Annotated in this window: 102 protein-coding genes, 2 pseudogenes and 1 riboswitch (2 of these 105 only partly in view); of the genes and pseudogenes, 50 read left to right on the top strand and 54 right to left on the bottom strand. The window is 59.8% G+C overall.

All coding sequences use genetic code 11. The features are described 5' to 3' along the window. A protein-coding gene (locus tag DK871_RS02220; RefSeq protein ID WP_161903914.1) for an FAD-dependent oxidoreductase crosses the window boundary here: on the bottom strand, positions 1 to 533 show its beginning. The gene continues 1,285 nt to the left of window position 1, outside the view; the window shows 533 of its 1,818 coding nt (coding positions 1-533); the start codon lies at positions 531 to 533; its stop codon lies beyond the left edge, outside the window. A 281-nt stretch (positions 534 to 814) separates the two neighbouring features. On the opposite strand from DK871_RS02220, the gene DK871_RS02225 reads away from it, so the two are divergent. Then, positions 815 to 2,251, top strand: a complete 1,437-nt coding sequence (locus DK871_RS02225; RefSeq protein WP_161903915.1) for a cytosine permease — start codon at positions 815 to 817, stop codon at positions 2,249 to 2,251. Next, on the top strand, positions 2,248 to 3,063 hold the full coding sequence (locus tag DK871_RS02230) for a nitrilase-related carbon-nitrogen hydrolase (protein ID WP_161903835.1): 816 nt from the start codon (positions 2,248 to 2,250) through the stop codon (positions 3,061 to 3,063). Before DK871_RS02225 ends, DK871_RS02230 begins: the two co-directional genes overlap by 4 nt. A 3-nt stretch (positions 3,064 to 3,066) precedes the next feature. On the opposite strand, the gene gbcB is transcribed toward DK871_RS02230, so the two are convergent. Then, positions 3,067 to 4,167, bottom strand: coding sequence for a glycine-betaine demethylase subunit GbcB (gbcB, locus tag DK871_RS02235; RefSeq protein WP_161903836.1), 1,101 nt, complete (start codon positions 4,165 to 4,167; stop codon positions 3,067 to 3,069). Between the two features lie 282 nt (positions 4,168 to 4,449). On the opposite strand from gbcB, the gene gbcA reads away from it, so the two are divergent. Next, positions 4,450 to 5,745, top strand: a complete 1,296-nt coding sequence (gbcA, locus tag DK871_RS02240) for a glycine-betaine demethylase subunit GbcA (RefSeq protein WP_032894948.1) — start codon at positions 4,450 to 4,452, stop codon at positions 5,743 to 5,745. A gap of 801 nt (positions 5,746 to 6,546) precedes the next feature. Here the strand turns inward: gbcA and DK871_RS02245 are convergent. The 6 genes from DK871_RS02245 to DK871_RS02270 all read right to left on the bottom strand — a co-directional run bounded on the left by DK871_RS02245 (position 6,547) and on the right by DK871_RS02270 (position 14,328). Further along, positions 6,547 to 7,323, bottom strand: coding sequence for an electron transfer flavoprotein subunit beta (locus DK871_RS02245; protein ID WP_164545343.1), 777 nt, complete (start codon positions 7,321 to 7,323; stop codon positions 6,547 to 6,549). A 4-nt stretch (positions 7,324 to 7,327) separates the two neighbouring features. After that, the gene (locus DK871_RS02250; RefSeq protein WP_161903837.1) at positions 7,328 to 8,548 is read right to left on the bottom strand and encodes an electron transfer flavoprotein subunit alpha/FixB family protein; all 1,221 of its coding nucleotides are present in this window, start codon (positions 8,546 to 8,548) and stop codon (positions 7,328 to 7,330) included. Further along, positions 8,548 to 10,491, bottom strand: coding sequence for a dimethylglycine demethylation protein DgcB (dgcB, locus tag DK871_RS02255; protein ID WP_161903838.1), 1,944 nt, complete (start codon positions 10,489 to 10,491; stop codon positions 8,548 to 8,550). Before dgcB ends, DK871_RS02250 begins: the two co-directional genes overlap by 1 nt. 174 nt (positions 10,492 to 10,665) lie before the next feature. Next, positions 10,666 to 12,726, bottom strand: coding sequence for a dimethylglycine demethylation protein DgcA (gene dgcA, locus DK871_RS02260; protein WP_161903839.1), 2,061 nt, complete (start codon positions 12,724 to 12,726; stop codon positions 10,666 to 10,668). A 15-nt stretch (positions 12,727 to 12,741) separates the two neighbouring features. After that, on the bottom strand, positions 12,742 to 13,272 hold the full coding sequence (locus DK871_RS02265) for a DUF5943 domain-containing protein (protein ID WP_008083165.1): 531 nt from the start codon (positions 13,270 to 13,272) through the stop codon (positions 12,742 to 12,744). 78 nt (positions 13,273 to 13,350) lie between these two features. Continuing rightward, positions 13,351 to 14,328, bottom strand: a complete 978-nt coding sequence (locus DK871_RS02270) for a dipeptidase (protein WP_161903840.1) — start codon at positions 14,326 to 14,328, stop codon at positions 13,351 to 13,353. A gap of 218 nt (positions 14,329 to 14,546) precedes the next feature. Between DK871_RS02270 and DK871_RS02275 the strand changes: the two genes are divergently transcribed. The 3 genes from DK871_RS02275 to DK871_RS02285 all read left to right on the top strand — a co-directional run bounded on the left by DK871_RS02275 (position 14,547) and on the right by DK871_RS02285 (position 16,116). Beyond that, the gene (locus tag DK871_RS02275) at positions 14,547 to 14,948 is read left to right on the top strand and encodes a lysozyme inhibitor LprI family protein (protein WP_161903841.1); all 402 of its coding nucleotides are present in this window, start codon (positions 14,547 to 14,549) and stop codon (positions 14,946 to 14,948) included. Positions 14,949 to 15,044: 96 nt separating this feature from the next. Then, a complete protein-coding gene (locus tag DK871_RS02280; RefSeq protein ID WP_161903842.1) occupies positions 15,045 to 15,659 on the top strand; it encodes a hypothetical protein in 615 nt (204 codons plus the stop codon). 40 nt (positions 15,660 to 15,699) lie between these two features. Beyond that, a complete protein-coding gene (locus tag DK871_RS02285; RefSeq protein WP_161903843.1) occupies positions 15,700 to 16,116 on the top strand; it encodes a DUF3010 family protein in 417 nt (138 codons plus the stop codon). Between the two features lie 131 nt (positions 16,117 to 16,247). On the opposite strand, the gene DK871_RS02290 is transcribed toward DK871_RS02285, so the two are convergent. Continuing rightward, on the bottom strand, positions 16,248 to 17,192 hold the full coding sequence (locus DK871_RS02290; RefSeq protein WP_161903844.1) for a GlxA family transcriptional regulator: 945 nt from the start codon (positions 17,190 to 17,192) through the stop codon (positions 16,248 to 16,250). A 195-nt stretch (positions 17,193 to 17,387) separates the two neighbouring features. Here DK871_RS02290 and choX point away from each other — a divergent pair, with 195 nt between their 5' ends. The 5 genes from choX (at position 17,388) to DK871_RS02315 (ending at position 21,489) form a co-directional block, all read left to right on the top strand. Beyond that, entirely contained in the window at positions 17,388 to 18,332 is a 945-nt protein-coding gene (gene choX, locus DK871_RS02295; RefSeq protein WP_161903845.1) for a choline ABC transporter substrate-binding protein, read from the top strand. Between the two features lie 73 nt (positions 18,333 to 18,405). After that, positions 18,406 to 19,293, top strand: coding sequence for a 3-keto-5-aminohexanoate cleavage protein (locus DK871_RS02300; protein WP_161903846.1), 888 nt, complete (start codon positions 18,406 to 18,408; stop codon positions 19,291 to 19,293). 141 nt (positions 19,294 to 19,434) lie between these two features. Continuing rightward, positions 19,435 to 20,400, top strand: coding sequence for an L-carnitine dehydrogenase (locus DK871_RS02305; RefSeq protein WP_161903847.1), 966 nt, complete (start codon positions 19,435 to 19,437; stop codon positions 20,398 to 20,400). Between the two features lie 106 nt (positions 20,401 to 20,506). Continuing rightward, positions 20,507 to 21,001 carry a thioesterase family protein gene (locus tag DK871_RS02310; RefSeq protein ID WP_056782937.1) on the top strand — a complete coding sequence of 165 codons (495 nt, stop codon included), beginning with the start codon at positions 20,507 to 20,509 and terminating at the stop codon, positions 20,999 to 21,001. A 224-nt stretch (positions 21,002 to 21,225) separates the two neighbouring features. Next, positions 21,226 to 21,489, top strand: coding sequence for a hypothetical protein (locus DK871_RS02315; protein WP_032894934.1), 264 nt, complete (start codon positions 21,226 to 21,228; stop codon positions 21,487 to 21,489). 87 nt (positions 21,490 to 21,576) lie between these two features. On the opposite strand, the gene DK871_RS02320 is transcribed toward DK871_RS02315, so the two are convergent. Both DK871_RS02320 and DK871_RS02325 read right to left on the bottom strand, forming a co-directional pair. Next, a complete protein-coding gene (locus DK871_RS02320; protein ID WP_003194907.1) occupies positions 21,577 to 22,680 on the bottom strand; it encodes a GlxA family transcriptional regulator in 1,104 nt (367 codons plus the stop codon). Positions 22,681 to 23,174: 494 nt separating this feature from the next. Further along, a complete protein-coding gene (locus tag DK871_RS02325) occupies positions 23,175 to 24,551 on the bottom strand; it encodes an L-serine ammonia-lyase (protein ID WP_161903848.1) in 1,377 nt (458 codons plus the stop codon). Between the two features lie 416 nt (positions 24,552 to 24,967). Here DK871_RS02325 and DK871_RS02330 point away from each other — a divergent pair, with 416 nt between their 5' ends. The 3 genes from DK871_RS02330 (at position 24,968) to choV (ending at position 28,005) form a co-directional block, all read left to right on the top strand. Beyond that, entirely contained in the window at positions 24,968 to 25,915 is a 948-nt protein-coding gene (locus tag DK871_RS02330; protein ID WP_044271836.1) for a choline ABC transporter substrate-binding protein, read from the top strand. A 69-nt stretch (positions 25,916 to 25,984) separates the two neighbouring features. After that, on the top strand, positions 25,985 to 26,830 hold the full coding sequence (gene choW / locus DK871_RS02335) for a choline ABC transporter permease subunit (protein ID WP_003194913.1): 846 nt from the start codon (positions 25,985 to 25,987) through the stop codon (positions 26,828 to 26,830). After that, positions 26,827 to 28,005 carry a choline ABC transporter ATP-binding protein gene (gene choV / locus DK871_RS02340; protein ID WP_032894931.1) on the top strand — a complete coding sequence of 393 codons (1,179 nt, stop codon included), beginning with the start codon at positions 26,827 to 26,829 and terminating at the stop codon, positions 28,003 to 28,005. The genes choW and choV overlap by 4 nt, the downstream gene beginning before the upstream one ends. Positions 28,006 to 28,162: 157 nt before the next feature. Here the strand turns inward: choV and DK871_RS02345 are convergent, their stop codons facing one another. Next, entirely contained in the window at positions 28,163 to 30,097 is a 1,935-nt protein-coding gene (locus DK871_RS02345) for a BCCT family transporter (RefSeq protein ID WP_309137734.1), read from the bottom strand. Between the two features lie 390 nt (positions 30,098 to 30,487). Here DK871_RS02345 and betI point away from each other — a divergent pair, with 390 nt between their 5' ends. The 10 genes from betI to yccS all read left to right on the top strand — a co-directional run bounded on the left by betI (position 30,488) and on the right by yccS (position 45,330). Beyond that, complete coding sequence (betI, locus tag DK871_RS02350) at positions 30,488 to 31,081, top strand: transcriptional regulator BetI (protein ID WP_054898188.1); 594 nt, start codon at positions 30,488 to 30,490, stop codon at positions 31,079 to 31,081. A 110-nt stretch (positions 31,082 to 31,191) separates the two neighbouring features. Further along, positions 31,192 to 32,664, top strand: coding sequence for a betaine-aldehyde dehydrogenase (betB, locus tag DK871_RS02355; protein ID WP_161903850.1), 1,473 nt, complete (start codon positions 31,192 to 31,194; stop codon positions 32,662 to 32,664). A gap of 135 nt (positions 32,665 to 32,799) precedes the next feature. Then, positions 32,800 to 34,503: a choline dehydrogenase gene (betA, locus tag DK871_RS02360; protein WP_161903851.1), complete on the top strand. Its 1,704-nt coding sequence runs from the start codon at positions 32,800 to 32,802 to the stop codon at positions 34,501 to 34,503. A gap of 192 nt (positions 34,504 to 34,695) precedes the next feature. Then, entirely contained in the window at positions 34,696 to 36,138 is a 1,443-nt protein-coding gene (locus DK871_RS02365) for a TldD/PmbA family protein (protein WP_161903852.1), read from the top strand. Then, positions 36,138 to 37,454, top strand: a complete 1,317-nt coding sequence (locus DK871_RS02370; protein WP_161903853.1) for a TldD/PmbA family protein — start codon at positions 36,138 to 36,140, stop codon at positions 37,452 to 37,454. Before DK871_RS02365 ends, DK871_RS02370 begins: the two co-directional genes overlap by 1 nt. 265 nt (positions 37,455 to 37,719) lie before the next feature. Further along, positions 37,720 to 38,610 carry an alpha/beta fold hydrolase gene (locus DK871_RS02375; protein ID WP_161903854.1) on the top strand — a complete coding sequence of 297 codons (891 nt, stop codon included), beginning with the start codon at positions 37,720 to 37,722 and terminating at the stop codon, positions 38,608 to 38,610. 36 nt (positions 38,611 to 38,646) lie between these two features. Continuing rightward, positions 38,647 to 40,074 (top strand): multidrug transporter subunit MdtD, encoded by a 1,428-nt coding sequence (mdtD, locus tag DK871_RS02380; RefSeq protein ID WP_020302131.1) that lies wholly within the window; start codon positions 38,647 to 38,649, stop codon positions 40,072 to 40,074. Between the two features lie 198 nt (positions 40,075 to 40,272). Then, positions 40,273 to 41,610: an ATP-dependent RNA helicase DbpA gene (gene dbpA, locus DK871_RS02385; protein ID WP_232964675.1), complete on the top strand. Its 1,338-nt coding sequence runs from the start codon at positions 40,273 to 40,275 to the stop codon at positions 41,608 to 41,610. 150 nt (positions 41,611 to 41,760) lie between these two features. Continuing rightward, positions 41,761 to 42,939: an NAD(P)/FAD-dependent oxidoreductase gene (locus DK871_RS02390; protein WP_034129071.1), complete on the top strand. Its 1,179-nt coding sequence runs from the start codon at positions 41,761 to 41,763 to the stop codon at positions 42,937 to 42,939. A 207-nt stretch (positions 42,940 to 43,146) separates the two neighbouring features. Beyond that, entirely contained in the window at positions 43,147 to 45,330 is a 2,184-nt protein-coding gene (yccS, locus tag DK871_RS02395) for a YccS family putative transporter (protein ID WP_161903855.1), read from the top strand. A 106-nt stretch (positions 45,331 to 45,436) separates the two neighbouring features. Here yccS and DK871_RS02400 read toward each other — a convergent pair whose 3' ends face one another. Further along, the gene (locus DK871_RS02400; RefSeq protein WP_161903856.1) at positions 45,437 to 46,174 is read right to left on the bottom strand and encodes an ABC transporter substrate-binding protein; all 738 of its coding nucleotides are present in this window, start codon (positions 46,172 to 46,174) and stop codon (positions 45,437 to 45,439) included. 197 nt (positions 46,175 to 46,371) lie between these two features. Between DK871_RS02400 and DK871_RS02405 the strand changes: the two genes are divergently transcribed. After that, on the top strand, positions 46,372 to 46,824 hold the full coding sequence (locus tag DK871_RS02405; RefSeq protein WP_161903857.1) for a GNAT family N-acetyltransferase: 453 nt from the start codon (positions 46,372 to 46,374) through the stop codon (positions 46,822 to 46,824). Between the two features lie 97 nt (positions 46,825 to 46,921). Here the strand turns inward: DK871_RS02405 and DK871_RS02410 are convergent, their stop codons facing one another. Genes DK871_RS02410 through DK871_RS02420 form a run of 3 tightly spaced genes read right to left on the bottom strand, consistent with a single transcriptional unit; the run spans position 46,922 to position 49,884 of the window. Further along, on the bottom strand, positions 46,922 to 47,218 hold the full coding sequence (locus DK871_RS02410) for a helix-turn-helix domain-containing protein (protein ID WP_161903858.1): 297 nt from the start codon (positions 47,216 to 47,218) through the stop codon (positions 46,922 to 46,924). A 17-nt stretch (positions 47,219 to 47,235) separates the two neighbouring features. After that, on the bottom strand, positions 47,236 to 47,736 hold the full coding sequence (locus tag DK871_RS02415; RefSeq protein ID WP_014720273.1) for a M48 family metallopeptidase: 501 nt from the start codon (positions 47,734 to 47,736) through the stop codon (positions 47,236 to 47,238). Between the two features lie 42 nt (positions 47,737 to 47,778). Beyond that, a complete protein-coding gene (locus DK871_RS02420; protein WP_161903859.1) occupies positions 47,779 to 49,884 on the bottom strand; it encodes a bifunctional diguanylate cyclase/phosphodiesterase in 2,106 nt (701 codons plus the stop codon). A 312-nt stretch (positions 49,885 to 50,196) separates the two neighbouring features. Between DK871_RS02420 and DK871_RS02425 the strand changes: the two genes are divergently transcribed. Both DK871_RS02425 and DK871_RS02430 read left to right on the top strand, forming a co-directional pair. Continuing rightward, positions 50,197 to 50,862 carry a polysaccharide lyase family 7 protein gene (locus DK871_RS02425; RefSeq protein WP_098950152.1) on the top strand — a complete coding sequence of 222 codons (666 nt, stop codon included), beginning with the start codon at positions 50,197 to 50,199 and terminating at the stop codon, positions 50,860 to 50,862. A 472-nt stretch (positions 50,863 to 51,334) separates the two neighbouring features. Then, entirely contained in the window at positions 51,335 to 51,628 is a 294-nt protein-coding gene (locus tag DK871_RS02430; RefSeq protein ID WP_161903860.1) for a fructose-bisphosphate aldolase, read from the top strand. A 58-nt stretch (positions 51,629 to 51,686) separates the two neighbouring features. Here the strand turns inward: DK871_RS02430 and DK871_RS28880 are convergent. Beyond that, positions 51,687 to 51,833: pseudogene (locus DK871_RS28880) on the bottom strand (fructose-1,6-bisphosphate aldolase); the annotation flags it as partial. Positions 51,834 to 52,469: 636 nt separating this feature from the next. Between DK871_RS28880 and DK871_RS02435 the strand changes: the two are divergent. The 3 genes from DK871_RS02435 to DK871_RS02445 are packed head-to-tail and all read left to right on the top strand — an operon-like array spanning position 52,470 to position 56,362. Then, on the top strand, positions 52,470 to 53,546 hold the full coding sequence (locus tag DK871_RS02435; protein WP_161903861.1) for a SagB family peptide dehydrogenase: 1,077 nt from the start codon (positions 52,470 to 52,472) through the stop codon (positions 53,544 to 53,546). 13 nt (positions 53,547 to 53,559) lie between these two features. Then, the gene (locus DK871_RS02440; protein ID WP_161903862.1) at positions 53,560 to 55,158 is read left to right on the top strand and encodes a carbamoyltransferase C-terminal domain-containing protein; all 1,599 of its coding nucleotides are present in this window, start codon (positions 53,560 to 53,562) and stop codon (positions 55,156 to 55,158) included. Beyond that, positions 55,145 to 56,362, top strand: a complete 1,218-nt coding sequence (locus DK871_RS02445; RefSeq protein ID WP_256677357.1) for an MFS transporter — start codon at positions 55,145 to 55,147, stop codon at positions 56,360 to 56,362. Before DK871_RS02440 ends, DK871_RS02445 begins: the two co-directional genes overlap by 14 nt. A gap of 109 nt (positions 56,363 to 56,471) precedes the next feature. Here the strand turns inward: DK871_RS02445 and fba are convergent, their stop codons facing one another. From fba to tkt, 6 genes are all read right to left on the bottom strand, one after another. After that, the gene (gene fba / locus DK871_RS02450) at positions 56,472 to 57,536 is read right to left on the bottom strand and encodes a class II fructose-bisphosphate aldolase (protein ID WP_003177554.1); all 1,065 of its coding nucleotides are present in this window, start codon (positions 57,534 to 57,536) and stop codon (positions 56,472 to 56,474) included. Between the two features lie 215 nt (positions 57,537 to 57,751). Continuing rightward, a complete protein-coding gene (locus DK871_RS02455; RefSeq protein ID WP_161903864.1) occupies positions 57,752 to 58,084 on the bottom strand; it encodes an MliC family protein in 333 nt (110 codons plus the stop codon). Positions 58,085 to 58,145: 61 nt separating this feature from the next. Then, positions 58,146 to 58,373: a hypothetical protein gene (locus DK871_RS02460; RefSeq protein ID WP_003194953.1), complete on the bottom strand. Its 228-nt coding sequence runs from the start codon at positions 58,371 to 58,373 to the stop codon at positions 58,146 to 58,148. A gap of 31 nt (positions 58,374 to 58,404) precedes the next feature. After that, the gene (locus tag DK871_RS02465) at positions 58,405 to 59,568 is read right to left on the bottom strand and encodes a phosphoglycerate kinase (protein WP_003194956.1); all 1,164 of its coding nucleotides are present in this window, start codon (positions 59,566 to 59,568) and stop codon (positions 58,405 to 58,407) included. Between the two features lie 17 nt (positions 59,569 to 59,585). Next, positions 59,586 to 60,641, bottom strand: coding sequence for an erythrose-4-phosphate dehydrogenase (epd, locus tag DK871_RS02470; protein WP_161903865.1), 1,056 nt, complete (start codon positions 60,639 to 60,641; stop codon positions 59,586 to 59,588). A gap of 169 nt (positions 60,642 to 60,810) precedes the next feature. Beyond that, positions 60,811 to 62,808 carry a transketolase gene (gene tkt, locus DK871_RS02475; protein WP_161903866.1) on the bottom strand — a complete coding sequence of 666 codons (1,998 nt, stop codon included), beginning with the start codon at positions 62,806 to 62,808 and terminating at the stop codon, positions 60,811 to 60,813. Between the two features lie 260 nt (positions 62,809 to 63,068). On the opposite strand from tkt, the gene DK871_RS02480 reads away from it, so the two are divergent. The 5 genes from DK871_RS02480 (at position 63,069) to DK871_RS02500 (ending at position 68,032) form a co-directional block, all read left to right on the top strand. Next, positions 63,069 to 64,064, top strand: a complete 996-nt coding sequence (locus tag DK871_RS02480) for a metalloregulator ArsR/SmtB family transcription factor (RefSeq protein WP_161903867.1) — start codon at positions 63,069 to 63,071, stop codon at positions 64,062 to 64,064. 19 nt (positions 64,065 to 64,083) lie between these two features. Then, positions 64,084 to 65,274 (top strand): methionine adenosyltransferase, encoded by a 1,191-nt coding sequence (gene metK, locus DK871_RS02485; RefSeq protein ID WP_003194964.1) that lies wholly within the window; start codon positions 64,084 to 64,086, stop codon positions 65,272 to 65,274. Positions 65,275 to 65,486: 212 nt separating this feature from the next. Beyond that, entirely contained in the window at positions 65,487 to 65,837 is a 351-nt protein-coding gene (locus tag DK871_RS02490; protein WP_014720281.1) for a DUF1090 family protein, read from the top strand. A 95-nt stretch (positions 65,838 to 65,932) separates the two neighbouring features. Further along, positions 65,933 to 67,597 (top strand): NAD-dependent DNA ligase LigB, encoded by a 1,665-nt coding sequence (ligB, locus tag DK871_RS02495; RefSeq protein WP_178116018.1) that lies wholly within the window; start codon positions 65,933 to 65,935, stop codon positions 67,595 to 67,597. Between the two features lie 39 nt (positions 67,598 to 67,636). Next, positions 67,637 to 68,032 carry a DUF1090 domain-containing protein gene (locus tag DK871_RS02500; protein ID WP_161903868.1) on the top strand — a complete coding sequence of 132 codons (396 nt, stop codon included), beginning with the start codon at positions 67,637 to 67,639 and terminating at the stop codon, positions 68,030 to 68,032. A 6-nt stretch (positions 68,033 to 68,038) separates the two neighbouring features. Here the strand turns inward: DK871_RS02500 and DK871_RS02505 are convergent, their stop codons facing one another. Beyond that, on the bottom strand, positions 68,039 to 68,488 hold the full coding sequence (locus DK871_RS02505) for a cytochrome c (RefSeq protein WP_161903869.1): 450 nt from the start codon (positions 68,486 to 68,488) through the stop codon (positions 68,039 to 68,041). A gap of 129 nt (positions 68,489 to 68,617) precedes the next feature. Between DK871_RS02505 and DK871_RS02510 the strand changes: the two genes are divergently transcribed. Further along, positions 68,618 to 69,811 carry a murein transglycosylase A gene (locus DK871_RS02510; protein ID WP_161903870.1) on the top strand — a complete coding sequence of 398 codons (1,194 nt, stop codon included), beginning with the start codon at positions 68,618 to 68,620 and terminating at the stop codon, positions 69,809 to 69,811. A 124-nt stretch (positions 69,812 to 69,935) separates the two neighbouring features. Here DK871_RS02510 and DK871_RS02515 read toward each other — a convergent pair whose 3' ends face one another. Further along, positions 69,936 to 70,322 (bottom strand): MAPEG family protein, encoded by a 387-nt coding sequence (locus DK871_RS02515; RefSeq protein WP_003194977.1) that lies wholly within the window; start codon positions 70,320 to 70,322, stop codon positions 69,936 to 69,938. 29 nt (positions 70,323 to 70,351) lie between these two features. Then, complete coding sequence (locus tag DK871_RS02520) at positions 70,352 to 71,185, bottom strand: EamA family transporter (protein ID WP_161903871.1); 834 nt, start codon at positions 71,183 to 71,185, stop codon at positions 70,352 to 70,354. A gap of 103 nt (positions 71,186 to 71,288) precedes the next feature. Between DK871_RS02520 and DK871_RS02525 the strand changes: the two genes are divergently transcribed. Further along, a complete protein-coding gene (locus tag DK871_RS02525; RefSeq protein WP_034133967.1) occupies positions 71,289 to 72,548 on the top strand; it encodes a sodium:proton antiporter in 1,260 nt (419 codons plus the stop codon). On the opposite strand, the gene DK871_RS02530 is transcribed toward DK871_RS02525, so the two are convergent. The 3 genes from DK871_RS02530 to DK871_RS02540 form a co-directional block, all read right to left on the bottom strand. After that, the gene (locus DK871_RS02530; RefSeq protein WP_161903872.1) at positions 72,542 to 73,429 is read right to left on the bottom strand and encodes a formate/nitrite transporter family protein; all 888 of its coding nucleotides are present in this window, start codon (positions 73,427 to 73,429) and stop codon (positions 72,542 to 72,544) included. The genes DK871_RS02525 and DK871_RS02530 overlap by 7 nt on opposite strands. Before the next feature lie 71 nt (positions 73,430 to 73,500). Beyond that, positions 73,501 to 75,420: a patatin-like phospholipase family protein gene (locus DK871_RS02535; RefSeq protein WP_161903873.1), complete on the bottom strand. Its 1,920-nt coding sequence runs from the start codon at positions 75,418 to 75,420 to the stop codon at positions 73,501 to 73,503. Between the two features lie 100 nt (positions 75,421 to 75,520). Next, positions 75,521 to 75,925 carry an acyl-CoA thioesterase gene (locus DK871_RS02540; RefSeq protein WP_003194988.1) on the bottom strand — a complete coding sequence of 135 codons (405 nt, stop codon included), beginning with the start codon at positions 75,923 to 75,925 and terminating at the stop codon, positions 75,521 to 75,523. A 198-nt stretch (positions 75,926 to 76,123) separates the two neighbouring features. Continuing rightward, positions 76,124 to 76,230: riboswitch (S-adenosyl-L-homocysteine riboswitch) on the top strand. 21 nt (positions 76,231 to 76,251) lie between these two features. On the opposite strand from DK871_RS02540, the gene ahcY reads away from it, so the two are divergent. From ahcY to DK871_RS02565, 5 genes are all read left to right on the top strand, one after another. Beyond that, positions 76,252 to 77,661 (top strand): adenosylhomocysteinase, encoded by a 1,410-nt coding sequence (ahcY, locus tag DK871_RS02545; protein ID WP_034128916.1) that lies wholly within the window; start codon positions 76,252 to 76,254, stop codon positions 77,659 to 77,661. A 168-nt stretch (positions 77,662 to 77,829) separates the two neighbouring features. Next, positions 77,830 to 78,675, top strand: coding sequence for a methylenetetrahydrofolate reductase [NAD(P)H] (gene metF / locus DK871_RS02550; protein ID WP_098950144.1), 846 nt, complete (start codon positions 77,830 to 77,832; stop codon positions 78,673 to 78,675). 79 nt (positions 78,676 to 78,754) lie between these two features. Continuing rightward, the gene (locus DK871_RS02555) at positions 78,755 to 79,837 is read left to right on the top strand and encodes a hypothetical protein (RefSeq protein ID WP_161903874.1); all 1,083 of its coding nucleotides are present in this window, start codon (positions 78,755 to 78,757) and stop codon (positions 79,835 to 79,837) included. 63 nt (positions 79,838 to 79,900) lie between these two features. Then, the gene (locus DK871_RS02560) at positions 79,901 to 80,704 is read left to right on the top strand and encodes an ABC transporter substrate-binding protein (RefSeq protein ID WP_161903875.1); all 804 of its coding nucleotides are present in this window, start codon (positions 79,901 to 79,903) and stop codon (positions 80,702 to 80,704) included. Positions 80,705 to 80,926: 222 nt separating this feature from the next. Further along, on the top strand, positions 80,927 to 82,810 hold the full coding sequence (locus DK871_RS02565; RefSeq protein ID WP_003194998.1) for a DEAD/DEAH box helicase: 1,884 nt from the start codon (positions 80,927 to 80,929) through the stop codon (positions 82,808 to 82,810). Between the two features lie 161 nt (positions 82,811 to 82,971). On the opposite strand, the gene DK871_RS02570 is transcribed toward DK871_RS02565, so the two are convergent. Further along, positions 82,972 to 83,571 carry a YceI family protein gene (locus DK871_RS02570; RefSeq protein ID WP_161903876.1) on the bottom strand — a complete coding sequence of 200 codons (600 nt, stop codon included), beginning with the start codon at positions 83,569 to 83,571 and terminating at the stop codon, positions 82,972 to 82,974. A 32-nt stretch (positions 83,572 to 83,603) separates the two neighbouring features. Then, complete coding sequence (locus tag DK871_RS02575; protein ID WP_161903877.1) at positions 83,604 to 84,155, bottom strand: cytochrome b; 552 nt, start codon at positions 84,153 to 84,155, stop codon at positions 83,604 to 83,606. Between the two features lie 272 nt (positions 84,156 to 84,427). Between DK871_RS02575 and DK871_RS02580 the strand changes: the two genes are divergently transcribed. Beyond that, entirely contained in the window at positions 84,428 to 85,834 is a 1,407-nt protein-coding gene (locus DK871_RS02580) for an adenosylmethionine--8-amino-7-oxononanoate transaminase (RefSeq protein ID WP_034128920.1), read from the top strand. 137 nt (positions 85,835 to 85,971) lie between these two features. Next, on the top strand, positions 85,972 to 86,691 hold the full coding sequence (locus DK871_RS02585) for a 16S rRNA (uracil(1498)-N(3))-methyltransferase (RefSeq protein ID WP_161903878.1): 720 nt from the start codon (positions 85,972 to 85,974) through the stop codon (positions 86,689 to 86,691). A 77-nt stretch (positions 86,692 to 86,768) separates the two neighbouring features. Here the strand turns inward: DK871_RS02585 and DK871_RS02590 are convergent, their stop codons facing one another. Beyond that, positions 86,769 to 87,266 (bottom strand): hypothetical protein, encoded by a 498-nt coding sequence (locus DK871_RS02590; RefSeq protein ID WP_161903879.1) that lies wholly within the window; start codon positions 87,264 to 87,266, stop codon positions 86,769 to 86,771. Between the two features lie 1,281 nt (positions 87,267 to 88,547). Here DK871_RS02590 and DK871_RS02595 point away from each other — a divergent pair. Together DK871_RS02595 and DK871_RS02600 are read left to right on the top strand one after the other, a co-directional pair. Then, complete coding sequence (locus tag DK871_RS02595) at positions 88,548 to 89,459, top strand: hypothetical protein (RefSeq protein ID WP_116667687.1); 912 nt, start codon at positions 88,548 to 88,550, stop codon at positions 89,457 to 89,459. A gap of 7 nt (positions 89,460 to 89,466) precedes the next feature. Further along, positions 89,467 to 90,828 carry a hypothetical protein gene (locus DK871_RS02600; RefSeq protein WP_105228832.1) on the top strand — a complete coding sequence of 454 codons (1,362 nt, stop codon included), beginning with the start codon at positions 89,467 to 89,469 and terminating at the stop codon, positions 90,826 to 90,828. Positions 90,829 to 90,959: 131 nt separating this feature from the next. Here DK871_RS02600 and DK871_RS02605 read toward each other — a convergent pair. Next, positions 90,960 to 91,076, bottom strand: a pseudogene (locus DK871_RS02605) (IS5/IS1182 family transposase); the annotation flags it as partial. Further along, on the bottom strand, positions 91,058 to 91,144 hold the full coding sequence (locus DK871_RS29585) for a DEAD/DEAH box helicase family protein (RefSeq protein WP_371921555.1): 87 nt from the start codon (positions 91,142 to 91,144) through the stop codon (positions 91,058 to 91,060). The pseudogene DK871_RS02605 and the gene DK871_RS29585, both read right to left, overlap by 19 nt. A 272-nt stretch (positions 91,145 to 91,416) precedes the next feature. Here DK871_RS29585 and DK871_RS02615 point away from each other — a divergent pair, with 272 nt between their 5' ends. Beyond that, positions 91,417 to 92,397 carry a toll/interleukin-1 receptor domain-containing protein gene (locus DK871_RS02615; protein ID WP_161903881.1) on the top strand — a complete coding sequence of 327 codons (981 nt, stop codon included), beginning with the start codon at positions 91,417 to 91,419 and terminating at the stop codon, positions 92,395 to 92,397. Positions 92,398 to 92,923: 526 nt separating this feature from the next. Here DK871_RS02615 and DK871_RS02620 read toward each other — a convergent pair. From DK871_RS02620 to DK871_RS02635, 4 genes are all read right to left on the bottom strand, one after another. Beyond that, positions 92,924 to 93,826 (bottom strand): transporter substrate-binding domain-containing protein, encoded by a 903-nt coding sequence (locus DK871_RS02620; protein WP_161903882.1) that lies wholly within the window; start codon positions 93,824 to 93,826, stop codon positions 92,924 to 92,926. A 25-nt stretch (positions 93,827 to 93,851) separates the two neighbouring features. Beyond that, positions 93,852 to 94,202, bottom strand: a complete 351-nt coding sequence (locus DK871_RS02625) for a RidA family protein (protein WP_161903883.1) — start codon at positions 94,200 to 94,202, stop codon at positions 93,852 to 93,854. Positions 94,203 to 94,212: 10 nt separating this feature from the next. Beyond that, positions 94,213 to 95,454 (bottom strand): D-amino acid dehydrogenase, encoded by a 1,242-nt coding sequence (locus tag DK871_RS02630; RefSeq protein ID WP_161903884.1) that lies wholly within the window; start codon positions 95,452 to 95,454, stop codon positions 94,213 to 94,215. A 120-nt stretch (positions 95,455 to 95,574) separates the two neighbouring features. Then, entirely contained in the window at positions 95,575 to 96,816 is a 1,242-nt protein-coding gene (locus DK871_RS02635) for a D-amino acid dehydrogenase (protein WP_161903885.1), read from the bottom strand. Between the two features lie 104 nt (positions 96,817 to 96,920). Between DK871_RS02635 and DK871_RS02640 the strand changes: the two genes are divergently transcribed. After that, positions 96,921 to 97,844, top strand: a complete 924-nt coding sequence (locus DK871_RS02640; protein ID WP_161903886.1) for a LysR family transcriptional regulator — start codon at positions 96,921 to 96,923, stop codon at positions 97,842 to 97,844. Here the strand turns inward: DK871_RS02640 and DK871_RS02645 are convergent. Then, positions 97,825 to 98,442, bottom strand: a complete 618-nt coding sequence (locus DK871_RS02645; RefSeq protein WP_161903887.1) for a hemolysin III family protein — start codon at positions 98,440 to 98,442, stop codon at positions 97,825 to 97,827. The genes DK871_RS02640 and DK871_RS02645 overlap by 20 nt on opposite strands. 145 nt (positions 98,443 to 98,587) lie before the next feature. Between DK871_RS02645 and DK871_RS02650 the strand changes: the two genes are divergently transcribed. Then, complete coding sequence (locus tag DK871_RS02650) at positions 98,588 to 99,502, top strand: LysR substrate-binding domain-containing protein (protein ID WP_161903888.1); 915 nt, start codon at positions 98,588 to 98,590, stop codon at positions 99,500 to 99,502. A gap of 538 nt (positions 99,503 to 100,040) precedes the next feature. Here DK871_RS02650 and madM read toward each other — a convergent pair. The 13 genes from madM to DK871_RS02715 all read right to left on the bottom strand — a co-directional run bounded on the left by madM (position 100,041) and on the right by DK871_RS02715 (position 109,006). Next, complete coding sequence (gene madM, locus DK871_RS02655) at positions 100,041 to 100,805, bottom strand: malonate transporter subunit MadM (RefSeq protein WP_032897715.1); 765 nt, start codon at positions 100,803 to 100,805, stop codon at positions 100,041 to 100,043. A 5-nt stretch (positions 100,806 to 100,810) separates the two neighbouring features. Further along, positions 100,811 to 101,203, bottom strand: coding sequence for a malonate transporter subunit MadL (madL, locus tag DK871_RS02660; protein ID WP_032894763.1), 393 nt, complete (start codon positions 101,201 to 101,203; stop codon positions 100,811 to 100,813). A 67-nt stretch (positions 101,204 to 101,270) separates the two neighbouring features. Beyond that, positions 101,271 to 102,170 carry a malonate decarboxylase subunit epsilon gene (mdcH, locus tag DK871_RS02665; protein WP_161903889.1) on the bottom strand — a complete coding sequence of 300 codons (900 nt, stop codon included), beginning with the start codon at positions 102,168 to 102,170 and terminating at the stop codon, positions 101,271 to 101,273. Beyond that, positions 102,167 to 102,763, bottom strand: a complete 597-nt coding sequence (locus DK871_RS02670) for a malonate decarboxylase holo-ACP synthase (RefSeq protein ID WP_161903890.1) — start codon at positions 102,761 to 102,763, stop codon at positions 102,167 to 102,169. The genes mdcH and DK871_RS02670 overlap by 4 nt, the downstream gene beginning before the upstream one ends. After that, positions 102,757 to 103,527: a biotin-independent malonate decarboxylase subunit gamma gene (gene mdcE / locus DK871_RS02675; protein ID WP_161903891.1), complete on the bottom strand. Its 771-nt coding sequence runs from the start codon at positions 103,525 to 103,527 to the stop codon at positions 102,757 to 102,759. The genes DK871_RS02670 and mdcE overlap by 7 nt, the downstream gene beginning before the upstream one ends. Continuing rightward, the gene (locus DK871_RS02680) at positions 103,524 to 104,366 is read right to left on the bottom strand and encodes a biotin-independent malonate decarboxylase subunit beta (RefSeq protein WP_161903892.1); all 843 of its coding nucleotides are present in this window, start codon (positions 104,364 to 104,366) and stop codon (positions 103,524 to 103,526) included. Before DK871_RS02680 ends, mdcE begins: the two co-directional genes overlap by 4 nt. After that, positions 104,359 to 104,658: a malonate decarboxylase subunit delta gene (locus tag DK871_RS02685; RefSeq protein ID WP_161903893.1), complete on the bottom strand. Its 300-nt coding sequence runs from the start codon at positions 104,656 to 104,658 to the stop codon at positions 104,359 to 104,361. The genes DK871_RS02680 and DK871_RS02685 overlap by 8 nt, the downstream gene beginning before the upstream one ends. Next, the gene (locus DK871_RS02690) at positions 104,658 to 105,491 is read right to left on the bottom strand and encodes a triphosphoribosyl-dephospho-CoA synthase (protein ID WP_161903894.1); all 834 of its coding nucleotides are present in this window, start codon (positions 105,489 to 105,491) and stop codon (positions 104,658 to 104,660) included. Before DK871_RS02690 ends, DK871_RS02685 begins: the two co-directional genes overlap by 1 nt. Further along, positions 105,492 to 107,162, bottom strand: a complete 1,671-nt coding sequence (mdcA, locus tag DK871_RS02695; RefSeq protein ID WP_003195038.1) for a malonate decarboxylase subunit alpha — start codon at positions 107,160 to 107,162, stop codon at positions 105,492 to 105,494. 265 nt (positions 107,163 to 107,427) lie between these two features. Further along, positions 107,428 to 107,598, bottom strand: coding sequence for a DUF6124 family protein (locus DK871_RS02700; RefSeq protein WP_218581288.1), 171 nt, complete (start codon positions 107,596 to 107,598; stop codon positions 107,428 to 107,430). A 58-nt stretch (positions 107,599 to 107,656) separates the two neighbouring features. Next, the gene (locus DK871_RS02705; RefSeq protein WP_060766835.1) at positions 107,657 to 108,076 is read right to left on the bottom strand and encodes a hypothetical protein; all 420 of its coding nucleotides are present in this window, start codon (positions 108,074 to 108,076) and stop codon (positions 107,657 to 107,659) included. Further along, positions 108,054 to 108,437 carry a polymorphic toxin type 44 domain-containing protein gene (locus tag DK871_RS02710; protein ID WP_122300980.1) on the bottom strand — a complete coding sequence of 128 codons (384 nt, stop codon included), beginning with the start codon at positions 108,435 to 108,437 and terminating at the stop codon, positions 108,054 to 108,056. The genes DK871_RS02705 and DK871_RS02710 overlap by 23 nt, the downstream gene beginning before the upstream one ends. A gap of 332 nt (positions 108,438 to 108,769) precedes the next feature. Continuing rightward, positions 108,770 to 109,006 carry a DUF6124 family protein gene (locus DK871_RS02715; protein ID WP_161903895.1) on the bottom strand — a complete coding sequence of 79 codons (237 nt, stop codon included), beginning with the start codon at positions 109,004 to 109,006 and terminating at the stop codon, positions 108,770 to 108,772. A 321-nt stretch (positions 109,007 to 109,327) separates the two neighbouring features. Here DK871_RS02715 and DK871_RS02720 point away from each other — a divergent pair, with 321 nt between their 5' ends. Then, the gene (locus DK871_RS02720) at positions 109,328 to 109,615 is read left to right on the top strand and encodes a HigA family addiction module antitoxin (RefSeq protein WP_032902283.1); all 288 of its coding nucleotides are present in this window, start codon (positions 109,328 to 109,330) and stop codon (positions 109,613 to 109,615) included. Between the two features lie 136 nt (positions 109,616 to 109,751). Here the strand turns inward: DK871_RS02720 and DK871_RS02725 are convergent, their stop codons facing one another. Next, positions 109,752 to 110,207 carry a chemotaxis protein CheW gene (locus tag DK871_RS02725; RefSeq protein ID WP_003195048.1) on the bottom strand — a complete coding sequence of 152 codons (456 nt, stop codon included), beginning with the start codon at positions 110,205 to 110,207 and terminating at the stop codon, positions 109,752 to 109,754. Then, positions 110,200 to 114,931, bottom strand: partial view of an Hpt domain-containing protein gene (locus tag DK871_RS02730; protein ID WP_161903896.1) — the 3' portion only. Its footprint extends 1,088 nt past the window's final position; the window shows 4,732 of its 5,820 coding nt (coding positions 1,089-5,820); the start codon falls outside the window, past its right edge; its stop codon occupies positions 110,200 to 110,202. The genes DK871_RS02725 and DK871_RS02730 overlap by 8 nt, the downstream gene beginning before the upstream one ends.

Genomic DNA, 114,931 nt, shown 5'->3' on the forward strand with positions numbered 1-114,931 from the left:
AACAACTTACGCTCGATGTCCTGATATTCATCGGGCAAATTGTTGCCTTCGTAATAGACCTGTTTCTGTTGATAGTCGACCACCGTACTGGGGGTTGCAGCCGAGCCTGGGTTGGGAAAGTCCGCCGAGTTGGCGGTCATGCCGACCTTATCGAAATAGTGCATCAGCGCCTTGCCGGAAACGGGGAAACGCATGGCCCCCATTTCACAGATGACACTGTTGGCCGGGGCTTGTGGGTCGCCCACTACATAGGAATAGAGTCGCCCACCCATGCGATGGCTGGCCTCCACGACCACGGGATGCAAACCCATGCGCAAGGCTTCATAAGCCGCGACAAGGCCGGCGACGCCAGCCCCAACGATCAATACCTTGCTGCCGTGGGCACTGCTGGAAACCTGCGCAAGTGCCGTCCCGTTACTGGCAGCCCGATTGAGGAACCGGGCGTAGTGAAAAGGGAAATCGGGGATAAGCGCGGTGACATCATTGGTCAGTAAGCGCGCAGCGCCTTTGCTACGAGAAGGGATAGCAGACATGTCGAGCATCCTTGGCTGGATAAAGGACGTCCACCTACTGCTCTATGACGAAGGGCGACAACGACGCGTTCGGTCATCAGCGTAGAAGATTGTAGGAATTGGCTCTATATCGCTTGGAAATAAGACAGCCCGTTATCAGCCAAACCTCACCTCCGCAAGGTTTTGCGCAGTCAGTTCAGAGATTCCTGAAGTGATTATTTGCAAATACCGATTCAATCGTACATTTGCTTGTAAGACTCTTCATCGATCACTCAATAAAAACAGATCGTGAACCTATGACTATGCCCTGCGACCAAGCGGCAGCTCCCCGTCCCGCGCTGAAAATAGAAACCCGTTCCATTGACTATGTGCCGCGCAATGAACGCCACGGCAAGGTCTGGCATCAGGCGCCGTTCTGGTTCACCGGCAACTTCGTACTCACCACCATGGTCACCGGGTTTACCGGCGCTGCCTTGGGGTTGAGCCTGGTCTACGCCATCCTGGCGATTGTCATCGGCGTGTGCCTGGGCACGTTTGCCATGGCCTTCCACGCCAACCAGGGGCCGCGCATGGGCTTGCCGCAGATGATTCAGTCGCGAGCGCAATTCGGCTTGCGCGGGGCAATCGTGCCCTTTATCGCGGTGATCTTCGTGTACATCGGTTTTAACGTGTTCAATGTGATTCTCGCCACCGACGCCATCAATACCGTGCTGCCCGGCAATCGGACACCGTGGTATGCCTTGATGATCGTCCTGGCCGTGGTGATCGCCGTGATCGGCCATGACCTGTTGCACACCGTGCAACGCTGGCTGACCTACGTGATGATCAGTGTGTTCGCGGTCCTCACGGTGGCTGCCGTGACGACCTTGCAGGCCGACACGGCGGTGGTCGACGCTCATTTTTCCTGGTCGGCGTTTCTGATTCAGCTGTCAGCCGCGGCGGGCTACCAGATCAGCTACGCCGTCTACGTCTCGGACTACTCGCGCTACCTGCCCCATAACACGCCGTCGCGCAGTGTCATTACCTGGACGTACCTGGGCGCTGCCGGCTCCGCGCTGTGGCTGATGTCGCTGGGAGCCTTTCTCGCTTCGGCGCTGCCCTCACCCGATGCCATCGGCAGCGTGCAGGCCGTGGGCAACCAATTGCTTCCGGGTTTTGGCACCTTTACCGTGCTGGTCGCAGTCCCCGCGCTGGTCGGCATCATGGCGGTCAACTGCTATGGCGCGATGCTCACCGGGATCAGTGCCATTGACGGCTTTGTACCGATCAAACCACGGATCAAAAGCCGAATCGTCGGAATCAGCCTGGTAGCCGTCATCATTTTTGTGATTGCCCTGAGCATCCCCGAAAGCTACCTGAGCAGTTTCAACACCTTCGTCCTGCTGATGCTCTATTTCCTGGTGCCCTGGACGGCGGTGAACCTGGCGGATTTCTACGCAGTACGAAAAGGGCGCTATGCGATCAGCGATATTTTTAACCCAGCCGGTATTTATGGCCGCTGGTCGCGTGCCGGTCTCATTGCCTATTTCCTCGGCCTGGCGGCGATGGTTCCGTTTATGTCGCTGGGTTTTTATCAAGGGCCGATCAGCGTGATGCTGGGCGGTGCCGATATTGCGTTCGTCGTCGGCCTCGCGATTTCGGCAGGGGTGTACTGCGCGATGAGCCGCAGCCTTGACCACGCCGCCGAAGCGCGCGCCGTAAAAACCAGTGAGCGAGCGTTGGAAGGGAACTTGCCATGACACTGCTACGCGTCGTTTGCCATCAATTGGCGCCGCGTATCGGCGACACCGCTTATAACCGGGTGCTGGCCGAGCACGCGATTCGCGCCGCAGCCAAGCTCAACACCCAAGTGATCGTGCTGCCGGAACTGGTCCAGAGCGGTTACACGTTCACGGACCAGGAGGAAGCCTATGCTGCTTCAGAGACACTCGACGGGCAGACCCTTTGCCTGTGGAAAAGCCTGGCACATGAGCTGGGAATCATCATCGTCGCAGGGTTCTGCGAGCGCTTGAGCGCAGGCAGGGTTGCCAACAGTGCCGCGATGATCGAACCCTTCGGACGGGTGACGGTATATCGCAAGGCCCACCTATGGGACCGCGAAAAACTGATCTTCACCCCCGGTGAAGCTCCACCTCCGGTGGTCGACACCGCCGTCGGACGCATCGGCATGATGATCTGCTATGACCTGGAACTGCCCGAGTGGGTACGCCTGGCAGCGCTGGCGCAGGCCGACCTGCTCTGCGCGCCGGTGAACTGGCCCGACGGCCCGCGCCCCGTGGGTGAGCGGCCGGCAGAGATCGTACGGGTTCAGGCGAACGCCGCAGTCAACCGCATGTTCATCGCTGCATGCGACCGTTATGGCGAAGAACGTGGCGTCAATTGGGTGGGCGGCTCAGTCATCGTCGACGCCGATGGCTACCCGCTGGCCGGAGCAGCCTACCACCCGCAGGAACAGCAGTTAGTCGCCGACCTGCCACTGGCCCAGGCCAGCCACAAGTCAATCAGCGACCACAACCACGTTCACCAGGACCGCCGACCCAGCTTGTACTGACCTTCAGAACTCAATGCGCACATCACCCTTCGGCACACTGCAGCACGACAGAATGTAGCCTTCGGCTTCGTCCTCTTCGGTAATCCCGCCGTTGTGCTCCATCTCGACCTCGCCCCCCAGCTTCATCACCTTGCACGTACCGCAGATGCCCATGCCGCAGGCCTTGGGGATCAGCAGGCCGAGCTTGGCGGCAGCGGCGTGCACCGTTTCCCCCGGTGCCACGCGAATACTCTTGCCCGACGCGATAAATTCCACTTGATGCAGATCTGCAAGGTCGACTTCCGGCGCATCCGCCGCTTGCTCGGCCTGCTCCACCGCATCGGCACGGGCTTCGGGTGGCGTCGCACCAAAGGATTCTTCGTGATAACGGGTCATGTCGAAACCGGCGACCTCCAGCAAACGCTTCACTGCGTTCATGTACGGCGTAGGGCCGCAGCAGAACACTTCGCGCTCCAGGAAGTCCGGCACCATCAGCTCCAGCATCTTGTGGTTCAGGTAGCCGCGATACCCGGCCCAGGGTTCGCCCAGGCCGTGTTTTTCGCAAATCAGGTGCAGGCTGAAGTTGTCGATCCGCGACGCCATGTGCTCCAGCTCGCGGTGATAGATGATGTCCTTGGGCGAGCGGGCGCTGTGGATAAAGGTCATGTCGACGTTGGCGTTGGTGTCGTAGAACCAGCGCGCCATGGACATCACCGGCGTGATGCCGACACCACCGCTGAGGTACAGCACTTTAGGGCTCGGGAAGTCGATGGCATTGAACAGCCCGACCGGGCCGTGTACCGCCAGTTCCTGGCCTTCGTGCAAAGTGTCGTGCAGCCAATTGGAAACCCGGCCGCCCGGCACACGCTTGATGGTCACCGAAAAGCTGTAAGGCACCGACGGTGAGCTGGAAATCGTGTACGAGCGCATGATCGGCTGGCCTTCGATTTCCAGCTCCAGGGTGACGAATTGCCCCGGCTTGAAAAAGAACAGGATCGGCTGATCGGCCATGAAGCAGAAGGTGCGCACATCCCAGGTTTCCTGGATGACTTTGACGCAGCGGACGATGTGCCGACCATTGGCCCAGGTCTGGGTGGTTACCGGATTCAGGAAATTATTGGACATGTTGTTCTCCACCGCCGACGTCGGCCTTATGGTGGCGATTCTGCGTAACGCGAGAACCACCCATTTACCTATCTGCGACATTCACATACTTACGGCGACCAGCCCCCAAAGACAGGGGCTTGCGCGTCGGGATCAGATTGGGCCATGTCGCCCATGGATAAGGTTCGACGTGACGCCGGGCCCACACTCGCTCCCAACAAAGACGCGTTCTTTACGCCTTGCACAGCACCAACCGTAGCCACTATTCGCCGGCCACACAGAATGGCCATGAGGACACACACGATGGACGTCACCGCAACCTTAAGCTTGGGCGATCCGCTGGAACCCGCACGCAAGGCCACCGCGCAAATGCTGCAAGAGCGCGAGCGCACTTTTTCGCTGCCGCAGCCGTTTTACTCTGATGAGCGGCTGTTCGATATCGACATGCAGGAGATCTTCCAGAAAGAGTGGTTGATCGCCGGCATGACCTGCGAAATCCCCACCAAGGGCAACTACCTGACCCTGCAAGTGGGCAAGAACCCGATCATCGTGATCCGGGGTGCCGACGGCGTGGTGCATGCGTTCCACAACGTCTGCCGCCATCGTGGCTCGCGCTTGTGCACTAGCGACAAGGGCAAGGTCGCCAAGCTTGTGTGCCATTACCATCAGTGGACTTACGAGCTGGACGGCCGCCTGCTGTTCGCCGGCACCGAGATGGGCGCCGATTTCGACATGAAGCAGTACGGCCTCAAGCCGGTGAACGTGAAGACCGCTGGCGGCTACATCTTTATCAGCCTGGCCGAAAACCCACCGGCCATCGATGACTTCCTGTCGACGCTCAGCCATTACATGGAGCCCTACGACATGGAAAACACCAAGGTGGCGATCCAGACCACCTTGTTCGAAAAAGCCAACTGGAAGCTGGTGCTGGAAAACAACCGCGAGTGCTACCACTGCAACGCGTCACACCCCGAACTGCTGAAAACCCTGCTGGAGTGGGACGACGTCACCGACCCGCGCGCCGATCAGGCATTCAAGGACCACGTGGCCGCTTCTGCCGCCGCTTGGGATGCCGAAAAAATCCCTTACGCCCACGCCAGCTTCGGCCTGCGTAACCGCATCGTGCGCATGCCGCTGCTCAAGGGCACCGTGTCGATGACCCTGGATGGCAAGCAAGGCTGCGCCAAGCTGATGGGCCGCATCAAGAATCCGGACCTGGGTTCGATGCGCATCCTGCACCTGCCGCACTCTTGGAACCACTGCATGGGCGATCACATCATTGTGTTCACCGTGTGGCCGATCAGCGCCCAGGAAACCATGGTCACCACCAAGTGGATCGTGCACAAGGACGCCGTGGAAGGCGTGGACTACGACGTGGAGCGCATGCGCCAGGTGTGGGACGCCACCAACGACCAGGACCGCCGACTGGCCGAAGAGAACCAGCGCGGCATCAACTCCACCGCTTACCAGCCTGGCCCTTACTCCAAGACCTATGAGTTTGGCGTGGTGAATTTTGTAGATTGGTACAGCGAGCGGATGCTGAGCAACCTGGGCGCCGCTCCGGCGCCGTACCTCAAAGGTGTGGCTGCACACGAATAACTGACGCCCCATGGATCACAATGTAGGAGCGAGCTTGCTCGCGAAAAACTCACAGGCACCGCGTTTATTCAGGAAGCACGCGTTATCGTTGACGTTTTTCGCGAGCGAGCTCGCTCCTACATCAGTTCTCGCGCAAGCCGCTAGGGCCCTGCCCTCCAGCCTTTACTCAACAACTTATCCACAGAGACACCCACAGCAATTGTGGGCAAGTGCGCTGTGCACACAAATTAAATCAAGAAAATCCGTGACTTATTCAAACCTCCGGGTTTCCGCTCATGCTGCTCATTTATTGATCAAACCTCTAAAAGCCTTATCTGGCGTGGCTTGCAGCGGTAAGCGAACACCTTATCCACAGATGCACCAACAGACTTTGGGGGCAACTTTGTCCGGGCTGTGGAAAAGCCTCTAAAACCCACATAAATCGGGGATATACCGTAGTTTAAAACGCGAAAAAGTTAGACTTGATCAATTATCAACCAAACCAGCCAAAGCCACGGTTCATAAGGCCTGGAGCGGATAGCGAACAACTTATCCACAAAAGCGCCAACAGACTTTGGGGGCAACTCGGGGCTTTAACTCAGGAAAACCCAAGCAAAAACTGCAAGTTAGGCTGGTTATTTTTCGTACAGAGGGCTGCAGAGCTTGAAACGCCGGGCTTGTGGACACCCGCGAACAGGTTATCCACAGGCGGATCAACAGGCATTGTGGGTAAGCCCACTATAAAGCAGGGAAATGTGTGCGGGCTTGCCCGCGATTGCAGCAGGCAAGCCAGCTCCCACAAGGTTTGGTGCTGGTCAGGTATCAGCGTACGACGCCCTCTTCTACGAGAAGCTTGAGAATCGCTTGCGCGCCCTCTTCGGCGCTCACGCCCTTGAGCACCTGCCCACCGCCGCCACTGGCCTTGGCGGTCGCGGCTTTCATGCGATCGGCGCCGCTCTTGGCCTTGATCACCTTGAGGCGCTTGGGCCGTGGCTTGGCCGGTTGCAGCAGTGCGCCTGTGAATAACTCATCCTGTTCAATCTCGACGTCATGGGCCGCCAACTCACCTCGTTGCGCCGGGCCGTAGGCGCTTTGGCGTGGCTTGGGCGCCGCGTTATCCACAGTGGCGAGAAACGGCAGGCGCACCTTCAAGCGCCGCCGCTGGCCGCGAGGCAGCGCCTGCAGCACCAGGGCTACGCCGGCGTCGATGGACTCCACCTGCGCCAGCCCCACAATCAGCGGCCAGCCCAGCTGCTCGGCCAACAGGAACGGCAGCATCCCCGAACCTTCACCGGTTTCTGCCTGGCTTCCGGTCAGTACCACTTGGGCCCCCGCGTCGCGCAGATACTCGCTGAGCACCGGCAACGCATCGGCGCCGGCCGGCTGTTCGAGTACCTGCAGTTGCGGCAGGCCCATGCCCAGGTAGCTGCGCAGGGTCGGCTCGCTGACATCACCGGCGTGCAGCACCTGCAACTTATCCCCAGCCAGTTGCAGCCCCAGCTCGACCGCACGCGCGTCCTGCTCGGCGCGGCGTGGACGCCCGGAGGTGGGGTGAGCGCCGATGGACACCAGGCTGAATACAGTGTTCGTCATGGTCATATCCTCAGGCTGCATCGCGCTTGGCACCGTTGCGGTAGGTTTCGACCGCTGCGATCAAAGCTTTGAGTATCGCGGCGCTTTCGCCGATCACCGACAAATCGGCACGCTTGATCATGTCGCAACCGGGGTCGAGGTTGATCGCCACCACCTTGTCGCAGGCACCAATGCCTTGCAGGTGCTGGATCGCCCCGGAAATCCCGACGGCCACGTACACCCGCGCAGTGACCCAGGTGCCGCTGGCGCCGACCTGGCGATCACGCGCCATGAAGCCATCGTCCACTGCCACCCGCGAGGCGCCTTCGGTGGCGCCCAGGGCCGCGGCGGTCTGGTGGAACAGCGCCCAGTCCTTCACGCCGTTGCCACCGGAGAAAATGAACTCGGCCTCGGCCATTGGAATCGCTGCCGGGTCGACCGCCACCGCGCCGAGATCTTCGATACGCGGCAGACTGCGCGCCAGGCCTGTGGATAACTCCACGGGCAAGACTTCGTGGCGGGTTTCGCTGACCGGATCGGCACATTCGGCGGCGGCGAGGATCAGACGGGGCAACGGCCGCGCCAAATCTTCCTGGCCGGCACCGGCACGGCCCATGCATTCCTCGCCCTTGATCTGCCACACCCGCGTCGCCGGGCGTTCCTTGAGGCTGGCGGCAAAGCGTCGCCCCAGCTCACCACCACCGCTGCGGCTGTCTGGCAGCAACCAGTGGCGCGGGCTGAATTGGTTATCCACAGCGCGCAGGCCCTGCACGCGTTGCTCCGGTGCATAACCTTCGAATTCATGCCCCTCCAGCACCAGCAGTCGGTCGACGCCGGCGGAGGCAAAGGCGCTTTCCTTGTGTTCACCGAACACCACCGCCAACACCGCGCCGTCACTGCCGGCCAACTGGCGCGCCAGGCCAAGCAAGTCGCGGTCGTGGCTGCTCAGGCGGCCGCCGACCATGTCCGGCACCACGTTGATGTAGAACGCCGGAGCCGGCACCTGATGCAGCGACAATTGCACTTGCACTGCCGCGGTACGCTTGGCCGCGCCGCCCTGCTGGGCACCGCTGCGGTCGATGCGCTTGATGCCGTTGGGGCCGATAAAACCGACACCATGCACGTTTTTGCGAATGACGCCGTTGGGCCCCATCCAACTGTGTTGCACCGGCTGCATCGCCGCGTGCAGCGGGTGCAGGCGGTTACGGGCGATCCATTCGGCCCGTGGGTCGCGGCGGATAATGTCGCTCATCAGTGCACCTCCGCAGGTTCACGCTTGAGGGGGGCTTTGGCTGGCGCGGCGTCTTCAAGCAACGCGTCGGCTACCAGCTCGGCGATGTCTTTGATCAACGGGCGCGGTTCGACCACGCCTTCCAGCATCGCGGTGCATTGCGGGCAACCCACGGCCACCAGTTCGGCGCCGGTCTCGCGGATGTCGTCCATGCGCATATCGGGGATACGTTGCTTGCCGGGGATGTCAGTGATCGGCGCACCGCCACCGCCACCGCAGCAGCGTGAACGGAAGCCCGAGCGTTGCATTTCCTTGACCTCGATACCCAAAGCCCGCAGCACTTGGCGCGGCGCCTCGTATTCACCGTTGTAGCGGCCCAGGTAGCAGGGGTCGTGGTAGGTCACGCTGTTGCCTTTGTGCTGGCCCAGGTTCAGCGCGCCCTCGCCAATCAGCTCGGCCATGAAGGTGCTGTGGTGCTGCACCCGGTAGTTGCCGTTGAAGGCGCCGTATTCGTTTTTCAACACATGGAAGCTGTGCGGATCGCAGGTGACGATGCGCTTGAAGCTGTACTTGGCCAGGGTCTGAATATTGCGCGTGGCCAGCAGCTGGAATGTCGCCTCATCGCCCAGGCGCCGCGCCACGTCACCGCTGTCGCGTTCTTCCAGGCCAAGCACGGCGAAGTCGACCTTGGCGGCCTTGAGCACTTTGACGAAGGCGCGCAGGGTACGTTGGTTACGCATGTCGAAGGCGCCATCGCCGACCCAGAACAGCACATCGCAACTGCCTTTGTCGCTGAGCAACGGCAAGTTCAGGTCTGCCGCCCAGTTCAGACGACCACCGGGTGCGAAACCGCCGGGGTTGTCGGTAGCGATCAGGTTTTCCAGGACTTCGGCGCCCTTGTTCGGCGTGGCGCCTTTCTCCAGGGTGAGGTGGCGACGCATGTCGACGATGGCGTCTACGTGCTCGATCATCATCGGGCACTCTTCCACGCAAGCGCGACAGGTGGTGCACGACCACAGGGTCTCGGCGTCCACCAGGCCGTTGACGATCGGCTGGTGCGGGTTGCCGCCGTGTTCGCCCACCGGTTTGCCGGGGTAAGGGCTGCCGGCGAACTTGGCATCGGTGCCACCGGCCAGGCCGACCACCATGTCCTGGATGAGTTTTTTCGGGTTCAGTGGCTGGCCGGCGGCAAACGCCGGGCACGCCGCTTCGCACTTGCCGCACTGCACGCAGGCGTCGAAGCCGAGCAGTTGGTTCCAAGTGAAGTCCTTGGGTTTTTCCACGCCCAGCGGCGCGGTTTTATCGCTCAGGTCCAACGGTTTCAACCCGGTGGAGCGGCCACCGCCAAAGCGTTCGGCGCGGCGGTGCCATGCCAGGTGCAGGGCACCTGCGAAGGCGTGTTTCATCGGCCCGCCCCAGGTCATGCCGAAAAACATTTCGGACACGCCCCACAACACGCCCACGCTCAGCAATGCCGCGAGCAGCCAGCCGCCGAAGTCGGCGGGCAGAATCCCGGCCACCGGCAAGGTCACCAGGAAGAAGCTCACCGAGAACGCCATCAGGCTTTTGGGCAGGCGCATCCACGGGCCTTTGGACAGGCGGGCAGGCGGATTGCGGCGGCGCAGGTACATGAAGATCGCGCCGACAAACATCAATGTCGACGCCAGCAGCAGTGCATAGCCAAGAATGCGGCTCTGCAGGCCGAAGCCGTGCACCACAATCGCCAGCAGCGCCGACAGCACAAAGCCCAGCGCCGTCGCAACGTGGGTGTTGGCGATGTATTTGTCACGGGCGACCACGTGGTGCAGGTCGACCATGTAGCGCTTGGGCATGGCCATAAGGCCACCGAGCAGGTCGACTTTGGATGCGCGGCCACGGCGCCACATGTTCACCCGGCGCAGGGCGCCGAGGACGGCAAGGCCCAGGGCGGCAAACAAAAGAATAGGCAGCAAGGTATTCAACATGGTGAAGCTCCCACAGACCACACAGGTCTTGCATGGAAGCCGGATCAATGTGGGAGCTGGCTTGCCTGCGATGGCATCGACTCGGTCTCACTCAAGACCGAGTCGCCTGCATCGCGGGCAAGCCCGACTCCCACACTGGTCAGCTCCCACATTAAGACCGGGTCCACTTTCGGCTTAGAAATCCTTGCACAAGCGCAGGGCGTCATAGATGGCGGCGTGGGTATTGCGCTGGGCCACACAGTCACCAATGCGGAACAGCAAGTACCCCTCGCCCGCCTCGCTCAGGCATGGCTGCGGCTTGATCGCAAACAAGGCTTCAACGTCGATCTGGCCCTTGTTGCGTGAGCCTTCCTTGAGCCCGTAGTAAATGGCCTCGTCCGGACGCACGCCGTTCTCCACCACCACCTGGTCGACCACCCGCTCCTCTTTGGCGCCGGTGTATTCGTTCTCCAGCACAGCCACCAGCTTGTCGCCCTCGCGGTAGACCTTTTCCAGCATCATGTCGCCGGTCATGATCACTTCCTTGGGGTACATGCTGCGGTAGTACGTGGGGAACGATGTACCGCCGATGGCTACGCCCGGCTTGATATCGTCGGTGACGATTTCCACCTGGCTGCCTTTGTCGGCCAGGAAGTCGGCCACCGACATCCCGGTGAACTCACAGATGGTGTCGTACACCAGCACGTTCTTGCCAGGCAGCACCTTGCCGTCGAGCACGTCCCAACTGCTCACCACCAAGCCTTCAGCGGCGCCCCAATGTTCGTTTTGCTCGATATTCGGGTGACCGCCCACCGCCAGCACCACCACGTCCGGACGCACGTCCAGGATGGTCTCGGCATCGGCTGCAACACCCAGGCGCAGGTCGACTTTCAAACGCGCCAGTTCCAGTTGATACCAACGGGTGATACCGGCGATCTGGTCACGCTGCGGCGCTTTCGACGCGGTGGTGATTTGCCCGCCGATAAACTCTTTTTTCTCGAACAGCGTCACGTCGTGGCCACGTTCAGCCGCCACGCGCGCGGCTTCCATCCCGGCCGGGCCGGCGCCCACCACAACCACCTTGCGCTTGGGCCCGGTGGACTTCTCGATGATGTGCGGCACGCCCATGTATTCACGGGAGGTCGCGGCGTTCTGGATGCACAGCACATCCAGGCCCTGGTACTGGCGGTCGATGCAGTAGTTGGCGCCCACGCACTGCTTGATCTGGTCGATCTGGCCCATCTTGATCTTGGCGATCAGGTGCGGGTCGGCGATGTGCGCACGGGTCATGCCGACCATGTCCACATAACCGCCTTCCAGAATGCGCGTGGCCTGGTTCGGGTCCTTGATATTCTGCGCGTGCAGCACCGGGACCTTGACCACTTCCTTGATACCGGCCGCCAAATGCAGGAATGGCTCCGGCGGGTAGCTCATGTTCGGGATGACGTTGGCCAGGGTGTTGTGGGTGTCGCAACCCGAGCCCACCACGCCGATGAAATCGAGCATGCCGGTGTCGTCGTAATACTTGGCGATTTGCTTCATGTCCTCGTGGGACAAGCCGTCCGGGTGGAACTCGTCACCGCACAGGCGCATGCCCACACAGAAGTCGTCACCCACTTCGGCACGCACGGCCTTCAACACTTCCAGGCCGAACTTCATGCGGCCCTCGAAGCTGCCGCCCCACTCATCGGTACGCTTGTTGACCCGCGGGCTCCAGAATTGGTCGATCATGTGCTGGTGCACGGCCGACAATTCCACCCCGTCCAGGCCACCAGCCTTGGCCCGGCGCGCAGCCTGGGCGTAGTTGCCAATCACACGCCAGATCTCTTCCGGCTCGATGGTCTTGCAGGTGGCACGGTGCACCGGCTCACGCACGCCGGACGGCGACATCAGGGTCGGCCAGTTGAAGCCGTCCCAACGCGAGCGACGGCCCATGTGGGTAATCTGGATCATGATCTTGGCGCCATGCTTGTGCATGGCATCGGCCAAGTTCTGGAAGTGCGGGATGATGCGGTCGGTGGACAGGTTCACCGACGCCCACCATTCCTGCGGGCTGTCGATGGCCACCACGGAGGAGCCACCGCAGATCGCCAGGCCAATACCGCCCTTGGCTTTCTCTTCGTAATACTTCACATAGCGGTCGGTGGTCATGCCGCCGTCGGTGGCATACACCTCGGCGTGAGCAGTGCTGAGCACACGGTTGCGGATAGTCAGTTTGCCGATCTGGATCGGCGCAAACATTGCTTCGAAAGCCATGGCACGGTCCTCGGCTTACAACGGTTTGACGGTGAACAGGCCGTCGTCATGGCCCTCTTCGGAGCCTCCGTAGACTTGTTCGGCGACAGTGCGGATCTTGCTGCCACGGGCCTCAAGAATCTGGTCCATGGCGCCGGCAAACCAGCCGGTGAACATGTAGTCCACCTTGCGGCCGACCTTGCCGTACACGTAGACGAATGCCGAGTGTTCCAGCTTGACGCTGGCGGTGCCTTTATCCAGGTCGATGTCCTGGATCTTGAACAGGCCCCAGCCGCGTTGCGACAGGCGTTTCATGTAATGTTCGAACACCGCGACGCCTTCCAGGCCGTGGCATTCAGCTTCTTTTTCACACCAGTGCCAGGCGGATTTGTAGCCGGCCTTGTAGAGGATCTCGGCGTAGGCCTCAGCGCCCAGCACTTCTTCGATGCCCATGTGGTTGTTGACGAAGAAATGGCGTGGTACGTACAGCATCGGCAGGGCGTCGGAGGTCCAGACACCGGTTTCGCTGTCGACTTCGATTGGCAATTGCGGGGCGATCTTGGCCATGGAAACTTAACTCCAGAAAATTCGTTTTGATGCCCGCCGCACGGATGGCGGCGGGTGAAGGATTAAGCGAGCAGTGGCTTATTCGCCCCAGACGTCTTTCAAGACGTTGACCCAGTTCTCGCCCATGATCTTGCGCACCACGTGCTCGCTGTGGCCGCGCTTGAGCAGGGTCTCGGTGAGGTTGGGGAACTCGCCCACGGTGCGGATGCCCAGCGGGTTGATGATCTTGCCGAAGCTGGTCAGACGGCGGGCGTAACCCTTGTCATGGGTGAGCATTTCGAAGAAATCCTGGCCATGGCCCTGGGTGAAGTCGGTGCCGATGCCGATAGCGTCTTCGCCGACGATGTTCATGGTGTATTCGATGGCTTCGGCATAGTCGTCGATGGTCGAGTCGATGCCCTTGGCCAAAAACGGCGCGAACATGGTCACACCGACAAAACCGCCATGGTCGGCGATGAACTTCAGCTCTTCATCGGACTTGTTGCGCGGGTGCTCTTTAAGCCCGGACGGCAGACAGTGGGAATAGCACACCGGCTTTTTCGATTCGAGGATGACCTCTTCGCTGGTCTTGGAGCCCACGTGGGACAGGTCGCACATGATGCCGACGCGGTTCATCTCGGCGACGATCTCACGCCCGAAACCCGACAGGCCGCCATCGCGCTCATAGCAACCGGTGCCCACCAGGTTCTGGGTGTTGTAGCACATCTGCACCACGCCCACGCCGAGCTGCTTGAAGATCTCGACATAGCCGAGCTGGTCCTCAAAGGCATGGGCATTCTGAAAACCGAAGATGATGCCAGTCTTGCCCAGCTCCTTGGCGCGGCGGATGTCGGCGGTGGTTTTCACCGGGATCACCAGGTCGCTGTTTTCGCGGATCAGGGTCTGGCTGGCAACGATATTATTGATCGTGGCCTGGAAGCCTTCCCACACCGACACCGTGCAATTGGCGGCGGTGAGGCCACCTTTGCGCATGTCTTCGAACAGGTCGCGGTTCCACTTGGCAATAATCAGACCGTCGATAACGATGCTGTCGGCGTGCAACTCGGCTGGGCTCATCAGGCGTCCCCTTATTGGCGATTCATGCGCCGAATCGTCTGCCGGCGCTTTGGGGCCAGCATATGCCCAGGCACCGACGGAGCCGGGTGCAAAAACGACAGGGGAATTGCCGAAAGCGTCAATCCACGACAAAGGCTGCGAAGACAGGCCCCACGGTCGGCTGTTCTTTGTCTTACGCTTGAGCCAGAATTCCTCATCACCTGATATGAGACGGCGCAATGAAATCGATTTTCCTGGCTTTGGCACTCATCGCAACCACCGCCCACGCGGCCGAAGACACCGGCAGCACGCCGTGCGACGGCATCGAGAACGACCAGCAAACCCTGGAATGCGCCACCTACAACAAAACCACGGCCGAGCAATTGCTCAAAGATAACTATGAGGGGTTGCTGGAGCGCATGGGTTCGACCTACGGCAGCGACAAGACCAAACTGGCGGACATTACCGCCCGTCTGAAGGATGCCCAGCAAAAATGGGAGAAACTGCGGGATGCCGATTGTGCAGTGGACACCTTCCCGGCAGTGACCGGCACTAAGGCCTATGCCATTGCGCACAACGACTGCCTGGCGCGGATGAGTGATGAGCGGTCGGAGTTTTTGGAGTCGATTGGGCAGGAGTGATTCATTAAGCCCGATTAGCTGACTAAACCAACCACGAGCACCTTCTGACGTCTCGGAAATGACTTCGTTTCCATCTCTCAAGGATGAGTTATCACCATGCAATGGTTTCCTACCCCACCCACCGACAATCTATACAAATTCTTCGCTATTTCCGGCCTATTGATGCTGGGCGGGGCGCTGTTTGTAATCTTTGCGCTGGCTTACCTGGATTACCGGACAGAGCGTGAAACAGATGATTCGCTCTACCATTTTTCAAGCCAGCAGAATCAACAACAATTTAGAAACCGCATCACCGCGATCAAGAACCTCGAACCGAAAAAGGATTTGATTGCGCATCTGTCAGACAAGTTGAATAACGATCTGGAATTCTTGACTAACGCGTTGAAGGTTCAGACAGAAATAGATGTCGGCTACAAGGCAAGAACACCCGATACACTCGATCTCGTATTCGATTTCGTCCAAGCCCGAGAAACATTCTCTTTGGTCGCTGGCCTTATATATATTGTCATTGCCGCGTGCTTGACGGTTTTCGGCATCAGTTGCTGGCGCAAAAAAGTCCAAATCCCCGGTGAGCGCTTGAATGAGCTTGACGAAGAAATCAAGAAAGCCAGTTTGTTAAAGTTGCAACTTGAAATCGCTCAAATGCAGCCCATGAGTGAAACAGTAAAAAGGCTATTTGAACTTGGCGACCTCATGCGTCCGGCCAAGTAATTCAAATCATCAAGCCTTGCCAACGCTGACGGAGAATTTTATGCAAACTTGCGGCATCGAAATCAAAGGCAGCGAAGCCATCATCGCCGTCGCCTCCCTGGACAACCAGGCGCTGACCCACGTCGCCCTGGCCACCAAGAAAATCGCCCTCGACGATGACGATGAAGCGGCCAACGTCAAAGCCTTTGCCGCTCAGGTAAAGGCGTTCGTTCAAGCCAACGGCATCACTCGCATCGCCATCAAGAAGCGCAGCAAAAAAGGCGAGTTCGCCGGCGGCCCGACGACGTTCAAGATTGAAGGGGTGTTTCAACTACTGGAGGGGGTGGAAGTGACGCTGCTGTCGCCGCAGACCATCAATGCACAGAACAAGAAGCACACCTTTGATCTGCCCGCGACGCTGAACAAGTACCAGCATGAAGCCTACAAGGCGGCATGCTCGGCGCTGCTGAAAAAGTAAGCTACACCACAACTCAATGTGGGTGGGGCGGTGCGATGACGGTGTTATCGCACCGCCATTAAACGAGTTTTATACCCAATTATGGAAACGACTATAAATTATAGCCCCCACTATAATTGACTAAAAAACGATCAAACCACCTCCCGTCGCCGATCCTCCCGCGGGCATTTGGCAAACCTTGCCCGATAACTGCGGGTGAAATACGACGGTGACTCAAACCCACACGCAATACTCACCTCCAGCACGCTCATGTCGCTCTGGCGCAGCAGTTTTCGGGCTTTTTCCAGGCGCAGGCCCAGGTAGAAATTACTGGGGGTATCGTTCAGATGTAGGCGAAACAGCCGCTCCAGTTGGCGTCGGGTGACTTTGACCGTTTCGGCCAGGGCCAAGGTGCTCAGGGGCGGTTCGGTGTGCTGTTCCATTTCGCCGATCACGTGCACCAGCTTCTTGTTGTTGATGCCGTAGCGCGTGGCGATCTGCATGCGCTGGTGGTCTTTGCGCGGGCGGATGCGGCTTAGTACGAATTGCTCGGAAACCTGGATAGCCAGCTCCGGGCCGTGGGCCTGGGCGATGAGGTCGAGCATCAGGTCGATGGAGGCAGTGCCGCCGGCGCAGGTGATGCGGCGCCGGTCGATTTCGAACAGTTCCTGGGTCACACTCAGGTGCGGATAGGCTTCCTTGAAGGCGTCGATGGCTTCCCAGTGCAAGGTCAGGCGGTGGCCGTCGAGCAGGCCCGCCTCGGCCAACACGCAGGCGCCGGTGTCGATGGCGCCGAGGGTCACGCCGTCATGGTCGAGGCGGCGTAGCCAATGCTCCAGGGCGGGCGTGGCGAACTGCAGGGGTTCGAAGCCGGCCACCACCAGTAAGGTCGCGCCTTTTTTCAATGGTTCGAGGGCGGCGTCGGCGTTGACCGACATGCCGTTGCTCGCCAGCACTGCGCCGCCATCGGCACTCAAGATGTGCCAGCGGTACAGCTCGCCGCGAAAGCGGTTGGCCACGCGCAACGGTTCCAGCGCGGAGATAAAACCGAGGGCCGAGAAGCCCGGCATCAGCAAAAAATAGACATCCTGGGACATGGTGGCGCTCTCGTCGGACGGGCAGCGTGGTCACTGTGATACGCCAGTTCAACCGGCCATTCAAGAGCACAGGTCGCTGCAGTGCAAGAGCGAGTCGCCGCCGTGCGCTTTGCGGGGCGCCAAGCTGCGTAACGTGATCCCACGGCGCACCAAGACGCCGGCACCCACAATAACGACCTGCCGAGGGCTATACCCATGAACCGACTGATCAGCCGCTGCGTACTTGCACTCAGCGCCAGCGCTATTTTGAGCACCCCTGTCATGGCAGCGGATGCCCCTGCTTGCCAGAACGTGCGCATGGGCGTGGTCAACTGGACCGACGTCATCGCCACCAGCGCCATGGCCCAGGTGCTGCTCGATGGCCTCGGCTACAAGACCAAACAAACCAGCGCCTCTCAGCAAATCATCTTTGCCGGCATCCGCGACCAGCGCCTGGACCTGTTTCTTGGCTACTGGAACCCGCTGATGACACAGACCATCACGCCGTTCGTCGACGCCAAGCAAGTCAAGGTCCTCGACAAAGCCAGCCTGCAAGACGCCCGCGCCACCCTCGCAGTGCCGACTTACCTGGCCGACAAGGGCCTGAAAACCTTCGCCGACATCGCCAGGTTCGAGAAAGAGCTGGGCGGCAAGATTTATGGCATCGAGCCGGGCTCGGGGGCCAATACGCAGATCAAGGCGATGATCGCCAAGAACCAGTTCGGCCTGGGCAAGTTCCAGTTGGTGGAGTCCAGCGAAGCCGGCATGTTGGCAGCCGTGGACCGTGCCGTGCGCCGCAAGGAAGCCGTGGTGTTCTTTGGTTGGGCGCCGCACCCGATGAACGTCAATGTGGCGATGACTTACCTCACCGGCAGCGAAGGCGCCCTGGGCCCGAACGAAGGCATGGCCACCGTGTGGACCGTGACCGCGCCGGCCTACGCCGACCAGTGCCCCAATGTGCATAAGTTGCTGACCAATCTGACGTTCACCGCCGCCGACGAGAGCCGGATGATGCAACCGCTGCTGGACCATAAGGACGCTATGGAATCCGCACGACAGTGGCTCAAGGATCACCCTCAAGACCGGCAGCGCTGGCTAGATGGCGTCACCACTTTCGACGGCAAACCCGCCGCGACCAACCTGCAACTGACCAGCAAATAACGTTTTGCGAACCACCGTTTCGCGGCCACTTGCGCCCGCGAACGGCACCACCACGCCTGTAAGGAACCGCCTCATGAACCACGACGTCATCATCACCTGCGCACTCACCGGTGCTGGCGACACGACCGCCCGAAGCCCACACGTGCCGGTCACGCCCAAACAAATCGCCGCCGCCGCGGTAGAGGCCGCCAAGGCCGGCGCCACCGTGGTGCACTGCCACGTACGCGACCCGCAAACCGGCAAATTCAGCCGCGATGTAGCCCTGTACCGTGAAGTGATGGAGCGCATCCGCGAGGCCGACATCGACATCATCGTCAACCTCACCGCCGGCATGGGCGGCGACCTGGAGATCGGTGGCGGCGAGAATCCCATGGAGTTCGGGCCCAATACCGACCTGGTCGGCCCGCTGACCCGCCTGGCCCACGTTGAAGAACTGCTGCCGGAGATCTGCACCCTGGACTGCGGCACGCTGAACTTCGGCGATGGCGACACCATTTACGTGTCCACCCCGGCGCAGCTGCGGGCCGGCGCCAAACGTATCCAGGAGCTGGGCGTAAAGGCCGAGCTGGAAATCTTCGACACCGGCCACCTGTGGTTCGCCAAGCAGATGATCAAGGAAGGGTTGCTCGATAACCCGCTGTTCCAACTGTGCCTGGGCATTCCCTGGGGCGCACCGGCCGATACCACCACCATGAAAGCCATGGTCGACAACCTGCCCGCCAACGCGGTGTGGGCCGGCTTCGGCATTGGTCGCATGCAAATGCCGATGGCCGCACAAGCAGCGCTGCTCGGCGGCAACGTACGGGTGGGCCTGGAGGACAACCTTTGGCTGGACAAGGGCGTGCTCGCCACCAATGGCCAGTTGGTGGAACGCGCCAGTGAAATCCTCAGCCGGTTAGGCGCACGGGTCCTGACCCCAGCCGAAGGCCGCATCAAGATGGGCCTGACCCAACGCGGCTAACACAGACACCACACAACCCTGTGGGAGCGGGCTTGCCCGCGATGAGGCCAGTAAATCCAGCACATCTTTGTAGCCCGGAATGCCGCCATCGCGGGCAAGCCCGGCTCCCACAAAGGATCATCAAACACTTAGGAATATGCCATGCGCTTTATCACCGAAATCAAAACCTTCGCCGCGTTGGGCAGTGGCGTCATCGGCAGCGGTTGGGTGTCCCGTGCCCTTGCCCATGGCCTGAATGTAGTCGCCTGGGACCCGGCGCCCGGTGCCGAGGCAGCCCTGCGCAAACGCGTCGCCAACGCCTGGGCCGCCCTTGAGCAACAGGGCCTCGCACCCGGAGCCTCCCAAGACCGCTTGCGCTTTGTCACTACCATCGAAGACTGCGTAAAAGACGCCGACTTCATCCAGGAAAGCGCCCCTGAACGCCTGGAGCTCAAGCTGCAACTGCACAGCCAGATCAGCGCCGCGGCCAAGCCCAATGCCTTGATTGGTTCGAGCACCTCCGGGCTGTTGCCCAGCGAATTCTATGAGGGCTCCACCCACCCGGAACGCTGCGTGGTCGGCCACCCCTTCAACCCGGTCTACCTGTTGCCACTGGTAGAAGTGGTGGGCGGCAAAAACACCGCGCCTGAGGCGATCCAGGCAGCGATCAAGGTGTATGAATCCCTGGGCATGCGCCCGCTGCATGTGCGCAAGGAAGTGCCGGGGTTTATTGCGGACCGCCTGCTGGAAGCGCTGTGGCGAGAGGCCCTGCACCTGGTCAATGACGGCGTGGCGACCACCGGCGAAATCGACGATGCCATTCGTTTTGGTGCCGGGTTGCGCTGGTCGTTCATGGGCACCTTCCTCACTTACACCCTGGCGGGTGGCGATGCGGGTATGCGCCACTTCATGGCCCAGTTCGGCCCGGCGCTGCAGTTGCCGTGGACTTACCTGCCGGCACCTGAACTGACTGAAAAACTGATTGGTGATGTGGTCGATGGCACCGCCGAGCAGTTGGGTAACCACAGCATTTCGGCGCTGGAGCGCTATCGTGATGATTGCCTGCTGGCGGTGCTGGAAGCCGTAAAAGCAACCAAAGCCAAGCACGGCATGAACTTCGCCGAATAACCCTGTAGGAGCTGGCTTGCCTGCGATGGCGGTGTTGGCCTCTCCATTGCTATCGCAGGCAAGCCAGCTCCCACATTTGACCGCATACCGAATTGGGATTCATACCATGCCCGCACTGACCACCTACACCACCAAAATCCTGCCGGACTGGGTCGACTACAACGGCCATCTGCGTGACGCGTTCTACCTGCTGATCTTCAGCTACGCCACCGATGCGCTGATGGACACCCTGGGGCTGGACAGCGAAAACCGCGAAGCCAGCGGCCACTCGTTGTTCACCCTGGAGCTGCACCTGAACTACCTGCACGAGGTAAAGCTCGGCGCCGAGGTTGAGGTGCATACCCAATTGATTGCCCACGACGCCAAACGCCTGCACCTCTATCACAGCCTGCACCTTGTGGGCGAAGCACGCGAGTTGGCGGGTAACGAACAGATGCTGTTGCATGTCGATCTGGCCGGGCCGCAGTCGGCGCCGTTTGCCGGCGCGACCCTGGAAAAACTCATTGCCCTCAGCCAGGAGCACGCCGCCCTACCCCGGCCGGCCCTACTCGGCCGGGTGATCGGGCTGCCCGCGCAAAAAAAAGCCCCGATCCAGCCGTGACGGGATCGGGGCAGAGTGCTTTGTGTGAGCCGTGCATTTCGAGGGTGACCAAACCTTCAAGCTGCGTGCCTGGGTTCAGTGTGCCCGTTACGGGCCAGGTCAAGTACCCCGAAAACGACCTGTTCATAGCCATGCGAGCCATCGGTGGATTCTGCCCTTGCCGCCAGTCCTGGGGCCTACCAGAATCCAAGTCAATTCCCGCTCCCTACACCAGGATGACCGTCATGATGCACGCGGATTTGATTGACCAGGATGACCTGCTGGGCCAACTGCGCTCGCTGGGTTTTGAAGTGTCCAGCGGCGCTACCGCCGAGCAGGCGTGTGAATGTGCGGTGCGCGGCTTGAGCGAAGCGCGGGCCAAGGCGCTCAAGGGCATGGTGGAAAAGATGTACAGCGGCAGCGCGACGATTTTGCCGGCGGTGAGGCAGGCGATCGACAAGCAGTTGTTGCCTGCGCTGATGCAGTTCAAACAAAGCTCTGGCGCCTGAAATACCGCTATCGCAGGCAAGCCAGCTCCCACAGGGGAACGCATTCCAAGGTGGGAGCTGGCTTGCCTGCGATGCAGACGACTCGCTCTAGAGCCTTACGCTGGCAAACGTCGACTCGTTGCGCGCCTGGCTCAAGGCCGACATCGGCCCCGACAATGGGGACAACACCAGTGCCGGCGGAATCGGCATCATCGCCACTTGCTGGGTGGTGTTGGAACCTACGCGTTCATCCCGTGGCGGAATGCCGAAGTACTCGCGGTAGCACTTGGAAAAGTGCGGCGTAGACACAAACCCGCACACCGAGGCAACTTCGATGATCGACATCGGCGTCTGCTTGAGCAGTTGCCGTGCGCGGATCAGGCGCAGCTTGAGGTAGTAGCGCGACGGCGAGCAGTGCAGGTATTTCTGGAACAGCCGCTCCAACTGCCGGCGCGACACGGCGACATACACCGCCAGTTCGTCCAGGTCGATCGGCTCTTCGAGGTTGGCTTCCATCAGCGCGACGATTTCCTGCAGCTTCGGCTGGTTGGTGCCGAGCATGTGCTTGAGCGGCACACGCTGGTGATCCTGTTCGTTGCGGATGCGTTCGTACACGAACATCTCGGAGATGGCGGCCGACAATTCACGGCCGTGGTCGCGGCTGATCAGGTGCAGCATCATGTCCAGGGGCGCGGTGCCGCCGGAGCTGGTGAAGCGGTTGCGGTCGAGGGTGAACAGGCGCGTGCTCATGGCCACCCGCGGGAAGGCTTCCTGCATCGACGCCAGGCATTCCCAGTGCACGCTGCAATCAAAGCCGTCGAGCAAGCCGGCGCAGGCCAGGGCCCAGCTGCCGGTGCACACCGCGCCAAGGCGGCGAGACTGGCGCGCCTGGCTTTGCAGCCACGACACATGTTCACGGGTGACGGTGCGCTGGATACCCACGCCGCCGCACACGATGACCGTGTCCAGGACGGGGGCTTTGTGCATGGAGGCATCGGGGGTGATTTGCAGGCCATCGCTGGCCCACACCTGGTTGCCGTCGACACTCAGGGTTGTCCAGCGATACAGCTCGCGGCCGGACAGCTGGTTGGCCATGCGCAGTGGCTCCACGGCTGACGCCAGGGAAATCAGCGTGAAATTGTCCAGCAGCAAAAAGCCGATGGATTGAGGCGCACGGTTCTGGGGTTGGGCCCCGGAGTTGGTCGACGTCATCGCAGTATCTCCTCACATCACACAAAGCAGGTGGTGGCCTCAGGCGAGGCTCTTGTTATTGCGCTCGTCCTGGAAAGGAGAGGCTTTGTAATTGATAGAGCAAATGCCATGCCTAAAATTGAATGGCTATTCAAGAACTCCTGAAAACGACCTGTTGATGCGTCTATACAAGCCCGCACGTGAAGCGCGGGATATGACGCCTAACGGGCGGGGTTCAAGGGGTGTGAGCAGATCGGTAGCACTTGTGGGAAGGCGCTTTGCGGGCGTAGGAGAAGTCTGTCACCCAAAGCACATCAGGCGTGTGATCGTGTAGGAATCGTTCGGAAGCTACTTATCTATTTGCGACGCGCTAAAAGGTGGCGATTTTGGCTGAGGGTGTTCACTTTGTGAGCAATTGTATCTGCACGATAGCAATCGCGGGCAAGCCCGGCTCCCACCTTTGGAATGCGTTCCCCTGTGGGAGCTGGCTTGCCTGCGATAGCAATATCAATGACTCAACATTCAACCGCACTCACCGCCAACCCACCCCGCGATGTCTCTTTGTACTTGTCATGCATATCGGCCCCGGTATCACGCATGGTGCGGATCACCCGGTCCAACGAGATGAAGTGCTGGCCATCGCCACGCAGCGCCATTTGCGCCGCGTTGATCGCCTTCACCGCCGCGATCGCATTGCGCTCGATACACGGCACTTGCACCAAACCGCCCACCGGGTCGCAGGTCAGGCCAAGGTTATGTTCCAAACCGATTTCGGCGGCGTTGCACAGTTGCTCCGGCGTGGCGCCGAGAATCTCCGCCAACCCGGCTGCGGCCATCGCACATGCGGAACCGACCTCGCCCTGGCAACCGACTTCGGCCCCCGAGATCGAGGCATTCTTTTTACACAGGATGCCCACCGCTGCCGCGCCCAGCAGATAGTCGACCACGTTGGCTTCGGTGACTTCTTCACTGAACTTCATAAAGTAGTGCAACACCGCCGGGATGATCCCCGCCGCGCCATTGGTAGGCGCCGTGACCATGCGCCCACCGGCGGCGTTTTCTTCGTTGACCGCCAGGGCGAACAGGTTGACCCATTCCATGGCGCTCAAGGTCGAGCCGATCACATTGGGCTTGTTCAGCTCCTGCAAGCTGCGGTGCAACTTGGCAGCGCGACGGCGCACGTTCAAGCCGCCGGGCAGAATACCCTCGTGCTTGAGGCCCTGCTCCACGCAATCTTGCATGGCGCGCCAGAGGTTCATCAGGCCGCTACGAATTTCTTCTTCGCTGCGCCAGGTTTTTTCATTCGCCAGCATCAGTTCGGCAACGCGCAGGTTGTGGGTCTTGCACAGCTGCAGCAGCTCCACGGCACTGGAAAAGTCATAGGGCAGCTCGGTGCGGTCCATGTCCGCCACACCGCTTTGGGCCTGGGCTTCATCCACCACGAAACCGCCGCCCACCGAGTAATAGGTGTCGCGGTGCAACTCGCCGTTTTCGCCGAATACCACCAGGGTCATGGCATTGGGATGAAACGGCAGGTTCTCATCGAGCAGGCGCATGTCCCGCGCCCACACAAACGGCACCGGCAAACGCCCGTCCAGCAGCAGCGTGTCGGTTTCGCGCAAGGTGTGAATGCGGGCGCCAATTTGCGTGGGGTCGATTGCGTCCGGCCATTCGCCCATCAGGCCCATGATGGTGGCGGTGTCGCTGCCATGACCGATGCCGGTGGCCGACAGCGAGCCGTACAGTTGCACTTCGACACGCTGCACCTGTTCCAGCCACCCGCGTTCACGCAACCCTTGAACAAACAACGCTGCGGCGCGCATGGGCCCCACGGTGTGCGAACTCGAAGGCCCGATGCCGATCTTGAACAGGTCGAAAACGCTGATAGCCATTAACGTGAAACTCCTCGATAAGCACGGGCCGGGCTTGAACGAGGTGCTACGCTCAGATCGCCCAGATGGCGGCATCATCAAGCTTTTATTCGTCATCACGGCGTCTCACACCGACGCACTCATGCTCACCAGCGGCGCTCGCGTGCGAACGCCAGTTTTGGCCGTTTTTTGCGGTGCAGAAGGGTAAAAACAGCAGTTTTACCTTCGGAAAAACCTGTAAGCGACGTCATCGGTACTGGATGCGACCCTCCCTGTACTGGATACGACGCCCCCTGTAGGCGTCAGATTTTCACTGGTACATGATCAGTCTCGACTCGTTTGCAAGGCACCGCGCCAGAGCTGTTGTCGCACGCTCCAACCGCAACACTTATAAAGCGCGGCGAATGCCGCCAGAAAAGACACAGGAGTCTACCCACATGAAAGGTTCACCCTCGTTGTTGTTGGCCGCCATGCTGAGTCTGCCAGTCGTGGCACACGCCGCAGAACCGGAACAGTGCAAGACCGTCAACTTCTCCGATGTCGGCTGGACCGACATCACCGTCACCACCGCGACCACCAGCGAGATCCTCAAGGGCCTGGGCTACAAGCCGCGCACCACGATGATTTCGGTACCCGTGACTTACAAGTCCCTGGCCGACGGCAAGAACATGGACATTTTCCTCGGCAACTGGATGCCGACCATGGAAAACGACATCAAGCAGTACCGTGATGCCGGCACCGTGGAAACCGTGCGCGCCAACCTGGAGAACGCCAAGTACACCCTGGCAGTCCCACAAGCGCTGTACGACAAGGGCCTGAAGGACTTCGCCGACATCGCCAAATTCAAGGATGAGCTGGGCGGCAAGATCTACGGCATCGAGCCGGGCAACGATGGCAACCGCACCATCCAGACGCTGATCGACAAAGATGCCTTCGGCCTGAAAACCGCCGGCTTCAAAGTGGTTGAATCCAGCGAAGCCGGCATGCTCTCCCAGGTTGAACGCGCCTCCAAGCGCAACCAGGCCATCGTGTTCCTCGGCTGGGAACCGCACCCGATGAACACCCGCTTCAAGATGAAGTACCTGACCGGTGGTGACGACTCGTTCGGCCCCAACTACGGCCAGGCCACCATCTACACCAACACCCGCAAAGGCTACACCCAGGAATGCAGCAACGTTGGTCAGTTGCTGAAGAACCTGGTGTTCACCCTCGACATGGAAAGCACCCTGATGGGGAACGTCCTGGACGACAAGATGAAGGCCGATGCTGCCGCCAAGGCCTGGCTGCAAAAGAACCCGCAAGTGCTCGACACCTGGCTCGCCGGTGTCACCACCGTTGATGGCAAACCAGGGCTCGATGCCGTTAAAGCTTACCTCGCCAAATAGCACCCGCTGACCCCAGGCCGGTGCGCTGGCCTGGGATGTTTTCCCCTTCGCATGTGGACATTCACTACCATGCTGACTGAACAGAAAATCCCACTAGGCCAGTACATCGCTGCCTTCGTCGACTGGTTGACCCAACACGGGGCCAACTACTTCGACGCAATCGCATCGACACTGGAAACGATGATCCACGGCGTGACGTTTGCGCTGACCTGGTTCAATCCACTGGCATTGATCGGTCTGATTGCGCTGCTGGCTCACTTTATTCAACGTAAATGGGGACTGACTGTTTTTGTCATCGCCTCCTTCCTGCTGATCCTCAACCTGGGGTACTGGCAGGAAACCATGGAAACCCTCGCCCAGGTGCTGTTCGCCACCCTGGTCTGCGTGGTCATCGGTGTGCCGCTGGGCATTGTTGCCGCGCATAAACCGATGTTCTACACCATGATGCGGCCGGTACTCGATCTGATGCAGACCGTGCCGACCTTCGTCTACCTCATCCCTACCCTGACCCTCTTCGGGCTGGGTGTGGTGCCTGGGCTGATTTCCACGGTGGTGTTCGCGATTGCCGCGCCGATCCGCCTGACCTACCTGGGTATCCGTGATGTCCCGCAAGAGCTGATGGACGCCGGCAAGGCCTTTGGCTGCTCGCGCCGCCAGTTGCTCTCACGCATTGAACTGCCCCACGCCATGCCGAGCATCGCCGCCGGCATTACCCAGTGCATCATGCTGTCGCTGTCGATGGTGGTGATCGCGGCCCTGGTGGGCGCTGATGGCCTCGGCAAGCCGGTGGTCAACGCACTCAACACCGCAGACATTGCCTTGGGCTTTGAAGCGGGCCTGGCCATTGTGTTGCTCGCCATCATGCTCGACCGTATCTGTAAACAACCCGACGCTAAAGTAGGGGGTGATGCATGAGCATTATCCGATTCGACAATGTCGACGTAATCTTTTCCAAAGACCCACGCGAAGCGCTCAAGCTGCTGGACCAGGGCATGAGCCGTAACGAAATCCTGAAGAAGACCGGGCAGATTGTCGGCGTTGAAAAGGCCAGCCTGGACATCGAGAAAGGCGAGATCTGTGTGCTGATGGGCCTCTCGGGCTCAGGCAAGTCCAGCTTGCTGCGCTGCATCAACGGCCTCAATACCGTCAGCCGTGGCCAGCTGTTTGTGGAGCATGAAGGTCGCCAGATCGACATCGCCTCCTGCACCCCTGCCGAACTTAAAATGATGCGCACCAAACGCATCGCCATGGTGTTCCAGAAGTTCGCCCTGATGCCTTGGCTGACGGTGCGCGAGAACATCAGCTTCGGCCTGGAGATGCAGGGCCGCCCAGAGAAAGAACGGCGCACGCTGGTGGATGAGAAACTCGAACTGGTGGGCCTGAGCCAATGGCGCAACAAGAAGCCCGATGAGTTGTCCGGCGGCATGCAGCAGCGCGTCGGCCTGGCTCGCGCCCTGGCGATGGACGCCGATATCCTGCTGATGGACGAACCCTTCTCGGCCCTCGACCCGCTGATCCGCCAAGGCTTGCAAGATGAACTGCTGGAACTGCAACGCAAGTTGAGCAAGACCATCGTGTTCGTCAGCCACGACCTGGATGAAGCACTCAAGCTTGGCAGCCGTATCGCAATCATGAAAGACGGCAAGATCATCCAGTACAGCGTGCCGGAAGAGATTGTGCTGAACCCGGCGGATGACTATGTGCGCACCTTCGTCGCCCATACCAACCCGCTGAACGTGCTGTGCGGGCGCAGCCTGATGCGCACCCTGGATAACTGCACGCGTGTGAACGGTTCGGTGTGCCTTGATCCGGGTGGCGACTCTTGGCTGGACCTGGCTGAAGGCAACACCATCCAGGGCGCACGCCAGAATGGCGTGACGATGAACCTGCAGAACTGGGCGCCAGGGCAGGCCGTGGAAGGCTTGGGCCGCGTACCGACCCTGGTGGACTCGAACATCGGCATGCGCGATGCGTTGCAGATTCGCTACCAGACAGGCAACAAGCTGGTGCTGCATGACAACAACAAGGTGGTGGGGATACTGGGGGACAGTGAGCTCTACCACGCCCTCTTAGGCAAGAACTTGGGCTAAGGCCCCAACTGAAGGAATGCGGTCAATGTGGGAGCTGGCTTGCCTGCGATAGCTATGCTGGATTCACCCTTGCTATCGCAGGCAAGCCAGCTCCCACATTCGACCGCATTCAATGCTTGCAACAGCGGCGCCAGTGAGGGCGCCGCCAGCTCAACTATCAGCTATAGACCCGGCCAAGGAGCTGCCGATGGCTTTCAAACTGATCGAGCACATCCCGGGTGATCTGCTCCTGGGTGAAGCCCATCAGGTCATACTCCTGCGGCCCGTTGTGCAGGTACACCTCGGCACGGTAGTAACGGGTGCGCTCTTCTTCAGGCAGGTCAGCCGGTGCCGCCGAGTAGCCATCCAGGCTCACTTCGTAGACAAACGGGTTGCCCTCGTCCATCTCGATCCGCACGCCGATGCAGCGCTTGGATTTGCCCAGCAGGGTCTGCACTTCCAGGCCCTGATCACGCAACGCACTCGCGGCTTCTTCCAACGCCGGCGTTACGTGCTTGTCCATAAAGCGCTGCACGGTGGCCTGGCTCGGTTGCAGATCCAGGGCGCTCAAGCGCTCGCTGAAACCACGACGCCCGCGTTCAGCCAATTGCGCCTGCTCCTGTTCGATGGCCACGTCCTGGCGCATGGCCTTGTGCAAACCGAACATAAAGAACACCAGCACCACCGAGAACGGCAGCCCCGCCAGCACCACCATGGTTTGCATGGCTTCAAAGTTGCCGGCAAACAGCAGGCCGATGGTCACCAGGGTGATCACCGCCGACCAGAAGATACGCAACCAGTGCGGCGCGTCTTCATCCACATTGCCGCCTTTGCAGGAAAGGTTGGCCATCATCACCGCGCCGGAGTCCGCAGGCGTCAGGAACAGCACGAAGCCCACAAAGATCGACACGCCGATCACCACTTTCGACGCCGGGTAATGCTCAAGCAGTTGGTAGATGGCCATGGACGGTTGCTCCAGCGCCGTCTTGCCCAACTCCACCGCCCCATGGTTCAACACCAGATCCAGGGCCGAGTTGCCGAAGATCGACAGCCACGCCAGGGTAAAGCCCAGCGGGATCAGCAATACGCCAGCCACCAGTTCACGCACGGTACGCCCACGGGAAATACGCGCGATGAACATGCCCACAAATGGCGCCCAGGAAATCCACCAGGCCCAGTAGAACAGGGTCCACAGGCCCATCCAGCGTTCGGTCTTGGCACCGTCGCCTTCGTACACATACAGGTCGAAGGTTTTCAGCACGATACCGTTGAGGTAATCACCAGTGTTCTGCACCAGGCCATTGAGCAGGTGCAAGGTGGGGCCGAACAGCAGCACGAAGATCAGCAAACCGCTGAACAACACGATGTTGAGGTTGGAGAGGCGGCGAATACCGTTTTCCACACCCGACACGGCGGCGATGGTCGCCACGGTGCTCATCACGATGATCACGATCAGCAGGTTGGTGTTGCTGTGCTCCATGCCGAACAGGTTTTCCAGCCCCGACGACACCTGCATCGAGCCGATCCCCAGGTTGGTCACCAGCCCCAGCAGGGTCACGAACATGCCGAAACCGTCTACCGCATGGCCAGCCGCGCCCTTCACCCAACGCTCACCCACCAGCGGGTACAGCGCCGAACGCAAGGCCAGCGGCTGGTTGTGGCGGTAGGCAAAGTACGCCACGGCCAGGCCCACCAGCGCATAGATCGCCCAGCCGTGCAGGCCCCAGTGCAGGAAGGTCAGCTGCAGCGCCTGGCGTGCTGCGCCATTGCTGGCGGCAGCGCCTTCGGGCGGGTTGAAGTAGTGGTCCAGCGGCTCGGACGCACCGAAATACAACAGCGAGATGCCGATACCCGACGAGAACAACATGCCGGCCCAGGCGCCGTAGCTGAAGTCTGGGGTATCGTCCTTCGCACCCAGCTTAAGTTTCCCATAGGACGAAAACGCCAGGCCGACCACAAACACCAGGTAGGCGGCGATGACCACCATGTAGTACCAGCCAAAGCTTTTCGACAGCCAGGCCTGTGCTATGCCGAGCAGGCGCCCGGCCTCCTGCGGGGCGACGATCAGAATGGCGGTCAACAATAAAATCAGCGCGGTGGAGGTGTAGAACACCCAACCGTTGACCCGAACCTTTTCCGGTGGGGTCTTTATAAGAGAGGCAGAACTCATGGCGCAGATGCTCCAGGCAGTGCGAGAGAGAAACACAAGGCAACGGTTATCCCGGGACATCGATTTTTCGGCAGTCGACGGACGGGTGTTATAAAGACACCCCGAAAATTCTTGAGCCCGCCGAAGCGGTGACCAGGCTCTGAAGTGGCCTGTTTCAAGGGTTTTTGCAGGTGTCTAAGGTTGCAGCTCGCAGGTAGGAAACATCTGTAGGCAGCGACCATTTGTCGCAGATCTTATTCTTTGTTGATTGAACGTTCAATCAAAACAAAATAGACTGGCCCTCAAGCCGACGGACGTGGATCGCCCATCGGCAGGCCTAAGGAGAGGTGCTACATGCCCAAGGTCGGTATGCAACCCATACGCCGCCAGCAGTTGATCGAAGCCACGTTGACGGCCATCGATCGGGTCGGGATGGGAGATGCCAGCATTGCGCTGATCGCCCGTCTGGCCGGCGTCTCGAACGGCATCATCAGCCACTACTTTCAGGACAAGAACGGCCTGATCGCAGCGACGATGCGCTACCTGATGAATGCGCTGATCGAGAACGTGCAAGAACGCAGGCGTGCCTTGAAGGATGACAGCCCACGGGCGCACCTTCAGGTGATCATCGAAGGCAACTTCGACGCCAGCCAGGTCAACGGCCCGGCAATGAAAACCTGGCTGGCCTTCTGGGCCACCAGCATGCACCACCCGTCATTGCACAGGTTGCAGCGGATCAACGATCACCGTCTGTATTCCAACCTGTGTTGCCAGTTCCGCCGTGCGATGCCGTTACCCGAGGCACGCAGCGCAGCCCGCGGCCTGGCGGCTTTGATCGACGGTTTGTGGTTGCGCGGCGCCCTGTCGGGAGACGCTTTCGACACGGAGCAGGCGCAACGGATCGCTTACGAATACATGGATTTCCAATTGGCCAAGCAGGTGAGTTAGAGCCCTTATAAATGCTCAACCCCTGAACGTCCGCCGCTCAGTGTTGCCACACCCCCATGGCCCACTGTTCGGCGGGTAATGCCAACCACTTATGCACTTGCGAGGACTTTATGGCCCGTTTCGACCTGCAAAAACTCTACATTGACGGCGGCTACAGCGACGCTGGCAGCGATGCCACCTTCGAAGCCATCAACCCGGCTAACGGTGAAGTTCTCGCCCAAGTGCAACGCGCCACCTTCGATGACGTTGAACGTGCCGTGGTCAGCGCTGAAAAAGGCCAGAAAATCTGGGCCGCCATGACCGCCATGGAGCGTTCGCGCATCCTGCGTCGTGCCGTGGACATCCTGCGCGAGCGCAACGATGAGCTGGCCGCCCTGGAAACCCTGGACACCGGTAAAGCCTTTTCCGAAACCAAGTACGTCGACATCGTCACCGGTGCTGACGTGCTGGAATACTACGCCGGCCTGGTGCCAGCCATCGAAGGCGAGCAGATCCCACTGCGCGACACCTCGTTTGTCTACACCCGCCGCGAGCCGCTGGGTGTGGTCGCCGGTATCGGCGCGTGGAACTACCCGATCCAGATCGCCCTGTGGAAATCCGCACCGGCCCTGGCTGCCGGTAACGCGATGATCTTCAAGCCAAGCGAAGTCACCTCGCTAACCACCCTGAAACTGGCCGAGATCTACACCGAGGCTGGCGTTCCAGCGGGCGTGTTCAACGTACTGACCGGCAGCGGCCGTGAAGTCGGCACCTGGCTGACCGAGCACCCGCGCATCGAAAAAGTCTCCTTCACCGGCGGCACCGACACCGGCAAGAAAGTCATGGCCAGCGCGTCGAGCTCCTCGCTCAAAGACGTGACCATGGAGCTGGGCGGCAAGTCCCCGCTGATCATTTTCGACGACGCCGACCTCGACCGCGCCGCCGACACCGCCATGATGGCCAACTTCTACAGTTCCGGCCAGGTCTGCACCAACGGCACCCGCGTGTTCGTGCCCAAGCACCTGCAAGCCGCGTTCGAAGCCAAGATCGTTGAGCGTGTGGCGCGTATTCGCATCGGCAACCCGGAAGACGAAAACACCAACTTCGGCCCGCTGGTCAGCTTCGCCCACATGGAAAGCGTGCTGGGCTACATCGCCAAAGGCAAAGAGCAAGGCGCCCGCCTGCTGTGCGGCGGCGACCGCCTGACCGACGGCGACTTCGCCAAAGGCGCCTTCGTGGCCCCGACTGTGTTCACCGACTGCACTGATGACATGGTGATCGTGCGTGAAGAAATCTTTGGCCCGGTGATGAGCATCCTCACCTATGAAACCGAAGAAGAAGTGATCCGTCGCGCCAACGACACCGACTTCGGCTTGGCCGCTGGCCTGGTGACCAAGGACCTGAACCGCGCCCACCGCGTGATTCACCAGTTGGAAGCCGGTATCTGCTGGATCAACGCCTGGGGCGAGTCCGACGCGAAGATGCCGGTTGGTGGCTACAAGCAGTCGGGCGTGGGCCGTGAGAACGGTATCAGCTCGCTCAATAACTTCACGCGCATCAAGTCCGTGCAAGTCGAGCTGGGTGAGTACGCTTCGGTATTTTGATTAGCTGACCCAGCTACTAGCGGCAAGCTTCAAGCTGCAAGTAAAAGCAGTTTGGTTTGCCGCACCTCCCAGATACACCGCTCGCTGCTCTTCTTGCAGCTTGAAGCTTGGAGCTTGCAGCTCCCCGGAGTACAAATGACTCAAGAATACGACTACATCATTGTTGGCGCAGGATCAGCAGGCAACACCCTTGCCACCCGTCTGACCGAAGACGAAGGCGTCACCGTTTTGCTGCTGGAAGCCGGTGGCCCGGACTACCGCCTCGACTTCCGTACCCAGATGCCAGCCGCCCTGGCCTTCCCGTTGCAAGGCCGCCGCTACAACTGGGCCTACGAAACCGATCCAGAGCCCCACATGGACGGTCGCCGGATGGAATGCGGTCGCGGCAAGGGCCTGGGTGGCTCTTCCCTGATCAACGGCATGTGCTACATCCGTGGCAACGCCATGGACTATGACAATTGGTCGAAGCTGCCGGGCCTGGAAGACTGGACCTACCTGGACTGCCTGCCGTATTTCCGCAAAGCCGAAACCCGCGACATCGGCCCCAACGATTGGCACGGTGGCGATGGCCCGGTCAGCGTGACCACGCCGAAAGCGGGCAACAACCCGCTGTTCCACGCCATGGTTGAAGCGGGCGTACAGGCCGGTTACCCACGTACCGAAGACTTGAACGGCTACCAGCAAGAAGGCTTCGGCCCGATGGACCGTACCGTCACGCCGAACGGCCGTCGCGCCAGCACCGCTCGCGGTTACCTGGACACGGCTAAAAAGCGTTCGACCCTGACCATCGTCACCCATGCCCTCACCGACAAAGTACTGTTCGAAGGCAAGCGTGCGGTTGGCGTGCGTTACCTGATCGGCGCCGCCGAAGAACGTGTTGAAGCCCGTGCGCGTAAAGAAGTACTGGTGTGCAGCGGCGCAATCGCTTCGCCGCAACTGCTGCAGCGCTCTGGCGTCGGCCCGGCCAAATTGCTGGAAAGCCTCGATATCCCAGTGGTCCACGACCTGCCGGGCGTGGGTGAAAACCTGCAGGACCACCTTGAGCTGTACCTGCAATATGCGTGCACCCAGCCGGTGTCGCTGTACCCTTCGCTGCTCTGGTACAACCAGCCGGCGATTGGTGCCGAATGGCTGTTCAACGGCACCGGCATCGGCGCCAGCAACCAGTTCGAAGCGGGCGGGTTTATCCGTACCCGTGAAGAATTCGAGTGGCCGAACATCCAGTACCACTTCCTGCCGGTAGCGATTAACTACAACGGCAGCAACGGTGTGAAAGAGCACGGTTTCCAGGCGCACATGGGTTCCATGCGTTCGCCAAGCCGTGGCCGTATCCATCTGAAGTCGAAGAACCCACGGGACTACCCGAGCATCCTCTTTAACTACATGGCCACCGAGCAGGACTGGCAGGAATTTCGCGATGGCATCCGCCTGACCCGTGAAATCATGCAGCAGCCGGCACTGGACCCGTACCGCGGCCGCGAAATCAGCCCGGGCATCGACGTGCAAACCGATGAGCAGTTGGACAAGTTCATCCGCGAGCACGCCGAGACCGCGTTCCACCCGTCCTGCTCGTGCAAGATGGGCACCGACGAGATGGCCGTAGTCGATGGCGAAGGCCGCGTACATGGTATGCAGGGCTTGCGGGTGGTCGATGCCTCGATCATGCCGATCATCACCACCGGCAACCTGAACGCGCCAACGATCATGATCGCCGAGAAAATCGCCGACAAGATCCGTGGCCGCCAGCCACTGCCGCGCAGCACCGCCGACTACTACGTAGCAGGCGATGCGCCGGTGCGTGGCAAGCCGTTGCGTGAAGTGGGGCCATTGGCGCAGTAACTCAAGCACCGCGGGGCCCGCATCGCAGGCAAGCCAGCTCCCACAGTTGAATGGGTTCACAACTCAAAATGTGGGAGCGGGCTTGCCCGCGATGAGGCCCGACCAGACACAACAAAACCTCCCTTGATCAGCTCCCCGCCCAGGCCTACTCTGTTCGCCTGCCCGCGCCGAGCCGCCCACAAGGAAGGCCCCATGTTCGAACACCACGCCACGCTCAAGAAACACTTCGGTGCCCTGCGCACCACCGCCGAATTTTTCTCCCTGCGCTACGTACGCGAATCCGGCCAGTACCTGTCGGTGCGCAAGAACGTCGCCGAGCCGCCTCACCTGGGCCATGACGAAGGCGCCATGCTCACCGTGCGTCTCAACGGGGTAGAAGCCTACGCCGCGACCAACGATATTTCCCTTGCCGGCCTGCAAACCGCCCTTGAGCGTGCGGAACAGCAAGCCCGGCTTATCAAGCCCCACGCCCTGCTCGACCTGCACCAGCAACCGATGTCCAGCGACGTCGCCGACTACCTGTCGCCCGACCTCGACCAGCCCTTCCCGTCCCTGAGCGACTGCTACCAATTGCTCGGCGATGAGTCCGCCGCCGTGCCCAAGGATGAGCGCCTGGTGAGCTGGGAAGTCAGCCTGGGAACCACGCGGGTCGAACAGATCTACCTCAACAGCGCCGGCGCGCAATTGCGTCAGGCCCAGCGTTTCGTGTTCCCCGGCTTGAGCGTGACCGCCTTCGACGGCAATGACAGCCAGACCCGCACCCTGGGCGGTACCAACTTCGGCCAGCAAGGCAGTGCCGGCGTGATCCAGCGCTTTGGCCTGGTGGGCGCCGCCCGCAAGGTGGCCGACGAAGCCCTGCAATTGCTGCTCGCACCGAATACGCCCCACGGCCCGCGTGACCTGCTGCTGATGCCCGACCAGATGATCCTGCAGATCCACGAATCCATCGGCCACCCCCTGGAGCTGGATCGCATCCTCGGTGACGAGCGCAATTACGCCGGCACCAGTTTTGTGAAAGCCAGCGACTTCGGCCACCTGCAATATGGCTCACCGTTGCTCAACGTCACCTTCGACCCGGACATCCCCGAACAGCTTGCCAGCTACGGCCATGACGACGACGGCACGCCTGCCAGCAAGCAATTTCTGATTCGCGAGGGCCTGCTGCTCAAGCCCTTGGGCGGGGCCTTGTCGCAATTTCGCGCCAACCTGCCAGGCGTCGCCAACAGCCGCGCTTGCGGCTGGAACCGTGCACCTATCGACCGCATGGCCAACCTGAATATCGAACCTGGGGATAAAAGCCTCGCGCAACTGGTGGGCGGCATCGAGAACGGCATCCTGATGTCGACCAACCGTTCGTGGTCCATCGACGATGCGCGCAACAAGTTCCAGTTCGGCTGCGAGTGGGGCCAGTTGATCGAAAACGGCGAACTCAAGGGCGTGGTGAAGAACCCCAACTACCGGGCGATTTCCGCGCAGTTCTGGCGCAAGCTCAGCGCGGTGGGCGATGCCAGCACCTTCAAGGTGTTGGGCACGCCGAACTGCGGCAAGGGCGAACCCAACCAGGTGATCCGTGTCGGCCATGCGTCGCCGGCCTGTGTATTCAGCAATGTCGATGTATTTGGGGGAGATGCCTGATGAACCACTTCAAGGCTCTGGTGGATTGGCTCAAGCAGGCGGTCACCGATCAAGAACAATTTCACCTCGGCTATGCGGATGAGGCGTCCGAGTTCGTGCGCTTCAACCACGCGCAGGTGCGCCAGGCCGGCCAGGTACAGCAGGCCAGCCTGAACCTCAAGCTGATCAACGATGGGCGCCACGCCGACCTGGGTATCACCCTGTCCGGCGAGGCGGAGCTGGATCGCCAGCGCCTGGCGAATGGCCTGCAACAACTGCGCGAGACCTTGCCGCTGTTGCCGCCTGACCCGTACCTGCTGCTGAATCCCGACGCCTGGCAAAACCATAACGAACAGCTGCGCCCGCTGCCGGAACTGGCCCAAGTGCTGGACGATATCAGCCAGGCCGCCGACGGCGTGGACCTGGTCGGTTTCTACGCCGCCGGCCCCATCAGCCGTGGTTTCGCCAGCTCAACGGGCGCGTTCGGCTGGCACCGGGCTAACAGCTTCAATTTCGACTTCAGCCTGTTCCACGCCAATGGCGAAGCGGTAAAAGCCAGCTACGCCGGGCACACCTGGAACAGCGCTGACTTCGCCGCGCGTTTCCAACAGGCCCGTGAGCAACTGGCGTTTCTCGGGCGCCCACTGCACAACCTGGCGCCCGGCCAATACCGCGCTTACCTTGCGCCGGCAGCGCTGGAAGAAATCATCAGCATCATCACCTGGGGTGGTTTTTCGGCCCAGGCCATCGCCAGCAAAGGCAGTTCGTTGCAACGCCTATATGCGGGTGAGCAGTCACTGAGCCCGCTGGTGACGGTGGATGAGCAGATCAGCGGCTCCCTGAGCCAGGCGTTTTCCACTGAAGGCTACCCGCGCAAGGATGTCACCTTGATCAACGCAGGCCAGGCCGAGGGCCAGTTGGTCAACTCGCGCAGCGCCGCCGAATACGGCTTGAACACCAACGGCGCCAGCAGCGACGAGTCGCCCAGCGCCTTGCAAATGGCGGCCGGCAACCTGGCCCAGGCCGATATTCTCAAGCAGTTGGGCACCGGGCTGTATATCAGCAACCTCTGGTACCTGAACTACTCCGACCTGCCGGCAGCGCGCCTGACCGGCATGACGCGCTTTGCGACCTTCTGGGTGGAAAACGGCGAGATCCAGGCGCCGGTCAGCACCATGCGCTTTGATGACAGTGTCTATCAGTTGCTCGGTTCGCAATTGGAAGCGCTGACCGCTGATCGGGAGCTGCTGTTGTCGGCCAGTACCTACAGCCAGCGCAATACCGCTTCCAACCTGCTTCCCGGGGCTTTGGTAAAACGCCTGACGCTGACCTTATAAACTGTAGGAGCGAGCTTGCTCGCGAAGAACCCATAGACACCGCGGGCTGGCTGTCAGCACTGCGTTATCGTTGACGTTTTTCGCGAGCAAGCTCGCTCCTACAGAACAGTCATCTGCGCTGCGACGAAATTTCTATCCCGCCTACTTTGGCCGTTCGGCCTGTTGTCGCTCTGCGTATTCCTCGTTATAACGGTTAATGGCTTTCCGCCACCCCCTGCCCACGAGAGCATAACCTTGCCCGGGAAAGGCAAGCTGGAGTCTTGAGATGAACCATGGAAGTTTTGTCATTGAGAAGTTGTACAAGCACTACAACGTTCACGTCGAGCAACTGGGTAACGACCCGCACAGAAAAACCGTACTGATGGTCAACGGCGCGCTATCCACCACGCGCTCCTTTGCCCGTACCAGCAAATGCCTGGCCGAGCATTTCAATGTGCTGCTGTTCGACTTGCCCTTCTCTGGCTTGTCACGCGAGCACAACACCGAACTCGACCTGGTCACCAAGGACGACGAGGTGCAAATCCTGCGTGCCTTGGTAGCGCGCTTTGCGGTCAACCATCTGGTTTCGGCATCATGGGGCGGTATCTCCACGCTGTTGACCCTGGCGCACAACCCGCCCTCCATCGAAAGCTCGGTGGTGATGGCCCTGGCGCCCAACCTCAACCAGGCGATGCTGGAATATGTCGAGCGCGTGCGTGTGCTGATCGAGGCCGATGACAAGTCGGCGGTCGGCCATCTGCTCAATGAGACGGTTGGCAAATACTTATCGCCCCGCCTCAAGCGCAATAACCATCGGCACCTGTCGACCATGGCCACTACCGAGTACCGCCAGGCGCGCTTTCATATTCACCAAGTGTTGGCCTTGGGCGATGGCAATTACCTGCCGGCGCTCAAGCAGATTGAAACACCGGTGCATTTTCTCAACGGCGCGCTAGATGAATACACCCCGGCGGCCGAGGCCCAGCTGTTCAAACACTATGTAGGCCGCAGCAGCTTTGCCGTGGCCGACCACACCGGCCATCTGCTGGACCTTGAATCACCGGAAGCGGCGTTTGCAGTGCACCGCGTCTTGGTGGATTTTCTAGTAGGACCGCACGCCGTGTTATCGGCTTTAACCGAACCATCAGGGGGAAAAATCTCAAGGGTTAGCGCATAATCGCCAACACATAGCCTGCTAATTAAAAGGGATCCCATGCCGAATCGTGCCCCTCTCGATGCCAAGACCGCCCGCTGGCTCCCCTGGGTGGTGGCGATTGCCTTCTTCATGCAGTCGCTGGACGGGACGATTCTCAACACCGCGCTGCCGGCAATGGCGCAGGACCTCGCGGAGAACCCGCTGCGCATGCAAGGGGTGGTGATCGCCTACATGCTCACCGTGGCCTTGCTGATTCCCGCTTCGGGTTGGATCGCCGACCGCTTTGGCACCAAGAAGATTTTCTTTGGCGCGATCATGCTGTTCAGCATCGGGTCGCTGCTGTGTGCGCTGTCCAGTAGCCTGAGCATGCTGGTGGGCGCACGGGTGGTCCAGGGCCTGGGCGGCGCGCTGATGCTGCCGGTCGGGCGGCTGGTGGTGCTGCGGGCTTATCCGCGCTCCGAGCTGGTGCGGATCATGGGCTTCATCACCATTCCCGGCCTGCTCGGCCCCTTGCTTGGCCCGACGATGGGCGGCTGGATGGTGCAATACCTGACCTGGCACTGGATCTTTCTGATCAACCTGCCGGTGGGCATGATCGGCTGCTATGCCGTGTGGAAATTCATCCCCGACCTGCGCGGCAGCGAGCGCACGCGCTTCGACGGCCTGGGCTTTCTGCTGTTCGGCGCGGCGATGGTGCTGATCACCATCGCCATGGAGGGCCTGGGCGAACTGCACCTGCCGCACCTGCGGGTGATGTTGCTGTTGTTCGGCGGGCTTGCCTGCCTGGCGGCGTACTGGCTGCGCGCCGGGCACATCGATAACCCGCTGTTCTCGCCGGTGCTGTTCAAGACGCGCACCTTTGCCGTGGGGATCCTCGGCAACCTGTTTGCGCGCCTGGGCAGCGGCGCACTGCCGTTCCTGGTACCGCTGCTGTTACAAGTGGCGCTGGGCTATTCGCCATCGGAAGCCGGGATGAGCATGCTGCCACTCGCAGCGGCGGCGATGTTTGCCAAGTCCATCGCGCGCCCTCTTATCGAGCGCCTCGGCTACCGCATCGTCCTGACCGGCAACACCCTGGCCCTGGGCCTGATGCTGGCGAGCATGGGCCTGGTCAGCGAACAGACACCCTATCCGCTGTTGCTGGCGATGCTGGCGGTGCTGGGGGCGATCAACTCACTGCAATTCACGGCGATGAACACCGTGACCCTGATCGACCTCGACGACGCCCAGGCCAGCAGCGGCAACAGTTTGTTGTCGGTGGTGGCGCAGTTGTCCCTCAGCCTCGGCGTGGCCTGTGCCGGCGCGTTGCTTGGCGGGTTTACTGCCGAGGCCGGCAATGACGGTGTGGAAAGTGTCCTCGGCGCGTTCCAGCTGACCTTCCTCACCGTGGGCATCATGGCGATGCTGGCGGCGGCGATCTTCCTGCAACTGTCGCCCAAGGACGGCAAACGCGTCGTCAGCCGCGAGCACGATATCGAGCATTGAAGCAGCTGCAAGCTTCAAGTTGTAAGCTTCAAGCTTGCGGCTTGCAGCTGATAACTTGCCGCCGCCCCCCTACTCCTCGTCGAGAACATACAAAGAAACCCAAGGGGGCCTGTTACACTGCGCGACATTTTGTTTTGCAGAGCCAGTCCCGTGACTACCATCGCCACCGCTTTTAATACTTTGCCCCTGTCCGCCGCCATGCTGGCTAACCTCGACTCGCTGGGTTATGTCGAGATGACGCAGATCCAGGCGCAAAGCTTGCCGGTGATCCTCAAAGGGCTGGACCTGATTGCCCAGGCCAAGACCGGCAGCGGCAAGACCGCTGCATTCGGCATCGGCCTGTTGAACCCGATCAACCCGCGCTACTTCGGTTGCCAGGCGCTGGTGATGTGCCCGACTCGCGAGCTGGCCGACCAGGTGGCCAAGGAAATCCGCCGCCTGGCCCGTGCCGAAGACAACATCAAGGTACTGACCCTGTGCGGCGGCGTGTCCCTCGGCCCGCAGATCGCCTCCCTGGAGCACGGCGCCCACGTTATCGTCGGCACGCCGGGCCGTATCCAGCAGCACCTGCGTAAAGGCTCGCTGGTGCTGGACGGCTTGAACACCCTGATCCTCGACGAAGCCGACCGCATGCTCGACATGGGCTTCTATGACGCCATCGAAGACATCATCAGCAAGACCCCACCGCGCCGCCAAACCCTCTTGTTCTCGGCCACGTACCCAGTGAGCATCAAGCAGCTCGCGTCCAAGTTCATGCGTGCGCCTCAGCAAGTGAAAGCCGAAGCGTTCCACTCCGACGACCAGATCGAACAACGCTTCTACGAGATCTCCCCGGAAGAGCGCATGGACGCCGTGACCAAGGTGCTGGCGCACTTCCGCCCGGCCTCCTGCGTGGCGTTCTGCTTTACCAAGCAGCAAGTGCAGGAAACCGTCGACCACCTGACCGCCAAGGGCATCTCCGCCGTCGGCCTGCATGGCGACCTGGAACAGCGCGACCGTGACCAGGTATTGGCGATGTTCGCCAACCGCAGCACCTCGGTGCTGGTGGCCACCGACGTCGCCGCCCGTGGCCTGGACATCGACGCCCTGGACATGGTGATCAACGTCGAACTGGCCCGCGACTCGGAAATTCACATCCACCGTGTAGGCCGCACCGGCCGTGCCGGCGAAACCGGCATCGCCATCAGCCTGGTGGCGCCGTCCGAAGCCCACCGCGCCCAGGCCATCGAGCAACTGCAGAAGTCGCCGCTGAACTGGGACCAACTGGACAACCTCAAGCCGCAAAGCGGCGGCCCGTTGCTGCCGCAGATGAGCACCCTGTGCATCGCCGCCGGGCGTAAAGACAAGGTTCGCCCAGGCGACATTCTCGGTGCGTTGACCGGCGAAGCTGGCATTCCGGGTGCCCAGGTCGGCAAGATCGCGATCTTTGATTTCCAGGCCTTCGTGGCCGTGGAGCGTGGCATCGCCAAGCAAGCGTTGCAGCGCTTGAATGACGGCAAGATCAAGGGCCGTTCGCTGCGCGTGCGGATTTTGTAATAACACCGAGTTCCCATTGCAGGAACCGAATCAATGTGGGAGCTGGCTTGCCTGCGATGGCTGTAGTGAATTCACTACTGCTATCGCAGGCAAGCCAGCTCCCACAGTGTTGATTGCATTTCAAATCAATAGTTTTGTGAGGACATGGCTGTGCGCTCGACCGAAGTTGTGATCATTGGCGCCGGCGCCGCAGGCTTGATGTGCGCGCTGACCGCCGCCGGGCGTGGGCGCAAGGTGATGTTGATCGACCACGCCAACAAGGCCGGCAAGAAAATCCTGATGTCCGGTGGCGGTCGCTGCAACTTCACCAATATGTACACCGAGCCGGCCAATTTTCTCTCGCATAACGCGCACTTCTGCAAGTCGGCCCTGGCCCGCTACACCCAGTGGGATTTCATCGGGTTGGTGGCCAAGCACGGCGTGCCCTACCACGAGAAGAAACTCGGCCAGCTGTTCTGCGACAACAAGTCCAGCGACATCCTCGGCATGCTGCTCGATGAGTGCATCCAGACCGGCGTGAGCCTGCACCTGGACACCTCCATCGAGGCCATCGCCAAGCTCGAAAGCGGCTATCAACTGCAAACCACCTTGGGAGAGCTGCGCTGTGAATCGCTGGTGATCGCCACGGGCGGTTTGTCGATCCCGACACTGGGCGCTACCGGTTTCGGTTACCAAGTGGCCAGGCAATTCGGCCACGAACTGCTGCCGACCCGCGCCGGGCTGGTGCCGTTCACCATCACCGACCAGCTCAAGGAGTTGTGCGGCGAGTTGTCCGGCACCTCGGTCGACTGCCTGGTGAGCTGCAACGGCCAGAGTTTTCGCGAGAACATCCTGTTCACCCACCGTGGCCTGAGCGGGCCGGCAATTTTGCAGATTTCCTCGTATTGGCACTCCGGCGACACGGTAGAAATCAACCTGCTGCCCGACCACGACGCCCATGCCTGGCTGCAACAGCAACAGGCCGAACACCCCAACAGCGAGTTGAAAACCCTGCTGGGCGAGATCTTCACCAAGAAGATGGCCAACTTGCTGGCCCAAAGCTGGTTCGAGTCCAAGCCGATGAAGCAGTACACCCACGCTGAAATTGCCGATATCGCGCAAAAACTGGGGAGCTGGCAACTGGTACCGGCCGGCACCGAGGGTTATCGCACCGCCGAGGTGACACTGGGCGGAGTGGATACGCGAGAAGTGTCGTCCAAGACCATGGAATCGCTGAAAAGCCCCGGCCTGTACTTTATCGGCGAAGTGCTGGATGTGACCGGCCACCTCGGCGGGTTCAATTTCCAGTGGGCCTGGGCCTCGGGCTACGCGGCGGCGCAATACGCCTGACTTGCACCTTGAAATGCAATCCCCTGTGGGAGCTGGCTTGCCTGCGATAGCGGCGGTGAATCCAACACCGCTATCCCAGGCCAGCCAGCTCCCACAGTGGTTTTGCAGTGATCCTGAAAATTTTGCGCTTGGATGTGATCGCCACGCTTGCCGTGGCGTCATTACTGGCTCAATTTAGCGACAACGTCCCGGAAGACTCCAGACTTCATGTCATCGACCTCGTTCAAGCAGTCCATGCGGCGCCTGTGGGCGCTGGATAAATTCAGCTACAGCGTACGGGTGTTCATCGCCCTTACCGGCAGCATGGCGTTGTGTTGGTACCAAGATGAAATGACGCTGCTGATCCCGCTGTTCCTGGGGATTATCGCCAGCGCCCTGGCCGAGACCGATGACAGTTGGCAAGGCCGTCTCAATGCGCTGGCGGTGACACTGGTGTGTTTCAGCATTGCCGCGCTGTCGGTAGAGCTGCTGTTTCCTTATCCGTGGATCTTCGCCATTGCCCTGGCCCTGGCCAGTTTCTGCCTGACCATGCTCGGCGCGCTGGGCGAACGCTATGGCGCGATTGCTTCGGCCACCTTGATTCTGTCGGTCTACACCATGATCGGCGTGGACCAGCGCGGCGGCGCCGTCACGGATTTCTGGCATGAGCCCCTGCTGCTGGTCGCCGGTGCCGCCTGGTACGGCGCGTTGTCGGTGCTGTGGCAGGCGCTGTTTTCCAACCAGCCGGTGCAGCAGAGCCTGGCGCGGTTGTTCCGCGAGCTGGGGCGCTACCTCAAGCTCAAGTCCTCCCTGTTCGAACCGATCCGGCAGTTGGATGTAGAAGCGCGGCGCCTGGAATTGGCCCAGCAAAATGGCCGGGTAGTCGCTGCGCTGAATGCCGCGAAGGAAATCATCCTGCACCGCGTCGGCAATGGCCGGCCGGGCTCGAAGGTCAGCCGTTACCTGAAACTCTACTTCCTTGCCCAGGACATCCACGAGCGCGCCAGTTCCTCCCACTACCCCTACAACGCCCTCACTGAAGCCTTCTTCCACAGCGATGTGCTGTTTCGCTGCCAGCGCTTGCTGCGCCAGCAAGGCAAGGCCTGCCAGACCCTGGCCGAGTCGATCCAATTGCGCCAACCGTTCATCTATGACGACAGTTTTGCCGAAGCCCTGGGCGACCTCAACGCGTCCCTGGAACACCTGCGCATCCAGAGCAACCCGGCCTGGCGTGGCCTGCTGCGCTCCTTGCGCGCCCTGGCGGCCAACCTGTCCACCCTCGACCGCCTGCTGGGCGACGCCAGCAACCCCGATGCCCTGGCCGACGCCACCGACAGCAACCTGCTGGACCGCGCCCCGCGCAACCTCAGGGAAATGTGGACGCGCCTGCGCACCCAACTCACACCCACCTCGCTGCTGTTTCGCCACGCCCTGCGCCTGTCCCTGGCGTTGACCGTCGGCTACGCCACCCTGCACGCCATCCATGCGTCTCAGGGTTACTGGATCATCCTCACTACCCTGTTCGTGTGCCAACCGAGCTACGGCGCCACCCGGCGCAAGCTCGGCCAGCGGATCATCGGCACCGCCATCGGCCTCACCGTGGCCTGGGCGCTGTTCGATCTGTTCCCCAACCCGGTGGTGCAGTCGATGTTCGCTATCGCCGCAGGCCTGGTGTTCTTTATCAACCGCACCACCCGCTACACCCTGGCGACGGCGGCGATCACCTTGATGGTGCTGTTCTGCTTCAACCAGGTGGGCGATGGCTACGGGCTGTTCCTGCCGCGCCTGTTCGATACGTTGCTCGGTAGCCTGATCGCGGGCCTGGCGGTGTTCCTGTTCCTGCCAGACTGGCAAGGCCGACGCTTGAACAAAGTGCTGGCCAACACCCTGACCTGCAACAGCATCTACCTGCGCCAGATCATGCAGCAATACGCCGCAGGCAAGAGCGACGACCTGGCTTACCGCCTGGCCCGCCGCAATGCCCACAACGCCGACGCCGCGTTGTCCACCACCCTGGCCAATATGCTGATGGAGCCGGGGCACTTCCGTAAGGAAGCCGACGTGGGCTTCCGCTTCCTGGTGCTGTCTCACACCTTGCTCAGTTATTTGTCAGGGTTGGGGGCGCATCGCGATACTTCGCTACCGAGCGATGTGCGTGAGCACTTGATCGAAGGCGCGGGCAACAGCCTGGCGGCGAGCATTGATGAGATCGCCACCGGCCTGGCCAACAAACAGTCGATTGCGATCCAGAGTGATGCCGAGGAAGCGCTGGCCGCCGAGCTTGAGCAAATGCCCGATGAAATCGACGAAGGGCAGCGGCTGGTACAGACGCAGTTGGCGTTGATTTGCCGGCAGTTGGGGCCGTTGCGTACGTTGGCGGCGCATCTGATCAAGGATACCGGCGCGGCTTAGGCCGCTATCGCAGGCAAGCCAGCTCCCACATTTGACCGAGCTCCAACATAAGAATGCGGGCAAAATGTGGGAGCCGGGCTTGCCCGCGATGAAGCCCGCAAGCACGCTACATCCCATGCGCCTTCATCAACCGCGCATAACTGCCATCAGCCTTCATCCTGGCAATCTCCCGATCAAAACCGGCGACAATCCGCGCATGCTCGGGGTTCTTCAAACTGACCAGAATATGCAGGCTGTTCTCGCTCAAAGGCTTGCCCACAAACGCCACGGTATTGCGCACCCGCGGCGACTCCCGAGCCAGGTAATAACGCGCCACGTATTCATCTTCCAGCGTCAACCTCACCCGCCGCGCCGCGAGCATGCGCACCGCCATGGCAAAGTTATGCACCGGCACTTTCTGTAGCTGGGTGTCTTGATCGAACGCTGCCGAGTAAGCGTAACCGCGCACCACGGCGATGGTCTCGTCGCGCAGTTCGGCCAGGCCCTGATAACCAATGTCATCGTCGCTGCGCTTGAGAAAGCGCACACGGTTAAGCAGGTACTCAGCAGAAAATTGGCCAAACTGCGTGCGGGCCTCGTCGTACCAGGCGTTGATCAGCACATCGTAGCGCCCATCCCCTACGCCCTTGAGCGCACGGGCCCAGGGCACCTGTTCAAAATCACTGGCGTACCCCGCACGGGCCAGGGCTGTGCTGACGATATCCGTGGCCAGACCGCCATTGATCAAGGTGGCATCAGTGAATGGCGGCCAGCCATCCGCCACCAGACGCAGACGCTGGGCCAGCACCGGCTGGGCCAGCAACAGCACTGCGATCAAAGCAACGGCACGAGTCAATCGCGGCATGCTCAAAGTCCTTGGCGGGCAGGCGGTGGCCTGATAACAGTAGCTCATCAATAAGCTTGCATTGCAGATTACACAAAGCAGCCAAAGGCGCACGCACTGAATGATGGCAAATTGACGCTATTCACACATTTGCCAATTTTAGACAGCAGCGCCCGTCACGCTTACTATCCAGGCACGTCTTTATAAGAGCACACATCATGACGGTTGATTGGGTTTGCAAACATCACAACGACTTGGGCAAGGACCAGCTGTACGCCCTCCTTCGCTTGCGCAGCGAGGTATTCGTCGTCGAGCAGAAATGCGCGTATCAGGACATCGACGGGCAGGACCTGGCGGGGGACACCCATCACCTGATGGCCTGGAACGACAATGAACTGGTGGCTTACCTACGCCTGCTGGACCCGGAGTCCCAGGGCGGCGACGTGGTGATTGGCCGCGTTATCGTTTCGCAGGCGGCACGGGGCACTGGGCTGGGGCATCAAATGCTGGAAGAGGCGCTTGAGCGTATTGAGGATGTCTGGCCGCAAACGCCGATTTTTCTCTCGGCCCAGGCGCATTTGCAGGGGTATTACGGGCGGTATGGGTTTGTGGTGTCGGGTGAGGAATACCTGGAGGACGATATCCCCCATATTGGTATGCGGCGCCTCTGAGGGCGCCATCGCAGGCAAGCCAGCTCCCACATTGGAACGCATTCAACTGTGGGAGCCGGGCTTGCCCGCGATAGCGTCAGTCCTGCCACCGCTGAACTCAGGGGTAGCCCAACACCTGCTTGATCGACGCCAGATTAGCCTTGATCCACCCCCGATCAATCGCCCCCCAATTCCGAATCCGATAGCGCCCGGCATGGTTGCGCGCACCATCCTCCTGCTCGAACTCACAGACAATATCCAGGTCGGCCAACGCCGCAATCGTATCCTGGGCGGTACGCCTAGGCATGCCGGTGGCCTCGGTCAGCGCCGGGACGCTGCTGGCCAGTTGGCTGTCGATCAAGTACGCCACGTACAGGCGGCGGTAGAAGCTGCTTTTGGTCTTGCTCACATCCATGGTCAGTCGCCTTAGGGTTAGGGCTTGCCCTGCAAATCGCGCCAGGTGAGGTACACACGCAGGTCGAATTCCACCTGATGGTAGCCCGGCATCATGTATTGGCAGAGTTTATAGAACGCCTTGTTGTGGTCCGACTCCTTGAAGTGAGCCAGTTCATGTACCACGATCATGCGCAGAAACTCCGGGGCCGCTTCCTTGAACAGCGAAGCGATGCGGATCTCTTTCTTGGACTTGAGATTACCGCCCTGCACCCGGGAAATCGTGGTGTGCAAACCCAAGGCACGATGGGTCAGGTCCAGGCGGTTGTCGAACAGCACTTTGTCGATAGACGGCGCGTTACGCAGGTGCTCCTGCTTCAAGGCCAGGGCGTACGCATACAGGGCCTTGTCGCTCTGCACCCCATGGCGTTCGGGGTAACGCTGTTCCAGGTAAGCACCCAACTGGTCCTTGGCGATCAGTTGGCGCACTTGCTCCTGGAGCGCAGCGGGGTAGGCCTGGAGGTATTTCAACGCGGTCATGGGCTCGGCAACGCAATTGGGACGGGCGCCAGTGTAGCGAATTCAAAGCGCGCGAGGGTACGACCAGCCGGCAACGTCTTCGGCCATCAACGGCTGCGCCGCCCACGGCCCCTGGATATACGCGCAGCCATTGGCCTTTAGCCACTGTGTTTGCTCAAGGGTCTCCACGCCTTCGGCGATCACCAGCACACCAAAATGCTCACACAGTTGGATGATGCTGCGCGCCATCGCCGCATCGCGCGCCGAGCCAGGCAGGCGCGCCACCAGTTGAGGGTCAAGCTTGAGGGTATCGAACTTGAGGTCGCGCAAATGGGCCAGGGAGCACTGGCCGCAGCCAAAATCGTCCAGGGCAATCCGCACCCCGATCCGGCGCAGTAACTGGAGTTGCTTTGTAGACTCGGCAAGATTGCTCATCAAGCAGTCCTCGCCGATTTCCACCTCCAGTTGCCGCCCCTCTAACCCATGCCGCTCCAGCACCTGCTGCAGTTGGTTAGCCAGGTTGGGCATGTTGAACTGGCTGCTGCTCAGGCTCACGCTCAACACCAGTTCGGGGTCGAAGGCGGCTTGCCAGGCCTGGCGCTGGGCAGCGACTTGCTGGTAGATCCAGGCACTCAACTGGTTGATCAACCGCGCCTCTTCCAGCAGCGGCAAGAACAGGCCCGGGGGCACATCGCCGACGCTGGGATGTTGCCAGCGCAACAGCGCCTCGACGCCGCGCAAACGCCCGTCTTCCAGGCAGACCTGAGGCTGGTACACCAAAGTGAAATCCTTGTTCGCAATGGCGGTACGCACACTGTCTTCCAGCATCAGCCGCGAGCGGGCGCGGCCGTTCATTTCCTGGTCGTAGTAACGATACTGCTGACGGCCGGCGCGCTTGGCTTCGTACATGGCAATATCCGCCGCCCGCAGCAGGCCGCCCAAGTCCGAGCCGCAATCCGGGAAGGTCGCGATGCCGATACTGACCCCAAGCATCACCTCCAACCCATCGACCTGCTGGCACACAGACACCCGTTCGATGAGCTTTTCCGCAATCTTCGCGGCCTGCTCGGGGAACTCCAGCTCCAGCAACGCAGTGAACTCATCCCCGCCCATGCGCCCCAGAATATCGTAGGAACGCAGGCACGCCTGCATTTGCTCCGAGACCCAGCGCAACACGCGATCCCCGGCGTCATGGCCCAGCGTATCGTTGACCCGCTTGAAACCATCCAGGTCCAGGTACAGCAATACCAGCGCCTGCTCGCTACGTTCGCTGCGCAGCAAGGTGTTCTCCATCGCCTGATGGAAACCACGCCGGTTCAACAGCCCGGTCAACGGGTCGGTCACGGCCTGGAACTCAAGCTGCTGATGCAGGTGCCTTACTTCGGACATGTCCAGCACCGTCACCACCATCGCCTTCTGCTCGGCAGGCAAGGGCGCGCAGGACAACGCCACCGGCACCTGCTGGCCCCGACCGGTGCGCAAAATGGCATCGTGCTGGCGCCACGTCTCGCCCCGGCGATACGCCTCGTACATGGGGAAACCCAACCAGGCTGGCACATGGGGCTTTTGCAGGAAACTGAGGAAACTCTCGCCCTGCAACTCAGCCATTGTTGCATTCAACAGCCGCGAAATGGCCGGGTTGGCGTACTCGATCACACTGGCTTCGCTCACCACCAGAATGCCCTCGGCGGCGTTATCCAGCACCGAGGCATTAAAAGCGCGGGCCAACTCCAGGTCATGGCTCAGGCGCTGCAAGGCACGGCGATTGCGCTGGTGCTCCAGCAACGCCTGCACCTTGGGCTTGAGGATATGCGGGTCAAAGGGCTTGAACAGGTAGTCGATCGCCCCGCTGGCATAGCCTTCAAGTACCGCGTCGGGCGAATGGGCGGTGGCGGTCAGAAAGATAATCGGCGTCATGCGCGTGCGCTGGCTGCCCCGCATCAGGCGTGCCACCTCGAAGCCGTCCATGCCCGGCATGCGCACGTCCAGCAGCACCAGGTCGACGTCGTGGGCCAGCAGTAACTCCAGGGCCTCCAGGCCAGACGCGGCGGTGATCACACGCCAATCGTCACGCTGCAACAGCGCACGCATGCTGACGAGGTTTTCCGGGTAGTCATCGACCACCAACAGAACCGAAATTGCATCGTCGTGTTGTGGAGCGCCATCCATGCTACGTCTCTTCCTTAGGGAGCTACACCGGTCACTTTTGCTACCAAGGCCGGATAAACACTGAGGGCTCACTCTAGCCGCGCGACCAAAAAAGCAGAAGTGACGTGGGAGCCATCATTGTGCCAAAGGCCAGGAAGCCGACTAACGGTAAGGCCCTGTAGGCCGCGGTTCACGGGCAACATGGCTTTTTGACATTTCGCTGACGCCAATAAATTGCCAGCAATTGTTTAACAATCTCACCAGCACCGCCTATAAAGAACCTGGAAGGCCCGTTGGGCCAATGCCTACACCCTCTGTAAAAAGGCCAACACCATGATCGACCTTTCCACCTGGAACCTGAGCATTCCGGTCGGCTCCCCACCCACGACCATTGAAACGCCAAGGCTGATGAGCGGCTTCAACGATCAATACTTCCAGGCCGAAGGTAGCGACGTGCAATTCTGGACACCTGTGACGGGCTCGCGCACCGAAAACGCCATCTACCCACGCAGCGAACTGCGCGAAACCTACGCCGACGGCCGCCTGCGCAACTGGACCTACCCCGAGGCCGACAACTTCCTGCGCGCCACCCTCACGGTCAACCAGGTGCCCTCCTCCGGCAAGATCGTGATCGGCCAGATCCACGCGTACGACAGCCAGAAACCGTTGATCAAGCTGGAGTACCAATTCAAGGAGAAAACCCAGACCGGCAACATCGTCGCCAAAGTGCGCATGCGCCCGGACGAAGCCGAAAGCCGGGTGATCATCGTCGCCTCCAATGTGCCGCTGGAGAAGAGCTTCACCTATGTGATCAACCTCAACAAAGCCGGGTTGCTCAGCGTGTACGCCGCCGACAGCGAGTGGAATGAACGGATCGGCGCGGCCTGGGGTGACAAGCCGTTGTACTTCAAGGCGGGGGTGTACGTGCAGGACAATTCGGGCGACACCAATGAGGGCGCGCGGGTGACGTTTGCGAAGTTGGATATTGATCATGAGTGAATCGTCCCGTGATACACAGGATTTTTCCCAGATAAATCCAACACCTTAAACACCCCACAGCCCCCTGTGGGAGCCGGGCTTGCCCGCGATGGCGGCATATCAGCCACTATCCTCGGCGCCTGACACACCGCCATCGCGGGCAAGCCCGGCTCCCACATTGACTGTGCGTAAGCTCAAGGTCCGGTGCGGGTCCTACAGCACCATTGCGACAAGCCAGATCGCCGCTTATAGTTCGCCCCGTCGCTGGCATTGATCGGCGATAGGGTTTCGCAGCCCTGCAGAGTTAAAACCGCACCCGTCAAAACAACCCCGGTACTCTTGCCGAAGGTCGTCTTTGTTATGGCGGCTGTGCGTGGGAGACCTTCGGGTCTGCCGGGTCTTAACTCCTCGGTCTGCGAACCCGCGTACAGCTGCCACCCAATTTGTTTCGCAGCAAACGGTGGTCATTCTTCTCTCGAGTTAAGGATTCACCATGACCCAGCAACTACCACCTCGTCGCTTCACCCCTTGCACCGAAACCGCCACCGACTACCCCGTGCTGCTGATCGACAGCGAAGCCCCACTGCTCGACCTCCACGCCTGCCTGCGCGAACGCCTCAACGCCGCTCTGGAACACCTCAACCTGATGGCCTGCTCCAGCCTGCCGGACTTCGCCGAGCGCGACCTGAACAACGTCGCCAATACCGCGTGTATTCTGGTGCAGGATGTAAGTGATGTGTTTCGGGTGATGGAGCACCGTGGTTTCGGCGCCTCATCTGCAAGTTGATTAAATGGTGTCCATAAAAAGCCCGCATCGCTGCGGGCTTTTTATTAACACTTGAGGCTCAGCTCACCTTAGCGTTCAACTCACCTTTCAAATACCGCTGATACATCGCTTCCAACGAGATCGGCTTGATCTACAAAGCATTGCCCCCCGTACCGAACGCTTCATAACCCGTGATAGAGCAATCACGCATGGCGCTCTCGGTTGCAAGGGAAAACCACAGATGCGGGTCAGTATCAACGTAAGCACTCTATACGCCGCGCCTAGCGTCCTCGACTAAACGCTTATAGCGCTGAGCACCCGCGAAGAAAAACATGTGCCCACAACGGCTACGAAACCTTCGGGTTTTATGCAACAGGATATTACGGCCTCGTATATAAATTAGTGCTTTTAGAAATCAACGGGGAAGCGAAATGTAGGAAATACCAATCAGAACGATCCGATAAGCTCATGGACAAATACACAAAAATTCGACTGAGAACAATACCGCTCAAGAAAACCAAATTGACAATCTCAATAGGCGCTCATACGTTTTAATTGCATCGCACATCTGCGAAGGCAACAACCCTGAGGAACTATATTATGAAACGAGTAACTATAGAACCGACGCTCAACAATCAATCAAACGACGCGTACCAGACCCCTCACTTCTCACTTAAAGCGGTGACTGTACCCCACTACGCATTCGTTCCAAACTGTAAGGATCGAATTATTGAAGCTTCTGCTGACAGTAGAAAACTAGAAATTAAATAATCATTTACCGCCTGGGCTTCGGCCCAGGCAGCCCCTAAAAATGAATCTCGCTAAATGAATTTCACCAAACCTAATAGGTGGTTAGGCGGCTATGTGTACTGCGAAGAAAAAATGGCTCTCAAACGACATATTTCTTGTACTTAAAGATGGCGCGGCTTACTTGTGGGACTATAGAAATCACGCTCAATACCAGATAAGTGCTGGGGAGTTCGAGCGGTTAGTGAATTTTTCTGCAGGCGCTTTCGTATCAGATACAGACGATGACATATCCATAGACACATCCGGGGTCCTTCATGACGTGAAACCAACCGATGAATGGGGTTGGGACGTGTTATCAAAAATATTCCACATTGGGACATCTCACCCGAATTCGCCAGCCCCTGACAAGCCTGAAATGTACATTGAATACGCTAAAAGCTACTTGAATTTCTGCAAGTCCATCCATAAGAATGAACCAAATATTTCTTTAATAAAAGGAGGCGAAAAAACACTACTGCCACCTCCAAACATTTCAGTCATTAAAGAAGCGAGTCTATGGGAAACCCTTTTGGCACGTCATACTTGTCGAGATTTTTTTGACACTTCAGTACCAGTATTATCACTAGCAACCATACTGTATGGAACTTTAGCCGATAAAAAAGAGGTTGATTACGACGCTCCGACTGGCGCTCAAAAGTTCGGATTCAGAAGGACGTCACCTTCGGCCGGAGGCTTACAGGCGACGGAGGGCTATGTATGGGTACGGAATGTCGAGGATCTTGCACCCGGAATTTATCATTATATAAGTGAACAGCATACGCTGGAGAAAGTACGCGACCTTCCGCCTGAAGTAATATCTACTTATTTATGCGGCCAGCACTGGGCAAATAACTTGGCATTCGCAATTTTTTTCACCTCTCGCTTTGACAAGCTTTGGTGGAAATACCCTCACTCTCGTGCCTATCGCCCAATGTTGCTGGACGTCGGGCACCTATCACAAACTGCAAATTTATTAATCACCGCACTTGGCTTACATCCTTGGTTGACCGGTTACTTTCATGACAAAGAGATAAATGAACTATTAGAAGTAAACCTTCCCTCGGAACAAGTCATCTTTTTGGTAGGTGCGGGGCATGGCACGGGTAGTTCGTACACCACCGAAATTAGGAAACTACTAGACGGGGTCTGATGAGGTGCTGACTATGGTCAATTTTGAAAATGATGACAGTGTAATCCTTGGCATTAAAGATGGACATGACGGAGCGGTAGCTCTAATTATCGGTAACCACTTGGAGTTTTCTCTAGAAGCGGAAAAGGATAACGGACTTCGCTTTTCAAGCGTGACACCTGACGTACTTTTGAAAATTTTTCACATGTTCAACAAACCCGTAGACATAGTGGCTCAGAGTGGGTGGAGTAGAGGACTGAGTTCAGGAAGTGACACCATTGGCGCAGGCTATTCTGGATTAACGCAGATTCTTTACCAAAAACGATCAATATTTGGTCGCGACGTTACTTATTTCTCATCCTCCCATGAACGCTCACATCTTTTATGTGGATATGGGCTTTCGCCGTTCCCACAAGGACAACCTTGCTACGCATTACTTTGGGAGGGTTATTTTGGTGCATTCTATCGAATCGATGAAAACGTAAATATTTCTAAATTAGGTAGTGCACTTGAAAACCCTGGGGACAGATTTGCTTTTCTATACGCGCTCGCAGATCCTACTTTTAATCTTGGGGCGGGGCAAATTCGTTTAAGTGATGCCGGAAAACTCATGGCGCTCGCCGCTTATGGCGAAAACGGTGAGATTGATGAGGACGCCAGACACATAATAGCGACGCTACTCGACGAGAACACGAATTTTAGAAAGCTTCACAAGCGCCAATTCCGTAAAAGCAAATATTACAATATTGGAATTGAAAACCCTCGACTCGCATCGCTTGCACACCAATTTTCAAACGCAATTTTCAATCTGTTTCGCGACTTTGTTCAGCCGCTAGTTTTTGATGACGCACCTTTATTAATTGTTGGTGGATGTGGATTAAATTGTGACTGGAATACCAAATGGAAAGAGACACAACTATTCCCTGATGTATTTATTCCTCCGTGCACAAACGACAGTGGATCTGCAATTGGAACTGCGATTGATGCATTATTGCACACCAAAGGACTTGCCAAGATAACTTGGTCGCCCTATGCAGGCGAGCCATCACAGATTGACACAGATAATACAGGCACCTTCATTAGTGAACCCTATGATATACGGCGTGTTGCACAATTGCTTCATGACGGTTCCATATTAGGTTGGGTGCAGGGTAGATATGAAATGGGGCCTAGAGCCCTAGGGAATCGCTCAATATTGGCGGCGCCCTACCCTAGAGAAAATCTCATTAGATTGAATAAAATGAAGCAGCGCGAAGGGTTTCGACCTATTGCGCCGATATGTCTAGAAGAATGTATGGGTGAATACTTCCACCCGTCTACTCCCTCCCCCTTCATGCTAGAGTTTCGCAGAGTAATTTCATCTAAAATTCCGGCGGTCACGCACGTTGATAACTCAGCGCGTCCTCAATCAGTCAATAAATCGCAAAATCCTCGTATGTATCAATTACTGAGTGCCTATCGTGATATTTCAGGAGTCGGTGTACTTTGTAACACTTCCCTGAATTTTAACGGTCGCGGTTTTATTAATAGGTTGAGCGACCTCTGTCGATTCGCCAGCGAACATCAACTCGACGGCTTCGTATTTGAAGACAAATTTTTTCTCAATTCAGATCGGCATGATGAAAACATCTAGTAAGCTTATTTATGTGCAAGCGCTATCCAGCCTCTCATTATGGCTTGATATTTTTTTGATCTTCACGGTGCCCGTTTATGTATGGCATGCCTCTCCTTCATCGATAGCATTTCTGGCTTTTTGCCTAGGTGCCCCAATGTTGTTTCTTGGCCCTATCATTGGAACACTGATAGATCGCCATGACGTCAGGAAAACACTATTACTGGGTGCCTTGCTGCGCACACTGTCTACTGTAGCACTAGCAGTGTCTCCAGACCTTCAGAGTTTTTTGTTTTTCGTTTTATTCAAAGGTGTGTCAAACTTATTTTACTTTCCTTCGATGACCATCGCGGTCCGAAGCTTGATACTTGCCGAAGAGCGTAAATCTTTTTTCAGTTACGTCAGTGTATTTGATCAATCTTCTAAAATTCTCGCCCCGTTACTTGCAGGTGCGTTAGCGGTAGTATTGCCACCCAAGGATTTATTCTTTTTATCGGCTGCCGCCGTGTTATTAACCACTCCATTTCTAAGGTCTATTTGCCGGGCGTTCCGAACGCAAATAAATGCCCCCTCTACGAAAACCCTTCCACTCCATCGCGACATAACGAGAGGGTTTTCTATATTCAATGCCCTGCCCTTTCAACTCCGCATAGGCTTTTTGTACTCCCTACTGACATCGCTTGCGTTAGGAGTTTACGACCCGCACTTGGCGTCCTTTCTAGCCTACGAAGCTTTACCTCCAGTCAGTTTTTCAGTGATCGTTTCCGCGACAGCCGCAGGCGCGATATGTGCCGCACTGCTGATGAAGTTAAAGTTAAGCAATATCGATGAGATTCTACTTCGATCACATGCATTAATTATTTTCTCTACAGCATTAATCGTCACCGCAATTTTAGTATTTTTTCAAGTACCTGGAAGGGCCTATCTCTATCCGTTGGTTTGGTTTGTGAATGGTTTCAGCTATGAGCTTTTAATCATATCCTCAAACATAATCCTTCAACAGTTATGCCCTCCTGACAATATTGGAAGAGTGTCCATGTCTTTCAGAAGCCTCCAAATGCTCTGCATTATAATTGGGCCTTCATTAGGGACAATACTAATAATCGCAGGCGGTCGCTCAGCACCTTTCGTTGCGGCTGCATGCATGGCTTTTTTAACTGCATCAGTATCAATTGCGGTCTATTTATATCTGTGCAAAAAACAAGCGCACACGTCTATCAGTTAGTGCTGCATCGAACGATAACCCGGTGACCCTCCTAACACTTAAAGTTGCCTATTCAAGTCCACAAAAAAGCCCGCATCGCTGCGGGCTTCTTTAGTTAAACGCTTGAGGCTTAGTTCACCTTAGCGTTCAACTCACCTTTCAAATACCGCTGATACATCGCTTCCAGTGAGATCGGCTTGATCTTCGAAGCATTACCCGCCGTACCAAACGCTTCATAACGTGCAATACACACATCACGCATCGCCGTCACGGTGGCGCCGAAGAATTTACGCGGGTCGAACTCGCTCGGGTTGGTGGCCATCAGGCGACGCATCGCACCGGTGGAGGCCAAGCGCAGGTCGGTGTCGATGTTGACCTTGCGCACGCCGTACTTGATGCCTTCGACGATTTCTTCAACCGGTACGCCGTAGGTTTCCTTGATGTCGCCGCCGTACTGGTTGATGATCGCCAGCCACTCTTGCGGTACCGAGGAAGAACCGTGCATCACCAGGTGGGTGTTGGGGATGCGCTTGTGGATTTCCTTGATGCGGTCGATGGCCAGCACGTCGCCGGTAGGCGGCTTGGTGAACTTGTAGGCGCCGTGGCTGGTGCCAATGGCGATGGCCAGGGCGTCGACCTGGGTCTTCTTGACGAAGTCGGCGGCTTCTTCCGGGTCGGTCAGCATCTGGCTGTGATCCAGCACGCCTTCGGCGCCGATGCCGTCTTCTTCGCCGGCCATGCCGGTTTCCAGCGAACCCAGGCAGCCCAGTTCGCCTTCAACCGATACGCCGCAGGCGTGGGCCATGGCCACGGTTTGTTGGGTCACGCGTACGTTGTACTCGTAGTCGGTTGGGGTTTTGCCGTCTTCGCCGAGGGAGCCGTCCATCATTACCGAGCTGAAGCCCAGTTGGATCGAGCGCTGGCACACGTCAGGGCTGGTGCCATGGTCCTGGTGCATGCACACCGGGATGTGCGGGAATTCTTCGATCGCGGCGAGGATCAGGTGACGCAGGAACGGGGCGCCGGCGTATTTGCGCGCACCGGCCGAAGCCTGGACGATCACTGGGGAGTCGGTCTTGTCAGCGGCTTCCATGATGGCGCGCATCTGCTCAAGGTTGTTGACGTTAAAGGCTGGGACGCCGTAGCCGAACTCGGCTGCGTGGTCCAGCATTTGACGCATGCTGATAAGTGCCATTGTGTTGTCTCTCCCGGTCGAGGGTCGTTAATCGTGCAAGCCTGCCGTAGCGGCGGCTGCTATTCAAGTTATTGCAGATCAAGGGGTTGAGCCTTGTGCTGCTGAATCGTTATTGCTGGTGTGGCCTAGCGCTAATGCCACTGTGAAGCAGGTCAATGTGGGAGCTGGCTTGCCTACTCCCACATTCTGATCTCATTGGACTTCAGATCGTATTTTCACTGGGCCTTACAGCCGCGCCCAATCAAATCATCCGTCGCCACCCAGTAAACCAGGCCTTCCTCACCTTTGGTGTGAAACGCCAATTGGCCATCGCTGTACAGCACGCCCGAAGCGGCGACTTCTTGCTTGAGCCGGTAAACCTGGTCCGAACCGCCGAGGCGTACATCCACTTCGGAACGGGCCTGGTTGGCAAAGCGCCAGTTGACCTGGGCCTTGCTGTCGCAGGTCCAGGTGGTCCATTGGTCGGCAGGCTCTGCCTTGTCGAACAGGTTCATGCTGCTGCAGCCGGCCAACAGGGCCAGGGCTGCCAGGGCGAAAACGCCTTTCATTGCCAATCCTCGCAGGGAGGCCTAAGGGCCGCCGTTGCTGTCGGTTAATGGATCAGACCCGTCATGGGCAACCCTGTTCCTGACCGTTGGGCGCGGAGTCGTATTTCTCCAGCCGTTCGTTGCCGATGCGCTTGTTGATCACCGGCATGGTTTCGGCTTGCCAGTCAGCCTGGTAACAGCTTTTTCTCAACGGTGCCTTGGCATTATCCGCCTCGGGCGCCGCGCTGGGTGTGCTGCCGCAGCCGGCCAACAGGCCCGCTGCAATCACCAGTGCCAACGACTTGATCATGGGAACGCTCCTTTTCCTGATAACGCGAGCTTTAACCTTTGGCTCGGGTTTCCAGCACTTCCACGGCTGGCAACACCTTGCCCTCGACGAACTCGAGGAAAGCGCCACCACCGGTAGAAATGTAGGAGATCTGATCAGCCACACCATATTTATCGATAGCCGCCAAGGTATCGCCGCCGCCAGCAATGGAGAACGCCGAGCTTTCAGCGATCGCTTTAGCCAGCACCTTGGTGCCGTTGCCGAATTGGTCGAACTCGAACACGCCCACCGGGCCATTCCACAGGATAGTCTGGGATGCCTTGAGCAGCTCGGCGAAGTTGGCCGCGGTTTGCGGGCCGATGTCCAGGATCATGTCGTCGTCGGCCACGTCAGCAATGAGCTTGACGGTAGCGGCGGCGCTTTCCGCGAATTCCTTGGCAACCACCACGTCCACTGGCAGCGGCACGCTGACCTTGGCGGCGATGGCGCGGGCGGTGTCGAGCAGGTCTGGCTCGTACAGGGACTTGCCCACCGGGTGGCCAGCAGCAGCCAGGAAGGTATTGGCAATGCCGCCGCCGACGATCAGTTGGTTGCAGATCTGGCTCAGGCTGTTGAGCACGTCCAGCTTGGTGGACACCTTGGAGCCAGCAACGATAGCGGCCATTGGCTGGGCCGGAGCACCCAGGGCCTTGCCCAGCGCATCCAGCTCGGCAGCCAACAACGGGCCAGCCGCGGCGACCTTGGCGAACTTGGCCACGCCGTGGGTCGAACCTTCGGCGCGATGGGCGGTGCCGAACGCGTCCATCACAAACACGTCGCACAGGGCGGCGTACTGCTGGGCCAGTTCGTCGCTGTTCTTTTTCTCGCCCTTGTTGAAGCGCACGTTCTCGAACAGCACGATATCGCCGGCTTTCACGTCCACGCCGCCCAGGTAGTCTGCGACCAATGGCACGTCCCGGCCCAGGGCCTTGCTCAGGTACTCGGCGACCGGCTTGAGGCTGTTTTCAGCAGAGAACTCACCTTCGGTCGGGCGACCCAGGTGGGAGCAGACCATCACGGCCGCGCCTTTTTCCAGGGCCAGCTTGATGGTCGGCAGCGAGGCCAGGATTCGCGCATCGCTGGTGACAACACCGTCCTTGACGGGGACGTTGAGGTCTTCGCGGATCAGTACGCGCTTACCTTGCAGATCGAGGTCGGTCATCTTCAACACGGTCATGGGTCGCAGTTCCTGAATTACTGTTGAGGTTGTTTAGAAGCGATGTGCAGATAGTGTTCGGCAACATCCAGCATGCGGTTGGCAAAGCCCCATTCGTTGTCGAACCAGGCCAGGATGTTCACAAGCCTGGGGCCGGAAACGCGGGTCTGGCTGGCATCGACAATCGCCGAATGCGGGTCATGGTTGAAATCGCAACTGGCGTGGGGCAACTCGGTGTAGGCCAACAGACCTTTGAGCGGGCCGCTGGTAGCGGCGTCGCGCAGGATCCGGTTGACCTCGGTCGCATCAGTATCGCTCACGGTTTGCATGGTGATATCCAGGCAAGACACGTTCACCGTCGGCACCCGTACGGCTTTGGCCTGGATTCGCCCGGCAAGTTCCGGCAGCAGTCGCTCGATGCCACGCGCCAGGCCGGTGGACACCGGAATCACTGACTGGAACGCCGAACGCGTGCGGCGCAGGTCTTCGTGGTGATAGGCGTCGATCACCGGCTGGTCGTTCATCGCCGAGTGAATCGTGGTGATCGACACATAATCCAGACCGATCGCCTGATCCAGCAGGCGCAATAACGGCACGCTGCAGTTGGTGGTACACGAGGCGTTGGACACCAGCAGCTCATCGCCGGTCAGGCAATCCTGGTTGATGCCGTAGACGATGGTGGCGTCGACATCCGCCTCGCTGGCCATCGGCTGGGAAAACAGCACACGCGGTGCGCCGGCGTCGAGGAAACGCTGGCCATCGGCACGGGTGTGATAGACACCGGAACATTCCAACACCAGGTCGACGCCCAGTGCTTTCCAATCGATGCCTTCGGGGGTGGCACTGCGCAACACTTGCACGCAGTGGCCATTGATATTCAGACAATCGCCTTCAACCCGCACTTCGCCCGGGAAGCGGCCGTGGGTGGAGTCAAAGCGTGTCAGGTATTCGATGCTGGCCATGTCGGCCAAATCATTGATCGCGACAATTTCAAACCCGGCCGCCGCCCCTCGCTCGAACAGAGCACGCAAGACGCAACGACCAATGCGGCCGTAGCCGTTGAGTGCAACTTTGTAGGGACGCGGTTGGGGCATGAGGTTCTCGCATTGTGGGCGACACAAACCACTGTAGGAGCGAGCTTGCTCGCGAAGAACCTGAGAGCGCCGCGTTAAACCAGAAACGCTGCGTTATCGTTAACGATCTTCGCGAGCAAGCTCGCTCCTACAGTAGATGCGGTGACCAGTGGGCCACCGCGTTAGCGCCTTAGTCTTCCAGCAACTCTTCAGCCTGACCCAGGATGTTTTCCAGGGTGAAACCGAACTCTTCGAACAAGGCTGGCGCCGGCGCCGACTCACCGTAGGTGGTCATGCCGATCACGCGGCCTTCCAGGCCCACGTACTTGTACCAGTAGTCGGCGTGAGCCGCTTCGATGGCGATACGCGCACTGACCTGCAGCGGCAATACCGATTGCTTGTAGCCGGCGTCCTGGGCTTCGAACACGCTGGTGCAGGGCATGGACACAACACGTACGTTGCGGCCTTGCGCGGTCAGCTTGTCGTACGCCTGAACGGTCAGGCCCACTTCGGAACCGGTGGAGATCAGGATCAGCTCCGGCTCGCCGATGCAGTCCTTGAGCACATAACCGCCACGGCTGATGTCGGCGATCTGCGCGTCGGTACGCACCTGGTGTTGCAGGTTCTGACGCGAGAAGATCAGCGCCGAAGGGCCGTCCTTGCGCTCAATGGCGTGCTTCCAGGCCACGGCGGATTCCACCGCGTCGGCTGGGCGCCAGCAATCGAGGTTCGGCGTGGTGCGCAGGCTGGTCAGTTGCTCGACCGGCTGGTGCGTCGGGCCGTCTTCGCCCAGGCCGATGGAGTCGTGGGTGTACACATGGATCACGCGCTTCTTCATCAGCGCCGCCATACGTACAGCGTTACGTGCGTATTCCATGAACATCAGGAAGGTCGCGCCGTAAGGCACCAAACCGCCGTGCAGGGACACACCGTTCATGATGGCGCTCATGCCGAACTCGCGCACGCCGTAGTACATGTAGTTGCCGCTGGCGTCTTCGGCCGAGACACCTTTGCAACCTTTCCACAGGGTCAGGTTGGAACCGGCCAGGTCAGCCGAACCGCCGAGGAACTCAGGCAGCAACGGGCCAAAGGCGTTCAGGGTGTTCTGGCTGGCTTTACGGCTGGCGATGGTCTCGCCCTTGGCCGCGACTTCAGCGATGTAGGCCGAGGCTTTTGCCGAGAAGTCGGCAGGCAGGTCACCGGCCAGGCGGCGCACCAGCTCGTTGGCCAATTCCGGGAACTCGGCGGAGTAGGCCGAGAAACGCTGGTCCCACTCGGCTTCGGCTGCCAGGCCTTTTTCCTTGGCATCCCATTCGGCATAGATGTCGGCCGGGATTTCAAACGGGCCGTGGTTCCACTTCAGCGCTTCGCGGGTCAGGGCGATTTCCGCGTCACCCAGTGGGGCGCCGTGGCAGTCTTCTTTACCTTGCTTGTTCGGCGAGCCAAAACCGATGGTGGTCTTGCAGCAGATCAGGGTTGGCTGCGCGCTCTTGCGAGCGGTGTCGATGGCGGTCTTGATCTCTTCCGGATCGTGGCCGTCGACGTTGCGGATCACCTGCCAGTTGTAGGCTTCGAAACGCTTTGGCGTGTCGTCGGTGAACCAGCCTTCGACTTCGCCGTCGATGGAGATGCCGTTGTCATCGTAGAAGGCAATCAGCTTGCCCAGGCCCAGGGTGCCGGCCAGGGAAGCGACTTCATGGGAAATGCCTTCCATCATGCAGCCATCACCCAGGAATACGTAGGTGTGGTGGTCAACGATGTCGTGGCCAGGGCGGTTGAACTGCGCGCCCAATACTTTTTCCGCCAGGGCGAAACCAACCGCGTTGGCCAGGCCTTGGCCCAGGGGACCGGTGGTGGTCTCAACGCCTGGGGTGTAGCCGAATTCAGGGTGGCCCGGGGTGCGGCTGTGCAGCTGACGGAAGCTCTTGAGGTCGTCGATGGTGACGTCGTAGCCGGTCAGGTGCAGCAGCGAATAAATCAGCATCGAGCCGTGGCCGTTGGACAGCACGAAGCGGTCACGGTCGGCGAACGACGGGTTGCTCGGGTTGTGTTTCAGGTAGTCACGCCAAAGTACCTCGGCGATATCCGCCATGCCCATCGGGGCACCGGGATGGCCGCTGTTGGCTTTTTGCACGGCATCCATGCTGAGGGCACGAATGGCGTTGGCACGCTCACGACGGCTGGGCATCGCTGATCTCCTGGAGTTTGCTTATAAAGAAACGGAAAAAAGGACCGGCATTTTCCCTCAGCCACCGCCTGCGGGCAATGACAGATAGTCACTTGTGGGCGTTTTTCCTGTGCTTTGGGCACCAATCCCTTGCAGAAACCTTTAACCGGTTCGTCTAAAGGTTATAGCGATGGCTTATAACCGCCACTTATCGATCAATATCAAAACTTTTTGATATTGACCTTGCGGGGATCCACACCCGTCACTAGACTGCTGGCCTTATGAACCTACCCGTGCCCTCTCTGCGTCCTGACGACGGCGATGAACTGGCTGCCTTGTGCAAGGCCGCTGGCGATCCGTTGCGCTTGAACGTATTGCGCGCACTGGCCAACGATTCTTTCGGGGTACTGGAGCTGGCGCAAATCTTCGCCATCGGCCAGTCCGGCATGAGCCACCATTTGAAGGTGCTGGCCCAGGCCGACCTGGTGGCCACCCGTCGCGAAGGCAATGCGATTTTCTACCGACGTGCCCTGCCCCATACCGACCTGCTTGGCGGCAAATTGCACGCAGCCCTGCTCGACGAAGTGGACAACTTGTGCCTGCCCGGTGATGTGCAGTCGCGCATCGGCCAGGTGCACGGGCAACGCGCCGCCGCCAGCCAGGATTTTTTTTCACGGGTGGCCGACAAGTTTCGCGCCCAACAGGACCTGATCGCCGGCTTGGCCCAGTACCGCGAAAGCGTACTGGCGCTGTTGGACAAGCTGAGCTTCAGTGAAGAGGCCACGGCCTTGGAAGTCGGCCCTGGCGACGGCGGTTTCCTGCCCGAACTGGCGCGCCGTTTCGAGCAGGTCACGGCGCTGGATAACAGCCCGGCAATGCTTGAACTGGCACGCCAACTCTGTGAGCGCGAAGCCCTGGGCAATGTGCGCCTGCAGTTGGCCGACGCCCTGAGTGACACCGGCCTGCGGGCCGATTGCGTGGTGCTGAACATGGTCTTGCACCATTTCGCCGCACCGGCAGAAGCCCTCAAGCAAATGGCCGGGTTGCTGCACCCCGGCGGTAGCCTGCTGGTTACGGATTTATGCAGCCACAACCAGAATTGGGCCAAGGAGGCCTGCGGTGATCTCTGGCTGGGTTTTGAACAGGACGATCTGGCCCGTTGGGCCACCGCTGCGGGACTCGTTCCCGGGGAAAGCCTCTATGTAGGTTTACGTAATGGTTTCCAGATTCAGGTCCGCCATTTTCAGCGACCGGCTGGCGACACTCACCATCGGTAAATATCAGGAAAACATCGAGATGAGCGAATACTCCCTTTTCACCTCCGAGTCCGTGTCTGAAGGGCATCCGGACAAAATCGCCGACCAGATTTCTGACGCGGTGCTGGACGCTATCATCGCTGAAGACAAGTTCGCCCGTGTGGCGTGCGAGACGCTGGTGAAAACGGGCGTGGCGATCATCGCCGGCGAAGTCACCACCACTGCCTGGGTCGACCTGGAGCAGATCGTGCGCGACGTGATCACCGACATTGGCTACAACAGCTCCGACGTTGGCTTTGACGGCGCGACCTGCGGCGTGATGAACATCATCGGCAAGCAATCCCCGGACATCAACCAGGGCGTTGACCGCGCCAAGCCAGAAGACCAGGGCGCGGGCGATCAGGGCCTGATGTTCGGCTACGCCAGCAACGAAACCGACGTGCTGATGCCCGCGCCAATCACCTTCTCGCACCAGCTGGTACAACGCCAGGCCGAGGCGCGCAAATCCGGCGTACTGCCATGGCTGCGCCCGGACGCCAAATCCCAGGTAACCTGCCGCTACGAAGGCGGCAAAGTCGTGGGCATCGACGCCGTCGTACTGTCGACCCAGCACAACCCCGACGTGTCCTACGCCGACCTGCGTGAAGGCGTGATGGAGCTGATCGTCAAGCACGTGCTGCCTGCCGAACTGCTGACCAAGGACACCCAGTTCCACATCAACCCGACCGGCCAGTTCATCATCGGTGGCCCGGTGGGCGACTGCGGCCTGACCGGCCGCAAGATCATCGTCGACAGCTACGGCGGCATGGCCCGTCACGGCGGTGGCGCGTTCTCCGGCAAGGACCCGTCCAAGGTTGACCGCTCTGCCGCTTACGCTGGTCGTTATGTAGCCAAGAACATCGTCGCTGCCGGCCTGGCCGAGCGCTGCGAAATCCAGGTTTCCTACGCCATTGGCGTGGCCCAGCCTACGTCGATCTCGCTGAATACCTTCGGCACCGGCAAGATCAGCGATGACAAGATCGTCAAGCTGGTGCGTGAGATCTTCGACCTGCGCCCTTACGCAATCACCACCATGCTCGACCTGCTGCACCCGATGTATCAGGAAACCGCAGCCTACGGCCACTTCGGCCGTACCCCTGCGCAGAAGACTGTGGGCGATGACACCTTCAGCACCTTCACCTGGGAAAAAACCGACCGCGCCAACGACCTGCGTACCGCCGCCGGCCTGTAATCGTTCGCGGTAAATAAAGCCCCGCCAGGTCTGCCTGGCGGGGCTTTTTGTTGTCTGCAGGGCCACTTCGGGCTTTTTTGGATCCAAGGCTTGCAGGCCAAATGATGGCCCACTAGAATCCGCGCCCTCTCGGGCCCTTCACCTTACTTGGATATTGCACTGCGCCCGCCCGAGATGCATAAGCGCGCAGGCAATCGAACATTGAGGTTTTCATGCGCATTTCCACACTCGCCCCTGCCGCCCTTCTGCTCAGCCTGTTCACCCTGTCAGCCCAGGCCGCTGACCTGAACGCGCTGAGCGGCGCCCTGAGTGCCCAGCTCGGTGGCGGCAATGCCGGCGACTGCCAGCAGCAACCCAAAGACCTGCAAGCCAAGATCGACGCGGCCAATGCCAAGAACGATCTGTTGAAAGTGCGGGCGTATGAGGCTGCGCTGGAGCAGGTCAACAAAGCTTGCAACAAACTCGCCGACAGCCAGGCAAAAGTCGACGCCAAGCAGCAAAAGCAGCAGGCCAAGGCTGAAAACAACGACGCTGTGAAGGCCTTGGGCGGCCTGTTCAAGTAAACAGAAATACCCGGTAAAAAGCCCCGCTCGGTCGGGGCTTTTTTGTGGGCGCGTGGATCACTTAGGCTGGGCACCCTTTTCGAGCAAGGATGCTCATGATGCGCGTATTACTGGCTGTTCTACTAAGCACCCTGCCGGCCTGGGCCTGGGCCGAAGCCTGCCCCGATGACGTTCACTCACAGTTGGAAACCTTGTCCAGGCAAATCCAGCAGTGGGACGACAGCTACCATCGACAGGGCCAATCGCTGATCAGCGACGAGCTCTACGACCAGGCCCGCACACGCCTGGCGCATTGGCAGGAATGCGCCCGCCAGCAGACACCCAAGGCTGATAACCCACTGGCCAGGGCGCGCGGCACCTTACGTCACCCGGTCGCGCACACGGGTTTGCAAAAGCTGCCGAGCGAGCCGGCCGTCAGTGACTGGCTCAGCACTCGACAGGATGTCTGGGTCCAACCCAAGGTGGATGGCGTTGCGGTGACCCTGGTGTATCGCCAGGGCCGCTTGCACCAGCTCATATCTCGAGGCGACGGCCTGCTGGGTCACGACTGGTCAGCCTCTGCCGCCAAGATCCCCGGCATTGTCCAACAGCTGCCCGACGCCATTGATGTGGTGCTGCAAGGCGAACTCTATTGGCGCCTCAACCACCATGTGCAATCGCTCAAGGGCGGGCTCAACGCGCGCAGCAAAGTGGCCGGCTTGATGAACCGTCGCCAGTTGAACGATGCCGAGGCTGCCGGGATCGGCCTATTCGTCTGGGCATGGCCCGACGGCCCGACGGACTTCACCGAACGCCTGGCCACCCTGGCGCGCTGGGGGTTCACCGACAGTCAACAGTACAGCCAGCCCGTCGGCACCGTCAGCGAAGCTGCGCATTGGCGTACCCATTGGTACAACGCGCCATTGCCCTTCGCCAGCGATGGCGTGGTGCTGCACCAGGCTGCGCGAGCACCCGCCGAGCGCTGGCAAGCCAGTGCGCCTTACTGGGCGGTTGCCTGGAAGTACCCGGCCATCAAGGCACTGGCGCTGGTGCGCAACGTTCAGTTCAGGGTGGGGCGCACCGGGCGCATTACTCCAATCCTCGAACTGGAGCCCGTACGGCTGGATGATCGGCAGATCAGCCGGGTCAGCGCCAGCTCGCTCAAGCGCTGGCAAGCCCTGGATATTCGCCCAGGCGATCATGTGTCGATCAGCCTGGCGGGCCAGGTGATACCGCGACTGGACGAGGTGATCCTGCGCAACAGGACACGCGTGGAGGTTCAGGTACCCGACCCTCAAGACTTCCATGCCTTGAGCTGCTGGAAACTGGACCCCGGCTGCGAAGATCAACTGCTCGCCCGCCTCACCTGGCTGAGCGGCAAACACGGCCTGGCCTTGCCCCATATGGGCCGTGAAACCTGGAACGTATTGATCCAGGCGGGTCTAATCGCAGGCTTTCTCGATTGGTTAACCCTGGATGCGGCCGAGCTTGCTACCATTGAGGGCTTAGGCGAGCGTACCCGTGCGCGGGTGCTCGACAGTATTCAAAGCGCCCGGCAACGCCCTTTTTTACAATGGCTCTGCGCCTTGGGCATACCGCCAGCGGCGCGCAACAACCTGGAAGGCAACTGGCAGACGCTGGTCGCCAAAGACACCCAAGCCTGGCTGGCCTCAGATGGCATCGGCCCGGGACGCGCAGCGCAACTCAGCGCTTTTTTTCGCGACCCGCAGGTACAAGCCATGGCTGAAACATTACGCGCAGCCGGGGTAGATGGGTTTTGAACACTACCCGGCCACCTGATTGCGAACTTGGAGCTTTATATGAAATTTCTCGCCCCCTTTGCCTTGCTGACCGTCGCAGGCTTCATGAGCACGCCATTGTTGGCCGCAGAAGAAGCGCAACCCCTCACAGGCTGCGCCGCCAAACGCCAGGCCATCAGCCTCCAGATCGAACAGGCCAAGGCCCACGGCAACAGCGCCCAACAGGCCGGCCTGGAAAAAGCCCTGGCCGAAGTCACCGCTCACTGCACCGATGCCAGCTTGAAAAAAGAGCGTGAAAACAAGGTGCTCGACGCCAAGCATGAAGTCAGCCGCCGTCAGGCCGACCTCGACAAGGCCATGAAGAAAGGTGACCCGGACAAGATCAACAAGCGTAAGGAGAAGCTGGCCGAATCGCGTAAAGAGCTGCAAGACGCGGTGGAAGAACTCGACCAGTAAAACCGATCAATGATCGCGGAACTGTTTATGGCAGGCGCTGCAGGCATCTTCAACTTTTTGCACCGCAGGTTGAAGGTTGCTGGCTTTATAAGGCTGCACCTGGCTGGCGATCACCAATTCACCGGTGGCCGCCTCAAGCTCACGAGCCAGTTGCTGGAACTGCGCCTGTTTTTGCCACACATCATCCTTGGCACTGGTGTGGTCTTCTTCGCGCACGCTCGGGAAATGTTTCCACGGCTCATGGGACAACGCATCCAGCTTGACCGCACCCTCGGCGAACTCGGCGCCATCGAATGGGATACGCCCGCGCAGCATGCCGCCCAGGTCTTCACCGGTCTTGAGCATCTGCTTGAAGATCGCCTTGCGCTGGCCCAGGGGAGAATTGGGGTCAACACCGCCGCAGGCAGACACCGCCAGGCAGGCCAGCAATACAACAGTCAATTTTTTTAACATCATCATGGCTTCAAGGTCACGGGAAACGGCGGCCAGTATCCTCGCACCGCCTACAAAGACCAATAGCCCTATTAATAATAAGGGTTGCCCGGATGCAGTGAAGCACGGGCAATCGTTTCAGGAACTACCTACATGAATGTCACCTTCAAACCCTGGGGCCGGCGCCTGGCGTGGGCTCTGCCGATGTTCGCGCTACTGGCCGGCTGCGATGGCGGTAAAGACACTGGCAAACAAGTTGCCCAGGAACCCACCAAACCTCACGCCGTTGCCACCTACGTGAGCGCACCATGGGAAGCCTTGCCGAGCGTTTCCGACAGTGACTTGCTCGCCGGGTTTGAATCCTGGCGCAGCGCCTGCCAGCGCCTAAAGGCCGACCCGATCTGGGGCGCGACCTGCGCGGCCGCGGCCAGCGTACCGGGCGATGCCGTGGCGGTTCGCGGCTTTCTCAAGGAACACCTGGATGTCTTCGGCCTGCGCTCGGCCAACAACACGCCAAACGGCTTGATCACGGGTTATTACGAGCCGGTCTACCCCGGCAGCCTGACCAAGACCACCACCGCCCACGTGCCGGTATACGGCGTGCCGGATGACCTGATCATCGTCAACCTCGAGAGCATCTACCCGGAACTCAAGGGCAAGCGCCTGCGCGGGCACCTGGAAGGCCGCGTGCTCAAGCCGTATGACGATGCCAGCACTCTCAACAGCCAAGGTTCCACTGCCAAGCCGATCGCCTGGCTGACCGACCCGATGGACCTGCAATTCCTGCAAATCCAGGGCTCGGGGCGTATTCAACTGGCCGGCGGGCGCCAACTGCGTGTGGGTTACGGCGACCAGAACGGCTACCCGTACCGCCCTATCGGCCGTTGGCTGGTGGAACAAGGCGAGCTGAAAAAAGAAGACGTGACCATGGGCGCCATCAGCGCCTGGGCCAAGGCCCACCCGCAGCGCATTCCAGAACTGCTGGCGAGCAACCCCAGCTACGTATTCTTCAGCGCCCGCCCCGACAGCAACGAAGGCCCCCGCGGCTCGCTGAACGTGCCATTGACCGCCGGCTACAGTGTGGCGGTGGATCGCAAGGTGATTCCGCTGGGCAGCCTGCTGTGGTTGTCGACCACAAAACCAGACGGCACGCCGCTGGCACGCCCGGTCGCAGCCCAGGATACCGGCGGCGCTATCACCGGCGAAGTGCGCGCAGATTTGTTCTGGGGCACAGGCAATGCCGCAGGCGAGTTGGCGGGGAATATGAAACAGCAAGGGCAGATCTGGATGCTGTGGCCAAAGGGTGCGGCATTGCCCCAGGTGCCGGATGCGCCTGCCGGCACCTGACAACCGTTGGGGCTTTTTGTAGGAGCGAGCTTGCTCGCGAAAAACTCACGGGCGCCGCGCTTACTCAGCAAGCACGCGTTATCGTTGACGTTCTTCGCGAGCAAGCTCGCTCCTGCAGCCCCCCTTACATCGAGACGAAGAAGAAACTCGCAATCAACGCCATGCCCACGGCCCACACCAGCGAACGCAAGATCGCCCAGTCCGCCAGGTAGCAGATGATGTACAGCAGGCGGCTGGTGATAAACAGCACTGCCAGCACGTTGATCGTCACCAGGTCGGCGTTGCCGGCCAGGTGCGCAACGATCACTGCGGCGGCAAACGCAGGGGTCACTTCAAAACTGTTGAGTTGCGCGCTATGCGCACGCTTGGCGACGCCTTCCAGGCTATCGAGGAAGGCACGCGGGTCGTGGTTATCCCGTGGCCCGAACTTGCCGGTACTGAACTTGGCCACACCGGTGCAAATGTACGGCAGAAAGATTGCGATCAACACACACCATAAAGCGACTGTCATCACCGATTCCTTTTAGTTTTATCCGACGGTTAGAGTTTCATCACCAACATGCCAATCAACACCAACCCACAGGCTATGAGCCGTGGACGGCCAAAAGGTTCTTTCAAGTAACGCATGCCGAACAGCACCACCAGGATCACACTGACTTCCCGCAGCGCAGCAGCTTCGGCAATCGAGCCCAACTGCATGGCCCAAAGTACCAAAGCGTAGCTCAACAATACGCACAGCCCCACGCTCAAGCCCAACCGCCACTGGGTGCGCCAGAACAGGTTGAAGGCAGCACGCTTGCGCACCAGCGCCAGCAACGGAAACGGCCACGCACTGACCAGCGTCAGCCACACCAGGTAATCCAGCGGGTGCGACCAGCGCCGCAGCGCCTGCCCATCCAGAAAGGTGTAGCAGCCAATGCACAGGCCGATCAGCAACACCACCGGCAGCATCGACCAGGGCAACCGGTCACCGCCGCCGCCCTGCCACAACAGGCATACCATGCCGAACGGGATCAGCAAGATCCCCAGAATCTGCTGGGTGCTCAGCACTTCGCCAGCAAACACCAGGGTCAGCACCAGCACCACCAGCGGCGACAAACCGCGCATCAACGGATACACCAGGCCCAGGTCCCCCACCCGATAGGCCTGGATCAACAAATAGCGATAGAGCAGTTCAAACAGCGCCGAGGCCGCGATCCACGGCCAGATGTCCAGCGGCGGCAAGGACACGAACCCCACCGCCACTACCACGAACAGCAGCGCCACACTGTCCATGCAGGCGATGACCAAAAGGCGCTCGCCACTGAACTTGATCAAGGTGTTCCACGTCGCATGCAACAGCGCCGCTACCAGCACCAGGGCTGTCGCTACCACCCGAACCTCCTTAATTGATACGTCATGTAACAGCACCTGTTTATACTAAACCCCGATTCGACGCACCTCGTGCGCCTATATTCCCCCGTTCCAAGGACCCCGGATGCTTGAACTTGTCGCCGCCTTCATCTGCCTCACCACCCTGCTCACCTATGTGAACTTCCGCTTTATCGGCCTGCCGCCGACCATCGGTGTGATGGTCACCGCACTGCTGTTCTCCTTGATCCTGCAAGGCCTGAGCGTGCTCGGCTACCCGGGCCTGGAAGAACGCATCCAGCAGTTGATCGGCCAGATCGACTTCGGCGATTTGCTGATGAACTGGATGCTGTCGTTCCTGCTGTTCGCCGGCGCCTTGCACGTCAACTTGAACGACTTGCGCAGCTACCGCTGGCCCATCGGCCTGCTGGCAACCTTTGGCGTGTTGATCGCCACCGTGGTGATCGGCAGCCTGGCGTACTACATCTTCGCCCTTTTTGGCTGGCACGTGAGTTTCCTTTACTGCCTGCTGTTCGGCGCGCTGATTTCCCCCACCGACCCCATTGCGGTGCTCGGCGTGCTACGGACCGCCAATGCCTCCAAACCGCTGAAAACCACCATCGTCGGCGAGTCGCTGTTCAATGACGGCACCGCCGTGGTGGTGTTTACCGTGCTGCTGGGCATCGCGCAGTTGGGTGAAACGCCCACCGTCGGCGCCACGGCCATGCTGTTTGCCCACGAAGCCATTGGCGGCGTGCTGTTTGGCGGGCTGATCGGCTACCTCGTGTACCTGATGATCAAGAGCATCGAACAGCACCAGATCGAAGTCATGCTGACCCTCGCCCTGGTGATCGGCGGCTCGGCCATGGCCTCGGAACTGCATGTTTCCGCACCGATTGCGATGGTGGTCGCGGGGCTGATCATCGGCAACCTGGGACGCAAGCTGGCGATGAACGACATGACGCGTCGCTACCTGGATGGTTTCTGGGAACTGCTCGATGACATGCTCAACGCCTTGCTGTTTGCGCTGATCGGCATGGAGCTGCTGCTATTGCCTTTCAACTGGCTGCACGTGTTCGCGGCCAGCCTGTTGGCGGTAGCGATCCTGCTCTCGCGCCTGCTGACCGTGGCCCCGGCGATCCTGTTGCTGCGCCGTTGGCGCTCGGTGCCACGCGGCACAATCCGCATCCTCACCTGGGGTGGCCTGCGCGGCGGCGTCTCGGTGGCACTGGCCTTGGCCCTGCCCCTGGGCCCGGAGCGTGACTTGTTGCTGAGCATCACCTACATCGTGGTGCTGTCTTCGATCCTGTTGCAGGGGCTGAGCATCGGCAAGCTGGTCAAGCATGTGACCCGGGGCGAACCCCAGGCCACGCCTGAACATCACTGATCCTTGTTGATCTGCTGCGGATGCCTCGGGTCCGCAGCCTTTTTACCTGGCAGGCTGTTTTCGCTGCGAACCTGCGCATGGCTGATCAACGCAAAGATGAAACTACCACCGATGATGTTGCCGGCCAGGGTCGGCCCGGCGAAGACCAGCCAGAAATCCTTCCACGGCAACTCGCCGGCAAACACCAGGTAGGACACTTCCGCTGAACCGACGACGATATGGGTGAAGTCGCCCAGCGCCATGAAGTAGGTGATCAGGATGATGATCCACAGCTTGGCGCTCTCCATCGACGGAATCATCCAGACCATGGTGGCGATCATCCAACCGGAGACGATGCCCTTGGCGAACATCTGCGCGGGGTCGTTCTCCATGACCTTGCGACCGATCTCGAGGAAGGCCAGGTCAGTTTTGGTATCGAAGATCGGCAGGTGCAGCATCACGTAGGCCACCAGCAAGGTGCCACACAGGTTGCCCACCAGCACCACCGTCCACAGCCGTAACAAGCGCGCGGCATTGGCCAGGGTCGGCTTGCTCATCACCGGCAGCACGGCAGTCAGGGTGTTTTCGGTAAACAATTGCTGACGGGCAAGAATCACCGCGAGAAAGCCTGCGCAATAGCCAAAGCTGGCGATGACCTTGAATTCCTCACCGTCCGGCAGGCGCGAATTGAGCAGGCCCATGCCCATCAGCGACAGGCCCATGGTCAGGCCGGCAGCCAGCGCCGACCACCACAGCGCGGCCACATTGCGTTCCAGCTCCTGATCGCCTTGGGTGCGGATAATTTCGTGTAATACAGCCGCCCGAGGCGGCTGGTTGTCATCCACGTCCTGCTGCTCTTCCTGCGACAGGTTGGGGGTCTTGCCGTCTGCTTGAGTGGCCATGATGTACCAGAGTCCAAGGGGTGCCTGTAGCTACGACACGCCGCGACGATGGCTGTTCAGTGGCACCGCAACTAAACCGGAATACGCCAGGCCTTGGCCTGCTCCACGGTGGTAGAGCTGAAGGGTTTACTCCAGGGTTTATTGCGCGCCCGGTAGTGTTTGACGATGCCATCAAGCACACGGTTAAACTCCGCTGGCGTCGTCGCCTCGCCCAAATCACGCACCGCGCGTTGCAATAACTCGACGTTGGCAGCCGGCTGGCCAGGGCGGTATAGCGAGGGATAAATGACTTCGCGGATAAAATTCTCTGCCTTCACCCCAATATCGCGTTTTCGCATTTCCGTGACGGCGCTGCTCAACACCTTGGACAGGCCAGAGCCATTGCCCACCCCACGTTTGGCGCCCACCTGCAGCAGTTGCTGGAAATGATGCTGGCCTGGCGCATTCAGGCGCTTGCCCAGCCATTCGATATCCTCGGGTCTACGGGCGAGGGCGTCCAGATTGCGCAGCGCCGAGGCTATTTTGGGCGTAATCACCAGCGACGTATCGGATTGATTCGCTTCGGCAATCGCACTGTCCAACGCCTTTAACGCCTGTTGTGCGTCTTTGCGAAAACGCAACGCCTCGGCGCCGGCCGGGTCCTTTTGCAGTTCGTCCTGCACGCTGGCGAGCATTTGATCATCCATCGCCATCACGGCATCGTTCAGCGAGGGGAATTCATGGCGCTCTCGCTCCAGCTCACGTTTTTGCAGATGCCCTGACACCGCCTGGCGGGCCTGGGCCTGCAAATGCTGTTTCTGCTCGGAGGTCATGGTGAAGTTGACGGTGCCACCGAGCAAGCCGCGATAGTCGCCTTTATCGAAGTTCAACGGCAACGTTACCGTTTGCTCCGAATACGTTTTGAGCCGGTCGTCCTGATAGCTTTCAGCGGCGGTGTGTGGCGTGCCGGTGAAGGTGTCGGTCAGATAGCTGAAAAACCCACCGCTTTTGGGAGGGGCTGAGGGTTTGTCAGACTCGAACTTGACGATCAGGGCTTCGTCCTTGCCCAGGGGACTTTCCGGGAACGAGCGTTCAATGATTCCTGGCGCCGGGGTATTGAGCAGCAACCCACCGTCCTGAAACGCCGTGACCTCAGACGCAGCCTGGAACCCGTGACCCTGTTCGGTAGGGTTCTTGAACAGCCCAGGCAACGCCCCCGAAATAAGCGCAGCGCGGGCGATATCCATATCCGGTGTCAGGCTGGCATTGAATACCACCAACTGCGGGCGGCCATCGAACATCCCCGTGCCGGTGATGTTCAGTTGCTTGATCGCCGGAATATGCCGGCTCAAGATTTCCAGGTCGCGAAACGTCGGCCCTGCGCCAGCGCTTAGCCGGTCGGCAATTTCCGTGACTTCGGGCGGGCGGTTAGCCGCTGGCATGCCCGCGATATGGGCGAGAACAGACTTACGTGATTCATTACGAATCAAGTCTTCCAGCGGCTGCCCATCGGTTTGCAGGCGCGGCAGCAACGTCAGCAGCAGTTGAGAGATATTACCCGCCGGCCCTGGCACTTTTCCGACGATTTTGCCGAGCTGGGAACTGGCCTCCTGCAACCACGCCGTGACCGGGTCTTTGCTATTGAGCAGGCTGGGCAGGTCAAGGTTATTCGACAGTTGCGTAAAGGCCTCGGCATCCATGCCGCTGGCGAGCAGCGCTGCCGAAATGGCGCCGGCAGAAGAGCCGGAAATCACTTTGACGCCTTTGAGTTTGTCGGCCTCTTCAAGCGCCTGCACCATGCCTGGAAAGGCGATGCCCTTGGCGCCACCGCCACTGAGTACCAAGTGAGCAGGCGACGGCGGTGACAGCACCACCTCCACCCGCCCGTCACTGTGACGATAAATACTCAGGTTGCGCTCGCCCACACCTTTGACCAAGGCCGTCTTCACGTCCTGGTCGTTGGTTTGAGGCGATGGAGGTGGATTGCTTACAACAGGACTGGAGACTTTCATACACGAGGCTCTCTCTACAGGGTGTAGGCCTGAGTGATGAGAGAGCCTCGGATAGATCCATGTGGAATGATTTGGTAACGCAAATCACGTCGTGCAGTTGTTACTCGGGAAGACTGTCGTCCTTGAACTGGTCCTTCACGTACTTGATTTCGGTACGGCCGTGGGGCGCCGGCAAACCATCTTCGCCCAGGTTGACGAAGACCATTTTTTCCACGGTCAAGATGCTTTTGCGCGTGATCTTGTTGCGCACCTCACAGGTCAGGGTGATGGAGGTGCGGCCGAACTCGGTGGCGGTGATGCCCAGTTCGATGATGTCGCCCTGGCGCGAGGCGCTGACAAAGTTGATTTCCGAGATGTACTTGGTGACCACGCGCTGGTTGCCGAGTTGGACAATGGCGTAGATGGCCGCTTCTTCATCGATCCAGCGCAGCAAGCTGCCGCCGAACAGGGTGCCGTTGGGGTTGAGGTCTTCGGGTTTTACCCATTTGCGGGTGTGGAAGTTCATGATCACTCCAAAGCGTCTTGCCAAATGATGGGCAACATCATGGCAGAGCCAGGGCCCAAGCTCTATGAGCCATTAGCTATCAGGCCCATGAGCGATCTTCATGCCGCCGACAGAAAGGCTTGGGAAGTGCCGCTTACACGGCTATAATCGCCTCCGCTTCAAAACGGTCATCTTCGATTGATACCGTTCTCCCGCCACCTGTCCGAGGGGCGCTGCAGCAGGTTCAACCTGTCAGGCTCGGATGGGGCGTTGTCCGGCCTGGTTGCCCTGGCCTGATACTAAACGCACAACGGCGCCCATTCGCACCCTACGAATGGAGGCTCTCTATGAGCGCTGTAATGACGCCTGCTGATTTCAATGACTACAAAGTCGCCGATATGTCCCTCGCTGCCTGGGGCCGTCGCGAAACCTTTATCGCCGAATCCGAAATGCCAGCCCTGATGGGTCTGCGTCGCAAGTACGCCGCTGAGCAGCCGCTCAAGGGCGCCAAGATTCTCGGCTGCATCCACATGACCATCCAGACTGCCGTGCTGATCGAAACCCTGGTTGCCCTGGGTGCCGAAGTGCGTTGGTCGTCCTGCAATATCTTCTCGACTCAAGACCAGGCCGCTGCCGCTATCGCTGCTGCCGGTATCCCGGTATTCGCCTGGAAAGGCGAGACCGAAGAAGAGTACGAGTGGTGCCTGGAGCAAACCATCCTCAAAGATGGCGCGCCTTGGGATGCCAACATGATCCTTGACGACGGCGGCGACCTCACCGAGTTGCTGCACAAGAAGTACCCGCAGATCCTCGACCGCGTCCACGGCGTGACCGAAGAAACCACCACCGGCGTACACCGCCTGCTGGACATGCTGGCCAAGGGCGAGCTGAAAATCCCGGCCATCAACGTCAACGACTCGGTGACCAAGAGCAAGAACGACAACAAGTACGGCTGCCGTCACAGCCTCAACGATGCCATCAAGCGCGGCACCGACCACCTGCTGTCGGGCAAGCAAGCCCTGGTGATCGGCTACGGTGACGTGGGCAAGGGTTCGTCCCAGTCCCTGCGTCAGGAAGGCATGATCGTTAAAGTCTCCGAAGTCGACCCGATCTGCGCCATGCAAGCGTGCATGGACGGTTTCGAAGTGGTTTCGCCGTTCATCAACGGCCAGAACGACGGCACCGAAGCCAGCATCGACAAGGCCCTGCTGGGCAAGATCGACCTGATCGTGACCACCACCGGTAACGTGAATGTGTGCGATGCGAACATGCTCAAGGCCCTGAAAAAGCGCGCCGTTGTCTGCAACATCGGTCACTTCGACAACGAAATCGACACGGCTTTCATGCGCAAGAACTGGGCATGGGAAGAAGTAAAGCCCCAGGTACACAAGGTTCACCGTACCGGCGCTGGCGATTTCGACCCACAGAACGATGACTACCTGATCCTGCTGGCCGAAGGCCGCCTGGTGAACCTGGGCAACGCCACTGGCCACCCAAGCCGCATCATGGACGGCTCGTTCGCCAACCAGGTACTGGCGCAGATCTTCCTGTTCGAACAGAAGTACGCCGACCTGTCGCCAGCGCAGAAAGCCGAGCGCCTGACCGTGGAAGTACTGCCCAAGAAACTCGACGAAGAAGTGGCCCTTGAAATGGTCCGCGGCTTCGGCGGCGTCGTGACTCAACTGACCAAGACCCAGGCCGACTACATCGGCGTGACGGTTGAAGGTCCGTTCAAGCCGCACGCTTATCGGTACTGACAGCAGCGGCAAGCTTTCAGCTACAAGCGGCAAGTAAAAGCGTTTGTGTTGGGGGTTTGCTACTTCCTTGCTCTTTAAGCAGCTGAGAGATGTAAGTTTCAAGCAGTAAGATCAGGCACAACGCCCTCTTGCAGCTTGAAGCTTGCAACTTGCAGCTGGAGATATCCCATGTCCCAAGACCGTCGCTACAGCTTCGAGTTCTTCCCGACCAAGACCGATGCTGGGCATGAAAAACTGATGGCGACTGCCAAGCAGTTGGCCAGCTTCAGCCCTGACTTCTTCTCCTGCACCTACGGCGCTGGCGGTTCGACCCGTGATCGCACGATCAACACCGTGTTGCAGCTGGAAAGTGAAGTCAAAGTTCCCGCCGCTCCGCATTTGTCCTGCGTGGGCGACAGCAAGGCCGACCTGCGTAGCCTGCTAACCCAATACAAAGCCGCCGGCATCAAGCGCATCGTTGCGCTGCGTGGCGACCTGCCATCGGGTATGGGCATGGCCAGCGGTGAGCTGCGCTACGCCAACGACCTGGTGAGTTTCATCCGCGAAGAAAGTGGTGATCACTTTCACATCGAAGTGGCCGCTTACCCGGAGATGCACCCCCAGGCGCGCAATTTCGAAGACGATTTGCAGAATTTCGTGCGCAAGGCCAATGCCGGCGCCGACAGCGCAATCACCCAGTATTTCTTTAATGCCGACAGCTACTTCTATTTCGTCGAGCGTGTACGGGCGATGGGCGTGAACATCCCCATCGTGCCGGGCATCATGCCCATCACCAACTACAGCAAGCTGGCGCGCTTCTCCGACGCCTGCGGCGCCGAGATCCCACGCTGGGTGCGCAAGCAGCTGGAAGCCTATGGCGATGACGTCAAAAGCATCCAGGCGTTCGGCGAGCAGGTCATCACCGAGATGTGTGAGCAATTGTTGCAAGGTGGTGCGCCAGGGTTGCATTTCTATACCCTGAACCAGGCTGAACCCAGCCTTGCCATCTGGAACAACCTCAAGCTGCCACGTTAACGCTTGACCGGTTGTACCAAGGCCCTCGTTCTGACGAGGGCCTTTGTCGTTTTACGTTACCCACGGAACCCCGCAGTCCATGAATACAGTGCCCCCGACGTCCCGCCCACAACTGGTTTACCTGGTCTTCGGCGCCGACACCTACCATCAGGAAGCCGTATTCAGCATCACCAGCGCACTGGCATTCCTGCAGGACACGCCGGACGCGAACATCGAGATTCAGGTATTTAGCGACAACCCCGAGCCCTATCGCCTGTTGCCGGTGCGCGTGCGCCCATTGGACGAGGCCACCCGCAAGCGCTGGAGCGAGCCTCACGGCTATCACTTTCGTACCAAACACGTGGTGCTGCGCCAGGTGCTGCAAGAATCCCCGGTGGCGCTGCTGATCGACACCGATACCTTCTTTCATCATTCGCCCATGGCCCTGTTCGAACGCGTACAGCCCGGCACCTTGCTGTGCAACGCCTTCTACACCAAGTACGGCGACAACCACGAAAGCATCCTTTACACCGCCCTGCGCCAGCGCCTGCTGGACATGGGCGTGGCTGACGATGACATGATGACCCTCAACTCCGGCGTCATGGGCCTGACCCAACAGGATGCGCACATCCTCGACCGCTCCATCGAGTTGATGGATGAACTGTTCCCCCATGCCCAGGGCGCGTACACCCTGGAAGAGTTCTGCCTGTCGATCGCCGCTTACCGCACCGTCAAGGTGCGCGAGTGCCCGGACCTGATCCATCATTACTGGAGCCGCAAACAGCTGTTCCGGGCCAAGGTCAAGGCGTGGATTGCCAAGCACGCCAGCGCGCCCACCAGCGCACAAGCCCTGGCCGATACGCGCCAGGTCTCCTCGCACCTACCGCGCCCGCCGCGTTTTCAGCGCTTGATGTACAAGCTGATCACCCTGCTGCTGCCCAAGCACCAGCAACAGTTCATCCGCGAAATCCTCTACGGCTGCTACGAACACGAAAACGAGTTCGACCAGGCGTGCGGCCCGGTCTGGTGGGACAAGGCCCGACAAAATCAGGAAGAACGCCAGAAGCGCCCGCTTGATGCCCACCAGTTGCAACACTGGTTCGCCAACCCCGTGGTGCGTTTGATTCTGGGTGAGCGCCGCGCCGCGATCCAGGAACACCTGCTGAACACTCCCGCGAAGTAAGACCGCCCGCCAATGCGCGTGCCAGAGCTTCTCTTTATTCGGGGAGCGTCGTAACCTCAGGGTATGCCCGTCCTCTTCAAGCTGTTCACCGCTGCGTTGTTTTCTTGCCTGAGCCTGGCCGCTCATGGCGAGAAACTACGCATTGTCACCGAACCCTGGGCGCCCTATGTCTACGAAGACAACGGCATCATGGCCGGCCTGGATTATGAAACCACGGTGATCGTGTTCCAGCGCCTGGGGGTGGAGGTGCAATGGCAGTTCCTGCCCTGGAAGCGCTGCCTGGCGATGCTCGAGCAGGGCCACGCCGACGGCGCGCTGGATATTTTCCACAGCCAGGAGCGCGACGCCTTGCTGCTCTATCCCAGCGAGCCGTTGTCGGAAGTCGAATTTGTCTTGTTCTATGCCAACGACCGCCCCCACCCCGCCGCCACCCTCGACGACCTGCGTGGCCTGACGGTTGGCGTTTCCCCCGGCTACCTCTATGGCGACGCGTTCAGTGGGTCCAACACCTTCCAGCGTGAACCTGCGCCCAGCCATGAAGCCAATTTTGGCAAACTCATGCTGGGGCGCGTCGATATGGTGGTGACTGACCGGCGCGTGGGGCACCACGTGATCAAGGCGCTGGGCCTGGAAGGTAAAGTCAGCCAGGCGTCGGTGGTGGTCAGTCGCCAGCAGCAATTCCTGGCGGTACGCCGTGGTGCCGGCATGGACCTGCTGGTGCAACGCTTTGCCGCCGAGCTCAAGCGCTTCAAGCAAGAGCCCGCCTATGCCACATTGAGCGCCAAATATGGCCGGATGCACGAGCAAACGGCCCCCATACCGGCCCCCGAACACGCCGTTGAGCAGCAGGAAAGCAGCGCGCAGTGATTGCTCTGTTATACTGCGGCCTTTCCGCCAGGCTTACGCCCGGCCGCTCGGGTCTTGAAAACGGCACCCAACCCAGCTACTGCGCAGCTTTGCGGCCCGCGCGAGCCGGTGGAGTGCCCGCCAGACGCAGCAGGACCGGACGGGGTTGCGCTCCCCTAAGCGCCATTCACGCCCGGCAAGATTATCCCTTTGGGCCAAGCCCTAACTAAAACAGGATTACTCATGTCCTTTGCTTCCCTCGGTCTCTCCGAGGCTTTAGTCCGCGCCATCGAGGCGGCGGGCTATACCGAGCCTACTCCGGTGCAACAGCGGGCCATTCCCGCCGTGTTGCAAGGTCGCGACCTGATGGTCGCGGCTCAGACAGGTACTGGTAAAACCGGCGGTTTCGCCCTCCCGATCCTGGAGCGGTTGTTTCCCAATGGTCACCCGGACAAATCCCAACGTCACGGCCCGCGCCAACCGCGTGTACTGGTCCTGACCCCAACCCGCGAACTCGCCGCCCAAGTGCACGACAGCTTCAAGCTGTATGCCCGCGACTTGAAGTTCGTCAGCGCCTGCATCTTCGGCGGCGTCGGCATGAACCCACAGGTTCAGGCCATGTCCCGTGGCGTCGACGTGCTGGTGGCCTGCCCGGGTCGTTTGCTCGACCTGTGCGGCCAAGGCAGCGTCGATCTGTCCCACGTGGAAATCCTCGTGCTGGACGAAGCCGACCGCATGCTCGACATGGGCTTTGTCCATGACGTGAAAAAGGTCCTCGCCCGCCTGCCGGCCAAACGTCAGAACCTGCTGTTTTCGGCAACGTTCTCCCAGGACATCACCGCCCTGGCTGGCAAGCTGCTGCACAACCCCGAGCGCATCGAAGTCACGCCACCGAACACCACGGTCGAGCGTATCGAGCAACGTGTGTTCCGCCTGGCCGCCAGCCACAAGCGCTCGCTGCTGGCGCATCTGATCACCCACGGTGCCTGGGAACAGGTGCTGGTGTTCACTCGCACCAAGCACGGCGCCAACCGCCTGGCCGAGTACCTGGACAAGCACGGCCTCACCGCCGTCGCCATCCACGGCAACAAGAGCCAGAACGCGCGCACCAAAGCCCTGGCCGACTTCAAGGCCGGTACTGTGCGCATCCTGGTTGCCACAGATATCGCCGCACGCGGCCTGGATATCGACCAGTTGCCACACGTGGTCAACTTCGAGCTGCCAAACGTCGATGAAGACTATGTGCACCGTATCGGCCGTACGGGCCGTGCCGGTCGGTCGGGCGAGGCCATTTCGCTGGTCGCTCCGGATGAAGAAAAACTGCTGAAAAGCATCGAGCGCATGACCAAGCAGAAAATCGCCGACGGCGACCTGATGGGCTTCGATGCCAGCGCCGTGGAGGCCGAGAAGCCAGAAGCGCGCGAACGCCCAGACGTGCGTAACCCACGCAACCCACGCGGCCCCAAAGGCGATGGCCCGAACGGCGGCGGTGGTGGCGGTGGTCGTCGCGACAAAGGCAAGGACAAGGGCAAGGAAAAGTCCGCGACCAGCAGCCGTGGCGAACGCCCGGCCCGTGAGCAGAAGCCCCGTGAAGGTACCCCGGCCCGCGAACAGCGCCAGCCGAGCCAACCACCACGCGCCGCGGCCGACCGTGCCCCGGACGAGTTCCTTGACGACGATATCGATAACTTCGGTAACCGCGTCGACTACGTGCCCCAGGCCAAACCGGCTCAGGGCCGTGGTCGTCGTCCAGGGGCTCCGGCCCAGGGCGCGGGCGCTCCCCGTAGCGGCCAGCCACAGGGCGGTCGTCAGAACGCCCCGCGCAACAGCAGCGGCGGCACCACCGGTACCCCGCCCGCCAAGCGCAGCGGCCCACGTAATGGCGCACCGCGTGACGGCCAGGCTCGTCGCGAAGATTCGCGCAGCAACAACCGCCGCCCGGCCCGTGACGATCAGCCTCGTTCGTCCGAGCCTGCGGTACAAAACCCGCGCGGCGGCCCGGCGCCGAAAATCATCCACAAGGAGTCGAAAGCGGATCGCTTCCCGACACCTGAGCAGTTGGACCAACTGCCAGGCCGTCCTCGTGGTGAGAAACCAGCGTTGCTGACTCGCAACCGCGAAGCATAAAAAAAACCCGTATCGCGAGATACGGGTTTTTTTTGGCCTGTAGGAGCGAGGGGGACGCCTAGTTCTTGCTCGCGAAGGTCGTCAACGATAACGCGGGCATCCTGGTTTAACGCGGTGTCCTTGCGGCCTTCGCGAGCAAGCTCGCTCCTACATACGAAGCATTACTTCGCTTTCACACCTTCAAAGGTGATGTACAGCGCAACAGCGTCGGACTGTGGACCTACGTCCATGCCAGCCGGGAAGAAATCTTTGCGGCTGATCGACGTGGTGCCTTCAAAGCCGGCACGGTAGCCGCCCCATGGGTCCTTGCCTTCGCCCAGGAACGTGGCCTTGACCACGACAGGCTTGGTCACGCCGTGGAAGGTCAGGTCGCCAGTTACGTCGGCAGTCTGCTTGCCATCAGCGTTCTTGCCGGTTGGCTTGACGCTGGTGGAGACGAACTTGGCATCAGGGAATTTGCCCGAATCCAGGAAGTCCTTGCTGGTGACGTGCTTGTCGCGCTCGGCGTGGTTGGAGAACACGCTGGCAGTACGCACGTTGACTTCAATCTTGGCGTCTTCGGGCTTGGCGGCATCAAAGCTGAACTTACCATCCAGGTCCTTGAAGGTACCGGTGATGTAGCTGTAGCCCAGGTGGCTGATTTTGAAATCGACGAAGGCGTGCTGGCCTTCCTTGTCGATCACGTAGTCAGCGGCCATCGCCGAACCTGCGGACAGCAGGGCAGAACCGATTGCCAGCGCAGCGAGTGTTTTTTTCAACATGCTTTCTATTCCTTGTGAGTCGAGGTTGAACATCAGGCTTTGCGTCCCAGCATTCGCGCAAGGGTCGCATCACGATCGATAAAATGGTGTTTCAGTGCCGCCACGCCGTGCAAGCCGGCGAAGACCACCAACACCCAGGCCAGGTACAGGTGCACCCAACCTGCGGTATCTGCCTGGTCCGGTAGACCGGAAACCACGGCAGGAATTTCAAACAGGCCAAACACCGGGATACCGACACCGTCTGCGGTGGAGATCAGGTAACCGGCAATCATCACGGCAAACAGCCCAACATAAAGGAACGCGTGCCCAAATGCGGCACCGATCCGCGTCATGCGGCTATAGCTGGTCAGCGGTGGTGGCGGCGGGCTGACCAGGCGCCAGACGATCCGCAGCAGCATGATGGCGAACAGCGTGATGCCAATGCTCTTGTGCAAGTCGGGCGCATCTTTGCGCCAGGCGCTGTAGTAATCGAGACCGACCATCCACAAGCCCAAGGCAAATAAACCGAACACCACCAGGGCTACGCCCCAGTGCAGAACCATGCTGACCCAACCATAGCGGGCCGGCGAATTGCGTAGCTGCATGTACTTAATCCCGTAAGAACTGTGCCCAAGACTAGCGCTTTACCTATCGAATTAAAGCGGAAAATTTTGCTTTGAAATATCGAGAAATACGATAAAGAGGCTATGCATCATAAATTAACAAGGGATTAAGACTATTCCCAAGAAACGTGACAGACCGTCCTGCATTTACCGCGAATTTCCCCACAATCGCTTGTGAGCCAAGCCACCATTGCATAGGCTTGCGCGATTGTTTCGCCTGCGCCGGCCGCAGGACCGCTTCGAGGAGATCACCGATGGGCTTGAACAACCAGTGGATGCAACGCGACCTCGCGGTGCTGTGGCATCCCTGCACCCAGATGAAAGACCACCAGCAACTGCCGCTGGTGCCCATCAAACGCGGTGAAGGCGTATGGCTGGAAGACTTCGAAGGCAAGCGCTACCTCGATGCCGTCAGTTCCTGGTGGGTCAACGTATTCGGCCATGCCAACCCGCGCATCAACCAGCGCATCAAGGACCAGGTCGATCAACTGGAGCACGTGATCCTCGCCGGTTTCAGCCATCAGCCGGTGATCGAGCTGTCCGAGCGCCTGGTCGCGATGACGCCCGAAGGGCTGACCCGCTGCTTCTACGCCGACAACGGTTCGTCCTGCATCGAAGTGGCGCTGAAGATGAGCTTTCACTACTGGCTCAACCGCGGTCAGCCGAACAAAAAGCGCTTCGTCACCCTTACCAACAGCTACCACGGCGAAACCATCGCCGCGATGTCGGTGGGCGACGTGCCGCTGTTTACCGAGACCTACAAGGCGCTGCTGCTCGACACGATCAAAGTGCCAAGCCCGGACTGCTACCTGCGCCCCGAAGGCATGAGCTGGGAAGAACACTCACGCAACATGTTTCTGGCCATGGAACAGACCCTGGCCGAGCACCACGACACCGTTGCCGCCGTGATTGTCGAGCCGCTGATCCAAGGCGCCGGCGGCATGCGCATGTACCACCCGGTGTACCTCAAGCTGCTGCGCGAAGCCTGCGACCGCTATGGCGTGCACTTGATCCACGACGAAATCGCCGTGGGCTTTGGCCGCACCGGCAGCATGTTCGCCTGCGAACAAGCCGGCATCCGCCCGGACTTCCTGTGCCTGTCCAAGGCCCTCACCGGTGGTTACCTGCCACTGGCCGCGGTGGTCACCACCGAAGAGGTCTACAGCGCCTTCTACGACGATTACCCCACACTGCGTGCCTTCCTGCACTCCCACAGCTACACCGGCAACCCGCTGGCCTGTGCGGCGGCGTTGGCAACGCTGGATATCTTTGAAGAAGACAACGTCATCGAGAACAACAAGGCCCTGGCCCAGCGCATGGCCACCGCCACCGCGCACTTGGTGGACCATCCTCACGTGTCGGAAGTGCGCCAGACCGGCATGGTGCTGGCCATCGAGATGGTGCAGGACAAAGCCACCAAGGCTGCCTACCCGTGGCAGGAGCGCCGTGGCCTGAAGGTTTTCGAGCACGCGTTGGAACGTGGTGCGTTGTTGCGGCCGTTGGGCAGCGTGGTGTATTTCCTGCCGCCGTATGTGATTACACCCGAACAGATCGACTTTCTGGCCGAGGTGGCCAGCGAAGGCATCGATATCGCCACTAACAGCAAGGTCAGCGTGGCGGTGCCGAAAGACTTCCACCCAGGCTTCCGCGACCCAGGCTGATTGCCCAATTCCTTGTAGGAGCGAGCTTGCTCGCGAAGGCATTCCAGGCGCACCGCTGCGTCGGATGTACATTTTTCGCGAGCAAGAACTAGGCGTCCCCCTCGCTCCTACATACACAACCTTTTCAGAGAACAGACATGAGACTGTCCCGCTTTTTCACCGACACCCCGCTGAGCCTGGGTGACCACGAACTGCCCGAAGCCCAGGCGCATTACATCAGCCGTGTGTTGCGCATGGCTGAAGGCGATGCCGTGCAATTGTTCGACGGCTCTGGCCAGGAATTTCGGGGCACCTTGCTGGAAGTCGGTAAAAAACGCGTCACCGTGCAACTCACGGAAAGCTTTGCCGGCCAGGCCGAATCTCCCCTGCACATTCACCTCGGCCAGGGCCTGTCCCGGGGCGAGCGTATGGATTGGGCGATCCAGAAGGCCACTGAACTGGGCGTCAACGCGATCACACCGATCTTCAGCGACCGCTGCGAAGTACGCCTCAAGGACGAACGCGCCGACAAACGCTTGCTGCACTGGCGCCAGGTGGCAATCAGCGCGTGTGAACAATGTGGGCGTTCGACGGTGCCGGTGATACACCCACCGCTCTTGCTGGCAGACTGGCTCAAGCAAACCGAGGCGGATTTGAAGCTGGTGTTGCACCCGGTGGCAGAGCCGATGATCAGCCACGCCAAGCCCTCCAGCCTGGCGTTCTTGATCGGCCCCGAAGGTGGGCTGACTGACAACGAAGTCGAAACGGCCCAGAGTGCAGGCTTCCACGCCGCCCGCCTCGGCCCGCGTGTATTGCGTACCGAGACAGCGCCTGTAGTCGCGCTGGCAGTCGCCCAGCAACTGTGGGGCGACTTCTGACCTCACCCTGTAAACCCAATCAAATGTGGGAGGCCCCACTAAGTCTTCGACATAGCGCTGTCGCGCATCAAACTGGTTCATCGTAAAGTTGAAGAACGCGTACGGGGCAAAGGCCGTAGCCGGCACTGGCGTGTCAGCACCCGAGTGGGAGAGTGGCCCGCACGGTATCGGTGTGGAATCATTGTCGGGGTGATGACAAAATCCATGTCGATCTGAGCTTTGTCGACGCACGCATAAGAGATGCGAAACGCTTCCACAAAATCCGGAATTTGCTCAATAGAGCTTCCGTAGAAAATGGGTACGAAATCAGAATCTAGTCTTACTTTGGTCTGACCCCAGTCAGCTTCTGGAGAGAAATTTTCAAGCATTGGAAACTCCGGCCAAACCGCATAAAGCGCCTTGGCGAAGTTCTCGAATTCTTCATAGGTTTCGATAGGCAATGCTTCAAGAACCGACTCCTCGGTTCTTAGCAGAACCGCCCACGCAAACATATGTTTGACTTGGCTGGCTACGTTGGCAGGCCACAGATCAGATGCGCACAGGGCCAGCGCTGTATCCGTGCGTTTGTAACGCAAAAAACCTGGCGAGTCTGTTCAATACGTTTCTGAAATTCTCCACCGTTCTCTGGATCAGGCGCGCCTTGCCTGAACAAAGACTCGAAATCCTCAGGCCATAGTTGCGAATCCAGAGTTGCTTTTGCGGCCTTACGCTCGCGTTTTTCCCGAGATTTCTTTCCCATCTGACACTTCCTTTTGCATGGCTGTGGGCGCCGGTTTTGAATTGACCCGATTGCAGAGAGAGGCCAGACCAGTCTGATAGTTCCCGAACCATCACCTGTCCCGGGTTATACACTTCTGGTGGTGGGTCAGCCTGGCTCCTGCATATAGGTCAATTCGGCATCAGCGCGAACAATCATGGCTTTCGCGGCCTGCGCTGCTCCTGTCCTAGCTGGCATGACACCGGCCTTTTCATGCGGCCACTCTCAACCTGTCCAGAAATGTACAAATGTTCATTGGGCCACTGCCACTGACCGGAACGATCAATGCTGTCTGTGGATAGTTGATACAGTGATAACCGTCCGGCCAACTCACTTTCCTGACCCCGACACCAAAGGCGATGGTGTGCCTCCGGCGTCATGGTAGAAAACCTCTTTTCCAAATGAGTCGCTGCGGAGAGCTCGCCCACTTGGCTCAGCTATCCGCTTTCTTGCCGCACCGACAGTGCTAAAGATGAAAGCTGGCCTTTCCCTAGGGGCCGTTCGTCGCATCGGGGCTCATGTGGGAGGGCTGATGGATTCCTGCTCCACCGCGCTTCGGTTAGAATTGTGGACCTGCAGCAGATTGGTATTTTTCGCGATTTTGCCGCATTCAGCCCTGAAAATGCGCTCTGAGCGAGACTCCGGTTTCGAAAGCCGAACGTTGGCTTGGAGTGCTTTCTGACGATCTCAGCGAACCGCAAAGCCGCTATGAGACCACACACATATATTTGACAAAGCCCGGGCTAGGCCTCCAGAATGTGTTTATCCAACGAATGTCGGCATCCAGTCCTAGGAGATGCACATTCGGCGCAGTCAGCATGAGGGGTAGCAACCCTTCTTTGGACATTGGCTACCGTGAGCTGCAACGGTTCCTTCTCTTGGCGCAACAGCCTCGACCAAGAGTGACCGCAAAGGGGCAACGCTCTGTAATCTGTTGGAAGCAGATCTGGCACATTTTGTCAGTAGGGCACGTGAGGGATTTCTGACCTTCCTTGTCGAAGAAACGGACTTCGGCATGCTGATTACTATCCGACGAATATTTATGGTTCATCTCGAGCCTTCGGCTTGAGATGAACATCCGTCAGGACATGATTTGCATATGAACCCTCGCTTGACTGGCAATGAAATCGCCAAAATTCAAACGCTCCTGAATGAACATGTCCAGAAAAAGGGCCCTAGCATCTTAGGAGCTCAACTGGGCCAGTGCATCAGGCGTGCGATTTCGCCAAAATCCATCAAGTTTATCGGCAATCTTCGGAGCCTCGTGGATAACGAGCTTCGAGAGCTGCTGTCTTTCGTTGAGGCGCTACCCTCCGATTCCCTGTACTTGGTTTCCGGTCCTGGTCAGGGCCCTATCACATTCAACCCCGAATTTGTGCCTGCTGCAGGCGCGAAGCTCTGGGAAAGCTTCTCGAACCCGACGATAGATTGCCTGGTTGGCGTTGACTCGGCTGGTGTGACTTACGTCACGACGTCTGCTAAGCCGTTTGGTGCCGATTTTACACTGCTCAGAAAGATGACCTCGGATGAGTTTTACGACCTCGCCCAGGTTTTTGCTAATGAGCAGAAGGATATTCCACTTCAAGCGGCGCTGTACGAGGCGCTCGATCATCCCAACTTCTATTCGAAGTGGATCGCTGCTCTGCGAGCACATCGCTCCACGGCCAACTTCCTACGAACTTGGGAGATCAAGCGCACTGAGTTGGTGATAGCGCGGCTACAGGAGGAGCTTGAAAGGGCTGGCCTGGGAACTGCTCGGGCGGTTGTTATCGCCAACGATATTCGTCCCAAGCCTGCTCGGTCGGTCGCCAAACCAGCCGCAGTGCCCGCACCAAAGACTGCTCGCCAGCCTGAAGCGCCTACGGCGGTACCAGGAGCTGAGTCGAACGATCTTGAGGAACTGCGCGCGGTAATGCACCGGGCGATTGATAAGATGTCCCTCGCTGACCTCAAAGACATTCGCGTTCCTGCAGGTTTGCTGCTCGAAATTTTCCAAGAGCAAGCGGACTGAATGATTCATGCGGCCATTGTTGATTATTTCTGAAGCCCGACAAGCTAATCAGATCTCAGAAGTTATCCGCAGGTATGGTCATCCTCAGGCCATAAGCCGCTTCATTCGTCGCATCGAGGTGGATCTCAATCTTGAGGTTAACCCTCAGCACTTCCACTACGAAATCATGAAGGTGTTGCAAGACCAGATGCCTGCTGGAGCACGGCAGGGCTACCTGATCTGCGCTACGCATGACATCGAAAGGGAGTTGAGGCTCAAGGGGTTTCTCAAAACCCAGCAGGCAGAATTCCAGCTTTACAATGCGCAGGAACTCGCGAAGGTTTTTCCTGCCGGTGGGCAAGCTAAACCACAGTTGGCAAAGATCATTGCCAATTGTGGTTTGTCGATTGATGCCGCAGCGCTCAGCATCATTTCCAACTGGACTCACTCGCTGATCGACATCAATGCGCTAACCGCGTGGAAAGGTCAGTTCGGTCGTCTAGGAAAGCTCTCTTGGTTGGCTGACGCGATCCTGGCGAGGGTGGCATTGATGACCGCGCCAGAATTGGGTGAGATTTTCATGAACTCCCCAGTGATGGACGCTGAGATCGCTGCATTTAACAAGGATCGTCGCGGCGCGGTCAAAAGCGGAGACATCCTGGCGAATCTGTTGAATAAGAGGCGTCCAGATCTAGAGCTACTTGATTCACCTGCCGATGCCATTGCGAAATTTCCGAATGGCAATGTAGTGGTGGTTGAGGACGGGCTGTGGAGTGGTACTGAGCTCATCGGTGTGTTTGACAGTCTCCTTGGCCGGCGGGCTGGTCGAGAAAAGACCAAGCCACTCGACGATCCTAGCCTTCTGAAGGGGGTGTCGCTTACTCTGGTCTTCGGCATGAGTACTGACTATGGCGAAGCCATGGTAAGGCGCTACCTGCAGGACGAAGGCCTCAACAATATCTCCATATTCAGTGCTAGCCCATTGGAGTTGGCATCGCCGACACTGCTGACGAAAATCGGTGACCCGGCGTTCCCGATTGACGGGCTGCGTGCGAACGGGCCCATGGCCGGCGACATTAATCCATTCCTGATCAGCAGCTTGTCTTCCGCGCTTACACCTGATCAGTGCGAAAATGCTCGCTTGTTCTGCAATTCGCTAGGTCGTCAATTATGGGTCAATTATCTCACTCAAATGAAGACCCTGAAGGACTGGGACATGTGGCCTGACGAGAAGCTGGATAACTGTGCCCTGGGTATGCATGGTCTGGGGCTGACTCACGCATTCGGCCACTCTGTGCCAAAAGCCAGCCTTCCATTACTGTGGGGCAGTGGCCCTGTTCAGTGGGGTGGCAAAACGATTGAGTGGAAGCCGCTTTTCAAGAACGCCTAGGTTGATTGCCTAGCGTAGCCTCAAGCCCTCATGGCTTCCCCGCTGGCATATGCCAGATCTTGTGCACTGCTGAAGTAGAGATCCCGAGCTTCCAAGATGTCTCCTTCCGAGGACGCCCTGAGCTTTGTACCTTAGGCTCTGTACGAAGAGAGATGTCGCAAACACCGCATGGAACGGGCCAGTGAGACCATGGCTGCATAGCTTTTCGCGAGCTTGTCGAAGCGGGTCACTAGCCGGCGGTTCTCTTTCGCCACGTATCTGCAGGCGCGTGGTGGCCCTCATCGATGATGATGAAGTCGAAGAAATCGGGCGACACGTGCTGGGTTATCGGGGTTGTTATCTGCGAGACAGATATCAGGACATCAAGGAGCAGCGCAAATTTCAAGAGCGGATCTCCGACTCTCTGCTGGAGCACTACTCCAGAGAGGCGGTGGCCGTTTTATTTTTCATGACGAGATCAGGAAATTTCAAACGTGCAGAGACTAAGTGGGTGGATTGGTTTCCCTTCATTGATGCTCGTTCCACTGCCGTCAATCCAGCAAGGTGGCCTGGTTGCTGCCCCCCTCAATACATCCCAAAGAGTAAAAAATGACAGAAGTCGAAAACCGCGGCTCGATCTTCATCTCCTACGCATGGGGCAATGGATTAAAAAACAAGGAATGGGTACGTCAGCGCATCGTCAGCAGTTTGGACTGGAACCACGACGTATTTTGGGATCGAGACAGCATTGCCTATGGCGAATCGATCGACGGCGTTATTGCCCAGGCGCTGACCAAACGTCCGATACTGATCCTCTGCCTATGCGATCAGGATTATGTAAGGGCCGCTCACCAAGAGGGCTCAGGCCTCTATCGCGAGCTGCAGATGCTGACCAAGATTGCCGACGAGCCTGGAGTACGGATCGTCCCGCTCATTCTTGAAAGCGGATGCATCGACAAACTTCCTGAGCCTTTGGCTGGTCGGCTATACCTGAATCTGCAGCCATTACACCAACTGAACATCGATATCGGAATGGCCTTAATGAGTGCTGCCGAAGGGATGACACCGGCAAAGGTACAAAAAGGCATCAACGCCCAACTGGCCGCCTTCAAATTACGCCAGCGTGCGCTGAACTTCCTGCGCAAGCGCCCAGTGACGATCTGGGGCAATGGCCGCACTCACGAGGTGATGGTTTATCGAGAAGATGCAGCCCCCCAACTATTGCTCGCGCCGCAGTGGATGTGGGAAAGCGATAACTGGAACTACATGCTCAACGATGACGCTCCAACGTTCTGCCCAACCAAGGGGCGCTGGCACTGGGAGCTATCGTCCTCGTCAATCGATATGCGCCCGCTCGCCACTGCACTGTTGTCGGTTTTCTTTGAGCAACTCGCCGGCGAGAACGAACAAAGATTTCTAAACCAGGGAGGCATCGTCTTCGCCAACACGTTCTTCAGAACAGTCTTGATTACCGAGCCATTCACTTTCAACGCGGAAGATATCGTTGGCTTTCTGATGCGGCGCGATGAGGGTTACGAAGCATTGGAAATGCTATTGAACGCGGCAGATACGGATGTCGAAGTCGCTTAGCTATCAGCAGAAACTTTAAACGCAGAACAATAGGCCGTTTAGAGATCCCGTGAACGGCCGCCATCAATCAGCGCGATGCACCGCAATGCGCTCGCATTCGGGAAGGCTATAAAATATCCTTGCTTATGGATGTATCCAAACTGGTAGCTTTTGCACCGGCGTGGAGATAGTTGGGGCAAGAGCGTTTTGCTTACTTTGCCGCTTTTGCAAAGTGAGCCGCCGCTGAACACTAAGTGGCCGTTACCTAAATAACGGATATGTACGCGCTCCGATCCAACATCCTAGTTGGCTGCCAGGCCGTCTTCGCAGGCAAGCCAGCTCCCACATTTTGATCGCGGTGCGTCAGTTAGATCAGCGTCGGATGTCAGGCCGTCACGGGAGCAAGCTCCCTCGCCACAGGTCCAGCGTCGCCTCGAAGTTGTGTAGATACCTATGCTGCGATAGCGGTCTTTCAGTTGCAGATTAACTGCCTGAACCACCGCTACCGCAGGCAAGCCACACACAGTTTTATCGGGTTACCCCGGGCTTACTCCACCGGGTCACTCACCGGCTTGGCGATGATCGCCTTCAACTCGCGGGTCATCGGGAACTCCAGGTTCAAGCCCTTGGGCGGAATCGGCTGCTCGAACCAGCGCTGGTAAATCCCGTTGATTTCCCCCGAGCGGTACAGATCCCCCAGGGTTTCGTTGACCACCGCGAGAAACTGCGGGTCATCCTTGCGCACCATGCAGCTGTAGATCTCCCGTGACTGTTCCTTGCCTACCACCACCCAATGATGCGGGTCCCTGGCCTTGGCGCGCTCGCCGTAGAGCAACGCGTCGTCCATATAGAACGCTACGGCCCGGCCAGTCTCGAGCATCTTGAACGCTTCGCCATGGTCCTTGGCACTGATCACGAACATATTGGCTTTGTGTTCAGCGTTATAACTTTTGAGGAAGCGCTCATTGGTGGTGCCGGCGGTGGTCACCACATTCTTGCCCGCAAGGTCGGCGAAGCCTTTGATCCCGCTGTCCTTGGCCGTCAGCAACTGGCCCTTGACGTAGATAAACCCGTAGGAGAACGCCACCTGCTTCTGCCGTTCAGCCGTTACGCCGGTGGAGCCGCATTCCAAATCGACAGTGCCGTTCTGCACCAGCGGGATCCGGGTTTGGGACGTCACCAGGTTGTACTTCACCTTGAGGTCGCCCACTGCGGTTTTCTGCTGGATACGCTCGACAATCTTGTTTGCCAGGTCCACCGAGTAACCCATCGGTTGACCACTGTTATCCCCCACGTAGGAAAACGGCACCGACGCATCGCGATAGCCCAATGTGATGGACTTGGCGCTGGCGATCTTGCTCAAAGTGCCCTCCAGCGGCGCTTCGGTTGCATGGGCCTGTGCGCTCAACAAAAGCCCCAGCGCGCAGCCGGTCAACAGGATTGTTTTCATTGTTATTCTCCGTTGGTCTTTGAGGTTATTTACGTACTGCAATCACGCTGATTTCCACCAGCACACTCGGCCGCGCCAGCTCTGCTTGCAAGGTAGTGCGCGTGGGCGCCATGCCTGGCGTGAGCCATGCGGACCAGACTTCATTCATCGGTGCAAAACCGGTACCGATGTCCTTCAGGTAAATCATGGCGTTGAGTAAGTGGTCCTTATCGCTGCCCGCCTCGGCCAACAGCGTGTCGATCCTGGCAAGCACTTCGCGGGTCTGGGTAGCCACGTCCAAGCCGTCGCCCGGCACCTGGCCCGAAAGGAACACCAGGTCCTTGAACATCACGGCACCACTGAGTCGCTCGTTACTATTGATTCGGGTAATGGTCATGGCTGTATCCTCAAGCGGCGCGGGGCGTCAGGCCCTGCATATCAATGGAAGGGGTGCGCTGGTCAATCAACTCGGCCAGCAGTTGGCCGCTGCCGCAGGCCAAGGTAAAGCCAAGGGCACCGTGACCCAGGTTCAGCCACAGGTTGCGATAGCGACTGGCACCAATCAGCGGCACGCCCGTGGGCGTGGCCGGGCGCATGCCAGCCCATTCGAGCGCGTGCTGGTAGTCACCTGCCAGAGGAAATGTCTCTACGGCGTGGCGTTTAATCAGCGCCAGTCGAGAAGGTTCAAGGCCGCTATCGAACCCCACGATATCCACCATGGCCGCGACCCGAAGTTGCTCACCGAGGCGCGCGTAGACGATCTTGCGATCGTAGTCGGTGATGCTTACGTTCGGCGCCTTGTGTTGCGCCCCAATCGGTACGCTCAGGCTGTAGCCCTTGAGCGGATACACGGGCACCGATAACCCCGGCAGTGCCAACTCAGCACTGCGATAACCCGCCGCGAGCACCAACTGCTCGACCGGCATCACCTCGTCACCCAACTCGATGGCCTCTACCGCACCGCCAGCGTGGCGCAACCCCGTGACCTTGCGCCCCAGCATGAACCTGCACCGCCCCGACGCCTGAAGACGAGCCGCCAGTTGCTGGCAAAACGCGTGACAATCCCCCACCTCCTCGTTCGGCGTGTAGATGCCGCCGACAAAGCCACCGTCCGCCAATGCAGGCTCCAGGCGAGCGCACTCAATGGGCGACAGCACCTGTTGTTGCAGGAAACTTGTCACCTTGCTGCGGGCATGTTCGAACGTGCTGGCGCTACGGAACATCACCAGCTTGCCGTTACGCCGCCAGTCGAAGCCGTCCAGGCGATCATCCTCGCGCCACTGCTGCAACGTGCTCTGGCTTAGTGTGGCCAGCCGCAGAAGATGGGCACCGTTACGCCTGTTGACCGCCCCCCGGCACGCGCCGATAAAAGCCGCCATCCAGCGCCACTGCTGTGGGTCGAGACGAGGACGCAGCTTCAAGGGCGAGTCGCCGCGCAACAGCCAGCCTATCGCCTGCAGCGGCACACCGGAATCAGCCAGCGGTGCGACATACCGATAGGACAACTGCCCGCCATTGGCGAAGCTGGTCTCGCTGCCCAGAGTGTCGCGCGCATCGATTACCGTCACTTCATGGCCGGCTCGTACCAGCGCATAAGCACTCGCCAAGCCGATGACACCGCCGCCAATGATGCAAACCTGCCTGGCCATCCCAGCCCCCAGCTGTTGATTAAGAGGACTCAGCGTAGGGGCATCTGGCAGACAGCCGGAAATGAATAAAGAAAGGCAGCCCATAACCGAAGGTTATAGGCTTGAATTTGGGCATACAGGTCATGCCACTTTGGGAAGAAACGCCCGCGTATCAATAGACGTTGACTGTGCGTCAATCATTTCGGCCAATACTTGCCCACTGCCACACGCGAGGGTGAACCCCAGGGCACCATGGCCAAGGTTGAGCCAAAGATTGCGATAGGCCGTGGCGCCAATCAGCGGTAGGCCCGTGGGCGTAGCCGGCCGCATACCCGCCCATTCAATAGCGGCATCATAGTTCCCGGCCATAGGAAAAGTCTGGCGGGCCAGGCGTTTTATGACCGCCAGACGCTTGGGCGCCGGAGCACTGTTGAACCCGACGATGTCGACCATTGCCGCGATGCGCAATTGCTCACCGATACGGGCATAGACGGTACGGCGGTCATAGTCGGTAACATTGATGTTCAACGCCGTATGCTGGTCTTCGATCGGCACGGTAAGGCTATAGCCTTTGAGCGGATACAACGGCAAATGCAGGGCCGGCAAGCACAGGCTTTGGCTGTTATGTCCGGCGGCCAGTACCAGGTTATCCACCGGCAACACCTCATCCTGCAACTCAAGGGCTACCACCGAACCAAAGGCCTCGTGGATCTTCAATACCTTGCGCCCGAGCATGAATCGGCATCGTCCGGAGGCTTGGAGATGATCGGTCAGGCGCTGGCAAAACCCGTGGCAATCAGCCGCTTCTTCGGTAGGGTTGTAAATGCCACCGATGAACGTGCCCGGGCTCAATGAGGGCTCCAACCGCCGACAGTCCTCAGCCGACAATACTTGTTGCTGTAAAGGGTCGCTCAATTTACGGCGGGCCTGGGCAAAACTCTCGGAGGAGCGAAAGGTCAGCAGCTTGCCGTTACGCTGCCAGTTGAACCCTTCGAGCTTATCCTCATGACGCCAGCTTTCCAGCGTCTGCTGACTCAGGGCCGCCAAGCGCAGGAGGTGTTGAGAGTTGGTGTGGTTGACCGAGGAGCGGCAGGCGCCCAGGAAAGACGTCAGCCAGCGCCACTGCAGCGGGTCCATGCGAGGCCTGAGTTTAACCGGCGACTCGCCCCGCAGTAGCCAACCGAGCGCCTTGAGTGGCATGCCAGCATCCGCCAGTGGCGTGACATACCGATAGGAAAGTTGGCCCCCGTTGGCGAAGCTGGTGGCGCTCCCCAGGGTTTTCTGCCCCTCGATCAGCGTGACGTCCATTCCCGCACGCACCAGCGCGTACGCACTCGTCAGGCCAATGACGCCCCCACCGATGATACAAACCTGCTTTGCCACAGTGTCACCTCACACGTCACGAAACTAAATCGAGACTAAGGGTGAGTGACAACGCTTGAACAATGAATAAAAGTAAGACGTTTATAAATCAAGGTTATGGCTTTATGCGTCTACGTCATATCGAAATCTTCCAGGCGGTCCGACAGACCGGCTCCGTCAGCGGCGCCGCGCAGTTGCTGCACGTGTCGCAACCGGCCGTGACCAAAGTGCTGCAACACGCAGAAATGCAGCTGGGATTTCCCTTGTTTTTGCGCGTGCGCGGCAAATTACAACCCACGCCGGAAGCCCTGGCGCTCGAAGGCGAGGTCGAGAAAGTCACCGAGAGCTTGCAAGGCGTAAGGCGCCTGGCCAGAAGCTTGCGCCGCGAACCTGGGCAAAGCATACGCATTGGTGCGATCCCGGCCCTGGCACTTTCACTGCTGCCACCGGCGGTTCTGGAATGGACACGCGATTATCCGAACATGGCCTGCGAGCTGTCCAGCGACCACAGCAGTGAACTGGTGCAAAAGCTATTGGTACGCGAAATCGACCTGGCACTGACCCTCAATTTCTCCGGCCATCCAGGGTTGACCTCCCAAGTGCTGGCGAACGGCGCGTTGGTCGCGCTGGCGTCCAAGGGGTTCTGGCCCGAAACCGAGTTGAACCGGCCGTTGCCCTTGGCGGACTTGGCCGATGCGCCGTTGATTGGCCTGTCCAGCGCCGATCCGTTGGCGGCAAAGCTCGCCGGTTACCTGGAGAATGTCGAGCCCGCGCCTCGGGTAACGATCTCGGTACAGACCTACTCCTTGGCCCGCGCCATGGTGGAATCCGGTGCCGGCCTTGCCGTGATCGACCCTTTTACGGCCCTCGGCGCCTCAACGGCCACCACCTGTATCCGCCCGTTCACCCCGCCGCTGCCCATCACCCTCTACGCCCTGACCCGCGCCGGTGCGCCACCACCGCATATGTTCACTCACTTGCTGCAAATATTTGGCAGCCGGGCCCGCGAGTTGCTGGAGCTGCCAGCGCTCAAAGCACGTAATGCATGATCGCCACGAAATGCAGCAGGCTGCCGCCGATCACAAACAGATGCCAGATGCCATGGGAATGGCGCAAGCGATCCTCCAGGGCAAAAAAGATAATGCCTACGGTGTACAGCACCCCACCGGACGCCAACCAGATAAAACCGGCCGTGCCCAGCGCTGCCATCAGCGGCTTGACCGCCACCAGGACGATCCAGCCCATCACGGCGTAGATCACGATGGACAGAATCCGCGCCTCCGAGCGCGGCTTGATCTCCTGCAGGATGCCGATCACCGCCAGCCCCCAGACAATCCCGAACAGCGTCCAGCCCCACGGCCCGCGCAGGGTCACCAGGCAGAAGGGTGTATAGCTGCCGGCTATCAACAGGTAAATGGAAAAGTGATCGACCTTCTGCATGATCGCTTTTCGCCGGCCCCGCACGCTGTGGTACACCGTTGACGCGCTGTACAGCACCATCAGGGTAAAGCCATAAATCGCCACGCTGACGATCTTCCAGGGGCTGCCGTCCAGGCTCGCCACCACCAACATCCACACGGCGCCCATACAGGCCGCGACTGCACCGAGCAAATGGCTCCAGGCGTTGAATCGTTCCCCGTGGTACATCTGTCACTGACCTCCCGTAACCCTCAAGAACAGGCGGACAAGCGTCCAGCCTTGCGCATCAGAGTGCAAGCGGCACGTGACGTTCCGGCGACGACGGCGACGTTTACGGGCACAATCGAGCGCAATCGAACGAGAGCCGAAGGCCATGCTGATCGACGAAGAATTCACCCTCAAGAAGCTGGAGATCTTCCTGGCGTTCATGCGCACCGGCAACCTGGCCCGCGCCGCCGCCGAGCTGCAAACCAGCAATGTCAGTGTGCACCGCGCCATCCACTCCCTGGAAAGTGCCCTGCGCTGCCCGCTGTTCAAACACGAGGGGCGCAACCTTACCCCGCTGGAAAGCGCCTACGTGCTCGAAGAGCGTGCGCAGAAACTGGTGGCCGATGTGGTCGACAGCGTGCGCCTGACCCGCGAAGCCGCTGGTTTCTCGGCCGAACGTTTCAAGCTCGGCTCGCTGTATTCGCTGACGGTCAAGACCGTGCCGCAACTGATCATGGGCCTGAAAATCCGGCGCAGCGAACTCAATATCGACCTGATCCTGGGCTCCAACTTCGACCTGCTCTACAAGCTCAAGAACATGGAAGTGGACGCGATCCTCATCTCCCTCGACGAACACGCCCACGACCCCGACTGTGAGCAGATCGCGCTGTTCAACGATGACATCTTCCTCGCCACCCCGGCCGATTCGCCCCTGGACCGCCATCAGGAAATCGACCTGGCCGACGTGCGCGATGCCACCTTCATCACCCTCACCCAGGGCTTCGCCACGCATCAGGACGGCAACCGAGTGTTCCGTCAGGCAGGGTTCGAACCGAAGGTGGCGATGCAGGTGAACGATATCTTCACCTTGCTGAGCATGGTCAGTTCAGGGGTGGGTTATGCCCTGCTGCCAGGGCGGATCGCGGCGGTGTATGAGAACCGCGTGAAGCTGATACCGCTGCAGCCCAGGTATCGGTTACAGCAGCAGATCGGTGTGGTGTTTTTGAAAGCCAAAGAGCGCGATCCGAACTTGCTGGCGTTGTTGGCGGAGTGTCGGATGTATGCCAATCGCCAGGTTTGAGACCGCCATCGCACAACTTCGGCACGACGCTAAATCTGTGGCGAGGGAGCTTGCTCCCGTGACGATTAGACAGCCGACGCCAATCTACCAGACACCCTACGATCCACTGTGGGAGCTGGCTTGCCTGCGAAGACGGCCTAACAGTCAACACAGTTGGACCGGGTACATATCCGTTATTTAGGTAACGGCCACCTAGGGTTCCGCCCTGACGGCGGCTCACTTTTGAAAAGCGCAAAAGTAAGCAAAACGCTCTTGCCCCACCACTCGGCACCTCGCTTGGGCTCGGTGTGCCCGTAATCCGCCAGTGATTTGGGGGGCCGCCGCCACGCGCCATCCATGGCGCGGGGCGGCTAAACCGGCATCCTTGCCGGTTTACCCCCCAAATCCCTGTCGAATTCCGGCCAGCGTGGTTTGACGGGGCGCCTAAGATCAAGAGCAGATCAAGATCAAGAGCGGCTCGCTTCGCATCGTGGTTACCGTCTGCTGTTGCAACCCACAAAGTTGTGTAGATACCTATGCTGCGATGAGGCCCGACCTGTCAGCCCACCAACCCACGCATCAGCAAAAACAACAACGACGGCCCCAGCAAGCACCCCAGCGCCGTATAGAACGCCGCCGTCAAACACCCATAAGGCACCAGCTTCGGATCAGTCGCCGCCAAGCCGCCCGCCACGCCGCTGGAGGTGCCCATCAAGCCACCGAAGATCACCGCGCTGCGTGGATTGTTCAGCCCGATCAGCGGCGCCACGAACGGCGTCATCACCATCACCAGAATGGCCTTGATCAACCCCGCGGCAATGGACAGCGCCATCACCTCGGAGCTGGCCCCAATCGCCGCGCCGGTCACCGGGCCGACGATATAGGTCACGGCCCCGGCGCCGATGGTGGTGAGGCTCACCGCATCGGTGTACCCGAACGCCATCGCCACCCCTACCCCGGCAACGAACGACGAGCCCACGCCGACAAACAGCGCCAGCACACCCACGAAGCCGGCGCGTTTGAGCTCATCGACACTCACGCCAAACGCCGTGGCGACAATGGCAAAGTCCCGCAGCATCGCACCACCGAGCAGGCCGATGCCCGACAACAGCGGAATGTCCACCACCCCCTTGGAACCACCGGTAAACGCACCGCCCACATACGACAGCGCCAACCCCAGCAGAATGGCAATGGCCGAACCATGCAGGCGGCCCTTGGTGAAGGTATCGGAGATCCAATAGGACACCCACATGGTCAGGCCGATCACGGCAAAACCACTGATCAAGCCGTAGCCGGTGATCACTTTCATCATCGATTCGTACATGGCGATCACCCGGCTTCTTTGGTGGGAACAGGCGCAACCGGCTCGCGGTTACCGATACGCACCAGCACGGGCACCAGGGCAAAGCCAAGCACCACGGCGAGGGTCCCGGCCAGAATCGCCATCGGCCCACCGCTGATGGCGCCATACACGTTTTGCTGGGCAGCCATCGCCACCACAATCGGGATATACACCGCCGCCCAGAAACTCACGCCTTGCTCTGATTTACCGGTAAACAGGCCGCGTTTGCTCAGGTAGCTGCCCAGGCCGATCAACAGCAGCATGGCGATACCCACGCCGCCGACGTTGGCCGGGATACCCAGCAGCTTGCCCAGCAGTTCACCCACAAACAGCCCTGCCAACGTGCAGAACGCCAAAAAAGCCACACCGTAGATAATCATGGTTGTTGTCCTCAAAGTGCTCGTTCGAAATTGTTGTTTTTGTGCTTCGAAAGCCTTGGGTACTGCGTTATCGGTGGCGGCGTTCCTCCTCTTGCAGCAGGGCCTGCAAGGTATCCAGGCGGGCGCCTTCGCAGGCGATCACCGTGCCTTGTTCAAACACCCGGCGTGATAGACCGGTGAGCACCGCGCCCGGAGGCAGCTCGATTTGCAGGCGCACACCGCGCTCGTAGGCGCTTTGCACCGTGCCGCGCCAATCGACGACGCGGCACATATTGAAGGCCAGGTCGTCACGCAGGTGTTCGGGGTTGTGGATAGGCCGCGCGCGGGTGCTGCTCAGGTAAGTGATGCGCGGCGCCTTGAGCGGGACGAAGGCTTGGAACAGAGCCTGGGCGGGTTGCTCCAGCAATGGGCAATGGGACGGCACGCTGACAGCCAGGCGCTTGGCGACGCCGTTGCCTTTGATGCGCTCGGCAACCCGCTTCATCGCTTCGTTGCTGCCGGCGATGACGGTCTGGTTATCGGCATTGATATTGGCCAGGTACACCGGCGTTTGCGGGCTGTGGATATCCGCCAGCAGGGCTTCGACACTGGACAGGTCAGGGCCGATCAGCGCGGTCATGCCGTAGCCTTGTGGATAAGCCTGCTGCATCAATTCGCCACGCAGGCTGACCAGTTTTATCGCATCAGCAAAACCCAGGGAGCCGGCGATCACCGCGGCTGGGTAGGCGCCAATGGACAGGCCCGCCACGTAATCCGGCGTGCACGCCAATTGCCGGGCATGGGCCACGCCGGCGATCAGCAGGCACAGCTGCACAGCCCGCGTCGACTCCAGCGCCTGCGCCGAGTCGAGCAGACGAACGTCTTCACCCAGTGCATCACTGGCCTCTTGCACAATGTCGGCGGGCAACGCTTGGAGCATGCCGCTGCGTTGGGCGCCCTGCCCCGGAAACACCAGAAGGCTGCTCATGCCACGGCCTGCCAAGGGTCGAGCACAAGGTGCGCTCCGCTGATGGTCTTGAGCAACACACGGCGTGAGGAGCCGGCCCATTCGCGCAAGGCGACGGCGCCGAAAGGAGTTTGCAGTTGCAGGTCGACGGCGCAGGGCGCGGTGTCCAGGATCGCCAACAGCGCTCGCGCCTCGCCACGGTCCAGGGGCTTGGGCGTGCACAGAATCAAATCCAGGTCACTTTGGGCATGCAGCGCTTCAATGCCACTGGCCAATTCAAACCCGGCACTGCCGCTGACGCCCCAGTCTTGCTGCGCCAGCATCGGGCGCAGTTGATCGAGGGCCCGCAGCGCCGGTAAATCCCGTGATGAGAGCACCTCTCGCAAAGCTTGCGGCGCCACCCGCCGCTGCACCGCTGCCGCAGGCATCTGGGCGGCAAAACGCTGCTCACGCAAACGCCCACGCACCCCGACCGCCACATAGTCCGGCTCGGCGATGGCGCGCCGCACCACCACCGGATGCCCTGCACGGATCGCGTCCCGCACCCAGGCCGGGGCATCGGCAGGCAGATGCGCCAGGGTCATGCCCCAGAGCAAGTCATGGGCGTTCACCATTGCTCCCGCAACAGCTGGCGCACGTGGCTGGAGGCGGCCCGGTTGGTCGCGCCGAGGCGTGAACTCAAGTCGGTGCTGCCGATATCCTTGACCGCCTGCACCAGGCAATCGCGAACCCGCGCCACGTCATCCGCCGTGGGCTGGTCAATCTGGGTGACTGTCAGCGTCTCCCACAGCAAACCCAGGCTGGCATAGCTGTCGATGTCATAGGCCATCGGCGGCACGCTGGCGGCCAGGGCTTCCAGCTCTTCGACGCTGCGCAAGGTCACCCGTGCCGCCGAGGCCTTGCCCATGGCATGCACCATCACGCCAGGGTCGCGCAGGGAGATCAGGCGATTGGCCTGGTAACCGTGAGCGAGAAACGCACCCGACATGGCCTTGCCCACCAGCAGGGCGATCACCGGGTGGCCGGCGAGCCGAGCGCGAGCGTAGCTGTCAGCAGCGGCGGCGAGGGCCTGATGAATGCCAAGGGCTTCTTCGCGACGGCCATAGGCTTGGCTGGGTACATCGACGATGGCGATGATGGGACGCTTGTCACCCCGGGCGATGGCTTCGTCCACCGCTTTGGCCAAGCCCCAGCCTTCCAGCAGGCCGACTTCGCCATGGCGGGCGCGGGGGAAGCGGTTGTGCGGGTCGGGAACCACGGCGATATAGCGCACCGCCTGTTCAACCAATACTCCGTCCGCCACTTTCAATGAGCCCGGCAAACCCTCAACGGGCGTTGCGTTGGCGCTCAACGCGTTGAACCACTGCAAGCCTCTCATGAGCGTTCTCCCTGATACAGCGCGCGAACCGCCGCCGGCTCGATCTGCGCCGTGGTGTCCAGTTCGGCCAGGCGCGCCAGGTAGAAATCAGCGCGCCGGCTGCGGGGTTGTGCGGGCACACCTTGCTGCAACAGCGTGCTGACGGTCTGCTGGATCTGCGCGATATCGTCCGCCACATAACGGTCGGCCAAGCCACTGTTGAAGCGCTGCTCGCCACCGGTAAGGCTCCAGATAAAGGGGCGGTCGCGGGAGTCGTATTCCTCCAGGCCCGCCTCCTGTTCGATCACTTGTGGGCCATTCAAGCCCAGGCGTGCTTCGCGAGTGACCACCAGGTAACTGCACAACCCGGCCGCGATGGACATGCCCCCAAAGCAACCGACACTGCCGGCCACCACGCCGATCACTGGCTGGAACTGGCGCAGGTCGACAATCGCCGCGTGGATATCGGCAATCGCGGCCAAGCCGAGGTTGGCTTCCTGCAAGCGCACGCCGCCCGTTTCCAGCAGCAGAACGGCGCAGGTGGGGATGCCGTTGCGGTTGTCTTCGGCGGCCAGTTCCAAGGCGCCCGCGATTTTTGCGCCGCCGACTTCACCCAGGCTGCCGCCCTGGAAATTGCCTTCGATCGCGGCAATCACCACGGGCTTGGCGCCGATGCTGCCCTTGGCGATGACCACCCCGTCATCGGCTTGGGGCACCACGCCTTGGCGGCTGAGCCACGGCGACATGATTCGCTGGAACGGGTCGATCAACTCGCGGAAGGTGCCCGCATCCAACAGCGCCTTGGCGCGCTGCCGGGCACCGAGCTCCACAAAGCTGTGTTTGGCGAGTAAGTCAGTCATGGCCGATCTCCTCGAAACCTTGCTCCAGGCGCAAGCGCACCACACCGGGCGTGGCGCCGAAGTCGTGGATATCAATGTTCAGGGCCGGGGGCGTCTGCTCCTGAAAGATGCGTTCGAACAGGTGCTGCCAGCGTTGCTGCGCGCCATTGACTGAGGTTTGCACCTGAATGGTCAGGGTGCCGGGCGTGCCCGGTTCCAGCAGTACTTCCAGGTCGCCCGAGCCGACGCAACCCACCAGTGCGCGGCCTTTGGGGGGCTGCCCGGCGGGGAATTCAAAGGATAGGGTTTGCATCACAACGCTCCGTCGAGGCGGTCGATAAACAGGCAGGCGGCCAACAGGTCGGCGGCGCCACCGGGGGAGGCATTCAAGGCCAGCAGTTGCAGGTCCAACTCATGCAGTTGGCGACGCCCCGCGAGGGTTGCGCTGCCACCGGCGTCGAGCACGGCCTGGGCGCCCTGTTGCATGGCGACCAGGCCTTGGGTACCGGCGCGGTAGAGCACGCAGGTGTCCGCCAGGTCCGTCATGATCGCCAGCAAGGCATCCAGGCGAGCGTTCTGCTCACCGGCGTTTTCGCGGCGGCTCTTGTGCAGTTGCGGCAGGCCGCGTTGAGTCACCGAAGGGAAGCCGAGCTGGGCTTCTTCACGGGCACCGCGTGCGCCGTAGCGCTGCGCAACCTGGGCACCATGGCTCATGGGCTGCGGGGCGAAGCGGTCGTTGAGCAGGGCCAACTTGGCGGCGGTCAGGGTTATGGTGCGGGGCTCCAGGGCCGCCGCAGCAGTGAGCAAGCCCAGCGCCCAGATCGCACCGCGATGGGTGTTCACGCCCTGGGTGGTGGCGAGCATGGCCTGCTCGCCTTCCCGGCCAATACGCCCGAGCGCTTCGCGCAACGGCAGGCCGACTTCGCCAATATCGAGCGCGGCCTCGGCCATTTCCTTGAACATCGGCCACAGCGACAGCGCCGAGGCGTGCATCAGCCCCAGGTGCAAATCCCGGTGGGCGCCGTTGCCACGCCGGTCCACCAGCGCAGGCTTGGGCGACAGGTCGGCTTCATCGATCAGCGCATCGACGGCCATATCCGCGAGGCGATCGGCCAGGCTGAGTTCATGCAGTTTGAGCGCGCGCATTTACCAGCTCCTGAATTTGGCGGGCGGGTTGTACAAGCCACCGGACCACTCCACCAGATCGGCCACGCTCTTGGCGGCCAACAACTCGCGGGTGGCGTCGGTGCGGCGAATACCCAAGTCTTCGGGCAAGGCAATCAAACCTTCGCGACGCATGCGCGCAGTGTCCTTGGGGTTGTGGCGCAGGCCGATAGCGGTCACCCCGGCGACGGCGGCGATCATTGCTTGGCGTTCTTCCAGGGAGCGTGCCTTGTACAGGTAGGCGATGCCTTCTTCGGTGAGCAAGTGGGTAACGTCGTCGCCGTAGATCATGATGGGCGCCAGGGGCATGCCGCTTTTGCGCGCCACTTCCACCGCGTCGAGGGTGTCGACGAAGGTGGGTTTGCCGCCCTCCTGGAAGGTCTCGACCATCTGCACTACGAGTTTTTTGCCGCGTTCAAGCAAGGCCTCAGGCGCATCGTCGTGGCGCATATCCAACCAGGCTGGGGTGCCATGGCGGCGGCCGCGTGGGTCGTGGCCCATGTTCGGCGCACCACCAAAACCGGCGAGGCGGCCTCGGGTCACGGTGCTGGAATGCCCGTCGCCATCCACTTGCAGAGTGGCGCCGATAAACAGGTCCACGGCGTATTGGCCGGCGAGTTGGCAGAACATGCGGTTGGAGCGCATCGAACCATCGCGGCCGGTGAAGAACACATCCGGGCGAGCGGCAATGTAGTTTTCCATGCCCAGTTCGGTGCCGAAGCAATGCACGCTCTCCACCCAACCGCTTTCAATCGCTGGGATCAATGTGGGGTGCGGGTTGAGGGTCCAGTTGCGGCAGATCTTGCCTTTCAGACCCAGGGATTCGCCGTAGGTGGGCAGGATCAATTCGATGGCGGCGGTGTTGAAGCCGATACCATGGTTGAGCGACTGCACGTTGTGTTTTTCGTAGATGCCACGGATCGCCATCATCGCCATCAGCACATGCACCGGCTTGATATGGCGTGGGTCGCGGGTGAACAGCGGTTCGATGTAGAACGGCTTGTCGGCCACCACCACGAAATCCACCCAGCTCGCGGGGATGTCGACGCGGGGCAAGTCGGTGACGTCATCCACCAACTGGTTGACCTGCACGATGACGATGCCATCGCTGAAGGCGGCAGGTTCGATCAACGCCGGGGTATCTTCGGTGCTGGCGCCGGTGTAGATGTTGCCGGCGCGGTCGGCCATGAAACCCGCCGAGAGCACCACGTTGGGGATCAGGTCCACCACCAGCCGTGCGTAGAGTTCGATGTAGGTATGGATCGCGCCGATTTCCAGCAGGCCGTCTTCCAGTAACTGGCTGATGCGCAGGGATTGGGTGCCGGCGAAAGAGAAATCCAGCTTGCGGGCGATGCCCTTTTCAAACAGGTCCAAGTGCTCGGAACGGCCGACGCTGGGCATGATCATGTGCAAATCGTGGAGCTTGCCCGGGTCGGCCTTGGCCAGGGAACGCGAGAGGAAATCGGCCTGCTTCTGGTTGTTGCCCTCCAGCACCACGCGGTCGCCGGGGAGTATCAAGGCCTCCAGGGCCTCGACGATCTTGTCACTGGGCAACACCGCCCCGTCTGCGTATTTTTTGACCAGCCCGAGCCGCCGCTGCTTCTCGTCGCGCCGCCGCGTCCAGCGCGAGTCGGGGGTGATGGTTGTTGTCATGGTCGCTCCACGGGGTTTGCTGTCGTGGGGCTTACCTTAGGAGTGAAGCGCAAGGGCATCAATCAAGCTGGAGGACGAACCGTTACGCCTGGAGTAATGAAGAACAAACTGTGGGAGCTGGCTTGCCTGCGATGGCGGTAGGTCAGCTACTGAGATGTTGACTGACAGGCCGCTATCGCAGGCAAGCCAGCTCCCACATGGGTCGGTGGTGTTGGTTAGATAGCGGTCCCAAAGAGGGAACGATCAGTCCCTTTTTGGGACCGTTTCAAGTTGCTGGCGATGGGCTGACTTGCTCCAGCGCTCTATCGACCAGCAACTGCCCCAACTCTGCCATTTGCTGGATCCCCAGCATGATGGCGCGCTGGGAAGTGTCCAGGTCGAAGGCCAGGTTGCAGGTGGGTGCGATTACGGGACGAAGACTAGGCGCGATGATCAATCACAACAAGCTCATGCACAGCCCGACATCTTGCAGGAAAAATCTGAGCGCTAGCCCATCACAACACCATCATCACCTTGACCTTCCCCAGGCCCTCCAGCGCATAGCTGTGGTACTCATACACTTCTCCCTGAATAACCAGCTGCAGGGCACCACCCTCATTATTGACTTGAACATCGGGCTCTTTTGTTTTGAGAAAAGGAGGGGCCGACACTAATGCGCTGAGTATTTCCTGATCACTTCCCAAATCCTTATGCACGTAGTACCTGTAGGAAAACCCCACCGTCGCGCCACCTTGGCCATCTCGCGCACCATAGATCGACATACCGTTGCCCAGGGAATGCTTCAACACCACTTCATCCAGGTCCGGTGTTCCGGGCGACAGGACCCAACTGCCGCCGATATAGATCAGGCAGATCACAAGCAGGCAATTACGCAGAACAGGTATGAGGCGCTTAGTGACCTTGCGAAATGGCATATTCGATACCTCTTCTTATCCAATATTGGTCCCGTGGGTCATCACCAAAAGGCTCACCGCCCCACCATGATCCAAAATCCGGACGAGTCGTTCTGGCGATGGTTTGAGCCACACCGGCGGCTCGCAGCAACACATTTTCGGGAATGCCCAGCACCGTGCCCGTGGCACCGTAATTGAAGTTACCAAAAGCTTCGTACTGACGCCCCTGCTTCTTGTAGTTCCAAGGGCCGGCCGCACGGACCTGGGAGTAAAACCAGGAATAGGCGAATGCCGAGCCGGGCTTGAGATGAATGCGCTTGCAGTTGGAGATCGCCATGTTTTCAAGAATTGAAACACCGGGCGGCATTAACGGTACGGCCATTTGCGAGTCCTTGCTGGCAGTGAGGAGTGCAGAAACTAGCCACTCCACTGCGGCCTGAAAACCCGCCTATTCCAAATTCAGAACTCGCCTACAGCAACTCCATCCTATTCCGATATATCACCCAGTAATTGAGCGGTTTGTGCGGATTGATTGACCTGGAGATGAGCGCTGCTCAGCGTGGGAGCTGGCTTGCCTGCGATAGCTGTAGGTCAGCTACTGAGATGTTGACTGACAGGCCGCTATCGCAGGCAAGCCAGCTCCCACATTGGTCGGTGGTGTTGGTTAGATAGCGGTCCCAAAGAGGGAACGATCAGTCCCTTTTTGGGACCGTTTCAAGTTGCTGGCGATGGGCTGACTTGCTCCAGCGCTCTATCGACCAGCAACTGCCCCAACTCTGCCATTTGCTGAATCCCCAGCATGATGGCGCGCTGGGAAGTGTCCAGGTCGAAGGCCAGGTTGCAGGTGAGTGCGTTGAGGGAGGACAGGGTTTCGCTGGCATTGACCAGCAGGGTTTCGGTGTTTTGGTGGGGGTTTACGGTGAAGAGGTTGGATGAGGAAGAGTTCGACATGGTATGCGGTTCCTGTATGTCTCATTAAGGAACGCCTTGGGTTCTAGGCGTTTTGCGCGCCTAAACAGGTTTCGTCGGACTTGCACGTCCGTGTCACCGTTTTTTTGCGATGACGGAGCGAAGACTAGGCGTGCGGACCTCTCCACCACAAGTTCATGCATAGCCCAAAATCTTGCAGGAAAAATCCGAAGGCCCAGCAACAAGCGCCCTCGCCACAATAGAGGTCCGCAGGAAAATTCATACATTGTTTTAAGGTTGTCTCTCGGAACTGGCCTCCCTAGCCTTCTTGACTGAATGCCTATTACCTTCGGAACCACCTCCATGCCCATGCACAATCCACCTCACCCAGGTGAGATCCTGCTTGAAGATGTGATCCCTGCCTTGGGCATCACCATTACCGAGATGGCGCGACGCCTTGGTTTCGCCCGTGAGACTTTTTCAAGGATCCTGCATGGCCACGCCCCGGTCAGCCCGGACCTTGCCGTTCGGTTGGAGCGGGCGGGCGTGAGTACCGCCCAGTTATGGTTGTCGATGCAAAGTGCTTATGACTTATGGCAGGCCGAGCACCGGGAGCAGCCAGTGATTGAACGGTTTGCGCGGATTGATTGAGACCTGGAGATGAGCACAGCTCAGTGTGGGAGCTGGCTTGCCTGCGATGGCGTTGGGTCAGTGTTTGATGCAGTGACTGAAACACCGCTATCGCAGGCAAGCCAGCTCCCACAGTAGATCTTCATAGGGCTCAGGATCAGGCCAGGCCGGACTCCACCAACAACGCTTCAAGCCCCATCAAATCCGGCACTTTCGCCACCTGCTCGCCCACTTGCACCGCCGCCAGTTCCAGCGGGCACAGGGGCACGTCCACGTAGCTCAATTCGCTGTCGAGCTTGTACGAACGCGGAATGCCCTGGATCACCAGCGCAATGAACTTCAATGTCGGTCGCCCACCCAGTGCATTCAACACCACAATGCGCGAGCGCTCGCCCGTCATGCTGGCCTCGCCGCAGGCCGCTTCAAAGCTGATCAGCGGAATCTGCCGATCACGCCACGTGACCTGCCGCAGGTACCACGGCGGTGCATCGCTGGCCGGTTCGCCGCGCTGGAAGTCGATCAGTTCGGCCACGGCAACGTTGGGCAGCACCAGGTGGCGGTCGGCCAGGGGCAGTAGCAGGCCGGTGAGTTGGCTGGTGCGGTGTTCAAGCATGGGACTTGCTCCAATAGGCGATGCTTTCCAGCAGCACCGACTCTTGGTACGGCTTGCCGAGGTAGTCGTTGACGCCAATGGCCATGGCGCGGTCGCGGTGTTTCTGGCCGGTGCGTGAGGTGATCATGATGATCGGCAAGCGCATCAGGCGTGGGTCGTTGCGTATCTGAATGGCCACTTCGAAGCCGTCCATGCGCGGCATTTCGATGTCGAGCAGCATCAGGTCCGGGGTGTGCTCTTCCAGGATGGCAAGGGCATCGATCCCATCCTTGGCGGTGAGCACGTTCATGCCGTTGCGCTCCAGCAGGCGGCTGGTGACTTTGCGTACGGTGACCGAGTCGTCCACCACCAGTACCAGCAGCGGGCGTTTTTTCAGCGGGTCGTTGAGGATCAGCGGCGCATCCACCGCCTGCGCCGGCAAGGCCGGTTGCCGGGCGCGGATGTGCGCCAGCAGGTCGATGATCAGCACCACATGGCCGTCGCCCAGGATGGTCGCGCCGGTCACGCCCTGCACCCCGGAGAACTGCGGCCCCAGGCCCTTGACCACAATCTCGCGGGTACCGGCCATGGCATCCACGTGCACCGCCACGCGGCGTTCATTGCAGTGCACCAGCAGCACCGGCACAGGCTGGTACTGACCCAGTAGTTTCGGGCGGCTGGCGGTGTGCAGCAGGTCGCCTAAGTAGAACAACTCGTAGCGCTGGCCGGCGTATTCATAGTGCGGCGGGTCTTGCTGGTAGTGCCCGGCCAATTCGTGGGGCAGCACGCGCACCAGGCCTTCGATGGTGTTGAGAGGGATCGCGTATTGGTCGTCCGCGCAGTGCACCATCAGCGCACGATTGACCGACACGGTAAACGGCAGGCGAATGCGAAAATGCACGCCCATGCCCGGCGTCGAGTCGATCACCATGGAGCCGCCGAGCTGGCGCACTTCTTCATGCACCACGTCCATGCCCACGCCGCGCCCGGAAATCTGGGTAATTTTTTCGGCGGTGGAAAAGCCCGGCTGCAGGATGAACTGCAACACGTCACGGTCGCTGATCTCTTGATGGGGCGCGAGCAAGCCGCGCTTGATCGCCTTGCGCCGCACCGCCTCAAGGGGCACACCCGCGCCGTCGTCACGCATGTCGAAGACGATGTCGCCGCCTTCGTGGGTCAGGTCCAGGGTGATGCGGCCCTTCTCCGGCTTACCCGCCGCCAGCCGCACTTCGCGCGATTCCAGGCCGTGGTCGACGGCGTTGCGCAGCATATGCTCCAAGGGCGCTGCCATGCGCTCCAGCACATTGCGGTCCATCTCGCCTTCGGCATTGCCGACGATGAACTCCACGTCTTTGCCCAACTCCCCCGCCACTTGCCGCACGATGCGTTTGAGTCGTGGCAACATGCGCTCGAAAGGCACCATGCGCGTGCGCATCAGGCCTTCCTGCAATTCGGTGTTGATACGCGCCTGCTGCTGCAGCAGGTTGTGGGCATCCTGGTTGCGGCGCTCGAGGGTGTCCTTGAGGTCGAGCAGGTCGGAGGCAGATTCGGACAGCGCACGGGCCAGCTGTTGCAGCTGCGAGTGGCGGTCCATTTCCAGCGGGTCGAATTCTTCGTAGCCCAGGCGTTCGGCCTCGGCCTGCTGACGGCTCAGGAGGCGGCCCTGGGTTTCGCTGTCGAGCCGGCGCAGTTGGTCGCGCATGCGCTCGATGGTGGTTTCCATCTCATTCAAGGCAACGCGCGCATCCTTGACTTGCTGCTCGATACGGCCACGGAAGATCGAGGTTTCGCCGGCGAGGTTGACCAGGTCATCGAGCAAGTCAGCAGAAATTTTCACCATGTCGGCAGCCGGATCGGCGACCGCTTCGGCCTTACCCGTCGGCAGTGCCACGGGTGTAACCGGCTCATCACTGGGGTGCACCAGGCTCTTGATGCGCTCGATCAGTTTATCCACCGAGCCCACCGGCAACCCCTCGGCCACGGCGTCGATCATCTGCGCCAGGCGGTCATGGCAACCTTGCAGCAGTGCGAACAATTCAGGGGTCGGCGCGAGCAAACCGGCGGACAGCCCTTCGTAGAGAAATTCCAGCTCATGGGCCAGATCGCCGATTGGCCCGATCTCGACCATGCGCGCACCGCCCTTGAGGGTGTGCAGGTCACGCAGCAGGGTTTCCACTTCCTGGCGATTGCCCGGCTCGGCCTGCCAGCGCAAAAGCGCGCTGCCTGAGCTGTCGAGGATATCGGTAGCTTCTTCAAGGAAAATATCCAGCAATTCCGGGTCGGCACCCGAGGCTGGCGCCACCGCAACCGGCGCTGCCGGGCTGCTGGCCTGGCGCAATTCGCGCAGCCTTTCGACCAGCTCGGCGCCGTCACTCAAGGGTTGCTGCTGTTGCAGTTCATCCAACTGTTGGGCCAAGCGTTCGTGGCTGGCCATCAGTGCCTGGGACAGCTCCACGGAATAACTGTAACGGCGGTCCACCAGCCCCCCATAAACGCATTCGAGCTCGTAGGCCAAGTCGCCCACCGGGTCGATTTCGGCCATGCGCGCACCGCCCTTGAGGGTGTGCAGGTCCCGCTGCAACGAGGACAAGGGCGCGGCGTTTTCGGGTTCCAGCAGCCAGCGCTTGAGCGACTGGCCGACGCTGTCGAGGATGTCTACGGCTTCTTCAAGGAAGATCTCGACAATTTCGTCGTCCATCGCCGTTGCGTGATCCAACTGCGCAGTGGCCGCGCCCAACTCGGCGATACTCAGGGCACGGCTGCCGTCGCTTTTGATCAGGCCCGTGGCCGACGGGTCCAGTGCTTCATCGAGCAACTCGCGCAACGCCTGCAGCCGTGCGGGCGCGGGGCTGATTTCCTGGCCGGCGGCCAACTGGTCGAGCATGTTGATCAGCGCGTCATGGGCCTGTTCGGCCTCATGGAAGAAGCGGGCGCTGACCGCCAGGCTGCTTTCTTCCACCGCGCCATACAGGTCGAGCAAGGCTTCGCACAACGCGTCGATAGGATGCAGATCGGCAAGGTGCGCGCCCTCGCCCAGGGTGGTCAGCTCGTCCAGCAACGCCGTGAGTTCCTGACGGTCGCCGGGGTGTTGCTGCCAGCGACGCAGCAGGCTTTCGGCGTCGAGCAGGATGTCCATGCCCTGGGCCAGGAAGCTGGTGATCAAGTGCGGGTCACGCTTGACGCGCAGGCCGGTCGTGGGCGCGTCGAGCAAGGCGGCGAGTTGATGGTCCAGCAGGCGTTGGGTGCGGCTGATCAGGTCGGCCGCGCCGTTGATCGGCGCCAGGGGATCGGTGTCTAGGTCTCGCAGGCCGCGCTGGAACAGACCTTGTGCTTCAAGTAGCAACGCCACTTCGTCCTTGTCCAGCGGCAGACGGTGGGCCTTGTATTCACGGGTGAGGTGATCCAGCGGGCGCGCCAGTTCGGCGATGGGCAACACACCGGCCATGTAGGCGCTGCCCTTGAGGGTGTGCAAGGCGCGTTGCAGTTCATCGCTGACCTGCAGCGGCACCTGCTCGGCGGCCTGTTGCAGAAAGTGCTCGAGGCTGTCCAGATGGCCCTGGGCTTCGTTGCGGAAAATCTCCAGCAGCATCGGGTCATGGGGCTCGGGGGCCGACGTGGTGGCGCCACTGGCCAGGGCATGGGCACGGGCGGCCAGGGCATCGACTTCATCGCGCTGGCGTTGGTCGTCAGTAGCAAAATCGGCGATCAGCTCCGGCAGCAAGGCCACGGCCTCATCCAACACCTGCTGCACCTCAGGGCCAAGGACTACGCTGCGTTCCAGCACGCGATTGAGCAGGTTCTCCACGGCCCAGGCCAGCTCGGCCAGCACCAGGGCGCGCACCATGCGGCCGCTGCCCTTGAGGGTATGGAAGGCGCGGCGCATTTCGCCCTGGGCGGTTTTGTCCGCGCTGTCGGGCAGGTAGCGATGCAACACGTCGAGGACTTCATCGGTTTCTTCCAGGAAGACTTCGCGCAGCTCATCGTCAATCGGTTCTTCACCCGCCGGCGGCGGCAACAGGCTGCCCGGACGCTGCAAGGCCGGAGGGTTGAGACGTGATGTCGGGCTGGCCAGCGCATCGAATTGGGACTGGCTGGGTGCAGCCTCGGAGGTCAACGCCCCCTCGGGCGCAGCCAGGGCCTGGCGCCAGGGTTTTTCCACCGGCAGGTAGCCCAATGCATTCAAGCCCTGGGTGGCCAGTTCCAGCACTTTTTCGCCCGCCGCGTCAGGGTCTTGAAGCATGCGTTCGAGGTAATACTCCAGACTGCTGACCACCTCGGCGAAATGCCCCAGTTGTGCCGCCGAAGGGGCGCCGTCATTGACCATCAACTGCTCATCGACGTAGTCGGTGCAACCGCGCATCAAACTCGCCGCACGCGGCAGAGGAATCATCGCCAGGGCACCGCGTACCTGGCTCAACAGCTCGGGCAAGGACTCCAGGCGCTGGCGGTCCCAATCGGCCTCGATGCAGTCGATCACCAGCTCCTTGGCTTGGCGCAGGCACTGGCACGACTCGCGAATCACCAGCTGATGGATCTGGGTCAGGTCGGTGGTGGGCAAGCGGCTGTCTTCACGGCTTTGCGGTTCGACGGTGCCGATCATCCCGGCCAACGTCGCTTCGACATAGAGCAACGCGCCGGCCACATCCATCAACACCGCGTCATTGGGTTCGCGCTGCCCCTGGACCAGGCTCAACACCACCGCGAGTTGGTCGATGATCACTTTGCGCGGCTGACCGAAACCCAGC

Source organism: Pseudomonas sp. L13 (genome assembly GCF_009935965.1).
Classification (GTDB): domain Bacteria; phylum Pseudomonadota; class Gammaproteobacteria; order Pseudomonadales; family Pseudomonadaceae; genus Aquipseudomonas; species Aquipseudomonas lactis.

Coding starts and splice junctions, on each gene's coding strand:
- dgcA (WP_161903839.1), bottom strand. CDS start 12,726: ATGGCTTTCGAAGCAATGTTTGCGCCGATCCAGATCGGCAAACTGACT.
- fba (WP_003177554.1), bottom strand. CDS start 57,536: ATGGCACTTATCAGCATGCGTCAAATGCTGGACCACGCAGCCGAGTTC.
- DK871_RS02365 (WP_161903852.1), top strand. CDS start 34,696: ATGTTCGAACACCACGCCACGCTCAAGAAACACTTCGGTGCCCTGCGC.
- gbcB (WP_161903836.1), bottom strand. CDS start 4,167: ATGTCCAATAATTTCCTGAATCCGGTAACCACCCAGACCTGGGCCAAT.
- DK871_RS02245 (WP_164545343.1), bottom strand. CDS start 7,323: ATGACCATGACGAACACTGTATTCAGCCTGGTGTCCATCGGCGCTCAC.
- DK871_RS02285 (WP_161903843.1), top strand. CDS start 15,700: ATGCAAACTTGCGGCATCGAAATCAAAGGCAGCGAAGCCATCATCGCC.
- DK871_RS02275 (WP_161903841.1), top strand. CDS start 14,547: ATGAAATCGATTTTCCTGGCTTTGGCACTCATCGCAACCACCGCCCAC.
- DK871_RS02595 (WP_116667687.1), top strand. CDS start 88,548: ATGAACCCTCGCTTGACTGGCAATGAAATCGCCAAAATTCAAACGCTC.
- DK871_RS02230 (WP_161903835.1), top strand. CDS start 2,248: ATGACACTGCTACGCGTCGTTTGCCATCAATTGGCGCCGCGTATCGGC.
- DK871_RS02375 (WP_161903854.1), top strand. CDS start 37,720: ATGAACCATGGAAGTTTTGTCATTGAGAAGTTGTACAAGCACTACAAC.
- DK871_RS02300 (WP_161903846.1), top strand. CDS start 18,406: ATGAACCACGACGTCATCATCACCTGCGCACTCACCGGTGCTGGCGAC.
- DK871_RS02440 (WP_161903862.1), top strand. CDS start 53,560: ATGGTCAATTTTGAAAATGATGACAGTGTAATCCTTGGCATTAAAGAT.
- metF (WP_098950144.1), top strand. CDS start 77,830: ATGTCCCAAGACCGTCGCTACAGCTTCGAGTTCTTCCCGACCAAGACC.
- ligB (WP_178116018.1), top strand. CDS start 65,933: ATGATGCGCGTATTACTGGCTGTTCTACTAAGCACCCTGCCGGCCTGG.
- DK871_RS02400 (WP_161903856.1), bottom strand. CDS start 46,174: ATGCCGCGATTGACTCGTGCCGTTGCTTTGATCGCAGTGCTGTTGCTG.
- yccS (WP_161903855.1), top strand. CDS start 43,147: ATGTCATCGACCTCGTTCAAGCAGTCCATGCGGCGCCTGTGGGCGCTG.
- gbcA (WP_032894948.1), top strand. CDS start 4,450: ATGGACGTCACCGCAACCTTAAGCTTGGGCGATCCGCTGGAACCCGCA.
- DK871_RS02280 (WP_161903842.1), top strand. CDS start 15,045: ATGCAATGGTTTCCTACCCCACCCACCGACAATCTATACAAATTCTTC.
- DK871_RS02415 (WP_014720273.1), bottom strand. CDS start 47,736: ATGACCGCGTTGAAATACCTCCAGGCCTACCCCGCTGCGCTCCAGGAG.
- DK871_RS02430 (WP_161903860.1), top strand. CDS start 51,335: ATGACCCAGCAACTACCACCTCGTCGCTTCACCCCTTGCACCGAAACC.
- DK871_RS02580 (WP_034128920.1), top strand. CDS start 84,428: ATGGGCTTGAACAACCAGTGGATGCAACGCGACCTCGCGGTGCTGTGG.
- DK871_RS02510 (WP_161903870.1), top strand. CDS start 68,618: ATGAATGTCACCTTCAAACCCTGGGGCCGGCGCCTGGCGTGGGCTCTG.
- DK871_RS02525 (WP_034133967.1), top strand. CDS start 71,289: ATGCTTGAACTTGTCGCCGCCTTCATCTGCCTCACCACCCTGCTCACC.
- DK871_RS02670 (WP_161903890.1), bottom strand. CDS start 102,763: ATGGTGAACGCCCATGACTTGCTCTGGGGCATGACCCTGGCGCATCTG.
- choX (WP_161903845.1), top strand. CDS start 17,388: ATGAACCGACTGATCAGCCGCTGCGTACTTGCACTCAGCGCCAGCGCT.
- DK871_RS02615 (WP_161903881.1), top strand. CDS start 91,417: ATGACAGAAGTCGAAAACCGCGGCTCGATCTTCATCTCCTACGCATGG.
- DK871_RS02600 (WP_105228832.1), top strand. CDS start 89,467: ATGCGGCCATTGTTGATTATTTCTGAAGCCCGACAAGCTAATCAGATC.
- dgcB (WP_161903838.1), bottom strand. CDS start 10,491: ATGTTGAATACCTTGCTGCCTATTCTTTTGTTTGCCGCCCTGGGCCTT.
- DK871_RS02530 (WP_161903872.1), bottom strand. CDS start 73,429: ATGGCCACTCAAGCAGACGGCAAGACCCCCAACCTGTCGCAGGAAGAG.
- DK871_RS02640 (WP_161903886.1), top strand. CDS start 96,921: ATGCGTCTACGTCATATCGAAATCTTCCAGGCGGTCCGACAGACCGGC.
- DK871_RS02305 (WP_161903847.1), top strand. CDS start 19,435: ATGCGCTTTATCACCGAAATCAAAACCTTCGCCGCGTTGGGCAGTGGC.
- DK871_RS02540 (WP_003194988.1), bottom strand. CDS start 75,925: ATGAACTTCCACACCCGCAAATGGGTAAAACCCGAAGACCTCAACCCC.
- betI (WP_054898188.1), top strand. CDS start 30,488: ATGCCCAAGGTCGGTATGCAACCCATACGCCGCCAGCAGTTGATCGAA.
- betB (WP_161903850.1), top strand. CDS start 31,192: ATGGCCCGTTTCGACCTGCAAAAACTCTACATTGACGGCGGCTACAGC.
- DK871_RS02320 (WP_003194907.1), bottom strand. CDS start 22,680: ATGACGTCGACCAACTCCGGGGCCCAACCCCAGAACCGTGCGCCTCAA.
- DK871_RS02565 (WP_003194998.1), top strand. CDS start 80,927: ATGTCCTTTGCTTCCCTCGGTCTCTCCGAGGCTTTAGTCCGCGCCATC.
- choV (WP_032894931.1), top strand. CDS start 26,827: ATGAGCATTATCCGATTCGACAATGTCGACGTAATCTTTTCCAAAGAC.
- tkt (WP_161903866.1), bottom strand. CDS start 62,808: ATGCCCAGCCGTCGTGAGCGTGCCAACGCCATTCGTGCCCTCAGCATG.
- DK871_RS02500 (WP_161903868.1), top strand. CDS start 67,637: ATGAAATTTCTCGCCCCCTTTGCCTTGCTGACCGTCGCAGGCTTCATG.
- DK871_RS02705 (WP_060766835.1), bottom strand. CDS start 108,076: ATGCCATTTCGCAAGGTCACTAAGCGCCTCATACCTGTTCTGCGTAAT.
- DK871_RS02630 (WP_161903884.1), bottom strand. CDS start 95,454: ATGGCCAGGCAGGTTTGCATCATTGGCGGCGGTGTCATCGGCTTGGCG.
- epd (WP_161903865.1), bottom strand. CDS start 60,641: ATGCCCCAACCGCGTCCCTACAAAGTTGCACTCAACGGCTACGGCCGC.
- DK871_RS02460 (WP_003194953.1), bottom strand. CDS start 58,373: ATGATCAAGTCGTTGGCACTGGTGATTGCAGCGGGCCTGTTGGCCGGC.
- DK871_RS02650 (WP_161903888.1), top strand. CDS start 98,588: ATGCTGATCGACGAAGAATTCACCCTCAAGAAGCTGGAGATCTTCCTG.
- DK871_RS02625 (WP_161903883.1), bottom strand. CDS start 94,202: ATGACCATTACCCGAATCAATAGTAACGAGCGACTCAGTGGTGCCGTG.
- DK871_RS02490 (WP_014720281.1), top strand. CDS start 65,487: ATGCGCATTTCCACACTCGCCCCTGCCGCCCTTCTGCTCAGCCTGTTC.
- DK871_RS02225 (WP_161903915.1), top strand. CDS start 815: ATGCCCTGCGACCAAGCGGCAGCTCCCCGTCCCGCGCTGAAAATAGAA.
- DK871_RS02420 (WP_161903859.1), bottom strand. CDS start 49,884: ATGGATGGCGCTCCACAACACGACGATGCAATTTCGGTTCTGTTGGTG.
- DK871_RS02685 (WP_161903893.1), bottom strand. CDS start 104,658: ATGCAAACCCTATCCTTTGAATTCCCCGCCGGGCAGCCCCCCAAAGGC.
- DK871_RS02575 (WP_161903877.1), bottom strand. CDS start 84,155: ATGCAGCTACGCAATTCGCCGGCCCGCTATGGTTGGGTCAGCATGGTT.
- metK (WP_003194964.1), top strand. CDS start 64,084: ATGAGCGAATACTCCCTTTTCACCTCCGAGTCCGTGTCTGAAGGGCAT.
- ahcY (WP_034128916.1), top strand. CDS start 76,252: ATGAGCGCTGTAATGACGCCTGCTGATTTCAATGACTACAAAGTCGCC.
- DK871_RS02370 (WP_161903853.1), top strand. CDS start 36,138: ATGAACCACTTCAAGGCTCTGGTGGATTGGCTCAAGCAGGCGGTCACC.
- DK871_RS02515 (WP_003194977.1), bottom strand. CDS start 70,322: ATGACAGTCGCTTTATGGTGTGTGTTGATCGCAATCTTTCTGCCGTAC.
- mdtD (WP_020302131.1), top strand. CDS start 38,647: ATGCCGAATCGTGCCCCTCTCGATGCCAAGACCGCCCGCTGGCTCCCC.
- DK871_RS02290 (WP_161903844.1), bottom strand. CDS start 17,192: ATGTCCCAGGATGTCTATTTTTTGCTGATGCCGGGCTTCTCGGCCCTC.
- DK871_RS02265 (WP_008083165.1), bottom strand. CDS start 13,272: ATGGCCAAGATCGCCCCGCAATTGCCAATCGAAGTCGACAGCGAAACC.
- DK871_RS02250 (WP_161903837.1), bottom strand. CDS start 8,548: ATGAGCGACATTATCCGCCGCGACCCACGGGCCGAATGGATCGCCCGT.
- madM (WP_032897715.1), bottom strand. CDS start 100,805: ATGTACGAATCGATGATGAAAGTGATCACCGGCTACGGCTTGATCAGT.
- DK871_RS02410 (WP_161903858.1), bottom strand. CDS start 47,218: ATGGATGTGAGCAAGACCAAAAGCAGCTTCTACCGCCGCCTGTACGTG.
- DK871_RS02325 (WP_161903848.1), bottom strand. CDS start 24,551: ATGGCTATCAGCGTTTTCGACCTGTTCAAGATCGGCATCGGGCCTTCG.
- DK871_RS02715 (WP_161903895.1), bottom strand. CDS start 109,006: ATGTCGAACTCTTCCTCATCCAACCTCTTCACCGTAAACCCCCACCAA.
- DK871_RS02585 (WP_161903878.1), top strand. CDS start 85,972: ATGAGACTGTCCCGCTTTTTCACCGACACCCCGCTGAGCCTGGGTGAC.
- DK871_RS02680 (WP_161903892.1), bottom strand. CDS start 104,366: ATGACTGACTTACTCGCCAAACACAGCTTTGTGGAGCTCGGTGCCCGG.
- DK871_RS02405 (WP_161903857.1), top strand. CDS start 46,372: ATGACGGTTGATTGGGTTTGCAAACATCACAACGACTTGGGCAAGGAC.
- DK871_RS02710 (WP_122300980.1), bottom strand. CDS start 108,437: ATGGCCGTACCGTTAATGCCGCCCGGTGTTTCAATTCTTGAAAACATG.
- dbpA (WP_232964675.1), top strand. CDS start 40,273: ATGCTGGCTAACCTCGACTCGCTGGGTTATGTCGAGATGACGCAGATC.
- DK871_RS02270 (WP_161903840.1), bottom strand. CDS start 14,328: ATGAGCCCAGCCGAGTTGCACGCCGACAGCATCGTTATCGACGGTCTG.
- DK871_RS02570 (WP_161903876.1), bottom strand. CDS start 83,571: ATGTTGAAAAAAACACTCGCTGCGCTGGCAATCGGTTCTGCCCTGCTG.
- DK871_RS02445 (WP_256677357.1), top strand. CDS start 55,145: ATGAAAACATCTAGTAAGCTTATTTATGTGCAAGCGCTATCCAGCCTC.
- DK871_RS02505 (WP_161903869.1), bottom strand. CDS start 68,488: ATGATGTTAAAAAAATTGACTGTTGTATTGCTGGCCTGCCTGGCGGTG.
- DK871_RS02315 (WP_032894934.1), top strand. CDS start 21,226: ATGATGCACGCGGATTTGATTGACCAGGATGACCTGCTGGGCCAACTG.
- mdcH (WP_161903889.1), bottom strand. CDS start 102,170: ATGAGCAGCCTTCTGGTGTTTCCGGGGCAGGGCGCCCAACGCAGCGGC.
- DK871_RS02535 (WP_161903873.1), bottom strand. CDS start 75,420: ATGAAAGTCTCCAGTCCTGTTGTAAGCAATCCACCTCCATCGCCTCAA.
- choW (WP_003194913.1), top strand. CDS start 25,985: ATGCTGACTGAACAGAAAATCCCACTAGGCCAGTACATCGCTGCCTTC.
- DK871_RS02425 (WP_098950152.1), top strand. CDS start 50,197: ATGATCGACCTTTCCACCTGGAACCTGAGCATTCCGGTCGGCTCCCCA.
- DK871_RS02690 (WP_161903894.1), bottom strand. CDS start 105,491: ATGCGCGCGCTCAAACTGCATGAACTCAGCCTGGCCGATCGCCTCGCG.
- DK871_RS02465 (WP_003194956.1), bottom strand. CDS start 59,568: ATGACCGTGTTGAAGATGACCGACCTCGATCTGCAAGGTAAGCGCGTA.
- DK871_RS02720 (WP_032902283.1), top strand. CDS start 109,328: ATGCCCATGCACAATCCACCTCACCCAGGTGAGATCCTGCTTGAAGAT.
- DK871_RS02310 (WP_056782937.1), top strand. CDS start 20,507: ATGCCCGCACTGACCACCTACACCACCAAAATCCTGCCGGACTGGGTC.
- mdcE (WP_161903891.1), bottom strand. CDS start 103,527: ATGAGAGGCTTGCAGTGGTTCAACGCGTTGAGCGCCAACGCAACGCCC.
- madL (WP_032894763.1), bottom strand. CDS start 101,203: ATGATTATCTACGGTGTGGCTTTTTTGGCGTTCTGCACGTTGGCAGGG.
- DK871_RS02620 (WP_161903882.1), bottom strand. CDS start 93,826: ATGAAAACAATCCTGTTGACCGGCTGCGCGCTGGGGCTTTTGTTGAGC.
- DK871_RS02555 (WP_161903874.1), top strand. CDS start 78,755: ATGAATACAGTGCCCCCGACGTCCCGCCCACAACTGGTTTACCTGGTC.
- DK871_RS02725 (WP_003195048.1), bottom strand. CDS start 110,207: ATGCTTGAACACCGCACCAGCCAACTCACCGGCCTGCTACTGCCCCTG.
- DK871_RS02560 (WP_161903875.1), top strand. CDS start 79,901: ATGCCCGTCCTCTTCAAGCTGTTCACCGCTGCGTTGTTTTCTTGCCTG.
- DK871_RS02480 (WP_161903867.1), top strand. CDS start 63,069: ATGAACCTACCCGTGCCCTCTCTGCGTCCTGACGACGGCGATGAACTG.
- DK871_RS02330 (WP_044271836.1), top strand. CDS start 24,968: ATGAAAGGTTCACCCTCGTTGTTGTTGGCCGCCATGCTGAGTCTGCCA.
- DK871_RS02435 (WP_161903861.1), top strand. CDS start 52,470: ATGTGTACTGCGAAGAAAAAATGGCTCTCAAACGACATATTTCTTGTA.
- DK871_RS02455 (WP_161903864.1), bottom strand. CDS start 58,084: ATGAAAGGCGTTTTCGCCCTGGCAGCCCTGGCCCTGTTGGCCGGCTGC.
- betA (WP_161903851.1), top strand. CDS start 32,800: ATGACTCAAGAATACGACTACATCATTGTTGGCGCAGGATCAGCAGGC.
- mdcA (WP_003195038.1), bottom strand. CDS start 107,162: ATGACAACAACCATCACCCCCGACTCGCGCTGGACGCGGCGGCGCGAC.
- DK871_RS02645 (WP_161903887.1), bottom strand. CDS start 98,442: ATGTACCACGGGGAACGATTCAACGCCTGGAGCCATTTGCTCGGTGCA.